We start from the raw sequence: 115,343 nt of genomic DNA on the forward strand, positions 1-115,343 counted from the left end.
GTAAATGAATTACCAAATTTAACAGTAAGTGAAAGTATTACAATAATAGACGGAGAAAGCATAAACCTATTAGTAAACGGAGCAGAAACCTATTTATGGAATACAGGAGACACTGGGAACTCAATTATTGTTAATCCAACAGAAACAACAATTTATAGTGTTACAGGTTTCTCTGCTAATGGATGTCCGAGTGTAGCGGAAGTTACTATAACAGTCATAGCAGAAGTTAATGCAGATGCAGGTAATGATGTTGCTATTTGTTTTGGGGAAAGCGTTACATTAAATGCTTCAGGTGGAATAAATTACATATGGAGTACAGGCGAAACAGGTGTTTCCTTGACTTTAAGCCCTACAGAGACTACAACTTACACCGTTACAGTAACGGATAGTTTTGGGAATTCAGATACAGATAGTGTTACAGTTATCGTAAATGAATTACCAACTATAACAGTAAGTGAAAGTATTACAATAATAGAAGGAGAAAGCACAAACTTATTAGTGAGCGGTGCGGAATCGTACTTTTGGAATACAGGAGATACATCTAATTCTATTTTAGTGAGCCCAAGTCAAACTACAACTTATAGCGTAGTAGGAACGACTAATTCATGTAGCAGTGAGCTAAAAGAAGTAACTGTTAAAGTCACTCCATTATTTAGAGCGTCGGCAGGTACTGATGAACGGGTTTGTGATAATCAGAATTATGAAGTTGTTCTTACAGCAAATGAAGGAGATAGTTATTTGTGGAGTACAGGTGAAACAAGTCAAAGTATAGTCGTAAATCCACTATCGACTTCAACTTATTCTGTAACGGTCACACAAGGGGATCAATCGGATACAGATGATGTTAAGGTTTATGTAGATCCGAGCCCAGTAGTAACTATAGCAAATGGGGAAAGTGTTGAAATATTAAATGGAGACTTTGTAACGTTATCTGCTTCTGGCGCTAATACATACCGATGGAATAATGGTGCATCGCAACCAAACATAGCGGTAAGTCCGTCTACAACCACAACGTATGAAATAAGAGGATTTATTGGTGAATGTTATGATGAAAAGCAAGTCACCGTAAATGTCCTAAATCGCGTTATAGCAGATGCTGGTGAAGATGTATTTGCTTGTTTAGAAGAAGTATCAACCTTAACGGCAAGTGGAGGAGATGACTATATCTGGAGTACAGGTGAGACGACACAAACGATTGAGGTATCACCGACAGAAACGACAGACTATATAGTTACGGTATTTAATGCCTTAGATTTTGATGAGGCCACAGTTAGAGTGGAAGTGGGTGTAAATTGTGCTTCTGATTCAATTGATGAAGAAACAGAAATAGGATTTGATGTATATCCTAATCCAGCATCAGATATTGTTAATGTAAAAGTGTTTGGTGTATTAAATGTTTCAGATGTAAATATCTATGACGTAACAGGAAAACTAATTCAGCACTCAAAAATTACGAATGAAAATTTAGAGTATACTACAACGACCCAAATAGGTATTAGTTCACTTCAATCTGGTGTATATTTTATAAAACTTATAGGTAATGGTAGAGCTATGACTAAAAAACTCATTGTGGACTAATTAGAATTATGACTACTCTTACAGTATCAAATTTTTATATTTTCTGTATCGGTTCAGTATCAATAAAAAATTACGTTTCTTATACCATTGCAGTGACTATTAATTACGTGAATGATTTAGTCAGAAATATCTTATATTAGTACTTGATTTGTAATGATTATTTAGAACTCCCTGAAAACCTCATAAATGAAGCTCTCAGTCAGAAAACTAAAACCTATACTCAATTAGAATTTATTTAAATCCAAACTCACTGTACCACTTGCTTAACACGTAAAGTTTCCAAACATTGGCAGTGTGATCTTCTTTATGTTCCATATGTTCTTGTAAAAGCCTTTTAAATCTAGGTACATTAAGATTGGGAACCTTATTTAAAAAATCGTCATTTAAAGCTTCTAAAAACTCTTCTTTAAGTTCATTTCGCATCCAATCTCCTATTGGAACAGCAAATCCCCGTTTAGGTTGGTTAAACACCTCTTCTGGAATATAATCCTTTAAAATATCTCGTAATATTTTCTTTTGCCTTCCTTTTTCATATTTAAAATGCATAGGTAATGACCTAGCATATTCTACAATTCTATAATCTAAAAATGGACTTCGAACTTCAACGGAATATGCCATACTTGCTCTATCTACTTTTACATTACTATCGTTTTCTAACCATAATTTTATATTTAAGTCGGCTGCTTTTTGTAGAAAATTACTAGACCAATATTTGTAATCTTGGTAATACTTCATGTAGTTTTGTTTTTTTTCCATTAAAAGAAATCCCTTTCTTGAAAAAATATTTTCGATAAAATCGTTTCTACCTTTTGTATTTAAAGCATTCTTAATTCTGTGAGAATCCATTCCAAAAAGCTTTAAAATACCAGAATGAGCTATGAACTTTCTTAAGATAAAGGGAATATCCATTATCTTTTTGTTCTGCATTAAAGAATCAAAATGTTCATAACCTATAAAACTCTCATCACCACCATCGCCAGATAGTGCAACTGTTACATATTGTTTGGTTACGCTATTCAGTAAAAGTGAGGGTAAGGCAGAACTATCTGCAAAAGGTTCGTCATAAACGTCGGTAAGTTTTGGGATAAGCTTAAGTATATCACTAGGTTTACAAATGGTTGTTTTATGGGTAGTATTTAGAATTTTGGCATATTGTTCTGCTATTTTACTCTCGTCATATTCTGGGTTGTCAAATCCAATTGAAAAAGTATTAATCTTTGATTCTGATACCTTTGCAGCAATACTAGATACTAAAGCCGAGTCTATACCACCGGATAAAAATGAACCAATTGGTACATCAGATTGTAATCTTATTTTAACGGCATCTAATAAGAGTGTATGTAATTCTTTTTTTGCATCCTCATAGGATATGTCGAGAATTTTAACAGGTTTTAAATTCCAATATTCCCCTATATTCAGTGTACTGTTATTTAAATCAATCTCCATGTAATTGCCAGGAGGAAGTTTAAACACGGTCTCAACTATAGTATATGGACTCGGAATAAACATACAGTCCAAGTATATAGAAATGGCTTCATCATTAATTTTTTTGCCGGCTAGCAAGGGTTTTATCTGGCTGCATATTTCAAATTTTCCATCTTCCCAATAATAATAAAATGGTTTTACACCAAGCCTGTCTCTTGCTGAAAATAACGTATTGGTATCCGCATTATATATTGAAAACGCAAACATTCCATTAATTTTGTCGAGTATGGCCTTTCCCCAATGCTTAAATCCTATTAATAGGACTTCAGTGTCACTTTCTGTCTTAAAAAAATAGTTTAAGTCTAGAAGTTCTTTTTTTATGGTTTTATAATTATAAATTTCACCATTAAAAACTATGGTTAAGTTTTCAAAAACCATAGGTTGATTAGAGCGTTGCTCTAAATCTAATATAGATAATCGTAAATGCCCAAATGTAATATCATTAACTTTTTCAATTCCAATATAATCTGGTCCTCTAAATGAAATTGAATTTAGCTTCGCTTTAACCTCCTCGTCAGCGTAAGGAATGTTACTTAAATATATGCCGCACATAATATTAATTTTTTGTAAAAAAAGCACATTTTAACGTGAAAATCATTAGTATTTCAATAAAACAGTTTAAAAATTGAAAAAATAGGATGATGAGTTCGATTTTTAAAGTTGAATAAACTCAAATTGTTTGAACTTACAAGGATTTGATTAAATGCTTATTCATAAATATAAAAATGCATCAAACTATATAGTTTGTATGCATTTTTATTATTTTAAAGTTTCACACATTACTTACCTATAGAAGAATATTCAAATCCAATCTTGGTCATTTCTTCTTTGTTCAGAATATTTCTACCATCAAAAAATGAAAGCTGGTTTTTTCATTTGGTTATATATCTTTTCCCAATCGTAGGTCTTAAACTCGTCCCATTCTGTCATAATAGCAATCGCATGTGCATCTTTTGATGTTTCGTATGGATCACTATACGATTTAACTAAGTCGTTGTTTTCTTCTTCAGATCTTGTATTTAAATAATTAAGGTCTGCTTGTACTTTTTTATTATTCACTTTAGGATCGTAAACAGCTATGTTTGCTTGTTCATTTAATAAATGGTCGGCAACGTATATGGCAGCTGATTCCCTTGTGTCATTAGTGTCTTTTTTAAAAGCCCAACCTAGCATCGCTATTTTTTTACCAGAAACAGTATTGTATAATGTACTTATTAAGTTATCTGAAAAACGTCGCTTTTGGTGGTCATTCAAAATAATAACTTGTTCCCAATAATCGGCAACAGCATTAAGATTATAACTTCTAGCTATGTATACAAGGTTTAAAATATCTTTTTGAAAACAAGAACCACCAAAACCAATTGAAGCATTTAAAAATTTAGGTCCAATTCTAGAATCCATTCCGATAGCTTTTGCAACTTCATCTACATTTGCTTCCGTATGCTCACATAATTCTGAAATAGCATTAATTGAAGAAATTCGCTGCGCTAAAAATGCATTAGCAGTTAATTTAGATAACTCAGAAGACCAAACATTAGTTCTTAGTATTCTTTCTTGTGGTACCCAACTTCCATATACATTGGCTAAGCTTTCAATAGCATCTCCTGACTCTCCACCAATTAGAACACGATCAGGATTTAATAAATCTTGGATTGCTGTACCTTCAGCTAAAAATTCAGGATTAGATAAAATTTCAAATTTCACATCTTTACCTGTATTGTGTAAAATACTTTTTATAGCTTGAGCTGTTCTTACTGGTAAAGTCGATTTTTCTACAACAATTTTATCTGTTGTTGAAACTTCTGCAATATTTCTAGCACAAAGTTCTACGTACTTTAAATCAGCGGCCATACCTTTTCCTTTACCATAAGTTTTAGTCGGAGTATTTACTGAGATAAAAATCATTTCTGATTCCTTAATTGTTTCATCTATTGCAGTAGAGAAAAATAAATTCTTCCCTCTTGTTTCTGCAACAATTTCAGCTAATCCTGGTTCGTAAATAGGTAATTTTGATAAGTCTTCATCATTCCAAGCAGCAATACGCTCTTCATTAATATCAACAATAGTAACTTTAATGTTAGGATTCTTTTTTGCTATTACTGCCATAGTTGGTCCACCAACATAACCAGCTCCAATACAGCAAATCTTTGTGATTTTCATGCTTTTAAGTTTATTTTGATTTGAGTCTAAATTTTAAATTGTATGTAAATTTGACTTTTTTTTATTTAATTCAAATAATTTAATATATAAACAACTTCTTTTTACGATAAGATTCTTATAGAATTATAGTAAATAGAAATTTTGTTCAAATTTAAGAGATTAATTGTAATATTCTTTAAACCAATCTATGAAAGATTTTACACCATGTTTTATTGAGGTGTTAGGTCTATAATCGTAGTCTTTAATTAATTCATCGACATCTGCCCAAGTGCGTTCTACATCACCTGGCTGCATTTCCATCATGTCTTTCTTTGCAACTTTATCTAAGTTTAATTCTATTTCCTTTATAAAATCTAATAACTTAACTGAGTTGTTGTTGCCTATATTATAAATTTTGTAAAATTTATTGGATTCTATTCGTTTGGTTGGTGACTTCTCAATAACCCGAACAACACCTTCTACAATGTCATCGATATAAGTAAAATCGCGCTCCATATTACCATGATTAAACACTTTAATAGGTCTGTCGTTTACAATGGCATCTGTAAACAAGAACATCGCCATATCTGGCCTTCCCCATGGTCCATATACAGTAAAGAAACGCAGACCTGTAGTAGGAATTTTAAACAAATGACTATACGTATGTGCCATAAGTTCATTACTCTTTTTTGTAGCAGCGTATAAACTAATTGGATGATCTACATTATCATCCGTAGAAAACGGTATTTTCTTATTCATCCCATATACACTAGAACTACTAGCATATACTAAGTGTTTAATAGCATTGTTTCTACAACATTCAAGAATATTTAAAAAACCAACAAGATTAGAATCTACATAAGTTTCAGGATTCTCAATACTGTATCTTACACCAGCTTGGGCCGCAAGATTACAAACAATATCAAATTTTTCGGTTTTGAATAATTTTGGTAATTCCTCTCTGTCTTCAAGATTCATTCTTATAAAGGAGAACTCTTCAGATTTAGCCTTACAAAGTTTATTAAATTCTGCAGCTTCGTTTTTATCGATGCCTAATTCATTAAGCCTAGAATATTTTAAGTTAACATCGTAATAATCATTTATATTGTCTAATCCAACAACGTGATGACCTTTGGAAATAAGGATTTTAGCGGTATAGAAACCAATAAAACCTGCTGCGCCTGTTACTAATACTTTCATATTATAGTAGTTTTTTTAATCGAAATTCAAATATTATAAATTTAGATGGAATCCTCTAAAGTTTAAAGGAAACAATTTCAATTTATTAGTAGTTTGTATACTTAATATCGAGGATTGTAGCTATGGAATCGCAATTCTTTATCATTAATTCCAAATCACGTTCTTTATAACTATTTTCTATAAGATAGACTTTACAAGAATCCATTTCTGTTTTGCTTTTAGAAAAATCTACACTTCCAAATTTTACCAAGTTGTTTACGATAGTAGAATCTAAAGATTGTTCTGATATAAAAATAGAGGTCTCATTAGTATATATAAAACGTTTAGAACTAATATTTTTAATTGTTCTAGCATTTGGACCATAATCACAGGAGGCATCTTTTCCGTTTAAAAAAAACATAAGAAGCATTAAACCAATAGCAAAACCACCTAGATAATAGGCCAAACGATGTATAAATTTCATAGTTGTGAAATAATTCTGTCAAACGAATAGTCGTTAAGTACAGATTAAAAAATTAATAAATTGGCATCTCTATATTCTAAACCAAACCATTCTGCAACGGATTTGTTAGTTAAAATGCCGTGGTAAAAATACAACCCATTTTTTAAACCGCGATCAAATCGAAGGGCATTTTCTATACCACCATATTCACCAATTTCTAAAAGGTAAGGAGTAAAGATATTACTTATAGAGACTGAAGCAGTTCTGGAATAACGTGCAGGAATATTAGGTACACAGTAATGAACCACTCCATTGTGCTCAAAAGTAGGACGATCGTGAGTAGTAACTTCGCTTGTTTCAAAACATCCTCCCATGTCAATACTCACATCTATAACCACTGAGCCAGATTTCATATTAGCAACCATGCTTTCGGTAACTATGACTGGAGCGCGATTGGTGCCTCTAACTGCTCCAATGGCAACATCACAACGTTTTAAGGCTTTTAAAAGATTCTTAGGTTGCATCGTTGAGGTGTAAAGCGTGCGACCTAAATTATTCTGAAGACGGCGTAATCTAGTAATAGAGCTATCAAAGACTTTAACATTTGCACCTAAGCCCATAGCAGAACGTGCAGCAAATTCGCCCACAGTACCTGCGCCTAAAATAACGACTTCCGTTGGTGGTACACCATTAATATTACCCATCATTAAACCATTGCCTCCATTGATATTAGAGAGAAGTTCTGATGCAATTAAAATAGAAGCTGTTCCTGCTATTTCACTTAAAGAACTAACCGCAGGATATTGGCCGTCATCATCTTTTATATATTCAAAAGCCAATGCGGTAATTCGTTTTTTTGCTAAAGCTTCAAAATAGGATTTGTTTTGAGTTTTAATTTGAAGCGCAGATATTAAGATAGTCTGCGGATTAATAAGTTTAATCTCATCTAAGGAAGGTGGTTCTACTTTAAGAATAATAGGGCAGGAGTAAACCTTTGCTGTGTCTTTTGTGACTTCAGCACCAGCTTCACTGTAATTTTTATCTTTAAAATTAGCACCTTCTCCGGCGCCAGATTCAAATAATACACGGTGACCATTGGCCGTTAACGCAGAAACCGCATCTGGTGTTAAACAAACACGACGTTCTTGAAAATGTGCTTCTTTAGGAATCCCAATAAAGAGTTCTCCTTTTTGTTTAAGAATTTCTAAGGTTTCTTCTTGAGGTAATAACTGGGCTTTGGTAAATGGTGATATACTCATTAAGTCAATTACTTTAGTATTGCTATTGCAATATAGCGAATAACACTAAAATAAAAGGAGTATTAGAATAACTTAAATTTTGAAATTGAATTGTAGTTCTAAAAATACTGTTTAATCTTACTCCAAACTCCTTTTGGCTTAATCATAAATTCTTCTTCAAGTTCTTCAAGCGTTTTATCTGCAGTATTTATTTGATTAAACATTTTAGCTCTTATAAGATAAATTGAAGGCACAACTAATACCAATACAGGTAATAAAAATAATAATTGATTTTCGTCAGTATTTTTTAATTCTGCATTAAAGCTAGTTATAATTTGAAAAGAATACATTACAATAGGTACTAATAGTACATGATACCACCAATGGCGACATGTAAAAAACCAAATTATAATTAATATTAGGGGCACAAGTTTACCTGTGTAAACCCACATGGCATATTGTGCTGACTCCCAAAATCCACTCTCATAAGTACCAAAAAAAGTGTTCCAAACTAATTCATCTGGAACACTTTCATGTACTAAAAACAATAGTGGTGTAGAGGCTATTATTGTGGCTATAATAGATCCTGCAATAGCACTTCTACTTAATTTATTATTATCCCCACTTAACGAGTTTTCTTTTCTTTTTTTCAATTTTTGTGGTTGTTTGTCCATCTAAGTCGATAAGGTTAGTTGCTTCTACAGTGAACAATACTCCTCCGAATATAGCGATTGCTAATAACAGATTTTTTTTAGTTTTCATAATTTAAGGGATTTAATTAATTAATTACTTCAAATGTATGAGCATTGTTAAATCCTTACAAATTCGAAAATGTTAAAATCCAAAAAATATGAGTTTATAATTACGGTTTTTCCGTAACACTAGGTTAATCTTGTAGGAAAAATATTATATTTTTATTTAAAATTTCTGTATTTTCATAGCTGTTTTGTCGGTTTAATTTTGGTATTTAAAGTTAACTCTATAAATCTCTTGTTATCTTGTATGTCAGTAATAGTAATGGTTTGTGTGTTCTCAGGGAGGAGCTCTTCTATACGTTCCGCCCACTCCATAAATAGCCAATGATTACTACTTAAATAATCTTCTATTCCAAAATTATAAGCTTCTTCAATAGATTCAATTCTATAAAAGTCAAAATGATAAATCTTATCATCATTTAAACCATATTCATTTACAATTGAGAAAGTTGGACTCGTAGCAGCATCATTACTTCCCATGGCCTGTAAAAGTGCATTTATAAATGTTGTTTTGCCAGCTCCCATTTCACCATTAAATATTATAATTTTAGAGTCTAAATGCTCTAAAACCTTAAAGGCAATAGCATCTATATCATTTAAGTGGTATGTGAATTCGAGAGTTTTCACTATATTATTTTATACAGGTTAGGGATACAATAGTAGGAATAATATTTTAGATAACCTAAAATAAAATGCATTTAGTCGGATTTTTTTGCGTTTTAAGGTGTTTTTTATCTTAATGCTCTAGAATTGTGACTTATGTAGATTTAATAAAAAAAATGAAGCCAAATTAAATTCAGCTTCATTAATTTTAAATTAGTAAGAAAATCTTCTATTTGGGATTCATTACTACAAAAGGTATAATCATTTCTTCTAAAGACACACCTCCATGTTGATAGGTGTTTCTGTAATAACTCACATAATGATTAAAATTGTTAGGATACGCTAAAAACATATCACCTTTAGCAAAAATAAACGAACTACTCATAGTCAAAGCTGGTAAATGAATAGATTTAGGATTCTTCACGGCCAATACATCTTTATCTTGGTACGTTAAGCTTCTACCTGTTTTATAGCGTAGATTTAAGCTCGTGTCTCTATCTCCAATAACTTTAGTTGGTGATTTTACATTTATTGTACCATGATCTGTGGTTAATATCAATTTAAATCCTAGTTGTTGCGATAATTGAATCATTTCTAACAACGGAGAATTTTTAAACCAGCTAACTGTAAGTGAGCGATACGCTTTATCATTGGAAGCTAATTCCTTAACTACTTCCATTTCGGTTTTAGAGTGGGAGAGCATATCCACAAAATTATAAACGATGACGCTTAGATCGTTATCTTTTAAAGACCGAAAGTTTTCAACTAATTTTTTTCCGGCTTTAAGATTTGTGATTTTATGGTATTCATGTTTTAGGTGGCCCAAACCTAAACGTTTTAATTGTTCTCTCAAAAAATCACCTTCATGCATGTTTTTGCCTCCTTCATCGGTATCGTTTTTCCAGTATTGAGGAAATAGACTTTCCATGTCTGCTGGCATTAATCCAGAGAAAATGGCATTACGTGCATATTGCGTAGCTGTAGGTAAGATACTATAAAAGGCAAGTTCAGATGTTTTCTTGTAATAATTGTTTACAAAAGGTTCAAAGGCTTTCCACTGATCGTATCGTAAATTATCTATGACGACTAATAATGTTGGTTGTTTATCACTCAATTCTGGTACAATCTTATCTTTAAATAACGTATGCGACATTACGGGAGCATCTGTTTTTGGTTGAAACCAATCTTCGTAATTTTTCTCAATAAATTTACCGAATTGCATATTAGCTTCGGTTTTTTGAGATTCTAAAATATCGGTCATTCCAACATCTTCAATACCTTCAAGCTGAAGTTCCCAGTATATTAATTTCTGATATAAATCTACCCATTCTTCATAAGTGTTTACCATAGATAAATCCATAGCGATTTTTCTGAATTCTTGCTGGTAGTTAGAAGTCGTTTTTTCCGATACTAAACGCGAATGATCCAAATTCTTTTTCAAGCTTAATAAGATCTGATGCGGATTTACAGGTTTTATTAAATAATCAGCAATTTTATTACCAATTGCTTCCTCCATAATGTATTCTTCTTCGCTTTTAGTAATCATTACAACAGGTAAATTGGCACGTCTTTCCTTAATTTCATTCAAGGTTTCTAGTCCTGTGAGTCCTGGCATATTTTCATCTAAAAAGACAATATCAAAATTAGTGTCGTCTATAATTTCTAAAGCTTCCGTACCACTTTGGCATTTTGTAACTTGATACCCTTTTTGCTCTAAAAAAATAATATGTGGCTTTAGTAAATCGATTTCGTCGTCAACCCAGAGAATATTTATCATGTTGTGGTATATTTGTTTATTAATTATTGAATTTTAAAATTTTGCCTACAAAAAATAAGCTTAAAATCTTTAACGATCCAATTTACGGATTTATTACTATTCCGAATTCGTTAATTTTTGATATAATTCAACATAAATATTTTCAAAGATTACGACGTATAAGTCAAATGGGATTATCATATTTGGTATATCCAGGTGCACATCATACACGTTTTCATCATGCCTTGGGTTGTATGCATTTAATGCAAAAAGCCATTAATGTGCTTCGTTTTAAGGGGGTTATGATTTCTGGTGATGAAGAAAATGGATTGTTAATAGCGATTCTTTTACATGATATTGGTCATGGGCCTTTTTCGCATGCCATGGAGCACAGTATTGTAAACAATGTCTCTCACGAGGAAATTTCATTGCGTTTTATGGAAGAACTCAATAGAGAGTTTAACGGAAGTTTAACGTTAGCCATTTCTATCTTTAAGAAGGAATATCCAAGACAATTTATGTGCGAGCTCATTTCAAGTCAATTGGATATGGACAGAGCAGATTATTTAAAGCGTGATAGTTTTTACACAGGAGTTGCGGAAGGTAATGTAAATAGTGAACGATTAATTACTATGTTAAATGTGGTTAATGACCAATTGGTAGTTGAAGAGAAAGGTGTTTTAAGTGTCGAAAAATTCTTAGTAGCAAGACGTTTTATGTATTGGCAAGTATATTTGCACAAAACAGGTGTGGTTGCAGAAGAATTATTAATGCGGGTTTTAAAAACGCGCGAAAGAATTAGTACATCAGAATGTAAAGTTAAAGTGTAGTGATGCTTTATTTTATTTCTTGAATTCAGAAATAAATGCTGAAAGTTTTAATGATGATACGCTTGTTATTTTTTCACAATTAGATGATTACGATATTGTCGCAGCAATGAAAGATTGGCAAAATCATGATGACTTCGTGTTGAGCAACCTTTGTCAAATGATTCTTGAAAGACGTTTGCTAAAAATTAAGATTAAAAACAAAGCGTTTAAGCAATCAGAACTAAAAAGTCATTTTGACGCTTTAATGAAAAGGTATAATATTTCTAAATCTGAAGCTGAATATTTTGTGTTTCAGGGTGAGTTAAGTAATCAGGCATATGAGAATAAAGCTCAAAAAATCAACGTCTTATTTAAGTCGGGAAAAATAAAAGACATCGTAAAAGCATCACATCAATTAAACCTAAAAGCACTTAGTAAACCTATCACAAAATATTATATGTGCTATCCTAAAAAGAAAATGTGATCCTTTTTTTCTATTTTTGCGGAAAGCAATATGACTTTAAAATCTAATCATTGAAATTTACAGCAGAACAAATAGCAGGTATTTTAGAAGGAACGGTTGTTGGTGACCCTAATATTGAAGTTTTTAAACTCTCTAAAATAGAGGAAGGAACTGAAGGATCATTAACCTTTCTATCCAATTTAAAATACACACCTTATATTTACACTACACAAGCATCAATAACTATTGTTAATGATAAATTTGTACCAGAGAAACCAATATCAACAACCTTAATTAAAGTTGAAGATGCTTATGAAGGGTTTTCTAAATTGCTGGAGTATTATGATAGGATAAAGGCGAATAAATCAGGAATAGAACAACCGAGTTTTATATCAGAAAGCACCAAAATATCAGATAATATATATGTAGGTGCTTTTGCTTATATTGGTAGTAATGTAGAATTAGGGGATAATGTAAAGATTTATCCAAACGCATATGTAGGAGATAATGTAAAAATAGGCGCTAATACAACTATTTTTCCGGGCGGAAAGGTTTATTCTGACTGTATTATCGGTGAAAACTGCGTTGTTAATTCTGGTGCTATAATTGGTGCTGATGGTTTTGGTTTTGCACCTAATAAGGACGGAGGTTATTCTAAAATTCCACAGATTGGAAATGTTATATTAGAAGATTATGTAGATGTTGGTGCAGGTACAACAATAGATAGAGCAACGATGGGATCTACGATTATAAGGTCTGGTGTAAAATTAGACAATCAAATACAGATTGCCCACAATGTAGAGGTCGGAAAAAATACAGTGATTGCAGCGCAATCTGGTGTTGCTGGCTCTACCAAGATTGGTGAACATTGCCAAATTGGAGGGCAGGTAGGTATTGTTGGACATCTAACAATTGGAAATAATGTAAAAATACAAGCGCAATCTGGTATTGGGCGTAATGTAAAAGATAATGAAATTTTACAAGGATCCCCTGCTTTTGGATATGGGGATTTTAATAAATCCTATGTTTATTTTAAAAATTTACCAAAGTTGGCAAAAACTATTAATGAATTAGAAAAAAAGTAGATGGCAATAATTAAAACGGAAACGAAACAAAAACCATTGAAAAAGAAGTAACGCTTACTGGTGTTGGACTTCATACTGGTGCAGATGTAAAATTGGTATTTAAGCCAGGTGCAGAAAATTCTGGATTTGTGTTTCAACGCATAGACTTAGAAGGATCTCCAAAAATAGAGGCTGATGCTAATTATGTAACAAGTACACAGCGAGGAACTTGTATGGAGAAGAATGGAGTAACTATTCAAACTTGTGAGCATGTATTAGCAGCTCTAGTTGGTTTAGATATAGATAATGCCATAATTGAATTAAATTCATCTGAACCACCAATAATGGATGGCTCATCTAAATTTTTTGTAGAGGCTTTAGAGAAAGCTGGTATTGTTGATCAAGAAGCTTTTAGAGAAGAATATGAAGTAACTCAAGTTGTATCTTATACAGATGAAGAGACTGGAAGCGAAATAATTTTAATGCCAGCAAGTACGTATCAAATTACTACAATGGTAGATTTTGGAACTAAAGTTTTAGGTACTCAAAATGCAACTCTTAATAAGGTTTCAGATTTTAAAACTGAAATTGCAGATGCCAGAACCTTTAGCTTTTTACATGAAATTGAAATGCTATTAGAACATGGCTTAATTAAAGGTGGAGATTTAAATAATGCTATAGTTTATGTAGATAAAGAGTTGTCTGATAAAACTATGGATAAATTAAGAGTCGCTTTTAATAAAGAGAATATTGCCGTTAAACCCAATGGAATTTTAGATAACCTTACTTTGCATCATCCAAATGAAGCAGCTCGTCACAAATTATTAGATGTGTTGGGTGATTTGGCATTAATAGGAACACGTATTAGAGGTAAAGTTATCGCCAATAAACCAGGACATTTTGTAAACACACAGTTTGCCAAAAAGATGTCTAAATTAATAAAGAATGAAAGACGTAACAACGTTCCTCAAATCGATTTGAATTCAGTTCCTATTATGGATGTGAATCAAATTATGGATATGTTGCCACACAGACAACCTTTCTTATTAATAGATAAGGTTTATGAATTGTCTGATAATCACGTCATTGGAATGAAGAACGTGACTATGAATGAAGAGTTCTTTAAAGGTCATTTTCCAGGAGCACCAGTAATGCCAGGAGTCTTAATTGTTGAAGCTATGGCACAAACAGGTGGGATTTTGGTATTAAGTACGGTTCCAGATCCGGAAAATTACTTAACATTTTTCATGAAAATGGATAAAGTGAAGTTTAAACAAAAAGTAGTACCTGGAGATACTTTAATTTTCAAATGTTCTTTAATTACACCAATACGAAGAGGGATTTGCCATATGCAAGGTTATGCTTATGCCAACGGTAAATTATGTGCAGAAGCAGAATTGATGGCACAAATATCAAAAGTTAAATAAAATTAGAAAAAGAACCGAGCCGACTTCAAAATTTAAATGGAGTTTACGGAGTTTAATAGCGAACACATTTTTACCGCTTTATTAAATTAAAAATTAGAAAAATGAACCGAGCCGACTTCAAAAGTAAAATAGAAGTCTGCAAAGTTTAATAGCGAACACATTTTTACCGCTTTACTAAATTAAAAATTAGAAAAATGAACCGAGCAGACTCCAAAAGTTAAATAGGAGTTTACTAAGTTCAATAGCGAACACATTTTTACCGCTTTATTAAATTAAAAACTAGAAAAATGAACCAACCGTTAGCATACGTACATCCTGGTGCAAAAATCGCCAAAAATGTCGTTATAGAGCCTTTTACAACCATACACAATAATGTAAAAATTGGAGAAGGGACTTGGATTGGAAGTAATGTAACCATTATGGAAGGTGCTCGAATAGGTAAAAATTGTAGTATTTTCCCAGGAGCTGTTATTTCAGCAGTTCCACAAGATTTGAAATACAATGATGAAGACACAACCGTCGAAATCGGTGATAATGTCACTATTAGAGAATGTGTTACGATTAATCGTGGTACAACCGATAAAATGAAAACCGTAATAGGTAACAATTGTCTTATTATGGCGTATTGCCATATTGCTCACGATTGTGTTGTTGGTAATAACTGTATTTTTTCAAATAATAGCACACTTGCCGGACATATTACTGTTGGTGATTATGTAATTTTAGCAGGTATGACGGCTGTTCATCAATTTTGTTCAATAGGAAACCATGCTTTTGTAACTGGTGGTTCTTTAGTGCGTAAAGATGTACCTCCTTTTGTTAAAGCAGGTAGAGAGCCATTATCTTATGTAGGAATTAATTCTGTAGGTTTAAGACGTAGAGGGTATACTTCTGAAAAAATTAGAGAGATTCAAAACATTTACAGAATATTATATCAAAAAAATTACAATAACACACAAGCTGCAGATTTAATTGAAGCAGAAATGGAAGCCACACCAGAACGTGATGAGATTCTTCAATTTATTAAGAATTCACATCGTGGAATAATGAAAGGCTACTTTAAATCGAATTAAATTTTAATCTGTCTTAGGCTTTTGACAAAGACAGAAACAACTAATAATAAATAATTAAACAACTCATGGCAAGTACTTCAGATATTAGAAACGGATTATGCATTAGATACAATAACGATATCTATAAAATAATAGAATTTCTTCATGTAAAACCAGGAAAAGGACCAGCTTTTGTAAGAACAAAAATGAAAAGCGTTACTAATGGTAAGGTGTTGGATAATACTTTTTCTGCGGGACATAAGATTGAAGATGTTCGTGTTGAAACTCATAAATTTCAGTATTTATATAATGATGGGGAATTTTATCATTTTATGAATGAAGCAGATTACACACAAATCCGATTATTAGAGTCTGCTATTGATAGAACGGATTTAATGAAAGAAGGCGAAGTGGTTACAATTCAAATTAATACTGAAGATAATATGCCCCTTTCTGTAGATTTACCAGCTTCTGTGATATTAGAAGTTACAGCTACAGAACCAGGTATAAAAGGAAATACAGCAACTAATGCTACTAAACCAGCAACTGTTGAGTCTGGCGCAGAAGTTAACGTCCCTTTATTCATTAATGAAGGTGATAAGATTAAAGTTGAAACAGAGAAGGGGACTTATAAGGAACGTATTAAAGAATAAAGAAGTTGGCAGTACACAGTCCTCAATTTGCAGTAAATTACTGAAGATTGAAGACTATTGACCGCATACTAAATACTGAGAAATGAAATTCCCCAAGCCATATACTTTAAAGCAAATTGCAAACTTAATTGATTGTGAATATAAAGGTTCTGAAGATTTTGAAATCTTAGGGATTAATGAAATTCATGTTGTAGAACCTGGTGATATTGTTTTTGTAGATCATCCTAAATATAACGATAAAGCGTTAGAATCAGCAGCAACAATCGTTTTAATTAATAAAGATGTTGCTTGTCCTGAAGGAAAAGCACTCTTAATTTCAGATGATCCATTTCGAGATTTTAATAAAATAACATCTCATTTTAAGCCTTTTAGAGCTTCAAATAATGCTATCGCTACTGATGCTGTAATTGGGGAAGGTACAGTAATACAACCCAATTGTTTTATTGGTAATAATGTAAAAATTGGTAAGAACTGTGTCATTCATGCTAATGTGAGTATTTATGATGATGCCATTATTGGTGATGATGTCACTATTCATTCAGGTACAGTTTTAGGTGCAAGTGCATTTTATTATAAAAATAGACCTGAGGGCTACGATCAGTTAAAATCTGGTGGCCGTGTTATTATAGAAAACCGCGTAGATATTGGTGCACTTTGTACTATAGATAGAGGTGTTACTGGTGATACGACTATAGGTGAAGGTTCAAAATTAGATAATCAAATCCAAATTGGTCATGATACCATCATTGGAAAAAAATGTTTAATAGCTTCACAAACCGGAATTGCAGGTTGTGTTGTTGTTGAAGATAATGTAACTATTTGGGGCCAAGTGGGTGTCAAAAGTGGAATTACGATTGCAAAAGGCACAGTGTTATATGCACAATCTGGTTTAGGACATACTACGGAAGAGGGTAAAACTTATTTTGGTAGTCCTGCTCAAGATGCTAGAACCATGTTTAAAGAAATGGCTTACGTTAAGAGAATCCCAGAAATACTTCAAAAATTAAAAAACTTATAATGTCAGCAAAAAAAGTTGTAAAGGCATTTTATGAAGCAGACCTAGCGAATGATGCTACAATGGTTTCTAAGCATTTTCATAAAGATTGTGAATTACATTGGACGAGTAGTCAAGGTTTTACATTGTTAAATTATAAGGACATTGAAACGTTTTTTGAAGCGACAAGACAGTCCTACAATAGTGTTCGGTTTGAGTTTACTCATTTTATTGGGTCAGGTGATTTTGTAACAACAAGACATACATTATTTGGTTCTACCATTGAAAACCCAGAGGCAGAAACAGCAATTGCGCACTTTTCTACTATTTGGGAAGTAAAAGACGAAAAATTATATCGTGGATTTGAGATCAGCCAACAAGCTGATGAAACTGATGAAAAAAGTGTCAAATCTTACAGAGAAATAAAATTATAAAAGAGGTCGCTTTTGCGTATAAAATCTCTTATTTTTGCATAACAAAATACATAAAACTTAAAATCAACAATATCAAATGAGCGTTTTAGTTAATAAGAATTCTAAGATTATAGTTCAAGGTTTTACAGGTAGTGAAGGTACATTTCACGCTGAACAAATGATTGAATATGGTACAAATGTCGTTGGAGGTGTAACTCCTGGTAAAGGTGGTCAAACACATTTAGACAGACCTGTTTTTAACACAGTTTCTGAAGCTGTAGAGAAAGTTGGTGCAGATACTACAATTATTTTCGTACCACCAGCTTTTGCTGCTGATGCTATTATGGAAGCTGCTGATGCTGGTATTAAAGTGATTATTACAATTACTGAAGGTATTCCTGTAGCAGATATGATTAAAGCGTCTTACTATATCAAAGATAAAGCGTGTCGTTTAATAGGTCCTAACTGTCCTGGTGTTATTACTCCAGGTGAAGCTAAAGTTGGTATTATGCCAGGTTTTGTCTTCAAAAAAGGTACTGTAGGTATCGTTTCTAAGTCTGGTACTTTAACTTACGAAGCTGCTGATCAGGTTGTAAAACAAGGATTAGGTATTACAACAGCTATTGGAATAGGTGGAGATCCAATCATTGGAACAACAACTAAAGAAGCTGTTGAATTATTAATCAATGATCCAGAAACTGAAGCTGTGGTTATGATTGGTGAAATTGGAGGTCAATTAGAAGCAGATGCTGCACATTGGTATAAAGAAAGTGGTAGTAAAAAACCAGTTATTGGATTTATTGCTGGTGAAACTGCTCCTGCTGGTCGTACAATGGGACATGCTGGTGCTATTGTAGGAGGTAGTGATGATACTGCTCAGGCTAAAAAGAAAATTATGAGAGAATGTGGAATTCACGTTGTAGATTCTCCGGCAGAAATAGGAAAGAAAGTAGCTGAAGTTTTAGGCTAATTTTCTGTTAAAATATTAACAAAAACATTTCGTTATTAATCCATTAGCTATATTTTTATAGCTAATGGATTTTTTTTATCCAATTAATCAACTAAAATCAAAAAATGAAACACTATCAATCGATTTTGTTGTTGTTTATGGCTGCAGCGGTTATTAGCTGTAAGACCGAAAGCAATAACAAAGACATGGCTTATGCTATCTCAACGCATCAAGACAACAATGGTTTTAATTACGAAACTGTTGCTAATGACCCAACAGGTTTACGCCTATATACTTTAGACAATGGTCTCAAAGTTTATTTGGGTCAAAACAATGAAGAACCAAAAATACAGACGCTGATTGCTGTTAGAGCAGGTTCAACTTACGATCCGGCCGACAATACAGGTTTAGCGCATTATTTGGAACACATGGTTTTTAAAGGAACTGACAAAATTGGTACTACAAATTATGAAGAGGAATCGAAACTAATTAAGCAGATTTCAGATTTATATGAGGCGCATAAAAAGGAACAAGATCCAGAAAAGAAAAAAGCACTTTATAAACAAATTGATGAAGTTTCTTTAGAAGCTTCAAAATTATCTATTGCCAATGAGTACGATAAAATGGTAAATTCATTAGGAGCTGAAGGAACAAATGCCTTTACATCAAATGAGCAAACTGTTTATGTCAACAAAATCCCTTCAAATGAAGTTGATAAATGGTTAAAGATTGAAAGTGAGCGTTTTAGTAAATTAGTACTGCGTTTATTTCATACAGAATTAGAAGCTGTTTATGAGGAATTTAATAGAGGACAAGACAATGATGGACGTAAGCAATATTTTGCTGCTCTTGAAGGTTTATACCCAACACATCCATACGGAACACAATCTACAATTGGTGTCTCAGAGCATTTGAAAAATCCATCTATGGAAGCTATAAATGCGTATTTCGATAAATATTATGTGCCAAATAATATGGCGGTGATTATGGTGGGTGATTTAGATTTTGATAGTACCATCAAAAAGATAAATGAAGCCTTTGGAAGTTATGAGAAAAAAGAAGTTGTTCATCCTACATTTGCTGAATTGGCGCCTATTGAAGCTCCTGTTAAAAAAGAAGTTTTAGGTCCGACGTCAGAATCTATTTATATTGCCTTTAGGTCTGAGGGAAAAGGATCAGATCAAGAGATGATGTTAAAGTTAGTGGATTATATGCTAGCTAATTCTCAGGCAGGTTTAATTGATTTAAATCTGAATCAAAAGCAAATGGTTCAAAACGCATCATCTTTTACAAATTTTGATAATGATTATGGTTTTCATTTACTTTATGGATCACCAAAAGCAGAGCAATCTTTAGACGAAGTTAGAGATCTTTTATTGGCTCAGGTAGACAAAATTAAAAAAGGAGATTTTGAAGATTGGTTGTTAGATGCCGTTATTAATGATATGCGTTTATCTCAAATTCAACAATATGAGAATGGTTCTGCAACAGCTTATGCTTATTTAGATGCGTTTATTGGCAATCAAGAATGGGACAATCGTCTTAAAATGCTCGATGAAATGAAAAAAATAACAAAGCAAGAAGTTGTTGATTTCGCTAATGCATTTTACGGAAATAATTATGTCGAAGTTCACAAGCTTAAAGGCGAAGATACTTCTATTGTAAAGGTAGAAAACCCAGGGATTACTCCAATTGAATTAAATAGAGGAAAAGAGTCTGAGTTCTTAAAGTCATTAAACGCTATGGTTTCGCCAGATTTGAAACCTCAATTTATCGATTATAAAACAGCTATAAAAGAATCTAAAACCGATAATGGACTTAAGCTTTCTTACATTGAAAACCCTAACAATGATATTTTTGACTTAAATATTATTTTTGATATGGGTCAAGATAACGATCGCATGGTGTCTCTAGCTGCGGGTTATTTAGATTATTTAGGAACTAACAAATACACTCCAGAGCAATTAAAACAAGAATTTTATAAAATTGGTGTGAGCTACAATGTGTTTTCATCTAGCGATAAAACTTATGTTGGTATTTCTGGACTTAAAGAAAATCTAGATGCAGGTTTGGAGTTATTAGAACATTTATGGAATAATGCGGAACCTAACCAAGAAGCTTATGATAAATATGTAGAAAGCATATTGAAAAATAGAGAGGATGGTAAAACTCAAAAAGGAAATATTTTTTGGAATGGCTTAATGAATTATGGACAATATGGTGATAATTCAAGATTAAGAAACATTTACTCTCAGGTTGAATTAAAAGCTATGAGTCCAACAGAATTGGTAAATAAAATAAAAGAAATGCGTGCTTACAAGCACCGAATATTTTATTATGGAAACGCTGTCGATGACGTAAAAGTGGCTTTAAATACACATCATAATATCCCTGAAACCTTATTAGATTATCCTGAAAAAACAGAATATACCAATCTAGAAACAGGTGGTAATGTTTATTTTGTAGATTACGATATGGTACAAAGCGAAATTCTATTAGTAGCAAAAGGGGAAGAGTTTGATCCTAGTAAATTGGCAGCATCTGAGTTATTTAATACGTATTTTGGAAGCGGATTATCTTCAATAGTATTTCAAGAAATTAGAGAATCTAAATCTTTAGCGTATTCAGCATTTTCAAGTTATAGTAATGCTAACGAAGCAGGAAAACCTAATTATACTATGGCATATGTAGGAACTCAAGCTAATAAACTAGAACAGGCAGTGAGTGCTATGATGGAATTAATGACTAATATGCCAGAAGCAGAAGATCAATTCAATCAAGCAAAAGAAGCAACTTTAAAGAAAATTGCTTCAGAGCGAATTACAAAATCTAATATATTCTGGACATACGAAGGTTTGAAAAAACAAGGTATTGATAATGATAATCGTAAAGAAATTTATGACGCTATCAATAATATGACGATGGAAGACCTTAAAGCTTTCTTTAACGAAAACATTAAAGGTGAGGAGTATAATGTGATGGTTATAGGAAATAAAAAGGATATGGATTTTGATGCTTTAAGCAAATTAGGAACGATAAAAGAAATGGATATCGATTATCTTTTTAATTACAATCAACCTGAAACGTTAAAGCAATAACATCAAAAGCAACGTTAAAATTAAACCTCATATTTATGTTAAAATATGAGGTTTTTTTTATGTCGCACAATTTGTAATTGGTATATTTGAAACTGTTGAATGTCTTCCTAATTGTTGGTTTAAGTGATTTTTAATTTTTTTTAATTTGAAAATAGAATAAAGAACATTATTTAAGAAAAACACTTTAGGATTACCAACTTTGAAATAACTAACAAAACATATTAAACATGAAACTTTTAGAAGGAAAAACAGCCATAATTACTGGTGCAAGTAGAGGTATAGGAAAAGGAATTGCAGAGGTTTTTGCAGATCATGGAGCAAACGTTGCATTTACTTATAGCTCATCAGTTGAAGCGGCTAACGAATTAGAAAAAGAACTAAATTCTAAAGGCGTAAAAGCTAAAGGCTACCAAAGTAATGCTGCAAATTTTGATGAATCTCAAAAATTAGCAGAAGATGTTTTAGCTGAATTTGGTGCTATTGATATTTTGGTTAATAATGCTGGTATCACAAAAGATAATCTCTTAATGAGAATGGGAGAAGACGATTTTGATAAAGTAATTGAAGTAAACTTAAAATCGGTTTTTAACATGACCAAAGCGGTACAACGTACCATGTTAAAGCAACGTAAAGGTTCGATTATAAATATGAGTTCTGTAGTTGGTGTAAAAGGTAATGCCGGACAAACAAACTACGCAGCATCTAAAGCCGGAATTATTGGTTTTTCTAAATCTGTAGCATTAGAATTAGGATCGCGTAATATTAGAAGCAACGTCATCGCTCCAGGTTTTATTGAAACTGAAATGACAGCAAAACTAGATGAAGAAACTGTAAAAGGATGGAGAGCAGGTATTCCTTTAAAACGTGGAGGAACACCGGAAGATGTTGCTAATGCGTGTGTATTTTTGGCGAGTGACTTAAGTGCTTATATTACAGGTCAGACGCTTAATGTGGATGGAGGTATGTTGACTTAAACTGTCATTCCTGATAGGTCAGGAATATTATGATATTTGTCGAAATTTGAATGAATAAACTAACAATTATATACATAACAATTGCTGCAATAACAGCGCTTTTATTAGCGCTGTTTCAGTATTTGTATAAATCTAAATTAAAGTCGAATTTAAAATACGTCCTCACGGCTCTTAGAGCCATTTCAATCTTCGGAATTTTACTATTACTAATCAATCCAAAGTTTGAATCCTTTACCTATTTCGATGAGAAACCAACATTGGTTGTTGCTGTTGATAATTCGGAATCTATTTCTTATTTAAAACAAGAGGAAAAGGCTAGGGACGTGGTCGATGCTTTAAATAACAATTCAGAATTAAAAGAACGTTTCGATATTCAGCCGTATAGTTTTGGAAAATCCGTTAATGTCTTAGATACTTTAAATTTTAAGGAACGTCAATCTAATTTGGCCTTAGCTTTAAAACAATTTGGTGAGGTATATGCTAATCAAACGGCACCCATAGTGCTATTGAGTGATGGTAATCAAACCTATGGGTCTGATTACAGTTATATAGTAAAAGGTGTAAAGCAACCGATTTATCCTATTATTCTTGGAGATTCCACGGTGTATTCTGATTTAAGCATTAAGCAACTGAATGTAAATCGTTATGTGTATCTCAAAAATAAGTTTCCTGTAGAGATTATTGTAAATTATAATGGCAATGAGTCTATCAATACCGAACTAAAAATATGGTCTGGCAATGCCTTGGTGTATAGAAAAGCAATTCAATTGGATGCCTCTAAATCTTCTGAGGTTGTTTCTACTTCTTTAATGGCGAATAGTGTTGGTGTGAAAACTTACAGAGTTGAGTTGGTTGCTTTAGAAAACGAAAAGAATAAAGTTAATAATACTAAGAATTTTGGAGTAGAAGTCATCGATCAAAAAACAAACATAGCTTTAGTTTATGATCGTTTGCATCCAGATTTAGGAGCCTTAAAAAAAGCAATTGAAAGTAACGAACAACGCAGTGTTTCAATTATAAAGCCAAAAGACGTTATAACTAAAATTAATGATTTTCAATTAGTTATATTGTATCAGCCAAATAATGACTTTAATTCCCTTTTAAAAGAAATTAAAGAACAAAAATTAATACATTCATCATTTCAGGTGCTACAACTAATTGGAATTTATTGAATCAGACTCAAGATTATTTTAAGCAAACCATCACCAATCAAACTGAAAACTATCAACCAAGTCTTAACAGAAACTATGGTACGTTCATCGTAGAAAATCTCGACTTTAATAGTTTTCCTCCTTTAAAATCTGAATTTGGTGCGCTTCAAATGTTAGTTCCGCATGAAACCCTATTGTATAAAAGCGTCAACGGAATCATAACTGATGATGTTTTGTTAGCAACATTGGAAGCCGACGCTACAAAGCATGCTATTTTAAACGGTGAAGATATTTGGCGTTGGAGAGCACAAACGTTTCTCAACACTAATAGTTTTAATGGCTTTGATGAATTCATTAATAAGCTTGTGCAATACCTAAGTTCAAACAAAAAGAGAAAACGTATTAATATAGATTACAAATCATTTTATAACGGTAATGACGATGTAATAATTTCAGCACAATATTTCAACAAAAATTTTGAGTTTGATAATTCGGCTTCATTAAGTATTGTATTAAAAAATAAGGATGACGATAGTATTAGAGAAATACCACTTTTATTAAATAATGGAAATTACACGGTAGATTTAAGTGGAGTTAATGCCGGATTATATGATTTTACGATAAAACATAATTCGGAATCTGTAACGGCTTCAGGAAGCTTTCAAATTTTAGAATATAATGTAGAGCAGCAATTTTTAAACGCAGATATTACCAAATTAAAAACCATTGCAGAAACTAGTAGTGGATCAGCCTATTTTCCGTCTCAGATAGATGAGATGATTAGTGCTTTAATTAGTGATAATCGCTACAAAACCATACAAAAAGGCACTAAAAATATTGTACCTTTGATAGATTGGAAATATCTACTTGGTTTAATCGCTTTAAGCCTTTTTATTGAGTGGTTTATTAGAAAATATAACGGATTAATTTAAAAAGAATAGAATGGAAAAATTACCAAAGATTGGATTGCCGATTTTAATCGGAGTTGTACTTTTAATAATAGTTTTAGCAAAATCTGCAGTGACCTTAGATTCAGGGCACGCAGGTGTTTTATACGAAACGCTTAGTGGAGGTGTAGACCCTGAAAAAGCGCCATTGGGTCCTGGGTTCCATGTTATTGCTCCATGGAATAGAGTTATAGATTATGAAACACGTCAGCAAGAAGTTGCAGAAAAAATGGCCGTATTATCGTCTAATGGTTTAGATATTAAACTTGACGCTTCTATTCTCTATCAGCCAGAAGTTAAAAGTTTAGGAAAATTACACAACCAAAAAGGTGAAGATTACTTAAGTCGTGTACTTCAACCAGCGATTAGAAGTGCTGCAAGAAGTGTTGTTGGTCGATATACGCCAGAACAATTATACTCTAGTAAAAGAGATGCAATACAAGAAGAGATTTTTGAGGAGACTAAAAAGCTTGTAGAGCCACAGTTTATTCAATTAAATGATATTTTAATTAGAGACGTTACATTGCCTTCTACAATTAAAGAAGCAATTGAACGTAAATTAAAGCAAGAGCAAGAATCATTAGAATATGAATTTAGACTTGAAAGTGCAAGAAAAGAGGCTGAGAAAGTAATTATTGAAGCTAAAGGTAAAGCAGAATCAAATAGAATTCTAAGCGCATCGTTAACAGATAAGATTCTTCAAGATAAAGGTATTGAAGCTACTGTGAAACTTTCTGAATCACCAAATAGTAAAACGATTATTATTGGTTCGGGAGATAGTGGTTTGCCAATTATCTTAGGAAATCAATAATTAAAGAAACAAATATTATTAATTTGTTAAAAATTGAGATTCTTTGAATCAAAATTAGGATTTGTAAAATTAAATTAACAATATTTGTAGCAACATAAAGAACATGACTCTTATTCAATTACATCATCATTTTCATATAATCGCTCAAGCGAGGTGAAAGTGTATTGAATAAATTCAAAATATATTTTAAAAACCCGTTTGAGAACTTCAAGCGGGTTTTTTGTTTTTAAAACGCAATTGAATTCTTAGACATTACAAAGCTTAATTATGAGTAAATTAAAAATTGCAGTACAAAAATCGGGTCGTCTTAACGAAGATTCAATGAAAATCTTAAAGGAGATTGGTATTTCTGTTGATAACGGAAAAGATCAACTGAAAGCATCCGCACGAAATTTCCCTTTAGAAGTTTTTTACCTTAGAAATGGTGATATCCCACAATACCTTAGAGATGGCGTGGTTGATGCCGCTATTATTGGCGAGAATGTATTGATAGAAAAAGGAAATGACTTAACTATTGTTGAACGTTTAGGATTTTCAAAATGTAAAGTTTCTATTGCAGTTCCAAAATCATCAAAAGCAAAAAGTTTAAAAGACTTAGACGGAAAACGAATAGCAACATCGTACCCAAATACGGTGAATCAATTTTTAGAAAAAGCAGGACTAAAAGCCAACTTACACATCATTAATGGTTCTGTTGAAATTGCGCCAAATATAGGATTGGCAGATGGTATCTGTGATATTGTTTCTAGTGGAAGCACCTTATTTAAAAACGGTTTAAAAGAGATTGAAGTCTTACTAAAATCTGAAGCAGTATTAGCAACTTCACCTATGATTTCTGAAGAAAATCAAGCTTTAATTGATAAACTTCAATTCCGACTAAAATCAGTTTTAAAAGGAAGAGAGAGCAAATATATTCTCTTAAATGCACCAAATAATAAACTTGATGAGATTATAAGAATTCTTCCAGGAATGAATAGTCCATCGATTTTACCACTGGCAAGAGAAGGCTGGAGTTCAATGCACTCTGTAATTGACAAAAATGATTTTTGGAATATTATTGACGAACTAAAATCAAATGGAGCAGAAGGCATTTTGGTTTGCCCTATAGAAAACATGGTATTATAATTAATCTGAATTTAGAAGTAATGAAACTATTTATAAATCCATTTAAAGCCGAGTGGCTTTCACTATTACAACGGCCAACAAAATCGGTTGAAACTATTGAGGAAACTGTAAATCAGATATTCAAAGAAGTAAAAGACAATGGTGATACTGCTATAAAAAAATACACGAATAAATTCGATGGTGTAGAACTTGATACCAATATAGTCTCAAAAACTGAAATAGAACAAGCGTCGCAATTAGTAAATGAAGATTTAAAAAAAGCCATTCAGCTAGCAAAATCTAATATTGAAAAATTTCATAGTGCTCAAAAAACGGATAAAGTTTTTGTAGAAACCATGAGTGGAGTAGAGTGCTGGCAAGAAAAAAGACCAATTCAAAAAGTGGGTTTATACATTCCTGGCGGAACAGCTCCTTTATTTTCTACTGTTTTAATGTTGGTTGTCCCTGCGCAAATTGCAGGCTGCAAGGATATTGTTTTATGCTCACCTCCAAATAAAGAAGGAAAAATAGCCAATGAGATTTTATACGCAGCAAATCTTTGTGGCGTTACTAAAATCATAAAAGTTGGTGGCATACAAGCTATTGCAGGAATGACTTTCGGTACAGAAACCATTCCGCAAGTTTACAAGATTTTTGGTCCTGGTAACCAGTTTGTAACCGTAGCAAAACAATTAGCAACAAAATATGGTGTGGCCATTGATATGCCAGCCGGCCCGAGTGAATTATTAGTTATGGCAGATGAATCTGCAAATGCAGCTTATGTGGCTTCAGATTTATTAAGTCAAGCGGAACATGGTAGTGATAGTCAAGTGATTTTGGTAAGCACATCTAAAGCTTTTGCGGATAGGGTTTCATCTGAAGTGGAAAAGCAATTGGCTGTTTTACCAAGAAAAGCTATGGCAGAAAAAGCGATTGCCAATTCTAAATCTATTATAGTAGATTCCAATGAAACAGCATTGGAGCTTATTAATGAATACGGTCCGGAACATTTTATTGTGACGACAATAGATAATGATTTCTTTGTGGACAACATTAGCAATGCAGGTTCTGTTTTTATTGGGAATTACACACCAGAAAGTGCAGGTGATTATGCATCAGGCACTAATCATACCTTACCAACTAACGGGTTTTCAAAAGCGTATTCTGGAGTCAATTTAGATAGTTTTCAAAAGAGTATGACATTTCAGAAAATATCAAAAGAAGGCATTCAAAATATTGGAAACGCTATAGAATTAATGGCTGAAGCCGAAGGTTTACAAGCGCATAAAAATGCAGTAAGCTTAAGGCTTAATGATTTAAAAAAGTAATTAAATGTAATTTCAAATGTCACACTGAGCGCAGTCGAAGTGTCTATAACATGATAAATTTCAACTTAAACAGTCTCATAAGAGATAACATTAAAACCATTAAACCGTATTCCTCAGCACGAGATGAATATAAGGACATCACAGATGGTATGGTTTTTATCGATGCGAATGAAAATCCGTTTAATACAGGTGTCAATCGGTACCCAGATCCTCAGCAAACACAGGTTAAAAAGCGTTTGTCTGAATTAAAAGGAATTCCGACGAACCAAATCCTTCTAGGTAATGGAAGCGACGAAGTACTAGATTTAATTTTTAGAGTCTTTTGTGAGCCGTATCGTGAGAATATCATAACATTACCACCAACTTATGGGATGTATGATGTGCTGGCAAATCTCAATGCTGTTGATAACATTGAAATTGAATTAGAATCGGATTTCCAACCGAATATTGAAGAAATCCTTACAGCAGCACATACACATACCAAGCTCTTATTTTTATGTTCACCAAACAACCCAACGGCCAATAGTTTTAAAGCTAAAAGAATTGAGGAATTAATTAATGAATTTCAAGGTATTGTGGTGATTGATGAAGCTTATATTGATTTTTCAAAAAAAGAAAGTTGGTTAAGTCGCTTGGATGAATTTCCGAATTTAATAATCACGCAAACCTTGTCTAAAGCGTATGGTTTAGCAGGAATTCGTTTAGGTATCTGTTACGCGTCGCAAGAAATTATTTCAGTTTTAAATAAAATAAAACCACCGTATAATATTAATCAACTCTCTCAAGATAAAGCTTTAGAACGTTTAAACGCTGTGGATGCTGTTTATAATGAGATGAAAACGATTATCACAGAAAGGAAAAAACTGAGAAAAGCATTAAAGTCTATTCGTTTTATAGAAAAAGTGTATCCTTCTGATGCCAATTTCATCTTAGTTAAAGTCGATGATGCCAATCAACGCTATCAGCAATTGGTGGAGCAGGGCATTGTGGTGAGAAATAGAACGAATCAGCCATTATGCGACAACTGTTTGCGATTTTCAGTAGGCACGGAAGCAGAGAATGAAAAATTAATTAAGACATTGATTCAATTATTGTAACGTTTGTCATTCCGCACTTGATGCGGAATCCACAGACATATTATTAATCTAAAATTAGATTCCTGCCTGCGCAGGAATGACAGTAAAACATGAAACCAGTATTATTCATAGACAGAGACGGAACTTTAATTAAAGAACCAGCAGACGAACAAATTGATTCATTTGAAAAATTAGAGTTCTATCCGAAGGTTTTTCAATATTTAAGCAAAATTGCAAAAGAATTGAATTTCGAAATTGTAATGATTACCAATCAAGATGGTTTAGGCACAGATGTGTATGCGGAAGATACCTTTTGGCCTGTTCATAATTTTATGCTTAAAACGTTTGAAGCAGAGGGAGTTGTTTTTAAAGAGCAGTTTATCGATAGAACATTTGCTAAAGATAACGCTCCAACGCGTAAGCCAAATATAGGATTACTGACTAAGTATTTTTCTGAACCTTATGATTTAGCTAATTCCTTTGTTATTGGTGATCGATTAACAGATATTGAACTCGCTAAGAACTTAGGATCTAAAGGTATTTTTATAAATGATAATACCAATTTAGGTACTAATGAAGTTACAGTGAGTCATACTGAATTGGAACCTTACATTGCTTTAGAAACGAACGATTGGGAAGCAATTTATAAGTTTCTAAAAACCACAGAACGCGTTGGAAGCATCGAAAGAAATACCAATGAAACTAAAATTAAAATTGATATTAATTTAGATGGTACAGGAAAAAGCAACATCGCTACCGGAATTGCATTTTTCGATCATATGTTAGATCAGATTGCGCGTCATGGGCAACTCGATTTAAATATTAAAGTAGATGGTGATTTAGAAGTTGATGAACACCACACCATAGAAGATACAGCCATTGCTTTAGGTGAAGTATTTGCGACGACTTTAGGAAATAAATTAGGCATTGAGCGTTATGGATTTTCATTACCAATGGACGATTGTTTAGCGCAAGTCGGTATTGATTTTGGAGGTAGAAACTGGTTGGTTTGGGAAGCAGAATTTAAACGTGAAATGATTGGTAAAATGCCAACTGAAATGTTTTATCACTTCTTTAAATCGTTTACAGATGGAGCAAAATGTAATTTGAATATTAAAGTAGAAGGCACAAACGAACATCATAAAATTGAAGCCATATTTAAAGCGTTTGCAAAAGCGATTAAAATGGCAGTGAAACAAGATGTTGAAAAAATGATTTTACCATCTACCAAAGGAATGCTGTAAAGCCTTTAGCTATTAGCCATTTGCTAATAGCCAAAAGCCAAAAGCTAAAAGCAGAAAAATGAAACTATCAATAGTAAATTACGGAGCCGGAAATATAAAAAGCATCCAATTCGCCTTTCAACGTTTAGGTTACGACGCCATTTTAACGGATAATCCGGAGGAAATTATAACATCAGATAAGGTGATTTTTCCGGGTGTTGGTGAAGCGAGTTCTGCCATGGTGAAATTACAACAAAGTGGATTAGATCAATTGATTCCAACGTTAAAACAACCAGTTTTGGGTATTTGTTTAGGTATGCAATTAATGTGTAGTCATAGTGAGGAAGGTGATACCACCGGACTAGGTATTTTTGATGTCAATGTCAAACGATTTTCTAATAAGGTCAAAGTCCCGCAAATGGGATGGAACACAATTTCTAATCTTAAATCCGATTTATTTAAAGGGATAAAAGAAAAAGAATACATGTACCTTGTGCATAGTTATTATGCAGAACAGTGCGAGGCATCTATTGCCACGTCGGATTATGAATTAGAATATGCTTCAGCATTGGAAAACGACAATTTCTTCGGCGTACAATTTCACCCAGAAAAGAGTAGTAAAGCAGGAGAACAGTTATTAAAGAATTTTTTAAAATTATAAAAATGACTTTTTGTTTTTAACTATTAGTGTTCGGCTAATAGCTAAAAGCTAAAGGCCAAAAGCCAAATACATGAGAATTATACCAGCAATAGATATTATAGAAGGAAAATGTGTACGATTAACCAAAGGAGATTATAACACTAAAAAAATATATAATGAAAACCCATTAGAAGTCGCTAAAGCTTTTGAAGATTCAGGTATTGAATACTTGCATTTGGTTGATTTAGATGGCGCGAAAGCGAAGCACATTGTTAACTATAAAGTTTTAGAGTTAATTGCTTCAAAAACCAATTTAAAAATTGATTTCGGTGGTGGTTTAAAATCTAATGAAGATTTAAATATTGCTTTTAATTGTGGTGCAAGACAAATTACAGGAGGAAGTATTGCGGTTAGTGATAGAGAAACCTATGAAGGTTGGTTGGCTAAATACGGACCACAGAAAATTATTTTAGGTGCTGATAGTAATGACGGAAAAATTGCAATAAACGGTTGGCAAGATAATAGTAAAGAGGAAGTCATTTCTTTTATTAAGGATTACCAGAGAAAACGAATTAAATACGTGATTTGTACAGATATTTCAAAAGATGGTATGCTTGAAGGACCTTCAATTGAACTTTATAAAAACATTATTGAATCTTGTAGTAACAATAGCGGTGCTCAGTCTATTAGTCTTATAGCATCTGGAGGAGTCTCTGGTGTTAATGATTTAGAATTATTAAAAGAGATAGGGTGTGAAGGTGTTATTATTGGTAAAGCCATTTACGAGAACAGAATAAGTTTAAAGGAATTGGAACGATTTATATAAAATAGCAGTTAGTCCTTTGCCGTTAGCTTTTAGCTAATGTCTAAAGGCTAATTCCTAAAAGCTAAAGTATGTTAACAAAACGAATAGTCCCTTGTTTGGACATTAAAAACGGAAGAACCGTAAAAGGTGTCAACTTTGTAGATTTAAGAGACGCTGGTGATCCTGTGGTATTAGCGAAGCAGTATGCTGATTTAGGAGCTGATGAATTAGTATTCTTAGATATCGCTGCCACGTTAGAAAACCGTAAAACCATGCACGATATGGTTTTAAAAGTTGCAGAACAAGTTAATATACCTTTTACAGTAGGTGGAGGAATTTCATCTGTTGAAGATGTAGATGACTTGTTGCATTGCGGTGCCGATAAAGTCTCCATTAATTCTTCGGCTGTAAAACGACCAGAATTAATCAATGAGCTTTCAGATAAATTTGGAAGTCAATGTGTAGTGGTTGCTATTGATGCTAAAGAAGTTGATGGTGAATGGTTAGTCCATTTAGCAGGAGGTACAATTCCAACAACATTAAATTTATTCGATTGGGCACAAGAAGTCGAGCAACGTGGTGCAGGTGAAATATTATTTACATCGATGAACCATGATGGAACCAAGGCTGGATTCGCAAACAAAGCATTAGCAAAACTTTCAAATTTAGTGAATATTCCAATAATAGCTTCTGGAGGAGCAGGAAGTATTCAACACTTTGTCGATACTTTTAAGGAAGGAAAAGCTGATGCGGCATTAGCCGCAAGTGTATTTCATTTTGGTGAAATCCCCATTTTAGAATTAAAAGAAGCATTAAGAAAACAGGATATACCTGTAAGATTATAAATGTCATTCCTGTGTAAACAGGAATCAAAAATAAAGTATTAATAAAATAGATTCCTGCTTCCGCAGGAATGACAAAAAAATATTATGAACGTAGATTTCAATAAAAACCCCGATGGTCTTGTACCAGCAATAATTCAAGATAATACAACTAATAAAGTATTGATGTTAGGCTACATGAATGCTGAAGCACTAAAAAAAACCATAGACTCTAAATTGGTTACTTTTTTTAGCCGAACCAAACAACGTCTTTGGACTAAAGGTGAAGAAAGCGGGAATACTTTAAATTTAGTAGATATAAAATTAGATTGCGATAGTGATTCCTTATTAATAAAAGTAGATCCAAAGGGGCCAACATGTCATAAAGGAACAGATACCTGTTGGAATGAAAGCAACGTAACGACTTATGGTTTTATTTCCACTTTAGAAGACACAATTGAATCGCGTATAAAAGAAGCAGATTCAGAAAAATCTTACGTCGCTTCATTATTTGCTAAAGGTATTAATAAGATCGCACAAAAAGTTGGAGAAGAAGCTATTGAGGTTGTTATTGAAGCAAAAGATGACAACGATAAGTTGTTTTTAGACGAAAGTGCAGATTTATTGTTCCATTATCTGATGCTTTTACAAGCAAAAGGCTTCAAGATGAACGATGTAGTCACAGTCCTCAATAGACGAAAGAATTGATAAATCCGACAAAAAGAAACTAAAAGTAGGATAAAGATTAGGCTTGTGGTATTTCGTCGAATAAATGATTGTTTCGACGTCTTTTTTTTCGATTAAGACGTAGTTTTGAACCATCATTAACAAACTATTACCCAAATCTTATGAAAAAAACTAAACCTACTTTAGTTGTTTTATCTATGTTGTGCGTTTTAAATTTATCAAATGCACAACAAGAGCAAACCGGATATGATATCCAAAATGAACAACACGACCAATATGGTCTAAATGATCAAAATACCTTTGATCCAACAATTTATGAATCTGAATTTAATTTAGAGGACGATTTTAACTCATATGAGAGTACTGAATCTGATGAGTCTAATTTAGAAAATCAATCTACTTACACTTTAGAAAATGACGCTTTTGAAAAAAGGGACTTTGATGTCCCGGTACTTTATACTTACAATAATGGTTGGTTGCCTAGTGACCCATTATTAGGTGGTATAGCAGTAACTGACTTAATTATTGTTGAAGCAGGTGATATTAATATTACAGAAAATCTTTCATTAGCGACACTAACTATAGAAGCAGGTGCTTCTGTAACTATAGGTTCTGATGTTGTTGTTACTGCTAGTGTCATTCTAAATTCAACAGCTGAAGACTTTTCAAGTTTAATATTGGATGGTAAGATTACAGGAACGATTACCTACAACCGACATACTGCCCAAGCAAATCCAAATGAATTAGTTTCGGCACCATTGTCAGGAAAATTATTTGCTGCGTTTGCAGTGACTAATAATCTAAATTTAGCAAGTCATCCTGATACTGCAACGATAAAAGCGTTTGCTCCTTTCAATACATCAACACAGAGTTATGATAATCTTGATACAGTAATAAATGAAACCCATATTCTTGACGCTGGAAATGGCTATAGAGCAGGAACGGTTTCGGGTGGTGCTGATTTAATTTATATAGGTGCTGCGCAAACGGCTGATGTTTTAGATATCGCGATTAGCGATGCTGGTAATGCTTGGAATTTAATAGGGAATCCATATCCATCATACTTAGATTTTGGTGCTTTTTACACGGTTAATTCTAGCGAATTAGATGCTAGTAGTTCTGCAATTTACTGTTATACAGGTAATGGAGCTCAGCCATGGGACATTTGGAATTCAGCAACTGCTGCATTTGAAAGCGGGTCAAAATTGATTTCTCCAGGAGAAGCTTTTTTTATAAAAGCAAAATCAGAAGGAGGATCAATTGATTTTACAACTGGAATGCGTGCAGTAGGTACTTCAAGGGTAGATCTTTCTAGAGAAGGAGTATCACCTCACTATGGACATATAAAATTAAAATTAAGTTCAGGTAGCTCTAACTATAACACAGATTTCTATTTTAATAGCAATGCTTCTGAAGGATTAGATCCTGGATATGATGCTAGTTTATTCGGATCAAATCCACCAGCCTTTTCAATTTATTCTAGCTTGATTGATGGTGATGCAAATCTCGCTTTAGCTATTCAGGCTTTAAGTAATACTGATATGAGTAACGTTGTAGTTCCATTGGGAGTAAACGCTAATCAAGGAGAGGAATTAACATTTAGTATTATAGAAAGCGATATGTCAGATAGTACTAATATGTATTTAGAAGACAACGTTAACAATACAGTGACATTATTAAATACATCAGATTATATATTTACTCCAGCTACTGACTTAAGTGGAACAGGACGCTTTTATCTTAGATTTGAAACGTCAACACTTAGTACAATTGATGTAGATGTTGAGTTGGTAAAAATTTATGCTAACAATGCTGCAAAGACAATTAATATTAATGGTCAACTGCAAAATAATACGGTAGCAAAATTATTTGATACTAATGGTCGCCTTGTTTTATCTAATGTTTTAAATACTAATAACACAAGTCAATCTATAGATGTTAGTCAATTAAGTTCTGGTGTGTATATTGTAGAATTAGACAATAATACAAACGAAAGACGTATTGAAAAATTAATAATTAGATAATTCTTATATCTGGAAAAACAATACTTAATTAGAAACAGCCATAATTGTAAGATTATGGCTGTTTTGTTTTTGCGGTAATTTTAAGAAAGTTTAGTCACCAGCAAGCACAATTTTTAATTCAGGATAATTAGCCTGTAATTCTTTTTTTAAACCAATAACATGAGACGCTCCCACAATAACAATACTTCGTTCTGAATCTGAAGCCGCAACTTGGTCTCCTATGTTTTTTGCCATTCTCATGTTGCGTTCATTCCAATAACGTTCTCCTTCCGTGCAACCTTCTGTTTGTACAGCAACATATGTAAACGAACTCGATTTGTGTAATTGCTCTAATGATTTTTCTTTATTGGTATGTTTTCCTAATCCTCTAAAAATGGCAGGTAATATTGCTGAATTGTACGCCTTTTTATTCAGTTTACTGTTAATGGCGTTATTTCCATTATGCTGACCTTCTTTGCTACATTTAGTCCAAGCGTTATGGTATTCTTTATTGGTACGTTGGTCGTCCATTGACATTAATAACTTTGTGTTTTGACTTAATGCCAGTTTAAAAGTAAGATCACCATCTTCATGTTGTGTTGGTTTTTTTGAGCCCTGAATGCCATGTTTTTTTATGTAAGTGTAAAATTCGTGATTAGCATTATCTCTATTATGAGCAAATGTCGTAATCATAAAATCTAAATCATCAGCTGTCATGCTTAAAAATGATTTTTCTAGAATAGAATTATACGTTTCAATATTTGGAGTAAAAACGGTTTGAATAGAATCTGATAAATAATAAAAAGCTTTGTAATTTTTAGACCAACCATCTTTTAAATATTCCCAACTCAACGTATCGTTACCTCGTGGACTTTCAACATAGATTGCCGTAGGATTGTATTTTTTGGCACGTCTTAACATGGGTTTGTAGCTGTTCTTTACAATATTAGGAACGGTATGCATGGTTCCTACAATTAGGATTTCTTTTTTAGCTTCTTGAGCGTTTCCAATTGATGTTGAACTAAATAAAATGATAATAAAAGTGAATAGCATTCTCATAATTAATGTGTTTTAGAGTTAAACTTTCTTGAAGCAAACTTACATTTGAAAATGCAATTAATACACTAATAATAGGTGTTTGGGGTGAAATGACCTTAGTTTGTGGTAGAATTAATCCTCGCTTTTATATCATTTTTATACGTTTTAGAAATGGGTACTTCTACTTGGTGATTAAGAATTACTAAAAGCTTCCCGTTTTCTGTTTTCCAGCGTTGAAAATGAATCGGGTTAATAAGATAAGAACGATGAGCGCGAAGTAATTCTGGAAATTCATATGCAATAACTGAAAGTTTATTTCTAATTAATGTTTTTTTCAAATTAGGTCCCGAGAGATAAAAAACTTCAATATAATTATCCGAAGATTGAATGCTAATTACGTCGTTTAATTGCAAATGTAAACCTTCATAATTCCCTTCTCCCTTAATTTCAATTTTTTGATCTTCTAATTGTTTTTCATAATATTTTCCGAAGCCAAACCGACCGATTAATATAATAGGTAATATGGTAGCAATTGCAGGCAGAAATATAGAAATAAGCATGTAACCAAAAGTGTTCGGATTAGGTTCATTTGCCACCACAATAAATAAGTAATAGCATCGTGCAATTATAATGGTCACTATAGAAAAGGTAAGTATGAAGGTTAGCTCGCTAAAAACGTTCCATTGCTTTTTTAGTTTTAAATATAAAAAATTCTGAAAAGGTAAAAATAGCAGATAACAAAAGCCAGCAACGAAACCATAACCGGGTAAGAAAATTAGTTTTTCAGTATTAGACAACTCATTAACGTCTAATGGTTCTGTGAAATACAAAAACATAAATACCCAAATCGCCAAAAGCAAACTAATTATTAAATGATGTTTTATTAAGGGATCAAAGGGGTAAAGTCTTTTCAAATTTCAATTTTTGAACTATAAAAGTAAGCATTGCTTTTGGAATCGTCAATAAAATTACGTTCTTGTCATTATGTTTGATAAACGCTACTATTATCTTATTAAAATTCAATATTTAGGCTATCGTTTTCATGGTTGGCAAAAACAACCCGATGTTAAAACGGTTCATCTAATGATAGATCGAACGCTAAAATATATTTTTCAAGACATACGATTTAAGACTTTAGGATCAGGACGAACAGACGCTATGGTATCTGCGAACGAAGCTGCTTTAGAATTATTTATTTATAATGAACCCATTCAAGATTTTGATGCTTTTTTAGATCTATTCAATCATAATTTACCTCAAGATATACGCGCTTTATCTATAGAAGAAGTTGATAAGGCATTTAATATTATTCAAGATTCTAAGCTAAAAGAGTATCATTATGTGTTTTCTGAAGGTCAGAAAAATCACCCATTTTGCGCTCCAATATTAACTACAATTCTAGAACCTCTTGATGTTGAACTTATGAAAAAAGGTGCCAAGTTGTTTGAAGGGCATCATAATTTTAAAACTTATTGTTATCGTGCTACTAATAAAGGTGAATACATAAGAACGATTGAATCTTCAGAAATTGTGGATAACGATATATACGTCGCAAATTTTTTTCCAGAGAAAACCTATGTTTTTAAAGTCATTGGAAAAGGATTTATGCGAAACCAAATACGATTAATGGTTGGCTGCTTAATAAAGTTGGGTAGAGGAGAGGTGACTTTAGATTATATTGAAGCTACCTTGAAAAAAGAAAGCACAGAAGTGATGGATTATATAGCACCAGCTTCAGGTTTAATTTTACATTCTGTAAATTTTGAATAAAAAAGGTATTAATTCTAAGAACTAATACCTTTTTATAATTGGTTGGTTATACTTTCATCTTTTGATTTTGAATTAATAACGCGCAGTTATTTAAATTCAAAAATCTAAGCATGCTTAAATAAAAGAGATTTACTTCTATTTCATTACATAGAAAAAGCACAAATAGTGCTTAATTACTTTTCAATGTAAAATAAATAGCGATGTGTTAATTTGTATAAGAAATTAACGAAAAAACAAACTCTAATATTTATTCTGCTACGTGCACTTTAGGATCTTTGTCCACAAATTTTCCATTGACAGATTCACCTAAAATGATAACTTCTTTAGAGCGCTCGTACATTTTTATAGCACGATGCATCTGTAATTTAGTCCCACTGTAAAGTTTTACACCTGATTTTGAGCCTTTGTTTCTAATCTCAATATAGAAACCGTCCTTTAGTGCTGTTGGTCTTGTTGCTGGTCTACCCATAAATATATAGTCTGTTTTAAAAAGTTGTGCATAATAGTAAATATTATAATAACTCGCAAGTTTATTCGTAAACAATTATCAACCGAGTTATTTTATGGGATTCGCACTGTGAAGTATAAGGTCACTTTTCAATAATTAAAAGCCTGTATTTGTAGATTTATTCATATTGATTAGCGTTAAAACTCATAGGATAAGAGCAAATTTTATCTTTCTATCCTATAGATATTTGCAAATAAGAATAATTAATTAATATGAGAGAACAGTTCAATACAGCATTAGGAAATTTAATAGATAAGTTAATTGGTTGGTTTAATGCCATAATAGAAAATATTCCAAATTTTATTTTAGCCATTTTAGTGATGGTCGCATCATATTTTGCGGCCAAATATGTAAGTCGACTCGTTAAAAAGGTCGTTTCTAATCGTATTGAACAAGATTCTATAAAAAACGCTTTGGCTAGAGTAGTAGCTGTATTAGTTGTTATGCTAGGTCTATTTATAGCTTTAGGAGTTTTAAATTTAGGAAAAGCCCTTACATCGTTGCTAGCTGGTGCAGGTGTCGTAGGTTTGGCCATCGGTTTAGCATTACAGGGCACTATTGCTAATACCTTTGCTGGACTTGTATTATCTTTTAGGAAGAAAATTCAAATTGGTAATTGGGTTGAGACTAGTGGATTTTCAGGAGAAGTCATAGATATTAACCTTAAAGATTTTACGCTAAAAGAAGCGGATAATAATATTGTAATCATTCCCAACAAAACAATTTTAGAGAATCCTATGAAAAATTATTCTCTAACCACTAAAATGAGAATTTTTCTAGAGTGTGGTGTGGGCTATGAGTCTGATTTAGAAAAAGTACAACAACTGACTAAAGAAGTTATTGCTAAATCTTTTGACCATGTAAAATCGCCAGATGATGTTGAGTTTTATTATACAGAATTTGGAGATAGTTCTATTAACTACTTGTGCCGATTTTGGATTGATGCCGATAGTATGCTCGAAAAAATGAGAGCAAAAACAAAAGCTATTATCGAAGTTAAAAAAGCGTATGATGCCGAAGGTATTAATATTCCTTTTCCAATTAGAACTTTACAATTTGGTAATAAATTAGATGTTAAATCTGCAGAACAGAAAACGTCAACACCCAACAACTCATAGTATCTAAAGCGATAGGTTCTTTTCAATTGAGTCAAAACTCTTAGGGTAAGAGCCAATCACATCGTATTTGATTGTAGATATTTGTAGTATACATTAACCATTAAAACCAAAAACAATGAAAAAATTCAGTTATTTATTTATAGCCCTATTTAGCTTAAGTTTAATGACAACGAGCTGTAGAGAGCAAAAAGATACAGGAGACAAAATAGAAGATGCAATTGACGATACAGGAGATGCAATTGAGGATGCTGCAGATGATGTTGAAGACGCAGTAGATGATAATTAGTAATAAGCATTCTAAATATTAAAGTAAAAAGCCATCGTTTAGATGGCTTTTTATATTTTTATAAAAATTTAAATTCCCATGAGTCATTCTATCCCTAAAGAAACTTTTACCTTTTTTAATAAACTCGAAAAAAACAACGATCGTGATTGGTTTAATGAGCATAAACCAGAATTTAAAGCTGTTGAAACAAAGGTAAAAGCAGCATTTAACTATTTGGGAGAATTAATGAATGTTCACGACCAAATTGAAAAACTAAAAATATTTAGAATTTATAGAGATGTGCGGTTTTCTAAAAACAAATTGCCGTACAAAACACACTTTGGTGGTTCGTTTGCAAGAAAGAAACCTGAGTTAAGAGGAGGCTATTACGTACATATTCAACCAAACAATGAATCTTTTATTGCGACAGGATTTTGGGATCCTAGCAAAGAAGACTTACTACGGATTAGAAAAGAATTTGAAATGGACGATAGTGAAATGCGTGCTATTTTAAACGATAAAACATTTAAAGCTACGTGGGGAGGCTTTACTGGAGATGAGTTAAAAACCGCACCAAAAGGCTTTGATAAAGAACATGAAGCGATAGATTTAATCAGAAGAAAGCAATTTATCTTCGTTAAAAAATACACGGATAAAGAAGTCCTAGCAGATGATTTCCTTGTTGAAATGAATCAGGCTTTTAAGAATGTTAGACCATTTTTTAATTACATGAGTGATGTGCTCACAACAAATCTAAACGGTGAATCGCTATTATAGCACATCTTTAATTTCGTAACTTTTCTCGTTAAACTTAAATTGATCCCCCTTTTTACGATTTTTAAGAAGTTGTCCTAATGGAGAGGCCAAAGAAATAATGTAATATTCAGAATCTTCCACTTCAACTTTTCCTAAGCTTAAGGCAATATAAAAAGTGATGCTATCTGTTTTAACCAAGCTGCCTAAAACAACGTTGTCAGAAACCAAATTTGGCCGAACTAGTTTTAATTGTTCGCGCATTTTGTTAGCATCATTAAGATAATTCATGTTTTTTTCTAAATCATCTAATAATTTAGAATTTCCTGAATCATCATCTTCATTGCTCACTTTATCATTGTTTTCAATAGATTCTTTAATTAATTCTATCTCATTTTTGTAACCTAATACACGTTTATCTGCATATTTTGTACAAAGTTCTAATAATTGCGTTTTTATTTTCATTAAGGATGAAGCTAAACTTCCTGAAGAATTTCAGTTGGTGTAAATATTTGAATACTTTGAATTAAACGTTCTTTTACAATGTTCATCATACGTTTATTTAAAGCCGATGAATTTTGAATATAAAGTTCATATTCTTCAACTGTAAACTGACCAATGATCATTCCTTTTAAAGCGTTTCGGAATTTAATGTCTTTCTGAATCGCATTAGAAATATAATTGATTCGTTTTTCCAACGATAATTCAGAGAAAACATTTTTGTGTTTTACAATATAATTTTTAAAAACAGCTATAAGTAAATCGTGTTGTAACTTAATTATAGGTCGTAAAGTTTTATTCTGAAATGCTTCATCTGCACTTGTACCTTGGTGTATTTTCGCAGATAAAATTTCGGGCCTTATGGATAGTAGGTTATTAAATCTTGTAGTCATAATCTATTTGATTTAAGGATTAATTCTGAATTAAAATTAAGAAAATAGGCAGCATGTCTGTTTGTGTAGATATTATCTTGTTAACGTTCTTATTAACATTTTGTATTCTAATATTACTAAATCGAATAGAACTACTATCGAATACTACATTCTAAATTTTATCTTTGAATAAAATATTGAGTTATGAAATTCGGTAGTGTAGATAACCCAGGAGATATAGATTTCACCTTGCCAATAGACCAGTCGGACACTTTAAGAGTGTTGCAGAAAAAGACACCTGAAAGATTCAATGTTTTTGTAGGTTGTGCTAAATGGAACAAAGCAGATTTAAAAGGGTTTTACCCTAGAGGCACTAAAGATGAATTAGAATACTACTCACGTCAGTTTAATTCAATTGAATTAAATGCTACGTTTTATAGAATATTTCCATCGGAACAATTTTCAAAATGGTACGATAAAACACCACCGAATTTTAGATTCTTCCCAAAACTTAATCAAGAGATTAGTCACTGGAAACGTTTAAATGAAGACATTACACCGATTGTTGATAATTATCTGTATAATGCTATAAATTTAAAAGAAAAACTAGGCTGTGTCTTTCTTCAAATGCATAATAATTTTGCACCAAAAGATTTTGATCGTGTTGTAAATTTTGCAGAAAGTTGGCCAAAAGAAATACCTTTAGCTATTGAGTTTAGACACACAAGTTGGTATAACGACAAAGTTATAGCTGAAGATTTATATCAACTTTTAGAAGAAAATAATATTTCAAATATTATAGTAGACAGCGCTGGTAGACGCGATATTATGCATATGCGATTAACCAATTCTAGAGCTTTTGTGCGTTATGTTGGCGCTAATCATCAAAGTGATTACAAAAGATTAGATGATTGGGTCGAACGTTTAAAATTATGGAAGGCTAATGGCATTGAAGAAATAGACTTTTTTGTGCATCAGAATATTGAAAAAGAATCACCTTTACTGTCTACTTATTTTATAAAACAATTAAATGCCGAATTGGGGACTAATTTAAAAATCCCAAACGACGATTCAAATTCACAACAAAAACTTTTATAATAACATATCATAAGCTAAAGGTTAATGGTTAATAAAGAAAAAAACATATGAGATTTCACACAAGAAAATGGGTAAAACCCGAAGATTTAAATCCTAACGGTTCTTTATTTGGAGGACAGCTTTTAGCTTGGATAGATGAAGAGGCTGCGTTATATACCATCATTCAGTTCGAAAATTCTAAAATTGTTACCAAATTTATATCAGAAATTAATTTTATGAGTTCTGCTGCACAAGGAGATATTGTTGAATTAGGTATTGAAGTTCTCAAATTTGGTAAAACATCGCTAACCTTAAAATGTGAAGCCAGAAATAAAATGACCAGAGAAACCATATTAACTGTAGATAATATAGTTATGGTAAATTTAGGATCTGACGGCAAACCTGCACCACACGGAAAAACTCGAATAGAGTTTGTTAAAGATAGATTAATAGGTTAATCGTTAATCTTGTTACCTAAAGAGAGCTCGTAAATTTCTAAATCAAAGTATTTTACAGAAGCTAGTACATGGTCAAAGATATCTCCTAGTATATATTCATAATTTTTCCAACGTTGATCACTGCTAAATGCATAAATCTCCATAGGAATACCTTGGGATGTTGGTTCTAACTGACGTACCATTAATGTCATATCTTTATTGATGGCAGAATGATTTTCAATATATGTTTGGAGGTATTTTCTAAATACACCAAAATTGGTAAGGTTTCTTCCGTTGATTAAAGCAGACTTGTCTATATTATGTTGTGTATTAAATGTTTCAATTTCGGTACTGCGTGTTTTTAAGTATTCAGAAATTAATTGAATTTTCCCAAAACGTAGAATATCTTCATCACTAAGAAAATTAATAGTAGATGTCTTAATAATAACGGAGCGTTTAATACGTCGTCCGCCAGAATCCATCATACCTCTCCAATTCTTAAACGAATCTGAAATTAAAGCATAAGTAGGAATTGTAGTTATTGTTTTATCCCAATTCTGGACCTTCACCGTCGCTAGGTTTATTTCAATAACATCACCATCTGCACCATATTTTTCAAAGGTAATCCAATCTCCAATTCTTACCATATCATTTATGGAGACTTGGATGCTGGCAACAAAACCTAGGATGGTATCTTTAAAAATCAATATTATTACAGCAGAAGCTGCACCTAATGTTGTTGCGAATTTTATAAATGAAACACCTGTTATAATAGCTAAAATTGAAAAGAACCCAAGAAGCCAAGCAAAAATCATAAAGACTTGCACGTAGCTGTCAATTGGTTTGTCTTTATATGCGTCTAAAGTTTTTAGGTAATCTTTTATAGAACTTAAGAAACTTCTAATAATTTGAAGTGTCAGAAGAATAGTTATAACTTTTAACGTTTTTTCAATAATATTCTGTGCAACTTCAAAATCTGTAAATACTTGAGGCACAAACTCTATTAAAATTAACAACGGAATGATATGTGCTATATTTCTAGGTAATTTATTGGTGATTAATATATTATCGAAATCCGTTTTAGTCCGCTTGGCAACACTCGATGAAAACCTCCATAAGACTCGTTTCGTAATATAGTCAACTATAAACGCAATCAGTATTAAGGCCAAAAGAAGTCCCAGCATATTAAGATACATAGCTGCATCTTCAGATAAGCCTTTTTCTATTAGAAAATCGTATAAAGTATGTCTTATGTTATGCACGTTTTTTGTTTAAGTATTTTTTATCAATGTAAAAGGTTCCAAAAGGAATAACAGAAGCGAATAAAACAATCCAAAGAGTTCGTGTTGGCCATTTCATATCAGAGCTAATGAGAACAGCAATAACAACATAGGCCATAAATAAAACGCCATGTGGCATTCCTAATAATTTTACATATTGAGGATCTTCATATAAATATTTTATAGGCGTAGCTATAAACAACAATAGGATATATGAAACACCTTCTAACAAAGCTATAATCCTAAAAACAGGTAATAATTTTGGCATAACATTAAATTTTGTGCAAAAATACCTTAGAATTAAGTAATAAGTGCAGATTTTAACAGCTTTTAAGAAATTCCTGAAAAACTAAATTTCTATTAATTATATTTATCGGTATTTTTAATCCATTAGCTTTCAATTTATGAGAAAAATTCTAACACTTACAATATGTTCCTTCATTCTGGTGTCTTGTGCAACAGCACAATCAGCAGGTAATAAAAAATCAAAGAATCAAACAGCACAATCAAAAACGCAAGCTCCCAAAAAGAATAGTAGTAAAATAAAAGATTACGATAAAGTTATAACCAAAGATGCTATTTCAGATAAAGGATTATTTGATGTGCATTTGGTAGACGAGAAGTATTATTTTGAAATCCCAATGGAACATCTAAACACAGATATGTTATTGGTAAGCCGTTTTGCAAAACTACCTTCAAATTTAGGTGGTGGTTATGTAAATGCAGGTACAAAAACCAATACCCGAATGATTAATTGGGAGCGTTTCAAAAACAAAATTCTCATAAAGGAAAAATCATCAAGTGCTGTAGCATCAGATAGTTTGCCAATTAACGTTTCTGTAAAATCTAACAATTACGAACCTACATTATATGCTTTTGACATTGCGGCATTTTCTAAAGATTCTTCTTCAGTAGTTATTGATGTTACAAGTTTTTACGATTCAGATGTAAAAGCCATCAGCGGACTAGGATCACGATTGCGGTCTACTTATAAAGTGAAAAATTTAGACAAGTCCAGAAGCTTTATTAATTCTGTAAAAAGTTTCCCTGAGAATATTGAAGTGATTCAAGATTTTACGTATAACGCGTCTAATCCTCCAGTAAATACAGGAGATGAAACCATCAGTATTCAAATGAATCAATCGATGATTCTATTACCAAAAACACTAATGCAACCACGTCTTTTTGATGAACGTGTAGGTTGGTTTACTTTGAGCAAATATGACTATAGCAGTGAAGAATTAAAATCGGATAGAAAAACTTATTTGAGACGTTGGAAATTAATTCCAAAAGATATTGAAGCTTATAATAGAGGAGAGTTAGTTGAGCCTATAAAACCTATAGTTTATTATTTAGATCCTGCGACTCCAATGAAGTTTCGATCTTACATGAAAGAAGGTATTGAGCTTTGGCAAAAAGCTTTCGAAGCTGCTGGGTTTAAAAATGCAATCATCGCAAAAGATCCACCGACGAAAGAAGAAGATCCAGATTTTAGTCCAGAAGATATAAGGTATTCTGTCGTAAGATATGTTGCTAGTACTACAAGAAATGCAACAGGACCAAGTGTTTCCGATCCTAGAAGTGGTGAAATTATTGAAAGTGATATTATTTGGTATCATAACCATTTACGTTCGTACCGTAATCGCTACTTGTTAGAAACTGGTGCGGCAAATCCGTTAGCAAGAACTTTAAATACTCCGGATGCAGAAATTGGAGAAATGATGAAAATGGTTATTGCACACGAAGTTGGCCATACACTCGGTTTACCTCATAATATGAGTGCGAGTTATGCTTACGATGTCGAAAGTTACAGAGATGGCGACTTCACGCAAAAAAATGGAATTGCAGCGACCATCATGGATTATGCGCGTTACAATTATATTGCACAACCTGGTGATGAGAATATTCGATTTGTAAGACAATTAGGACCTTACGATGACTATGCTATTAATTACGGTTACAGATATATCGATGATGCAAAATCTGCTGATGATGAAAAAGCGACATTAAGTAGTTGGATTATAGAAAAAGCTGGTGATCCTATTTATAAATTTGGAGGTCGTGGTAGTTATGATCCTACAGCACAAACTGAAGATATTGGAAACAATAGTATTAAAGCAAGTACATACGGCCTCAAAAACTTAAAAATTGTTGCTAAAAATTTACCAAGTTGGACGAGTGATAAAACAAATAACTATGAAGATTTAGAAGAACTTTATGGAGAACTGCTAAGTGTTTGGAGTCGTTATGTCGGTCATGTCGTAACTCATGTTGGTGGAGTAGTGGAAGAGACTAAAAACCCTTCTCAAGAAGGAGATGTTTTTAATCCGGTTTCTAAATCAGATCAGAAAGCAGCGTTGAGCTGGTTACAAGAAAATGCTTTTGAAACACCAAATTGGTTAATAGATAAATCGATTCTTCAGAATATAAATTACGCTGGTTACACAGATCGTATTCGAAGTTTACAAGCGAGACATCTAAATAATTTATTAAATTTTGAGCGTTTAGGTCGATTGATAGATCACAGTGCTTTGGATTCTAAGAATTATTCAGCATTAGAATTATTGAGCGATATAAGAACTGGTATATGGTCTGAAGTAAAATCTGGTGCAAATGTTTCAGTTTTTAGACGTAATTTGCAGCGTGTTTATTTAGATGCTATGTTTAACTTAATGACAGAAGATTTAGATCCAAATCGTAGCCGACAGTATTATAATGTTAATCAATCTGATGTTAGAGCTTTGGTTAGAGGTGAGTTAAGTGTTATAAAACGCATGCTTAATTCAGCATCTAAAACCAATATAAATACAGAAACTAAATACCATTATCAAGATGGTATTGAACGCATTAATAACATATTAGACCCAAAATAAGAATTTATACCCATGAAAAAATTAGTTTTATTAGTCCTGCTTTTTAGTCTTTCCGCTTCAAATTTTGTGACAGCGCAAGCTAAAACAAGTCAAAAGGAAATGTTTGCAACAACATATCATAATTCAAAAAATGCCGTTAAATCTCAGCACTATCAATTTGTAGCAAACGCTATCCATGATAGTGAACAAAGGGAAATGCTCGATGGTGATACCAATCAAATACGTATTAACAAATTAGATGTGACTGGTCAGTTACATGGTTTTTCAAAGGATAGAGCAATTTATACTTTAAAAGATAGTAGTAGTGAAATCAGCACAGCGTTCCATGATGAAAAGCAACAAATTTCAATTACTATAAAGATGCAGGCTTATACTATAAGTATTGAAGTAAAACCAAATGGAAATGCTTTTTTAACATTAACAGGAAACGATATTACCAAGCTAGAATACATTGGTAAATTGCTTGAAATTTAAAATTATTTGACTTTAATATGTTTATTTAGCATGTAAATTGTGTGTTTTGGAATAGAATAATGATTAACAATTTAAATATTTGGTATAGATATTGTATCTTTGTCATCGGTTCATTGGAGATATACTACACAAATAACATTATTCTTTAAGTTATTTTACTAGATTTTAATACTATTCATTGTTAAGTTGATTAACTTGTTTGCATTATAAATATTTTCAAAAGCACACACCTATATTAATTTTTAAAACTACGAATGGCTAAATCACAACAGACTTTTAGTAAAAGTGAAAAAGAAAAAAACGATTAAAAAAACGAGAAGACAAGCGCAAGAAAATGGAAGCGCGTAAACTCAACAGAGATGAAAATGGTTCAGAAGGAATCCCGATTGCTTATGTAGATCATAATGGTAATCTTACGGATACTCCTCCAGATCCAACAATGAAGGTGAAGGTAAAAGCTGAGAACATCGTTCTTGGTATTCCTACAAAAGAAGAATCAGACGAAGAACCGTTTGATCCAATCAGAAACGGAAAAGTTTCTTTTTATGATAACTCCAAAGGTTTTGGTTTTATTATCGATACAGAAACGAATGAAAAGCATTTTACACACGTCAGTGGTATTATTGACGAAATAGCAGAAAACGACAAAGTTACTTTCGAATTGGAGAAAGGACAACGTGGAATGAATGCTGTAAGAGTAAAGCAAGCAGAGTAATTTTAATTAACAATATAAAAGCCATTATAGTTTACTATAGTGGCTTTTTTTGTTTGAATAATTTCTTCTTCTAGACTAATATTTAAGTTTTAAAAAACCGACCTACTGAAATCTTCGTAGGTAGAGAAACAATTCATTTAAAACTTAAACTATGAAAACGAAAACATTTATTTCAACAGTATCATTAGCAGTCGCATTATTATTTGGAACTTCAGCAGTGGCTCAGGCCAAGATGGAAAAAGATACAAAGATGGTTGGTGGAGCCGAGATGTATCCTTCAAAAGACATTATTAGTAATGCGGTAAATTCTAAAGAGCATACAACATTAGTTGCTGCTGTTAAAGCTGCAGAGTTAGTGGAAACGTTACAAGGCGATGGTCCTTTTACAGTGTTTGCACCAACTAATGCTGCATTTGATAAGTTACCAGAAGGCACGGTTGCTACATTATTGAAACCTGAAAATAAAGGAAAACTGCAGTCTATATTAACGTATCATGTACTTGCTGGTCATTTTAGTGGAAAAGATATTATGAAAGCCATTAAAAAAGGTGGCGGAAAAGCATCATTTAAAACAGCAAATGGAGCCATGATAACAGCTATGATGGATGGTAAAACTTTAGTCTTAAAAGATAATGCGGGTCATACATCTATGGTTACAATCGCGGATGTTAATCAGTCAAATGGTGTGATTCATGTTATTGATACAGTAGTATTGCCTAGCATGTAAAAAAATAATTTTAAGTTGAGTTAAAGAATTAGTTTGTAATGTTTGGTTGGTGTTGATACTAATTCTGTGAAGCACAAGTTTAAACACTTGTGCTTTTTTTTTATATTTAAATCTCATTTATAGAAATTGTATGAATCCTAAAATAAAAGAATCTTCTGAAATAAAAGTAATTGGATTATCCGCCAAAATTAAAAGACATGAACAACATAAAATCGTTGCGCTTTGGAAACAGTTTATGCCAAGAAAGCATGAATTAGAGACGTTGGCTTCTGAAGAATTAATAGCAATACAAGTCTTTAGCTTACAGAAAAACGGTGAGCCAAAAGAAGAATTCGAAATTTGGGCATGTGCAGAAGTAACCGATTTTAAAACAATGCCACAAAACCTGAAAAGCTTTACAATTCCTAGTGGTAAGTATGCTGTGTTTCTTCACAAAGGCACCAATGCTAGGTTGACTTATGAAAACATAATGTCTAAGTGGTTAGAAAATTCTGGCTACCTAATTGATGATCGACCGCATTTTCAAGTGATGGGTGAAACCTATGAAAATGGAAGTCCTGACTCTGAAGAAGATTTTTATGTGCCTATAAGATTAATTAAAAATTAACCCTAAAATCGCAACCACTCTTATAATTACTACAGCCAAAAGCAGTCTTACCTTGTAGTACTTTACCTGTGTTGCATTTAGGACAAGTATCTCCTGCTTTTATGGTTGGTTTTTTAATGGTTTGCTTAGGCTCAAATTTTAATTTAAAGTTATCATTAAAACGTAGCAAACCTTCTTGTGAATTCCCTTTAACTTTAAAGCCTTTTAAGTTTACTGTAGACCCTTTAGTTATTAACCTAATATATTGCTTTTCAGATATTTTCTTTTCACCTAAACTAAACGGTAAGGTAAAATCACAAGATTTACCATAAAGACTACATCCATAAGCCGATTTTCCTTTTAAAAGTGAACCAGACTTACATTTTGGGCAAGAACTACCAACTAGAGATTGAGTCTTCGGTTTTGTTTTTGCTTTCGATTTTGGTTTTTCAGCAGGTTTATTATTTACTGCAGAAATCCGAGTTTGCACTTTTTCGCTTCGTACTTCGTAAACTAGAGCATCAACCATACGTTTCATGCCTTTTATAAATGCACTTGCAGTATACTCTCCTTTTTCAATATCCTTTAATTGCTTTTCCCAAGTCCCAGTTAGTTCAGCAGATTTCAACAGTTCATTTTGAATGGTGTCAATTAATTGGATACCTGTTATAGTAGGTAAGATTTGTTTCTTATTTCGTTTAATGTATTTACGTCTAAACAACGTTTCAATAATATTGGCACGTGTTGATGGACGACCAATACCATTCTCTTTCATTAAATCCCTTAGTTCTTCATCTTCAACTTGTTTACCAGCCGTTTCCATAGCACGTAAGAGTGTGGCTTCCGTATAATAATTTGGAGCTTTTGTCTGTTTTTCTAGAAACGAAGGTTCATGTGGTCCTTTTTCACCCTTGGCAAAAGATGGCAGCATGTTATCTTTTGCTGAAGTATCCTTTTTTGTTTGGTTGCTGAGCGAAGTCGAAGCATCAAAAACAACACGCCAACCTTTAGATAAAATTTCTTTTCCTGTCGTTTTAAAATTTACATCTGCAGCTTTTCCTATAACTGTAGTATTCGACACTTTACAATCATCGTAAAATACAGCGATAAAACGCTTCACGATAATATCATAAACTTGCTGCTCATTATATTGCAGATGTGTTTGCATTCCGGTTGGAATGATGGCATGGTGATCGGTTACTTTTTTATCATTAAAGACGCGTGATGACTTCTTAATCTTTTTATTTAGAATAGGTGCGGTAAGCGTTGCATAATCAGTTAATTTAGATAAAATACCATTAACTTTAGGATACACATCATTTGGTAAAAAAGTCGTATCAACTCTTGGGTATGTTACCGCTTTTTTCTCGTATAATTTTTGAGCAATTTTAAGCGTATCATCTGCTGAAAATCCAAACTTCGTATTACAATAAACTTGTAGACCTGTTAAATCGAATAACTTCGGAGCATATTCCGTTCCTTTCTTTTTAGTGATAGAAACGATTTCAAAATCGTGCTCTTTAACTTTTTTTGCTAAAATTTCCCCATCTTCCATTTTTAAGAAACGGCCTTCTTCATAACTAAAAAGGGTGTCTCTATATAATGTTTGTAATTCCCAATAAGGCTGTGGTACAAAGTTTTCAATTTCTTTAAAACGATTTACAAGCATCGCAAGGGTAGGAGTCTGAACCCGTCCAACAGACAGTACTTGCTTATAACCACCATGTTTTACAGTGTAGAGTCGCGTTGCATTAATCCCTAAAAGCCAATCTCCAATAGAGCGCGAAAAACCAGCATAATAAAGATTGTCGTAATTTTCAGAAGGTTTAAGATTATTAAAACCTTCTTTGATGGCTTCAGTTGTTAAAGACGAAATCCATAGACGTTCTACCTTCCCTTTGTAGTTGGCTTTATTAATCACCCAACGTTGAATGAGTTCTCCTTCTTGGCCAGCATCACCACAGTTAATGACCACATCTGCTTTGTCGAATAAACTTTTTACAATCCTAAATTGCTTCTTAATCCCATCATTATTAGCCACCTTAACTTCAAATTTTTCAGGAAGCATAGGTAAGTTGTTTAAATCCCAACTTTTCCAATAGGGTTTATAGTCAACAGGTTCAAATAATGTACAGAGATGCCCAAAGGTATAGGTTACAGCGTAGCCATTGCCTTCGTAGTAGCCATCACGTTTGGTGGTAGCTCCTAATACAGAGGCGATTTCTCTAGCAACACTTGGTTTTTCGGCAATACAGACTTTCAAATTGGCTTGATTATTTTTGAAGGTGCAAAGTACTGAATTTTCAAAATACTAAACCAGAAATAAAAGAATTGATTATCGTAATTTCGTTTATATTATGAATAAAAATGACGAAAAAGAACAAGTCATATTCAAGATGAAAATAAATTCTTTTTTCAGCTAGTCAGAATCAAGTCTTTGGTCTTGATTCTAGAAGTGCAACGGTCTTTTATTTTTTTTAAAGCTCTAAGACTAATTTTTGTCCAATTTTTAAAGGAGAGGATTGTTTAATTGCGTTGGTTTCGCAAAGTCTTGATAAAGACATATTATTACGTCTTGAAATGGCATAAAGCGTATCTCCCTTTTGCACCACATATAGTTTAGGCTGCCTAGCCAAACTTGCCAATGCCGCTTCGTCTGCTGATTTTATAAGCTTAACGGTACTCACTTTTCTAGAGTTATGGTATCTGGCATGTGTCCACTTTTGGGTTACCCAAACTTGTTCTGATCGAATAGCATTCTTAGAAGAAAAGTCGAAAAGATATTCAGGGTGAATCTGCTCACCTTTATAACTCAATTCTAAATGAAGATGACTTCCTCTAGAGTTTCCTGTGTTGCCACCTTTTCCTATATATTGACCTCTTACTAAGGTGTCATTAGCTTTAACACCAATATGAGATAAATGTGCGTACGTCGATTCTAAACCATTGTAATGACGCACAACTACTGTATTACCAAATCCATTGGCGTATTTAGCAAAGCGTACAATTCCACTTAGTATAGACACCACAGAATCTCCTGTTACTAAATCGATATCAATGCCATTATGTGCTCGGCCTCGTCGCCAACCATATCGCGATGTCACTACTTTAGTGTGTGGTACTGGAGATGCATAAGTGCTGTCAGTAAAGTTTAATTCTAAAGGAAATTGTTGAACCGTATCCACATAGGGATTATGTAAAGTTGTGTCCCAATGATCTGATTTAATATCAATTTCTGATGCTTTTTTTGAAACTAATGGAATTTCAATAGTTTCTATAATCGGACCTAAATTGAGTTTATAGGTTGGTAGTTCTATCTTTAATGAATTGGGTAACGAATTATTTTGAGCGTCTATACATAATGAACCACAAAAAAAAACAATACTAAAAAAAATGTATTTCATAGAGGGGAAAAATAACCGGATAAAATGATGAAACGTAAATATAGAATAATTATTATTTCAAAGGCAAATTTTTAAATATCCAATGAATTTTTCTAGTAAAAAAAGACCGTTTTCATAAAGTTTGATGCGTATCAATTGACCTGAGACTTTTTTTGTGCACCAAAGTGTTGTAAATTTGCAACTTCTAAAATAATCCGAAAAGAATTTATGTCTGTAACGAATCCAGCTGTTCAAGAAAAAAAACCGATAAAGAATTATATGACTACCAACAAGGTGCAATAAGCCAGATTTTCGAAAAGTTTGATTCAGAACGCGACGATTATCACTTATTATATCAATTACCTACAGGTGGTGGTAAAACGGTTATTTTCTCAGAAATGGTGCGTCAATACCTTAAAAATCACAAAAAAAAGGTTTTGATAATGACACACAGAGTGGAGCTTTGTAACCAAACATCTAAAATGTTGGATGGTTTTGGTGTAACAAATAAAGTGGTTAATAGTAAGGCAAATTTAGATGACCAAGCAGAGTATTCGTGTTTTGTTGCTATGGTTGAAACTTTAAATAACCGACTAAATGACAGCATGTTAGATATTTCAGATGTTGGTTTGGTTATTATTGATGAGGCGCATTATAATTCATTTACAAAGTTATTCAAGTTTTTTGAAAAGTCTTTTATCTTAGGAGTTACGGCAACGCCTTTAAGTTCTAATAAGGAGTTACCAATGAAGGATAACTATGATGAACTTATTACAGGTGAAACTATTGAGAATCTTATAGAAAATGAGTTTTTGGCAAGAGCAGAAACCTATGCTTATGATATGGGGTTAACCTCTTTAGAAATAGGTTCTAACGGTGATTATACCGTAAAATCCTCTGAAGATTTATACTCCAGTCCAGCAATGCTTCAAAAATTAGTTGATGCTTACAAAAAGCATTCACTAGGAAAGAAAGCCTTAATATTTAATAATGGTATTAATACGTCTATAAGTGTGTATTATGCTTTTAAGGAAGCAGATTTACCAGTTATGCACTTAGATAATACGGCGACAAAAAAACAACGTAAACAGATTTTACAATGGTTTCATGAAACTCCTGATGCTATTTTAACCTCAGTAAGTATCTTAACTACTGGTTTTGATGAACCAACCATTGATACTATTATCTTAAACAGAGCAACAAAATCCTTGACTTTATATTACCAAATGATTGGTCGTGGATCTCGTATTTTGAATAATAAATCGAAATTTACAACTATTGATTTAGGAAACAACCTTTACAGATTTGGGCCTTGGGGATCAGATTTAGATTGGCAATTAATTTTTAAGTCACCAAATTGGTACGCAGATCGTATTAAAGATGATGATGCTATTGAATCCAATTTTAAACACGATTTATCGGATGAAATTAAAGAAGAGTTCTCTAAATCTGAAGATACCTATTTCGACATTAAGCAAACTTACAAGGATGCTGTAGATAGTGGGGAATCTTCAAAAGTGGTGTTAGAACGTTCTATAGAACAGCACGCTAAAATTTGTATTGAAAACAGCGAAGATGTTTACGATGCTTTAGCTCTGGCAAAATTATTAAAAGACGATATCAACCAACGTATAGAAACCTACGCAAAATGTATTAGTAGAAGTACTTATAACTTCCTAAAATGGTTGAAAGATGATTATCAAAAGAAATTGAGTACATACTTAAGAACTAATTTTGATGAAAAATTTGAGGAAATTCACGGTTTTCCACCTGAAGATTAAAGGTTTATAATAAAAGGAATTAAATAGATTTTGTATTATAAAATACCGTAATTTTGCGCCTTATTTTAAAATACTAAAAATGAAACGCATTAGTCAATACAAAAAGCTTTTTTCTGTAGAAGATTCAATTAATCTTAAAGATTTAAAAAAGACCTATAGAAACTTAGTGAAAGAATGGCATCCAGATAAATTTCAAGATGGAGACGCTGGACAAGAAGAAGCAGAATTAAAAAGTGTTGAAATCATTGATGGTTATCATTTTTTAGTAAGTATAGCGCCAGAAACAAAAGCAGCAAATCTTGAAGAATACACAGGAACTATAACTAATTCTACGATTTTAGATTTTCAACATAAAGGATTGCTTTTAGAGATTACATTTCAAGATGGTGCGACTTATGAGTATTTTGGAGTGCCTAAAGGTGTGTTTATCAAGTTTTTAAATTCAGATAAACAAATGCGTTTTGCAAGACGAAGTATCTTCAATTCTTACATTTACAGAAAGTCGAAGAAAGAACTTCAAGAAGCGTAATACAGCTTAATAAGTAGTCCCTATTATAGTTATGAGTAACGATACATCAGATAAGACAGAGGAGATTTCAATTCAAGAGATTGAAAACTGCATTTCTATTTTAGAACGGTTAGTTACTGATACAGATCAGATATTCGAAATCCCAAAACCGCAGCGAACTGCTCTAATTAAAGCTTCCGGACAATTATCTCGTCCAAGTAGAGAAGAGTTTTCGCGTCGTAAAAAGGATGCTAAAAAAGCGGAAAAACGAAAGCAAGCGGCTAGAGATAAAAATGCTCGAAAAGTAACAGGAATACGAAGTGCAAGAGAAGCACATATTTTTGTGGCTCCTAAATTGTTACCAGAAGCTGATTTAAAAGCTAAAGAACAATTAGAGCTAGAATCTCCAAGAAACTGCTACGTTTGTAAAACATTATTTACCAAATTGCATCATTTTTATGATACGATGTGTGAAGACTGTGGGGACTTTAATTATGCGAAACGTTTTCAAACAGCAGATGTTAAAGGACAAGTGGCTGTTATTACAGGATCTCGACTAAAAATCGGGTATCATATTACTTTAATGTTATTACGTGGTGGCGCAACGGTTATTGCAACGACGCGTTTTCCAGTAGATTCTGCATTGCGTTTTTCTAAGGAAGAAGACTTTACAGAATGGGGACATCGCTTAAAAATTCACGGTCTTGATTTAAGACATATTCCTAGTGTTGAAATCTTCTGTAATTTTATAGAACAACGCTACGAAAAGTTAGATATTCTTATCAATAATGCAGCGCAGACGGTGAGACGACCAGCAGGTTTTTACAGTCATTTAATGCCAAACGAAGAACGACCAATAGAAGAGTTGCCTAAGTTTGCACGCGACTTATTAAACGATCATACCGAATGTTTAGTAGAGTTACAAGAATTAACTTCTGGAGCGTCACCAAATAAAAATATGCCTGTAACGTGGCATGGACCAGAACCAGGTATTGGTTTACGTTCATCAGCTAAATTATCTCAAATTCCTTATAGTTTTGATAATACTTTGGTGTCTCAGGAGGTTTTCCCTGAAGGAAAATTAGATGCCGATTTACAACAAGTTGATTTAAGAAAAACAAACAGTTGGAGACTTAAATTAGGTGAAATTGAAACCACCGAAATGATTGAGGTACAACTCGTAAATTCTGTTGCACCATTTGTTTTGTGTAATCGTCTATCTGAAGTAATGAAAAAAGACACTACAGGTAAGAAGCACATTATCAATGTTTCAGCTATGGAAGGAAAGTTTCATTCCTTCTTTAAAGAAGATCGTCATCCGCATACCAACATGGCCAAAGCCGCTTTAAATATGTTAACGCATACGGCAGCTGGTAGTTTAGCCAAAGAAGGTATATATATGAATGCCGTTGATACTGGTTGGGTTACTGACGAAGATCCTGCTGAATTAGCAAAACGCAAACAAGAATTACACGATTTTCAACCACCTTTAGATATCGTAGATGGGGCAGCTCGTGTTATGGATCCGCTTTTTGATGGTATTAATACAGGAAAACATTGGTCTGGTAAATTCTTGAAGGATTACCGACCTATTAGTTGGTAGTTTAAATATTGAATAAATATTCTTATTCCGATTTATAACGTCAGTTCGAGTGATTTTGAAGGATGAAAAATCGTATCGAGAACACATCATTAAAAATTCCTATTCTCGATACAAATTTTACTCATTTTCAATCGTAAAATTTAGTCGAATTGACGAATTTCCTCAAAAGAACAAATTACCTTTGCAATATAATAAAAACACTATGGTCTCATTTTCAGAATTAGGAATACATAAGAATTACATAAAAGGATTAAAAGAACTGAATATTGTAAATCCAACGGAGATACAAGAAATAGTTATTCCTATTTTACTAGAATCTAAAACCGATTTAATTGGCTTAGCCCAAACAGGAACAGGAAAAACAGCGGCTTTTGGCTTACCTGTTTTACATGCTATTGATACTAATAATTCTGATGTGCAAGCCTTAATTATTGCACCAACGCGTGAATTAGTTCAGCAAATACAAAAGCAACTCTTCCGATTTACGAAATATATTGATCAGAAGATTTTTTCTGAAGGTGTTTATGGTGGTGAGAAAATTGACCGTCAGATTAAAAACCTAACCAGAACAACGCACATTGTCGTTGCTACTCCAGGACGTTTGCTCGATTTAGTTGAACGTGGATCTGTAGATATTTCAAACGTAAAAATCTTAGTTTTAGATGAGGCGGATGAAATGTTGAGTATGGGTTTCAAAGAAGATTTAACCAAAATATTACAATACAATACTAAAAAAAGAAACACATGGTTATTTTCTGCAACGATGCCAGACGAAATTAAAAACATCGTTAAAAACTATATGTCTAAAGATGCGATTCGCATAGAGGTGAACAAAAATGCTTTGGTCAACGAAAATATTTCACATCACTATATTCATACGTCTATTAAAGACAAATTAAATATGATTATCCGAATCTTAGACAAGCGTCAAGATGAAAGAGGTATCATTTTTTGTAAAACAAAAGCAGGTACACAAGCTTTGGCAGAACAATTACAAAAGGAAGGTTTTGCAGTAGGTGCTTTGGAAGGTGATATGCAACAAAAAGAACGCGATAAAGTAATGCGTGCTTTTAAGAATGAAAGCTTACAAGTTTTAATTTCTACAGATGTTTCTGCAAGAGGTATCGATGTTAATAATTTGGCTTTTATCCTACATCACCAGTTACCAGAACACTTAGAGTATTATACGCATAGAAGTGGAAGAACAGCAAGAGCAGGTAAAACTGGTCAGTCTATTGCGTTAATCATTCCTGGTGAGATGCAAAAAGTTTTAGATATTCAAAAGGCTTTAGGGATTTCGTTTAAAGAAATTACGATGTAATAATTGAGTTTGAGTTAATCAGACTTAGGTTTTTATGAGATGTCACTTCGAGTAAAATTCCTTTTTTTTGAATTTTGTATCGAGAAGTTTTTATTTACAAGAAGGTTCTCGATACTATTTATTATGCTTCAAAATCACTCGAACAGACGAGTTATTTTAAATTCTTGAAACTCTTCAAATTCATAATACAGCGCTTTCATATTTTAGTATTATCTTGTGTCATTATTAACTAATACACAATTTTATACCAATGAAATCATTCTCAATAGAAGACATAAATGCCATTATTAATGGTGAAGTTTTTGGCGAAACTACGAATCAAATTACTGGATTAGAGCAAATTCAGAAGGCAAATGAAAATCAGGCGACCTTTATTGGTAACCGAAAATTTGCAGGTTTATGGAAAAACTCTAAAGCGAGTTTAGCTATTGTTAATGATAATATTGATATTGAACCAGGAGAGAATCGTGTGTTTATTAAAGTAAAAAATGCCGATTTAGCTATGGCAAAATTACTTGAAACCTTTACTCCTAGACCTCCGTATTTTGAAACTGATATTCATCCGTCTGCAATAATTGATAAATCTGCTAAAATAGGTAATGGAAGTAGAGTAGGTGCGGGTTCTTATATTGGTAAGGATGTGGTACTGGGAGAAAACGTTACTATTTATCCTAATGTCACCATTTTAGATGAAACCACTATTGGTGCTTACACTACAATTTGGTCTGGAACTGTTATTAGAGAGCGTTCTGTTGTCGGTAGCCATTGTATTTTTCATAATAATGTGAGTATTGGAGCTGATGGTTTTGGGTATCGTCCAAGTGATGACGGTAGGGGTTTAGTGAAGATTCCACATATTGGTAATGTTGTTATTGGTAATGCTGTTGAAATAGGAGCCAATTCTTGCGTAGATCGTGGTAAATTTAGTTCTACAATATTAGGTGACGGTTGTAAAATTGATAATCTAGTTCAAATTGCACATAACTGTGTGCTAGGTCGTTCTTGTATTATGGCAGGAAGTTCTGGACTAGCAGGTTCTGTAACTTTAGGTGATGGAGTAATTATTGGAGGTTCTGCTTCAATTAAAGATCATACGACAATTCACTCAGGTGCAACTGTTGGTGCAGGTTCTGGAGTTATGAATGATGTAGAAGCTGGGAAAACCGTATTGGGTTATCCTGCTGTGGATTCTAGAGAAATGTTAAAGCAATGGGTGGCGCTTAGAAAGTTAGCGAGGTAATAAGCTTTTAGCTGTTAGTAGATGTGAATGATATGACAGTACAAAACTAAACGTACTTACATTATTAAAAATAAGCCTATTTACGTCAGTTCGAGTGCCATTTCTTTTTGAATATTTCACTCGAACTGACGTTATTTTATGAATAAACTTAAGCTGATTTCTGATCTACATTTTTCTTTAAATGTAATAAGCCAGCGACCATACCATCTAATTCGTGTTCTAAGAATGTTGCATTTCTTTTGCTAAACCCTTTAATGGTGTTGGCATAAAGTTCTACACCACAATGCTTTATACAGACACTATACGTGTCATTTTCTGCATCTAATTTTACTGAAGTTCTGTAATCGCTTGATACTAATAACCAGTAACATAAACTATTAACCTGGTTAAACAATGAGAATTTTGTTTCCATAATATTTAGATTTAATAGATAGAGGGAGATCTAAAACAAAGGTAAAAGCAAAGCTATTTGGACTCAAAATTGTTTGTTGTAGGGATCGTTTTTATCGGTAATCTGTTTTTAATCGCCTAAAAATCCGATAATTAACGCTATATAATTTGTGGCATCATATTTGAATACTACTAAGTAATTATTAAAAATTAAATATAATATTATTATGAGTACAGGAACAGTAAAATTCTTCAACGACGCTAAAGGCTTCGGATTTATTACAGAAGAAGGTTCTAACAAAGAACATTTTGTCCACATTTCTGGATTAATCGATGAAATTCGTGAGGGTGACCAAGTCGAATTTGATCTTACAGAAGGCAAAAAAGGTTTAAACGCAGTAAACGTAAAAGTTATCTAATATATCGCTTAACCTCAGTTATGAAAGCCCATCACATTGTGATGGGCTTTTTGTTTATTCCTTTTTTTGATAGCATTATTTTCCTATCATAATGGATTTTACGTTGACGAATTCTTTCATACCGAAGCCACCATGTTCGCGTCCGTATCCAGAATCTTTAACTCCACCAAAAGGCATATTAGGATAGGCTGTTCCAAATTTATTAATAAAGACCATTCCTGTATCAAAATGTTTTTCAGCTAATTCTGTAGCGTGATCAACATCTTTTGAGAAAATTCCACCGCCAAGTCCAAATCTACTATCATTAGCAATTCGCATGGCATCGTCTTCATCTTCAGCTCTAATTAGTGACGCTACTGGACCAAAGAGTTCATCGTCATAAGCTGGTTGGCCTTTGGTTACGTTTTCTAAAACAGTAGCTGGATAAAAATAACCTTCACCATCAGGTATTTCACCTCCACAAAGTACTTTAGCTCCATTTTTAATACTTTTTTCTACTTGCTCATGTAGGGTTTCACGTAAATCTTTTCGAGCTATAGGTCCTAATTTGGAAGTTTTATCAGTAGGATCACCCAATTTTAAGTCTTTCATTGCTTTTACAAAACCGTCTCTAAACTCATCATATACAGACTCGACAACAATGAACCGTTTTGCCGCGATACAAGTTTCACCATTATTGTAAATTCGTCCCATGACGCAGGTTTTAACGGCTAGTTCTAAGTCGGCATCTTCAAGCACAATATAGGCATCATTACTACCTAACTCTAAGACTGATTTTTTTAATGCTTTCCCTGCTTTCGCTCCTATAGCTTCGCCAGCAACAGGACTTCCTGTTAAGGTAACACCTCTTATTAATTTATGCTTAATAAGTTCATCAGACTGATCATGATTGATTACCATAACACTAAATAAATCTTCAGGTAAGCCTGCCGATTTGAATATAGATTCTAACAATTTAGCTGTACCAGTGACGTTAGAGGCATGTTTTAATAACACACTGTTTCCGGCCATAAGATTGACGATGCTATATCGTACAACTTGATACGAAGGGTAATTCCATGGTTGAATTCCATATATCACTCCCATAGGCGCATAGGTAATAATCCCTTTACCGCCATCTTGTAATTGGCGCTCTTCATTTTTTAGGAATTCTGCAGCATTGTCTGCTGAGTAGTCACAAATACCAGTACATAAATCAACTTCCTGATGACTTTGTTTGAGAAGTTTTCCCATTTCGTCCGTCATTAATTCTGCTAATTCGGTTTTATGATTTTGAAGTTCTTTTCCTATGGCTTTTATGATTTTGCCACGTTCTTCAAAGGATTTCATTTTCCATTTTAGAAAAGCTTCGTGCGATTTTGTTACTGTCGATTCTACCTGATCGTCGGTCATATAGGTATATGAGGATAATTCTTTTCCGTTGGCAGGATTGGTTGTTTTAAATGTGTCTTGTTTTATTTTCGTTTCCATAATTTCTTTTTTTATGCTTTAAATTGTATTCTTATTGCTGTTCGCTTGGTACCAAGTAGATATCATTAATATTTACACGGCTAGGTTGCATAAGCGTATAATGAATAGCATTAGCAATATCCTCAGCTTCTAAAGTGGTCATCTCTTGCATCTTTTTTATATTTTCTTTTATGTCTTCATCTGTAATGGTATCGGTTAACTCCGTGGCTACGGCACCTGGCTCTATAGACGTTACGTTAATACCATATTTAGGAGCTAATTCTTGTCTTAAGCCTTCCGAGAACATTTTTACTGCGGCTTTAGTGGCACAGTAAACGGCACCTCCAGGAAAATAGCGATGTGCAGCCATTGAAGAAATATTAATAATATGTCCTCCTTTATTCTCTTTCATTTTAGGTAATACTGCGGCAACACCGTTAAATACCCCTTTTATATTTACATCTACCATTGTATCCCATTCTTCAGTTTTTAATTTCTCAACAAAGGATAGTGGCATTAGTCCTGCATTATTAATTAAGGCGTCAACTTTACCATAATTTTCAATGGTTTTTGAAACGACATGGTCAAAATCTTTCTTTTTAGTGACATCTCCTGTAACGACTAAAGCGGTTCCACCTTCTTTTTCAATGGCTTGTTTTAAATCTTCTAGTTTATCTTTTCGTCTTGCCATTAATACGACTTGAGCACCATCTTTTGCTAGTTTTTTAGCTGTAGCTTCTCCAATTCCGCTTGACGCTCCTGTAATTATTATAGCTTTATTTTTTAAATCCATGAATTCTATTTTTAATGATTATTTGTGGACTACTAAATTGCAACCTATTATAGGATTCACTTAACGGTAATGTGATAATTATTGCCGTAAATAGAAATAGGGCAGTGGTGACACTTGGATTATAAGTACTTCTTTAATACCATTAAGATTATTATTAAATGCGGTAACAATTGAATACTGTTCTTACTAATTTTATACCATCGACAAGCTTAAAAATTAAGTTTATATAATTTAAAATATAAAAGACATGTTAAAACCAAGACAGAAAACACCAGACTTAGCAATAAATTTAGTTAATGGTACTGAGTGGAAACTAAGTAAACAGAATCCTGAAGCCTTTACATTACTGATTGTTTATAGAGGACTTCACTGTCCGGTGTGTAAAAAATACTTAGAGGAACTACAACCTAAATTATCCAAGTTTCACGATTTGGGAGTTAATGTTATCGCTGTGAGTAGTGATACTGAAGCCAAAGCAAAAGAAACCTATGAGGAATGGGATATTGCTGATGTGCCTTTGGGTTACGAGTTTCCAATAGAAGAGGCTCGAGAATGGGGCTTATTTATTTCTAAAGGTATTAAGGATGAGCCTGATACATTTATAGAACCTGGATTGTTTATTATTAGACCAAATCAGGAATTGTATTGTGCGTCTATACAGACGATGCCATTTGCTAGACCAGGATTGGATGACGTGATTGGTGCTATAAAATTTGTATTGAACAAAGATTATCCGGCTAGAGGAGAGGCTTAATAGTTCTAAATATATATATAACGTAAAGTCGTAATTGGCTTTACGTTTTTTTATCCTGTTATTATATGAGTACATCAAAATCATTTAAAATTCAACATTTACCACGATTGTTAGTGGCTGCTGGCAAATCTTGGTTTGATGGAGAGCCGTTTCAACGCAGTGCTATTGTGGCGTATTATGCGGTTTTATCGTTACCCGCCTTAGTGATTATTATTTTAAAAGTGGTTGGAGGTGTTTGGGGAGAGGATATTGTAAGAGGTGAATTATTGGGTGAGATCTCTAGTGCTATTGGAGCCGATGCTGCTGATGCTATAAGAACCATGATTGAAAATCAAAGTGGTGAAAAAACGTCTGTATTTGCAACTGTCATTGGTATCGGAACCTTATTATATGGTTCTACAGGAGTGTTTTTTCAATTACAATCTGCTTTAGATAAAATATGGGAGCAAGAACCCGCATATAAAAATGATGTTGTAGCTACACTAATGAGTCGTGTGAAGAGTTTTGGGTTTATTTTAATACTGGGATTCTTATTGTTAACCAGTTTTGTATTAACCTCATTACTAAGTACGTTTAGTAGGCAATTAAACAAATTCTTACCAGACAATTTATTCGATTATTTGTTTGTGATTGACTTTTTGGTGTCCGTTGGTTTTATTTATATCTTATTTGGGACCATGTTTAAATATCTACCTTCTGCTAAGATTACTTGGAAATCGGTGCGAACAGGTGCTGCGTTAACCACAATATTATTTTTAATTGGTAAGTATCTCTTGGCGTTATATTTTAATACTATGGAACCAGGATCTACCTATGGTGCTGCAGGATCTATTATTTTAATTATGTTGTGGGTCTCTTATTCTTGTTTAATTTTACTGTTTGGAGCCCATTTTACAAAGGCATATGCGGATCGCTATGTTGATAATGATTATATTTCTTAAGTTAAATGTTTATGCTTACTCGTGTGAGGTGAGCTAATATATATCCTGAATTTTGTTTCTGTTTTTTATAATAGTCAACTATTTAAATATCAAGTGGATTAACTGTAAAATAACATCACTGTTTTTATGTCATTTCATTTCTAACACGTCATAAAATGTAAAGCTGCGCCGTTTTTAAATAAAGCAGATAAAGAGCCTCTTCTAAAAACAAACCACTATTTTTACTGTTTCTTTAGGCGTATTCACGTCATTATAAAAGCATATTTACCTCGCATTAGTTGGACCTTTTAGTGTCCATTGTTTAATATTATGGCAAAATTAGATGAAAACGGATTACATAAAGGCTCTCGAACGCTATTGCTTGTAGGGGTTTTATTTGTCTCTATAAATTTAAGACCAGCACTTTCTAGTATTGGACCGTTAATAGACATGATTCGCTTAGATGTTGGGCTTTCTGACACCTTATTAGGATTACTCACCACCTTGCCATTACTTGCATTTGGCGTAGTTTCTACAATGACTCCCTTATTTACCAAACGTTTTGGAATAGGAAATACCCTTTTAGGTGCTTTAATTTTACTTGCAACAGGAATTATAATTCGTTCTGCCGGCAGCATTTTTGCATTGTATTTAGGAACCATTTTACTGGGAGTAGCTATTGCGTTTGGAAATGTGTTGATACCAGCATTAATTAAACGCAATTTTCCTCATAAAGCTGGGTTTGTTACCAGTTTGTACTCCGGAATTATGTCTTTAGGAGCTGCTTTTGCGGCAGGGTTAAGTGTACCATTAGCGATAGAGATGGACCTCGGTTGGAGAGGGTCTTTAGGAGTTTGGGCATTGTTAGCTGTATTTGCGATTATCATTTGGATTCCTAATATTAAACGTATTAAGCGGTTACCACCAAATCGAAGTTTTAAAGTTGCTATGAAAAAACTGAGTGGTTCGGTATTGGTTTGGAAAATGGCATTTTATATGGGACTTCAATCTGCAGCTTTTTATGTTATTTTAGCTTGGTTACCAGCCATATTAATTGATCGCGGATTTGATGCTTCATATGCGGGTTGGATGCTTTCGTTATCCCAAGGTACTGGGATTATAGGCGCACTTTTTATTCCTATTTGGGCAGGTTCTAGAAAAGATCAACGTTTAGTTATTGTTTCTTTAATTGTTGTAGAACTTATAGCGTTAATTGGGTTATTGTTACCAGGAATGGGAATGATTGAACTTTGGGTTGGGCTGATAGGTTTAGTACTTGGTGGCACATTTGGTTTGGCTTTATTACTTATTGTTTTACGATCTAATGATGCAGAAACAGCCGCTGAACTTTCTGGTATTGTACAATCTATCGGTTATTTTATTGCTGCTGCAGGACCATTTATAGTTGGTGTGATTTATGACTTAACAGATATGTGGAATTATGCTTTAATCTTATTAATAGTATTAACATTGATTAAACTGGTAATGGGGCTTGATGTTGGTAAAGATCGAAAAGTTTAATATGATATTAGTTTTACATCAAAACTAAAGATAGTAAGTTATCCTAAATTCTATTTTACATAATATAAATTATAGGACAATATATAGCAATTAGCGTAATAGCGCTTTTGGGCGATATTTGACATAATCACAGTTCTAGTGACACGCAGTGTTCTATAACGTTACTGATTATGTACAAGCTAATTGCGGGTTCTATATAATTAGCATAATAGCGCTTTTGGATGCTATTTGACATCATCATAGTTCTATTGACACGCAGTGTTCTATAACGTTACTGATTATGTACAAGCTAATTGCGGGTTCTATATAATTAGCATAACAGCGCTTTTGGATGCTATTTGACATCATCATAGTTCTAGTGACACGTAATGTTCTATAACGTTAGTGATTATGTACAAGCTAATTGCGGGTTCTATATAATTAGCATAACAGCGCTTTTGGATGCTATTTGACATCATCATAGTTCTAGTGACACGTAATGTTCTATAACGTTAGTGATTATGTAGAAGCTAATTGCGGGCTGTATAATTATAGTAATAGCGCTTTTGGATGCTATTTGATCTCATTTTGATTCTTCAATGATTTATAGTGTTCTAAAACGTGACTGATTATATGTACAAGCTCATTGTGAGTTATATATTTTGTGCGTTTTAAATGTATTGATTTATCCGTTACTGATAACTTTTATATTCTAAGCTGTGGACTTATTATTTCGATATACGCGATTTATATGACTTTAAGTCGTTGTGATGCTTTTTGGATTCTGGTTAAGATATTGCCTTCAATTGGTGCTATATTATGGCTGACCCGAATTAGATGCGGCTCATATACGGCTTAGATATGAATTAGACCCGAAGGAACTACGGGTGAACCTCATATTTGGTATGGCTGTGGATTCGTGTTGAGCCCTTGTTATTACTGTTTTAGCCGTGATTTAGGTGACTTAATTCTATTTTACATAATGTTCTTTTGGTTGTTGGTTGTTGGTGTATGGTTTTAGATGATGGAAATGCATTGCATCGATTTTGGTGTTTTGAACGTTTGGAAGGAATCGTTTTGCTGCTTTAGGTATGCGATGCCTAACCATGTCGTCATGGCCACATCTGTTGGAATGCCTTTTGGTGTTGGCGATTGCCATTGTAAGTTAAGATGGTGATATATCGTATTAAGTGCTAATGGTTGACTTTCTATGATACCACCTAATGTATGGTGTTCGGGATGTGTTGGTTGATAGGCTTGTATTTTGGGTTGCCATTGTAATTTAGAGACACAACTTATAGCTGCTGTGAGCTGATAATGTGTGGCCTTTTTGGGAATTCTATAATGTTCGTTTGCTATGCTTTCTGGAATCTGTACTGAAATTTCGTTACGATGTGAATTGGTTGTGACTTTCGTTTTTGAGTTGTATAGTTGATGAAACTCCAGGTCTTTATTCAGTTGAAAACCTATGAGTTCTGAAGGACTATTGAAAAGGTCGGCCTCTCTTTCACCGAACGTACCACTCCCCTTTTGAATGATTTTACGGCAACAGCCTGTTAAACGGCTCGCCATATAGTTGTATTTAAACTGATTGGCTTTGTCTGCTAAACCTAGCCGAATGGCTTTTGATAGCTGTGATGCCGCTGCAAACTCTTGGTTATTATTCTTAACGTTTATAAAGGCCGGATCGTTATTAATACGCGCTCTTGATGGTCCAGCAGCTTTGCGCACAATGTATTGGCCATTGAGTTGGTAATAGCACTTTCCATTTAAAGTGCCTACAAGTTTTAGGATGCCTTTTTGTCTGGACATTGGTTTTGAGCTTGTTAGAGATTGTAAAATACGGATTTTTTTGGATTTCTATATTCGGTGTGAAGTGTGAAGTGTGAAGTGTGAAGTGTAAAGTGTTCAGTGTTCAGTGTTCAGTGTTCAGTGTTCGGTGTTCGGTGTAAAGTGTGAAGTGGGAGGGTTTTTAGAGCCAAGAGCCAAGAGGCAAGAACCAAGAGCCAAGAGGCAAGAACCAAGAACCAAGAATATAGAATATAGAGCCGAGAGGCAAGAATCAAGAACCTAGAATCAAGATACAAGAATCTAGAGGTAAGAATTAAGACCATATATGATTTTTCCGTTTAGAAAGTTGCTTGTTAACTTGTTGATTGTTAAATTTATAGATCTAAGACCATAATCATGGAGCAACTATTTAATCTTAATGTTGAGGCTTACCGACTCATACTACTCGTTGTTTGTGTTATTATAATAGGTGTTGTCTATAAATATATCCTCTAAAATATTATCTAGACGCCAACTTTACTACAGAAATGTTTATTTAAAATCGGATGCTTGGAAACGTAAACGCTATGTCGTTTTAAAAAGAGATAATTGGAGTTGTGTGCGTTGTGGTGCTTATGCTACGCAAGTACATCACAAGCGTTATGCCAAGAAAAATATTGGTAAAGAACCTATAAAATGGTTAGTGTCTATTTGTGAGCCTTGCCATGATCGATTGCATTAGTTATTCTATTTTAGATTCGTTGTTGGTCTTTGTTTGATGGTGGTTGATGAAATGCAACAATTAAAAATGGTATTGCGTTACTACTTATTAATGATCTCCTTTAATTTTAAGTATTACATTTTGTTTATGAAGACTTATCATATGCCATCGCTGCTATGACTTATTCAACACGTTAATTATTCGTGTTTTGGGTTGATTTTTTGTACCTTATGATATGTGATTTGTGTTTATTATTAACCTTAAAAACAACGTATTATGAATTATTATTTTAGTAAAATCTTAAAAGGTAATTTTGACGCTACTGTAGAGAAAGTTACCGCAGCACTTAAAACGGAACAGTTTGGTGTGTTAACGGAAATCGATATTAAAGCCACGCTTAAAGAGAAGCTGGATGTTAATTTTAATAATTATAAAATCTTAGGGGCTTGTAATCCTCCGTATGCTCATAAAGCCTTATTAGCGGAGAATAAAATTGGGACCATGCTGCCTTGTAATGTTATTGTGCAGGAATTAGATTCTGGTGATATTGAAGTGGCTGCTGTTAATCCTATGGCTTCTATGCAAGCGGTGCAGAATGAGGAATTAAAAGGGATTGCTGAGGAGATTACTGAGAAGTTAAAGGCTGTGATTGAGGGGCTTTGAGGGAAGTTTGAAGTGTGAAGTTTAAAGTGTTCAGTGTTCAGTGTTCAGTGTTCGGTGTAAAGTGTGAAGTGGGACGGTTTTTAGAATCAGGAGCCTAGAACCAAGAGCCTGGAATCACGAATTTAGAATATAGAGCCAATAAGCAAGAGCTCAGAACCAAGAGCCAAGACTATAGAATATAGAGCAATGAAGTTAGAATATAGAATAAAGAGAGGTTTTTAGTTGGTGGTTGTTGGTTCGTGGTGTTTCGTTATAAGAACTCCGTTTAATAATACAATCTGAAATCCAGTAATGTGCAGGCGTTATAATGTCTTTGGTGCAATTCTTCTACAACGGCTAACATATCATCATCTTCTTTAAATAAATTAAAGAATGCTTCATCAAGTTTTGTGCTCGCTATACCATTATAGGCATTACCATAGCCAGAAATCGCTTTTGCTCCCGTAATATCTAAAATATATTGTGCTTCTTCTTCGTCTAAATCTAGAATTTTGGCATTTGAAAAATGTAAAATCTTTCCGTTTAATTGGCCTTCAAAAAGTTCTGCGATTTCTTGTAAACTATAGTAATAGTCATTTAAACAAATGTTATTGGCTTCACCCCTAATTACCAAATAGATGATTTCATAATCCTTAAAGTTATGATCATCTAATACCAATGCGTTTAAGCTATCTTCTAATCCTTCAATGGTGTCGCAGGTTTTATATATACTTGCTATGCCATAGTTTAAGGCCAATTGCTCTAAGTTCTCTTGTGCTTCGGTTACCGTGTTGGCGTCTACATCATCAACTCCTTCTAAGCAATAAATAAAGTACTCTGTTTCTGTAATCTGTTCTTGGGGTACTTGTGGTCTTTTTTCTAGCAAGCTTCTAAATTTATGCAGCGTTTATAAAGTGCGAAATTAAAACAAAGCTTCTGATTTTTTTAGAGGTATGGTGTGAAATTTATGAGGTCTTACTTTATTATGTCTTTTTTTCTTAATAACAAAGGACATCGAAGATTCACGAACACTTAAACAATATTGACGCGTGAGGTAAAAAAAAATATGTTATTATTTAAACGAATAATATATGATTTTAGAACAATTGCAATTATAGCTGGATAGTTGTAATTGTTTTTAGGAAAAATTTAATGAAGTTATTTTAAAAATCTTTTAAAAATTTCCTTCTCTTTTCTTGTTCGGCGTAATCAAGTTCATTACGTCTATGACGTTTAATATGATTTCGAATAGCTCTTGTTTTAGTTCCCAATTTCATATTTTCTACCAACTTTAATAATTTTTCCCATTTGGCAGCTCTGATTGTACCTATAATTACGTTTCCTTGATATACGACTTGGTTACCTGTCCATTTGATTTTCTTAAAAGATTCCAAATCTTGATTTTTTAGCACATAAAATCGAAATGCCTGTTCAAATAAAGCCTTCCTATTGGTATCAATAATATCGAATACAATACGAATTATTTGTGTTTGTTCACTATACCTAGCAATTAAGCTTAAAAGGTATTTGTCTGCTCTTTCAGCATTACAAGTAAGTGATTGGAAAAAAGCATTCACAAAGTGTTTTGAGATAAAGTAAGGGTCTAAAATAGAAGCCATATATTCCACTACTTCATCTAAAGTTTCTTCTGCATTAGGTAACTCCCAAACTATTGACAGTTCTTTGTGGTTTACAGCTCTTTCATGGGTCTCTTTTTCAAAAATTACTTTTATAAATTCTAACAAGAATCTATTATCTTTTTGAATTACTGCTAACAAACACTTGCCTCCATAATCAAAGTGATTGTCGAGTCCATCTTGCTGAATGTAAGCTTTCTTTAACAGTTCTATATCCTCAACTAGAGGGACGACTTGTATAAAGAATTCTTCGCGTAACCAAATTTTTATATTATTATCATCAATTCTTCTTACAACAATCTGTAATACGTTAATTAGAATTTCAGCATCAAGTTTTTCATATTTTTTTAATCGTTTAAACTGGATTCCAAAATTTACCTTAATAGTTTTTAAGGTATTATAAAGTCGAGAAATATGCTTCTTTTTAATGGATTCAACAGGAAGGCTAGTAAGCACCTCTAATTTCCATTTTTCATGCAAGTTTCTAGTTCTAATTGCTTTCCAAAATCTTTCTGCTAATTCTGAATTAGTGGTTAAACTATCTATCACATTATAGGATATGGATATGTCTGAATTAAATATTTCTTCATCTCGAAGTTTTACAAATGCGATAAAAGTTTCAAATCCAATATCAATATCATTGATTAAATTAGCTTTTATAATAGCTTCACAGACATTGAATTGAGAGTATAGTTTAATCTGATTCCATTCTAAAATCTCTCGATACTGTGAAATAAACTGGTTGATATCTCTTTTTGTTTTAAACGCTAATTTCTTGGCAATATCAGACTTTTTTAGCTCATCAAATTCTCGGTAATCTTCAAAGTCGTAATCTTCTTTACCTCTACGTCTATCCCAGTTTACTAGCTCAAATAAAGAATATGTTGGATGTCTAAAAGTTGATTTCAATCTTTTTAAATCAGGATAACTATGTTTTACTTTTCTTGAAGAACGTATCATTTCTCGGACATAATAACAATGATGGAAAGATTTGTTGTTTAGGTTTGAATCTATCCAGGGGACTAAATAGTCTAAATCGAAATCAAAAGTATATTTACTATCTTTTTCATATGTCATTGAAAAGTTTAGCATTACCTCAAAAACCTCATTTGGATAGTCATTGTAGAGATTACAAAGTGTATATAGTATTTTTCCTCGTGATAATTGAACTGAAGCAATATTAGAATCATCTTTTTCAGACTCTTTTTTACTAATATAGCTCCATCTCAATTGCTTGAGTAATTGGCTTGAGATAACAAAAAAAGAAAGCGCTTCTTGTCTTCCTTGTCCTGACTCCTCAATTAAGTAATCTACAAGAATTGTATATCTTTCGAAATGGTTGATGTAATCTTCATCAAGAAAATAAGTATTTTGGTCTATGTGATAGATTAACTGTGGTAGATGTTTTTGTTTCTTTTTGACAAATTGAAATGATAATTCGAGTGCGTCCAAGAAAAATATCGGACTTTTAAAAAAGTATGATAGTAGGTCTAAATGTTTTTCTCTTTTATGTGTATTGGCAAAATCATTAGTTACATATTTCGTTATTAGTTCATCTGCTGTTACAGTATCTAATAAGCTAATCCGTTCTTCTATATATATTATACAATCATCAGGCAAAAATTCCCAAGCGAAATTATAAAAGCGAAATGCTTTTTTTTCATCTAATTTAATAGTTGACCAATAAGAGCTAAGTGTAGGCTTAATTTCTTTAATTATAGCTTCTTTTCCAAAATTTTGATACATTGGGTAAACGGTGTCCTTAAATCGGTATTCTAGTTGGTCGAAATAATTGTTCCAAAGGGATGCAAACGATAGTAATTTGTCTTTAATAAAAACTTTATAGAAAAAGTAAGTAGAGAGGTTTTGTTCGCCAATTCTGACGTGCTCATAATTCAACTCAACCAAATCCAAGCTGTGCAACGTATCAAAAGCATCTCTTAACTCATCACTAGAAATTGAAAAGGAAATTGCAACTGAATTTAGCAACTCAATATCATCATATGGTAGCGTGTAAAAAAAGGATATAATACCTAATGCCTTTAGTACGCGCTTATTTTTAAAAGCATTTTCATCACTTATGAACGTTTCGAAGTACTGCTCGAACAAATCCGTAACATTATTCAGAGATTCAAGCTTATTTGTTTCTCTTGCAATTATAGCCATCATCACAGCTAAACGTGCATTACCTTTTGCGATATCATAAATTTTAAGTTGGTATTTTCCATGCCGCACTTCAAAAGGTTCTTGTTCTATTATAGCTTTAATCTCTTCATAATCAAATCCGGAAATTTTCACGATGGAATTTTTATATCCACTCATCCAATCACGGACATTATCTAGAGCATAATCACGAACAGTTAAAATAAGTTTAAGTTTACCACGATTTAAACTTCTATAAAAACTTAAAATTTGATCGAATTTATCTACTCTATTTACATCATCGACTAATAATATGCTGTTATCGTCTCCTTCAAAATAGGCTCCCAAATCACCAATTAAGTCTGCTCCCTTAGGTGAAATAGCGAATCCATTATAATCTAAATGGGATTCAATGAATTTATAAATTGATTGTAAAGCTAATTTTGTTTTACCCACACCAGCTGGGCCAGAAATAATAACAATATCATTATCTACTAGTTTATCTCTAACATTTTTAAGTTCTACATCTCGATGCAGAAACACACCCGCCAATGGTGTTGCTAGCTTCTGCTTTCCATTATCATATTCTTCTACAAATTTTTCTAATGAAACAATTTGACCTGTATCAAGTGGAATACCTAAATAGTCTTTTGCTAGGTTTTTATGATGAAAAAAGATTTCAGTTGCTAATCTCTCAAGATTGTAATGCCCTGGAACTGTACCCGAAATTTCGACAGCTTCTTTATTTACTTCTTCAATCTCCGCAGGTTTTAAATTTGAATTGTAACATAAAATAATATCTTGAATTTTGTCTTTAGGTATCTTTGTATTCTCAAAATCTAAACAATCAGAAATATCTTTTTTTAGTTTATCTATGAGTTTTTTTCCTTTGTGTTCAGTTGTTGTGGATTCAATAAATAGATATCTTCCGTTTAGCATTTGAATAAATGAATCTGGTCTACCTCTAGTAGTTTTCTGCTTTATGTCATGAGCTCCTGTACGTGAATACGCTTTATAATCGTGATTTCGCAAACTTAAAAAGGAATCACAGAGCTCTTGAAATTCAGTTTCATTAAAATTTTTAAGCCTTTCTTTTATGGTAGATAGTTGATTCATTTATTATTTTGTAGCTGTCTATTATAATAACTAATTAAAACTTGAATATAATAAAACTTACAAGAACAACAGTCTTTTCTAACTAGCCCTTTACCTTAAGGTTTAGACACCTTTAACTTCTTCACTTTTCTCAATCGCTCCAACTCAAAAATCAAAGCTAAATGTTACGCACTATCTATCTCTAAACCCAGCAAATCTGCCAGAACCATAAAAATTATCATTAGAAAAGTCTGTTTTTAATAGTAGTAGATTATCATCGGTTTTAGTGGCTCTTAGTTTGGCTACCATTTTAGGAGGTTCCCTATACCCTACTCTGGTTTATAAGATTCTCGATACATCCCGACGAAAAAGTCGGGACACTCGAACTGACGCAAAGGTTCTCGATACATTACTTTATTCTACGTTATACTTCGAATTAAGAAACACTCGAACTGACATTGGTCCTCGATACATTCTGAAAGAGTTGGGACACTCAAACTAACGTCATTGAAAACAAGTTGAAATATCTAAATCATCAGAGTAACTTTACATGTGTAGTTGAGAGGTTTATTATAAAGTCTTTCAGAAAAATGACGTAATTTGTATGTAATGTTTGTCGGTCTTTAGAAAACGATTATCTTCACTATTACGCTATACTTTGTACCATGACCAACCCTATTACCTCCATAAACGTCGTCGATTTAGACGGTGTTCCTGTAGATTTGATGCAAGCCTATAAACACAAGATTCTGTTGCTAATTATTTATAATAATGATTGTTTAGGCTGCACAGGTCGCGCTATTCCCTTGGCTTATGAGTTTCAACAGACCTATCCAAACATACAAGTTGTAGGGATTCATGCTGATTTTCCGGGTAGAATAGGAACCAAAGCTAATATCAAAAGTATTTTTACTAGTGGCGATATTCCGTTTCCTATTTATATAGATAAGAATCGTCAAGTATTTGATCAATTTCAATCTGAAGGGACACCACAATGGGTTTTAATTTCTGAGGATGGTGTGCTGTTTCGTTCTATTTTTGGTTCTCAAGCCAATGCTAAAAACCGTTTGTTTTATGCTTTAGAAAGTCTTGTAGAAAAATGATATTGAATTGTATTGTTTTAGCCAAAATAATATGAGGCCAGGCTAAGCATTTAAACCCCGTTTTTATTATGATGATTGGATTTATAGAGCCTATTAAGATGATGTATAGTATAGTTTGTGATCTGTTTTTTAGAAGGTTCTCGATACATCCCTACGAAAAGGTCGGGACACTCGAACTGACATTAGGGGTTTTGATTTGTTGTTGTGGGAAAGATTAGGATGGTTGAACTTGCTAGGTTCTCGATACATCCCGACTAAAAGGTCGGGGCACTCGAACTGACATTAGGGGTTTTGATGTGTTATTGTGGGAAAGATTAGGATGGTTGAACTTGCTTGGTTCTCGATACATCTCGACGAAATAATCGGGACACTCGAACTGACATTAGGGGTTTTGATGTGTTATTGTGGGAAAGATTAGGATGGTTGAACTTGCTTGGTTCTCGATACATTTATTAATTCTTCGTTGCACTTCGAATTAAGAAACACTCGAACTGACATTAGGGGTTTTAATGCTCTATTGCGGGAAGGATTGGGACACTCGAACTGACATTTGGTGTTCAATTGGGTAAACCTTAGAACTCAGTTTTTTTTTACAATAACCGGTAATTGCTTACATAAAAACATTCTGTTAAATTTCTTATAAAGAATGCTTTAGACTACGTTACTTGTGTTGTGACTTTAGACATCATAATTTTCTTAACCCATTGTTTGACTTCCGATTCTATTCTTATAAAATAGACACCATTAGCTTGGTTTTGAAAATTATCAGTCACCTCATCTAATGTCTTTAGTTTATTGCCTTCACTTGCCATATCGACATTAAAGGAGACTTTGAAACCTGCACCAAAAGGATTGCACCCATTAAAAGGTTAAGATTTATTAAAACGGCTTGTTATATAAATCTAGTCTCAATATCACCTAAGAATTATGTTAAGCTTAACAGTGTTAAATTTTTAAAACAAGTAACTTTGTAGTCACCATCATAGTGAAGTCCAAATCTTCAATCATTTCTAAAAAATCTTCAATTATGAAACAAACAATTGTAATACTCGCAGCCCTATTATTAAGTACAACGTCTTATGCCCAATTTCAAGTTTCGGCCAGTGGTGGCTATGCCATAGGCAGCGCCGGAATGAAACTAGGTGAAACCCAAACTTCTGGTGGTATAGAAAATTCTTATGGAAGTTATGGGGAAGGTTTAAATACCCAATTACGAGGTACTTATTTTTTTAATGACAGTTTTGGTTTAGATTTAAGTTTAGGGTATTTGCATGGCTCTGACCAAACGGTATCTAAGGTAAGTTTAACCGGATTTGATGTCGATGCTATTGCTAGAGCACGCGCTTTTGGAGCTGCAGCTTCTGTTGTTTATAAATTTAACACCAATGTTTACGCACGTCTTGGTGCGCTTGTGAAATTGGGAGGTAAAACAGAAGCCGTTGTATATCAGAAAGCTACATTTTCGCAGGCTGAAGCCGATGCGATTGGTGTGCCATTAGGATCGTATTCTGAAACTAATTATGTAGAAGATTATCACGGTCAGTTTCCTTTAGGTTTTGTTGCTGCTTTAGGCTATGAATATCCGATTAACACTAATTTTAGTGTTTTTGCAGAAGCTGAATACTATGGTATCAGTTTAAAACGAAAGGATTCTGAAATCACAGAATTTAATACCAATGTTGTTTTACCAGATGGAACGGTTGCTGTAGAAGGGCTTTATACTTTAAATAATTTACCGAATGGGACTAATAAAACGACCACTTATGTGGATGAATTGCCTAGCGATAATACGGATACGTCTAAGGAATTAGCGGTAAAAGTGCCGTATTCTTCCTTCGGAATTAATTTTGGTGTGATTTATAAATTTAAGAAAGCACCTGCAACTACCGCCAGATAATTTAGATATTCCATAACTTATAAGTTTACTAAACTCCTATTGTATAGATAGGAGTTTTTTATGGGTTTTTGAAAGGAAATAATATATAATCCATGCGATTGGTTTACTAGATTTTGAATGGCTTGTCTCGTGATGGATTCTATTATTTCTTTCTCTTCTTTTGTCTCCATACGAGATAGAATATAACAATGAGAATTGGTAAAATGATGTATACAATAATATCAAAAGGTCTAGAGATATCTATGGCAGTGTTTTCACCAGGATTTGGTGTGCCTTGAGGAATTTGTGCGCTTAATAATTGAATGGTAGTTTGCATCGTTTTTGTGATTATAGGTTGATGGTTTAAGTTAATGAATTTTAAGAGAGTTCTATTAATTGTGGTTTTAAAACTTCGTTAAAATTGTATATAGGAACACCAAACCTAATTTCTAAAAACACAGATGATCGTTCCTTAATACATTGCTTTAGATAGAATCTATGCGATTTTTAATTTGAAGCTTTTTCATAAATCAAAAAGGAGACTAGTTATGATAACTACCCTCCTTTTCTTCTAATCAACAATCTAATCTAATCTAATTCTCTTTTTATTCCATATCTATAATGCCCACCACTTCATAGGCTCTTGTGCCGTCGACTTGTACTTTTTCATATAGTATATTGGCATATTCGTAATAGGTTTGTCCGTCTATGGTTACTTTTTCGTAATCCTCTGGAAGCTCGTAAACGACTGTGCCTACTTCTGGATCTACCACTTCATATTCATTATTTATGTGAACATAGAAGATGCCTTGAGCGTTGTAGTAATTACGCGAATTGTAATTAATACGTTTATAGTTAACTGGTAACGTTTTTATTCTAAATCCTATTTTTGGTGCTATAACAATGTAACGCCCCCTAGATTGGGTATAATACTTATTATTTCCATAGTAGTAATTTTGACCATTATGTGTCACCACCGTTTTATTCGGTACCGATCTTACAGATACCACTTTCTTAGTCGGTTTTTTGTAGGTGACTTTTGTGCTCGATACTCTCCTTGTTGTGGTGTTATTTGTAACCGCACTAGTTCTTTTAGCTGTCGTTGTTGTAGCCGTTTTATCTCTTGTACTACTACGCTTTGTTTGTGCAGAAACTTGTGTTGCCATTCCCATCAAAACTATTGCTGGTAAAATGATTGTTTTTATAACTGTTTTCATGATTTTAAGATTTAAATGATTCAACTTTTGTCTTAATACTAAGACCTTATTTACTCTCGATAGTTTAAAGGTATTTGTATTATTTCTGAAATAAAAAGCAAATAGACGGTTGCTATAATTGTATCTACGAACACTAAAATTATATCGATATAGACATCTTAAGGTTTATACTTAGGCCATAATTATGAGTCATAAAAAAAGGCATACTAAATACATAGTACACCCTTTTCAGCTATTAAATAAACTAGGGTATTTACTTTAATAAACTTAACAAACCTGTTAATTCAGTTAGATTTAAACTTGAATTGCTATCCGTATCTAATACATTAAAATTCTCAGCAACAGAACCAATTGCCTCTGTTGAGTTTATAGCATTATCGTTATTAGTATCTAATAAACTAAAAAGACTCGTGATTTGCTGCACCGTTGAATTAGAACTTAATGAGCTTAATAACGTTGCTGCTTGAGATAGCGTTGATGTGTTAACGTCCTTTACACTATTACAGCTAAATAGTGTAGCAACCACAGTTACTGATAGTATTGTTCTTTTCATGTTTCTAAGATTTCTTTCTATTGGTGGTGCAAATGTAATTTTACTCAATGGTATTGCGAAAAAGAATATACAAACCCAATTTATTTACCGCTTAATTGGATTATTCTATAGACGAAACAGAAAAAGGATTTCTTTTTATAAGGAGTTGTTATTTATGAATTCTAAGAACTTTGATTTGTATTGTTCAGACACTGTAATCCGCTGTTGATTGATAATAATCTGACTGCGTTCAATAACATCTATATTATTTAAGGACACAATAAAAGAGCGGTGCACGCGCATAAATTGAGATTCTGGTAGTTCTTCCTCTAAGGACTTTAAACTCATTAAGGTTAAAATAGGTTTTGGATTGTCCTTTAACCATATTTTAATATAATCTTTTAAGCCTTCAAAATATAAGACATCTGCTAATTTGACTCTCAGTTGTTTGTATTCGGATTTTACGAATAAGAATTCTTTTTCTTTAGATAAGATGCTTTCTCGTTTTCCTTTTACCAATTCAAACCAGGTATTGGCTTTGTTGGCTGCAGCTAAAAACTCAGCATAATCAAAAGGTTTTAGTAAATAATCTATAGCTTCGACTTTAAAACCTTCTAAGGCATAATGATCGAAGGCTGTAGTAAAAATAACACGAGTTTCTTTGGGTAGCATTTTAGAAAACTCAATACCTGTGAGATCTGGCATTTGTATGTCTAGAAAGAGTAAATCTACAGGATTGCTTTTAAGCACCTCCATCGCTTCAATCGCACTACTAAATTTGTTTTTAAGCTCTAGGAATGGTGTTTTCTCTACATAACTTTCTACTAAATTGAGCGCCATAGGCTCATCGTCTACAATACTACAGGTGATTTTTATACTACTCATAAGTTATGTTTATATATTAAAAAGCGGAAATCGATTGGATGACTAAAGTTTAGTTTACAGTGTACCTAACAAGCACCTCATTATCTAAAATAACATTAGTAGACCATATAAATTGAGCATCTGCTTCGCTATCATCAAAAATATTTGTGAAATTAGTGTAAGAAGGTTTATTATCCACACCTATAGTATTGTTTGTAAACTCGGTTGCATTAGGCCATTTGGTATCATCAAAATCTGCAGATTGCCAATGTGACGGTGTTTTCCAGTGTAAAGCATAATATGCCGTTCCATCATTAGAATCTTCTGTACTACAAGTCTCACTTAATCTTAAAGTACCTTCTTCGCTGGCACAAGATAAATCTCTTAAAGGTGCTGTATAAAAAGTTTGAGCTTTCCAATCAGCATTTGTTGTTGCTATTATTTCACCTTTAGCATCTTTAAAAACAGCTACCATACCACCATCGCCAGGATGAAACGCTTGTCCTCTATTAGCCTCAGACCCTAAGCCACTATTTTCTTCCCAATCGACCAATTTCATAGCTATGGTAAAAGGAGTGTTTACCTTAAACCTAACAATATTAGAATTAAACTGTGTAAACGGGACATTGTCTTTACCTACAGGTGTTCCATTAATGTACATTTCAAAATAGTTGTCAGCAAATACATAGGCCGTAACTATTTCTCCATCGGCATCAACTTCAATAATATCTGTGCCGTCTAAAGCAGCTAAAGCTTCATCTGCAGAACCATATTCCACTTTTGTACAAGGATTAAACAAATCTGAAGCCATAGGAAAACTGTCATCAGTGAAATTAACCTTAGCAGGAACCGTCCATTTACTACCATCTGTAGCAGTAGAAAAACCAATTGGCGCTTCTCTACCTCTATCGCATTCAAATATGTTTTTAGTTACCACTGTTGCTGGTCCTTGAGATACAGATGCTGTACCTTTATAAACTTCTGAATTTTTGGGTGTTGCTTTTTTAGCGTTTTCACCATTTTTACAAGCTGTTATTGTTAAGCAGGCTAAAACAACTATTAGTGTTGTATTCTTTAAGTTTATCATTTTATGATTGTTTTTAATTTGAGTCTATAAATGTTAAAGTTGTTCTATCAATAATGTTTACGGTGTCTAATGCATTCATAAACACATTGTAATTTACATCTAGACTGTGCTTTTTAGGCAACGTAGCAGGAGTTTCAGATAAAGCATAAAGCGCTATAGTGTATTCATGTTTGCCTTTTCCACGAGAACAAGGTGAAGTATAAGAGATTGCTGTTCCGTCTTTATTTCCGCCCATAAACCAATGTCCTTTAGAAGCCATTTTGTATGGTACTTCTGTTGTTTTAGGATCGATACCCCATAATAACAGATATGAATTGATTTCTGTCTTATTATCTTTCTTCGGATAATGGTACATTACAACGGCTAAAGATTTAGTCCCATCAGGTACGTTTTGCCACGAAAGCGGTATGGAGTTTTCAACATCATTAACCTTCTCTTCACATTTGTAAGCCTCTAATAAAACACCATTTTCTATCGCAATACTCGATAGTTTAAAATCGGAATGTATGGTTTTAAAATCATCATGATTCACTTCAGTAATCACTTTATTATTGTTTTCACAAGACATCAAACCAATAAAAAGTATGGGCACTATAAATTTTGAATATTTCACTTTCCTCTTGGTTTATAGGTTTCTACTCGTGCTGTACCATCAGGATTTATAAATTGATAGCTATAATTATCTTCACTATCCCAACTATAATTTATAATATATTCTTTTGAATCTAAACGATATGTTAGTGCATATAAATTCTCTCCTAAAGTTTTAAAATCAATGATCTCTGCACCTCGTAACGGTGTTAATGCTGGTCGTAACTCTTGTGTTCTAGGTTGCGGATACACCTGATTTTCTGGTGCTTTTGTTTTAGGGTCTATTATCACTTCACCTCTCATACCTGCAATAAAATAAGGATATTCTTTAATAGTATGGTATTGATATGAGCCATCAGAGTTTGTTTTTCCTAAATAGGCATCTAATGAATCAGTTGTTTCTCCGTAAACAGGAAAACCATCTACAGCGTAGGCCACTGGGTTGCCCTCACCTACTTGATCTTGCAAGTGTAATGGTGGTAAATGGTAATGATAATCGTCTGCGCGTCCACAATGCCCTCCCCAATTGTCTAATTCGCCAATAGCATTAGCATCTTCACCTCTATTATTTAAAGGGTTAAAAATGGGAATTCCATTTACAGCTACAGCAATGGCACCTTTTAGTAAATTGGTTTTTGTAGATAGCGGATGCTCAGCCATTTTTGGATGCGTAGGAATAGCCCAACTATTATCACCCGTGTAATTTTGATTGATAGGAACTTGTTGCTGCCAGTTTGTGATACCAACCATCATATCATGATCTGGTAATCCATTTGATGAAACATATAGATAGTTGTCATCTGAATGTGTAGTCACTCCTTCAAATTTCTCAAAAAAGGTTTGCATCACCGAAACGTTATTTTGTTGTACTTGCTGAGTATTTGTTTTAGCGTTATTGGTATTCTTGCACGATACCATAAAAATAACGCCTAAACCAAGTACTCCGTACGTTAAGTACATTACCTTTTTTCGTTTAATTAGTTTATAAACTGAAAAGCACAAAAGAAAAACACCTAAACCAATCAGTGCGCCATTAATATTTGATATGGATTGAGAGTTGGTTTCAATAGTAGTACTACTATTTAAAGCATGGATTAATTCACTTTTGGTTTTAATAAATTTTTGATCTGCTTCTGTAAAGTCTGAAATTTGAAAAGTTTGAATAGCATGGTTGTTATCCATAAGCCAAACTTCATCATTTTCATATTTAATAAAATCGGCCTTGATTATTTCATTTGTAGTTGTTAATTCCCATTGCTTTAAAGGAGTTCCATGTCCACCTTCATGTGCATAAAGGTTGCTATTCAGTATTAAAAAACAGATAATTATAAGCGTATTTTTCATGAGTACAATTTTCTATTCGTTGTATTAACTATTTTAGTTGATTTCAATTTCTAAAGTGACTAAAAACCGATCATTTTTTATAATAGTTTTAAAGCTGAATTTATCTGGGTATAACAATTCTAGTCGTTTTTCTAAATTTTGAAGCCCGATACCAGAACCACTTTTATCATCTGTTTTCTTTGGGAAATTATTGTTTTCAACTGAGAATAAAACGGTATTACTATCGCACGTCATGTTAATGTCAATATTACTTGTTTTAGTCGCAGAGACACCATGTTTAAATGCATTTTCGATTAAGGAAATAAATAACAACGGAGCAATTTGAATGCCAGTTTCTTTGACAGGAAAGCTATAACTCACAGATGTTTTGTCTGACACCCTTAACTTCATTAGATCGATATACTTTTTAAGAAAGTCAATTTCCTTAGTTAATGGTACAACTTCTAAATTGGTTTCGTACAACATATAACGCATCAGTTTGCTTAAACTGTGTATAGACGATTTGGCTTGGTCTGGTGAAATATCAACTAAAGAATAAATATTGTTTAAGGAGTTAAAAAAGAAATGCGGTTGTAATTGGTAATGTAAATGCTGTAACTCGGACTTTAACTTTACATGCATTGCTTCTTTACGTTCCGCTTCGGTTTTATTCCATCGTTTCGTTGTTTTTAAAGCAATTGAAAATAACAGTGGTGCCATATATGACAAGACCTGTATGTAGATGGCCATTTTAAATGGTGGCGCAGTTCTATTCGTATTTTCAAGACGTTTTTTTATAATCTCTTGAAAGAAGTTATCTTCAATATACTCTTTTAAAAACAAGAAAAAGGCAATCATTGCTGCATTTATAACTATAAACTGCAGCATTTTTTTAGGGAACAAAAAGCGATCTACTAGGACAAAGTAATTGAAGTAGAAGATGATGACAGAAAATACTAAAGGAATCCAGAAATGCGCTTTAACTCTATCTAACTCTTGTTCTTGACCATACGACAGCAAGTAAGGTAAACTAAATAGTGTTAACCAAACGAGCAGGTGTAAAAGGGCTGTAATTGTTTTATTCTTGTACATAATCTATTATTCGTAGCGTAAAGCGGTTATTGGATCTAAAGCCGATGCTTTTCTTGCAGGATACCATCCGAAAAAGATACCTGTTACAGCACAAACTGCAAAAGAAATTACAATGGAATACACTGCCACACTTGTAGGCCAATTTAAGAATTTTTCGATGAACACGGTGGCTCCGAGTCCTAATATGACTCCCAAGACACCACCTGTGATACTAATTAGGATGGCTTCGATTAAAAACTGCATTAAAATATCGGATCCTTTACCGCCTACTGCCATACGTAAACCAATCTCTTTAGTACGCTCTTTTACAGAAACATACATGATGTTCATAATGCCAATACCTCCAATTAATAATGAGATACTTGCTACTGCGACCAATAGAATAGTTAACATTTCGCTGGTAGAACTAAACGTTGAAATTAATTCCTCCATAGAACGCACCGTGAAATCATCTTCATCACTAGCCGTTAATTTATGTTGCTCTCGCAAAATATTAGATACTTCTAAAACGGCGTCTGGCGCTTCTTCTTCACTAACAGCAGAAGCCATAATTTGATTTAAATGGTCGATAGCTAAAATACGTTTTTGAACTGTTGTATATGGTGCAATAACGACATCATCTTGATCTTGACCAAAGGTGTTTTCCCCTTTTTCTTCTAGAACACCAATCACTTTAAACGGAATATTATTAAAACGAATCATTTGTCCGACCGGATCTTGACCGTCAGGAAACACATTGTCTACAACAGTTTGCCCAATTACAGCGACTTTTGAAGCCGAATAAACGTCAGCATCTGTAAACATGCTTCCGCTCTGTAAATCGACCACTTTAATGTTTAAATATTCAGGATTTACACCATAAATAGATGATGGCCAGTTATTAGAGCCGTTTATAACTTGTCCTCTACCGTCAACAACAGGAGAACTATAACTTAATAGCGTTGCACTTTCTTTAACAGCCTCAAAATCGCTTAAAGTAAGCGACTCCATAACACTGGCTTCTTGTCTTACACCTCCACGAACATCAGCTCCGGCTTTGATGGTAATCATGTTAGATCCCATGGCGGAAATGTTGGTACGAATACTTTCCTTAGAGCCTTCTCCTATAGCCAACATGGCAATTACAGATGCGACACCAATGATAATGCCTAGCATCGTTAATAAGGTTCTTGTTTTATTAAGAATGATAGCTTTTGTTGCGATTTTTAATAAATTTAATAGTCTCATCTGTTTATATTTATTATTTTTTTTAAGGTCAAATGGAATGCCACAATTACATAAAAGTTTATATAAGGATTTTGATATGGCATTTTATGATTAATCGTCTTGTTTAGGTAATTTGGCTAACTCGTTTGCTGCAGATTGTACTTTATGATTGTTGTAATCTTGCATCACTTCTCCATCTTTTAATACAATAGTCCTGCTGCTAAAGGTGGCAATGTCTGGCTCGTGTGTAACAAACGTGATGGTAATACCTTGTTTGTTTAACTCTTGAAATAAGGCCATAATCTCATAAGAGGTCCGTGTATCTAAGTTTCCTGTAGCTTCATCTGCTAATATCATTACTGGGTTATTCACTAAAGATCTCGCAATGGCTACACGCTGTTGTTGTCCACCCGAAAGCTGAGAAGGTGTATGATGTAAACGGTCACCTAATCCTACTTTTTCTAAAGCTTCAATGGCGCGTTTTCTGCGTTCTTCTGTAGATACTTTACTATTGTATAGTAATGGTAATTCTACGTTTTCGATAGCCGATGTTCTTGCTAATAGGTTATAAGATTGAAAAATGAACCCAATCTTTTCATTTCTGATGGTTGCTAATTCATTTCTGCTGAGGTCTTTTACACGTACACCATCAATTTCATAAGTTCCTGAAGTTGGTTGATCTAAGCACCCTAAAATATTCAGCATCGTACTTTTACCCGATCCACTCGATCCCATAATGGTCACAAATTCTCCTTCTTTAATGTCAAACGAAATACCTTTTAACGCATGAACCGTTTCGGTGCCCATGGTAAACTCTCGTTTTAAATCTTCAATTTTTATGATTGCTTTACTCATGATTCTTTATTTTTTCTTACCTCCTGGACGTTGCGGCATAAAAGGACTTTCGCTTTTAGCCGCCGTACTCGCTTCTGATTTTGCTACTTCTTTTAAACTGTAAACGAGTTGATCTCCTTTAGAAATTCCGCTAACGATCTGCACATTCACCCCATCACTAGCTCCAAGCGTTACAGTTTTGGGTATAATAGATCCATTGCTTCCTAATATCCAAAGTGTCGTTCCTTCTTTAGATAGGTCGCTATTATTAGCTGCCAATTGGTGCTGTGCATTATATGTTGCTAGGGTTTCTGCTTCCGGCTTAAAGTTGATGGCTTTGGCTTCTGCTGTTAATACATCATTCAATTCTAAAGTATAAATAGAGATGGTTGCTGTTAATCCTGGCTTAAGTTTTAAGTCAGGGTTATCTGCTTTAATTACAACCGTATAGGTTACTACATTTGAAGTAACCGTTGGATCCAATCTTACTTGTGTCACAACCCCTTCAAAGGTCTCACCGATGTAAGCATCTACCGTAAATTCTACACGTTGTCCTTCGGTTACTTGTCCGATGTCAGCTTCATCCACATCCGCTTCCACTTGCATTTCTTTTAAGTCTTGTGCGATGGTAAATAAGGTCGGTGTGCTCAAACTTGCCGCAACGGTTTGTCCTTCGTCAATAGCTCTAGATAATACCACACCATCAATTGGTGAGTAAATATTAGCATACTCTAAATTGGTTCGGGCTTGTTGTAAGTCAGAATAGCGTTGTGTTACAGTACCTACTGCAGTTTGATAATTGAATTCTGCATCATCAAAATCAGATTTACTAATCACTTGATTGTCAAACAATGTTTTTTGTCTGTCGTAAATGGTTTTCGTATAATTTCTTTGGCTTAGCGCATTATCATAAGCTGCTTGTACTTGGGTTTTAGCTGCATTAAGATTGGTTTTATCTAATTCAGCAATCAATTGCCCTTCTGTAACCACACTGTTATAGTCTACATATATTTTTTCTACCACACCCGATACTTGTGTTCCCACTTCTACTTGTGTAATAGGCTCCATGGTTCCGGTTGCAGTCACCATCGTAGTGACGTTTGCTTGTTTTGCTACTATGGTTTTAGCTTCGATGACCATAGCATCGTCTCCTTTTAGAAACGTGTAGCTTGCAAAGGCTAATGCCAGGACTACAATGCTGGCTATGATTATGGTTTTTTATTTTTTTCATGATTGTTTTAAATTAAAGGTTAATAGAGTTTCCTTGATAAAATTGTAATAATTGATGGTATAGAATGCTTAAGTACTTTGCTTGTAAATAGTTTTGTTGGGCATTGGTATAGGTGTTTTGACTAATTACTAAATCGGTAGTGCTTAAACCTCCTAGTTCATATTTTTTCTGCGCTAGATTATAAGATTGTTCTGCCGCTGTTTGCGATGCTCCTGCTGCAACCAATTGTTCTTGTGCTGATACTGCATTTTGATACGCGGTTTCCACTTTCTTGTATACCGTCTTCTCGGTCAGTTGCTGATTAATCTGTGCTTTTTCAATATTAATCTGTGCCGATTGTACCGCTGCTTTTGTTTGGTTTCTGTTAAAAATGGGAATGTTTAAAGACAGTCCGACACGTTGATTAAAATTCACATTAAATTGATCTGAGAAGTTATTATCATTGACACTTGTAAATCCAGAACCCAAACTACTCACTAGCGATAAAGTTGGTAAAAACGCTCCTTTAGCAATGTCTAAACCTTTTTCGCTTACCTCTACTCCAATTCTACTCGCGTTAATTTCTGGCAGAATCCCAAGAGCTTTATTATAGATGGCCACTTTATCGAGTTCTAACATGATGTACTCGGTATCTGTAGTTAAGGTTTCAATCTCTATATCTTGTGTAGGATCTAGCTCTAATAATTGTTTTAGGGCTATAATGTATTGTTGATAGTTGTTTTTAGCCGTGATGACAGCATATTTGTTTGTTGCCGTTTGACTCTGCGCTTCTGTGTAATCGCTTAAGGCAATAGTACCAGCATCTAATCTTGCTTTAGCACGCTCCACTTCTTTTTCTGATGCTGCAACATTGTTTTCGGCGATAGTAACTGCTTCTTTAGCATAGAGAATTTGTAAATAATTTTCTAAGATGCTTAGAATAATGTTGTTCTTCGTTTCTTCTTCGAGAAACACACTTTGATTTAATAATAATTCGTTCTGTGCAATTTGATTAGTAATCTGGTTGCCCTGAAACAAAGTCATAGAACTATTAAGGCTGACGTTAGTACTGTAAATTTGATCCGTAACATAATCGCTTGTAATCGGGTCAATAGAATTTCCGTTAGAAAATGTTTCAGAAGCTGTACCGTATAGGTTTGGGAGTCTAGATGATTTTGCCTTGCTGTAATCTACAGCTGCTTGGTCATAATTTAAAGCCGCATCCTTTATGGTGATATTGTTCTCTAAAGCATACTGAAAACACTCCTCTAAAGTCCAAAGTTTTGATGTTTCAGAATTAGTCTCTTGCGAAAAGATCAGCTGAGTTACTAGCAGTGTTATGATTATAAAAAGATGTTTCATTTTTCCGTGTATTTAATTTTACACTACAAATATGAAACACTATCTTATCTTAAAATAAAGCGATAGACGTTTGCGCTAATTCGCTATATGAATTGTGAGATTTTATCGATGAGATTTTTTTAGATTTAACTGCAATTGATGCAATTGTTTAATTTACAATTCTACGCTTCTTAAACTTGATTGTGTATTGCTTTAAGCAGACGTTATTTTTAATGCCTTTATTTTATTGCCATTGCGTTCACCATATTAAATAACATCAATAACCTTTTCTAATATATAATGTGTTGCTGTGACCACTATAGCTAAACTAATAAGTATGAGTAAGCGAATGCGCGTTGCGTTTGTATTGTTTTTAAGTTTTTTATAGGTATACAATACATCAATTAAAATGTACAGTACTGCGATAATACAACCCAAGATGAGACTAGCGTAAACAAATGCCAAATCATAAACTATATTAGAAAATTTAGCAATCCAATCCGTATCTTTTGATTTAGGCCCTAAAATAATTCGCATGTAGGCAAAGGCAAACAATAAGGCTATACCGGTGGTAATACTATAATTTAGAATACGTTTTAAAATTCTCATAAGTAAATTTAGTATTGTGCAGCTTATCTAAAATTCATTGTTTTAATTTGTTTAAGTCTGTCAGAATTTTCATGAAATAGTAAGACATTTATACAAGATTAAATATAAAGTAATTATCAGCTCTAGTCCGTAAATGTTAAAAAATTAAAGTAGTTGTATTCAAAACAATAGAAAATAGGGAATCTTTATACGAAGAAGTTAAAACGATAAGCGATGCGTTTTAATTTATAAGTTTATGTTTCTATAGGACCTCATAACGGATCGTCTATAAATTAATGGCACTTAATTGTTGTGTTTTGACAATAAAAAAACCTGCCAAAGAGCAGGTTTTTTTATAATTAGTTTCTACATATGTAAGACGTTACATTAATTAGTCTTCGCTATTATAAAATAGATAGTTATGTAAATGAAGCGTTAGTAATTTTAATTCAATTCTTGCATAATTTCAGCAAATAATTCATAAGATCTAATCCTGTCATTGATATCATAAATATGAGTGACAGCAATAAGTTCGTCAACTTTAGATTGTTCTAAAAACTCCTTAACCTGAGTTTTAACCGTGGCTTTACTTCCTATAAAAGAATATTTCAGCATTTGATGCACCTGAGGATTTCTCATAATATCCCGTAAATCTTCCGTCATGTCTGTTGGTGGCTGCACATTAGCACGTCTACCTGTAAATATGCCAACTATCATTCGGATTAATGAGGTCGATAAGCGTTCGGCTTCTTCATCTGTATCGGCAACAATAATATTAACACCAGCCATTACATAAGGCTGCTCTAAAGTTTCAGAAGGCTGAAATTTGCTTCGGTAAATACTGATAGCATCCCATAAATGCGTTGTTGCAAAATGACTCGCAAAAGCATAAGGCAAGCCTTTTTTTGCTGCCAAATGTGCACTATCTGTACTAGAACCTAGAATATAGATCGGTACATCTATGCCTTCAGCTACTGTTGCACGGACTTTAGCATCTTCATTTTCTGTAGAAAAATAAGTTTGTATCTTTTCTACTTCATCAGGAAATGAATGTGCCGCTTTCATAAAATCTGAACGTATGGCTTGTGCCGTTTCTGGATCTGTACCTGGTGCTCTTCCTAAACCTAAATCAATACGATTAGGATATAAAGCGCCCAAAGTGCCAAATTGTTCTGCTATAATTAAAGGCGAATGGTTAGGTAACATAATACCACCAGAGCCAATACGAAGCGTATTTGTGCCTTCTGCAACATAGCCAATTAATACCGAAGTGGCACTACTCCCAATGTTAGATGCATTATGATGCTCTGCTAACCAAAAGCGTGTGTATCCATTTGTTTCAGCATGTTGCGCTAATTTAAGGACGTTATTAAAAGTTTGTTTCAATGTTAAACCTTCGGAAACTAGTGCTAGGTCTAAGATGGAGTATGCTGTAAATTTAATTTTCATAAGTAAACACAATTATTAGGATTTAGTGTTAATTATACTTCTGTTTTTTTTTTTGAATCTAAATTTGGTAAATGTAAACTAATTGATAACATCTAGTCAAAATACGAATTAGAATAATTGTGATTAATTATTCCTTTTAAATTATAAATGACCATATGCTTAAATAAGTCTTCTTTTTGGTACGATTCAAATAAATTATTTTCTTTAAACACGAGGTTGTCGATTCTGAAAAAATAAATTTTCACGACTAATTCTATATGCACCTCTTTTTTTATGTTCCCTTTATCTTGAGCTTGTTTTAATAAGTTATAGATTATAGTATTTGCTAATTCTACAACGAAAGCGTCAAATAAACGACTCGCTTTGGGATAGTACTTTTCTAAGCCAAATAGAAAAGAGGGTTTAAAGTATCTTAAATACTGAAACCCTCTTTTGTAAATTAATATAACACTCAAAACAGGATCATTACCATGACTAGCAACAATCTCATTTATATCTTCTCTATATTCATTTAGTAAACTCTCAAGACCACAAGTTATTAAGTCCTCTTTATTATCAAAAAATGTATAAATAGTCTTTTTAGAAATACCAAGTTCATTTGCTAACTCGTCTAAAGTGACGTGCTTACTACCAAATTGGGTAAACTTTTCAATTGAGCGTTTTAACAATTCTGCTTTAGTAATCATTTGACACTATTTTATCTCCATCCGCCTCCAAGTGCTTCGTATAAATCTACTATAGACACTAATTGTTGTAATTGGCTATCTATAATATTTAACTCTGCGCTTAAGGCACTTTGTCTTGCTGTTAAAAGATCTAAATAGTTAGCATAACCATTTTTAAGTAATTCTTCTGAATTGGCTTCTGCTGTACGTAAGGCTTCAACTTCGTTCTTTCTAAATTCGAATTTTTTCGTTTCAGATTCATAGGAGAATAAAGCGTTAGATACTTCACTTCCTGCAACTAATAACGTCTTTTTAAACTGAAGTAAGGCCTGCTCTTGTTGAGCAATTGCGACTTCTTTTTGAGTTCTAAGCTTACGTTGATTTAAAAGCGGTTGTGTTAATCCGCCAACAATATTCGCAAATAATGAATTGGCGCTAAATAAATCGTCTAACTCTAAACTTTGTAATCCGCCAGCTGCCGTTAAGGTTAAAGATGGATATAAGTTGCTATTTGCTACATTAGTCAGTTCAAAAGATTGAATTAAGCTATATTCAGCAGCCATAACATCTGGCCTGTTGCTCAATAAAGTCGCTGGTACACCCAGTTTTATGTCTTGCTCAATTTCTTGAATATCTAAACTGTTACGCTCAAAATCTTGTCCAGATTTACCCAATAAAATACTTAACGTATTCTCTGTTTTAAAAATAGCAGTTTCAATATCTACTTGTAATGCTTTTGCATTATTGTATTGCGCGATGTTTTGATCTACTGCCACTTGTGTCACCTGACCTGCATCTTTTAATGCTTTTATAGTTTCTACACCACTTTCTCTCGTTGCTATAGTTTGCTTAGTCACTTCTAACTGTGCGTCTAAAGCAATTAAACTGTAGTAGGTATTTGCAATGCTAGAAATAAGCTGTGTTTTTACAGCTTGATGTCCTGCTACGCTTTGTAAATAACCAGCTTGTGTTGCTCTTTTATTGCTTCGGATTTTTCCCCAGATATCAGCTTCCCAAGATAAGTTCGCTGTAATATCGAATTGATCTGTAGACCTATCACTTAAGAATGCACCAAATTGGGTGTTCTTAGATAATTCTTGATGCGTCCAGTTGGTACCCACATTTACAGATGGTAAATAACCTGCTTTTCCTTGTTTGGCATAGGCTTCTGCCGCTACCATTTGCTGAATCGCCATACGAACGTCCATATTATTTTGTAGACCTTCTTCAATATATTGTTGAAGGTATTGATCTGTAAATAATGTTTTCCAAGATACATCTGCCATAGATATACTATCTGTTGGCAGATTATCTGTTCGGTATAATGTTTCAGTTTCCGCTTCTAATTCCGGTCTTACATAATCTTGCGCCACAAAACAACTTTGTAATGTGATGGCAACAATTAGTAATAATGATCCTTTACTAAAATTTCTATGTTTTATAATTGATGTCATAGTTTTTAATCTTCAATAGTTTGTATTGCTGGTTTACTTGAAACTTTTTCTTGTAACCACTGAAATAATATAAATAAGATAGGAATTACAAATACTCCTAAAATGGTTCCAATTAACATACCTCCTGCTGCACCTGTTCCTATTGAGTTGTTTCCTTCTGCTCCAACTCCACTTGCAAGTACTAATGGCATCAATCCTAAAATAAAGGCGAAAGATGTCATTAAAATTGGACGTAAACGTGCTTTTGCTCCATGAATTGCAGCGTCTACAATAGTCTCACCATTCTTTCGTCGTTGTAGCGCAAACTCCACAATAAGTATGGCATTTTTAGCTAATAAACCAATAAGCATAATTAAAGCAATTTGGAAATAAATGTTATTTTCTAAGCCTAAGAATTTTGTACTTATATAAGCTCCAAATACACCAAATGGTAAGGATAATACCACTGCAAATGGTAATAAATAACTCTCGTATTGCGCACTTAATAAGAAATACACAAATAGAATACTTAGTATAAATATAAACGTCGTTTGGTTACCAGCATTGACCTCTTCACGTGTTAAACCAGAATAAGATACCGTATAATTACTAGGTAGTTTAGCCACTTCTTCTTCAATTACTTTAATGGCATCACCTGTACTAAAACCATCGTTAGTAGCACCTGTTATTGTCGTTGAATTAAATAGGTTAAAACGCGTTACCGATTGTGGACCATACACACGCTTTAAGTTTACAAACTGTGTAATTGGTGTCATTTCACCAGAATCAGTTCTCACATACATACTATTTAAAGCACTTTCATCTGCTCTATCTTCTGGTAATGCTTGTATATAAACTCTAAATTGTTTTCCGAATTTAGAGAAATCTGAGGCGTAAACTCCACCGATATACCCTTGTAAAGTTGAAAAGATACTCGTTATCGAAACTCCTTTTTCTTTAGCTAGAGGCACATTAACCTCCATTTCATACTGTGGATAATTAGTGTTGAATGAAGACGTCGCATATTTAATTTCTGGACGCTGCATTAATGCCATTGTAAAGTCATTCTTCGCTTTGTCTAAATCTGCAAATTCACCTCCGAATTTATCTAATAAATTTATCTCAAAACCAGCCGAGTTACCAAAACCACGAATACTTGGTGGTGAGAAGAAAATAATATTAGCTTCTGGGATTGTTGCTGCTATACCAAATAGTTTTCCGGTAATAGCTTGTGCAGAAAGTGCGTCGTCTTTACGCTCTCCCCAATCTTCTAATTTTATAATTCCGAAACCAAAGTTACTACCAGCACCACTAATTAAACTTCGACCTTTAATAAAGTTAACACCAACGATACCTTCCATACCTTCAATTTTTTCGTATAATTGTCTTGATACGGCATCTGTTCTATCTAACGATGCTCCTGGAGGTAATTCAATATTGGCAAAAATAATACCTCTATCTTCATTAGGTACAAATCCTGTTGGCGTTGTACTAGAAGCCCAGTAAATTCCGACACCTGCAATAACTAAAAGTAATACAGACACAAATTTTCTTCTGTATAGAAAATGAAGTGATTTTCCATATCTTTCTACTGTAGCATTAAAACCACGATTAAATAAGGTATAAAAACGCTTTAAAGGACCTTTACCTTTTAATTCTTCATCCTCTTTATGTCCTTTTAATAATAGAGCACATAATGCCGGACTTAATGTTAAGGCGTTTACTGCCGAAATAAGAATTGCAATAATTAAGGTTACACCAAATTGCTCATAAAACACACCAGTTGGTCCTGTTACAAACGTTACAGGAATAAATACTGCTGCCATTACCAAGGTAATTGAGATAATCGCTCCAGAAATTTCGTTCATCGCTGTTAACGTTGCTTTTTTAGGATTGTGTTCTCCCTCATCCATTTTAGCATGGACAGCTTCTACAACAACAATGGCATCATCTACTACAATACCAATGGCGAGTACTAATGCGAATAGCGTTAATAAGTTAATGGAATACCCAAAAACATTCAAGAAAAAGAAGGTACCAATAATAGAAACGGGTACTGCAATTGCAGGAATTAAAGTAGATCTAAAATCTTGTAAGAAGATGAAAACTACTAAGAACACTAATAAAAAGGCTTCTAATAATGTGGTAATTACTTTATCAATAGAGGCATTTAAAAATAAACTAGTATCGTATGGAACAAAAATATCTAAGCCCTTTGGTAAATCTGCTTTTACCGATTCTAGAGTGGTTTTAATATTTTCAATAATTTCTCGGGCATTAGAGCCTTTGGTTTGAAAAATCCCCATAAATACAGCAGGGTTTCCTAAACTCATGGCATTAGATGAATAGGATTGTGCATCTAATTCAATAGTTGCAACATCTTTCAATCTTAAAAATTCCCCGTTTCCTAAAGCTTTAATAACAATATCACTGTATTGACTTTCGTCTTTAAAACGGCCACTATAGGTTAAAGTATATGAAAATGATTCCCCATTATTCTGTCCTAAAGACCCTGCTGCTGCTTCTAAATTTTGTTCAGCTAAAGCGTCAGAGATATCAGAAGGTATTAACCCGTATGATGCTAATTTCTCAGGGTTTAACCAAATACGCATTGCATAATCTTGTTGTGAGAATACACTAACATCTCCAACACCGCTAATACGTTGCATTGCTGGGATAACATTAATTTTTAAGTAATTCTGAATAAATGTAGCATCATAATCCTCACTTTCAGAATACATAGAAATGAACATTAATGCACTTGTTTCTTGTTTCTGAGTGGTTACACCCGTTTGAATAACCTCTTGAGGTAATAATGGATTCGCTCTAGCCACACGGTTTTGAACGTTTACAGCTGCAATATCAGCATCGATGTTTTGATCGAAATACACTGTGATTTCCGCCGCTCCTGTGTTAGAAGCTGTAGACGTAATATACGTCATACCTTCTACTCCATTGATTTGTTCTTCAATAGGAATAATAACACTTTCTAAAACGGTTTCTGCATTTGCACCTGTATAATTCGCCGTAACTTTAATTGTTGGCGGTGCAATATCTGGATACTCTTCAATAGGTAAGCTTGAAATACTAATAACTCCAAGCAACACTATAATAATAGAGATTACTGTTGAAAGCACTGGTCTTTCAATAAATGTTTTTAACATGATTACTATGTTTCTAGGTTAATTAGTTTTTAAATAAAGTAGCTATAGGTTTAATAGCCTCTTCAAAAGACGTTTCCTGAGGAGAGATCACCATACCGTTTCTTAATTTACCAATTCCGGTTATCACAATTTTATCATTAGTGTCTAAGCCAGATTCTACAACATATAGATTATCTACAGTACCTTGTACTTTTATAATTGCCGTCTCAATCTTATTATCGGCACCAAGTTTAAATATCATAATATTTCCTTGTTGCTCAAAAGTTGCGGTTTGAGGGACTACGATGGCGTCTTTATATTCTATAGGAAATTTTATTGTACCACTGTTTCCATTGGTTAAAATTTCATTAGGATTATCAAAAGCAGCTCTAATTTTTATAGTTCCAGTATTTTGGTTGACTTGCCCTGTACTGGTTTGAATTCTTCCTTTTTCAGAATATTCTTTTCCGTTGGCTAAAATCAAGCTTAAATCCGGAGAGTTTTTAATGCGTTCTGCTTTCGTCTTTCCTTCAGATCTCTGTAAATGGTTGATGTATTGCGCTTCGTTAAAACTAAAGAATGCATACACTTGATCAATCTCACTTACCGTCGTTAATGGACGTGCATCACTCGGGCTAATTAAAGCTCCTTCTCTAAAATTAATTGAACCCACATAACCGTCAATAGGACTTTTAATTGTTGCATAACCAATATTTGCAGAAACACCACTTAAGTTAGCTTTAGCCTGAGCTAAATTAGCTTTTGCTGTTTCTAATTGTACAGCACTTATAATGTTCTTTTCTACTAAAGGCACTAATTTATCAACCTCTACCTGTGCCACATTAACACGAGCTTGAGCTGCGCCAGCATCTTGACTTAAAGACTGCGTTTCTAGTCTAAATAATGTTTGTCCTTTTCGTACTCTCTGACCTTCATCAACGTATACTTTTTCAATATAACCAGATGTTTTGGCTCTTACATCACTATTTACAATACCTTCAATAGTTGCAGGATATTCTGTATGTCCTGTTACTGTCATTGTTTGTATTTGGGTCACCGGAAAAGGTGCTGGTGGAGCTTGAGATGGAGCTGCTGTAGCATTTTGCTTATCGCCACAACTGACAATAACTAAGAATAATCCTAGAATAGTATATAAATTAGTCTTTTTCATTTCGTTTACTTTAAATTTGGAATTGGTTGTTTATTAATTTTTCTCTTAAGGCTTTTACAGAAGAAGATGCTTCGTCTATAAACATGATATAATCGCTGTGAAATGTTAAATCGAACTTTTCGTCTTCATTTTCAATTTTTTCATTGTTTTGGTTTTCTTTATAATTTTTAATTTCAATATGCACTTCACGTTCTTCTTGCCAATGACTAATCATTCTGTCTACATGTTGTACTATAGTGTCTTTGTTAATTACAAAATACTTTTTACGATCTCCTGTTTTTGTGAAATACTCAATTTTGTTTAAATCTTGTAAATGATTAAGATGCGTTGAGATTGTACTCTTACTTGCGCAAAGGATACTTACCAAGTCTTCAAAAGTGGCTCCTCTTTTACCCGTAAGTATAATGTAAGACAAAATTCGCGCAGCGACAGGAGCTAATTGCTCTCTGTTCTCTAAATGAACTCCTAGTTTCTCAACTAAGCCCATTTTTTGTTGGCAGATATTTTCTTTCATTTTAAAACTATTTGCTACTGATTTGAAAATAAAATTATCAAGTTCAGTAAAATTCTGTGCAAATATATTAATAGGTTCGGAACAAGCCGAACAAAACGAAGTTAAATGATTGTTAAATAAATTAACGTGTTATAAATTGGTTTTAAGGATACTGTGTAAATAAGTAATCGCCTCAAAACTTATGACCACTTCTATATTAAGAATATATTATAATTTCTCAGTAGAATCTTGTTGAAATAAAAGGCAGTGACTTGTTGGATTTACAAGTGAATTAAGACATTAAATTGAAAGATAATTTAATCCCTTGTATAATCATACCAGTACCAATAATGGCAATAATTAAACCCATTATTTTGCCAATAACAGAGATAACGTTATTACCCACTAGTTTCACAATATTGTCACTTAATCTGAAGGTTATGTAAGCAAGTATGCTCATTAATCCAAAAATAGCTATGACTAAAATGATATGAATCGGTTCTACATTAGCAACGAAGTTCATCGCTGTAACTATAGTCCCTGGTCCTGCTAAAATAGGAATAGCTAGTGGTGATACTGCAATGTTTTCATCAACATCTACATGCTTAAGACTTTTAACATTAGACTGTTTAGATTGCAGCATTTCAAAACCTATAAAGAATATTAGGATACCACCTGTTATTTTAAATGCAGGAATACTAATATTAAATAACTCAAAAATAAATTTTCCTAGCAGTACAAAGACCGTAACAATTATAAAGGCAATGATATTTGCTCTTTTATTAATGTCATCTTTTGTTTTTTTGTTTGCACCTTGGGTTAAAGCCACAAAAACCGTCATGTTTGATATTGGGTTGGTGATGGCAAAAAAACCGGTAAATACGGTTATACAAAATGTAATTAAGTTATCCATGAGACGGAAAATTTTGATTTTCAAAAAAAACGCAAAACTAGTTCTTTATCTCTAAACTAATTTTATTTTTTAATATTTAAATCAATATTATTTATTGCGTTTCAAAAGATACAAAATTTGCTGCGTTTTATAGTAAATGGTTAATTAAATAGCGTTTCTTTTTAATATAGTAAGGGTTATATTTAATAAATTATTGATTTTTTTAGTATCCTAAGCATCAGCATGTGCTAATGAAAAATAACCTTGTTTAGTCTTTGGTTTTTTCTAAAGCTTTTTTAATATGCTCGCTATCCCACTGATTATCAAACTCTACAATACCTCTTTTAAAATCTTCATTCAAGAATTTTTCTTGTTGTTCTAATTCTTGTCGGGCTTTAAAAATATAGCTGTCGTTTCCAGGTTTCAGTTCTTTAGCTAAACGTCTAATTATCTCTTCATCATATTTAATGAAATTATGAACTTGTCTATTTAGGGTATGTTTTCTGAAGCCCATTTTACTTAATACATCTTTTGCTAGCACTAAAGAGGTTTCCAGCGACTCGCGATATATGTTTTCCATTCCTAAATTCAATAAATCGTAAGCTTCATATCTATTTTTAACACGAATCATAAGCTCAACATGTGGATATTTTTCTTTGACCATTTTAGTCACTTGCTTCGTAACACTAGGATTATCAATTGCACAAATTAGGATTTTGGCTTTGGCTATTCCGGCAGATTCTAACAAGTCTAAACGAGTGGCATCTCCATAATACACTTCAAACCCCATTTTTCTTAGGAAATCTACACGATTAGAATCTTGATCTAAAATGGTAGCCTCAACACCATGTGATCTTAAAAAACGTCCAACCGTACTCCCAAAATGCCCAAAACCTACCAAGATTATTTTTTGCGATTTTGCAATATGATCCATCGGTCGTTGTACAGATTCTTTAGTGCCAATTCTTGGAAGGATCAATCGCTCATTAATAATGCTTATAATCGGCGTGAGTGACATGGTTAGTGCTGTTATTACAAGCATCATATCCATTTGTTCTTGATTTAAAATATTCAACCCAAAAGCGAATGATAACAATACAAATGCAAATTCTCCAATTTGTGCCAATCCAAACGTCAGCAATAATTTCTGATCTAATTTCAGTTTAAAAACATAACCCGTTCCAAATAGGACAGCTGCTTTTATTACGATAATAGCTAGTAATATTCCACCAATGGTCAACGGACTTTTTGCAATAACAATAAAATTAATGGAGGCACCTACAGCCATAAAAAACAAACCTAATAGTAGGTTTTTAAAAGGTTCAAGCGTACTTTCAAGTTCGTGTTTAAATTCACTATTTGATAATACGACCCCACCTAAAAATGCGCCCAGAGCTGGACTTAAGCCCACATACTCCATCAAAAAAGAAATAGAAAACACAATTAAAAGTGCTGCTGCAATTAATAACTCTCGTACTCCTGTTTTGGCTACTTTACGCAACATGGGTACAATTAAGTATTTACCCGCAACAATGATTAAAACAACAGATAAAATAATGGCTAAGGTTTGAAAACCCATTGGTAACTTATCTAATAAATTAACATGTTCTTTATGATTATCTGCCGAAGACACAATATCTGAATGCCCCAACAAAGGCATTATTCCAAGCATCACAATAACAATAAGGTCTTGAAACAATAAAATTGAAAACGATGACGTCCCAAATGTGGTATCCATCAACCCTTTTTCCTTAATGGTTTGCATCGCAATTGCTGTAGATGATAGCGCTACAGCCATAGAAATAACCAGTGCTACTTTCCAATCATAACCCAAGGATGTAAATAAAATATAAGAGAGCAGCATTGTGCCTGCTACTTGTAAGCCACCCATTCCAAGAATGGTTTTTCTCATGTTCCAGAAGTTTTTGGGCTCAATCTCTAACCCAATTAAAAACAACATGACGACGACACCAAATTCGGCAAAATGCATAATATCCTCGCCTTCATTCCCTATAAAACCTAAAACATAAGGGCCAATTAAAACACCGGCTAACAAATAGCCTATTACCGAACTTAACCCTAATCGTTTAGCTATAGATACACATATTATGGCACCTAATAAAAATACGATGGCTTCAAAAAGTATACTTCCTGTCATATATTATTGTGGTTGTAATTGCGGAATATCATTTAAAAAAAAGCATCCATTAAAATCGTTTAGCTCAAGATTTTGTTGAAGTAAATAGATTAATTTACCATATTGAATCACATGGTTTGCTAATTGGTCATCAGTTAATGTATGTGTTCCCATGACAGCAAATGGCGGTAAATATTTCATACCACATAAATTTGCAGTTTGTTCAAATGGTCGCAAAAATTGATTAACCGTAAAACTATTTGTGCCTTCAGAACAATATACTTCTCTTGCTCCGCCTGTTGTAATCACATTTAAACATGTTTTAGATTGCAAAGCATTTCCGTTTGGACCATACGCCCAACCAAATTCTAAAACCAGATCAATCCACTGTTTCATTAATGGAGGACAACTATACCAGTAAAATGGATGATGCCAGATTATGATATCATGTGCTTCTAGTAGTCCTTTTTCTGCTTCCACATCGATATGAAAATCTGGGTAACATTCATATAAATCGTGAAAAGTAACGCCTTCAATATCTTTTATATGATTAACGAGTGCCGTATTCACCTTAGATTTTTCATATTTAGGATGGGAAAAAAGGACTAATATTTTATTCATTTGACAAATTTAACTGAAAAAGAATTGATTGATGAATACCTAATTCTACTATTGAATTTGTGACCCTTAATAATGCACTTATTTTTTCGGCATCATAAGCATCTTCATGTGCTGATGAAAAATGTCCTTTGTCTTCGCCTTTATCATTATCAAAATAGTTACCAGAATCGCTTTTATAGTCATCAGACAATGCTAAATCTACTAAAATGTCAACTCCTTTTTCTGGTGTTTTCCGTTAACTGCTAAATGTTTACCGTTAATTACTGTTGGCGTATTTTCTGGGAATGTAAATTTAGGTAAATAATAAATACGCTCTAACTGATTGGTTTTTGTGTTCCAACCCGCTATTTTAGGTGTTACATTATCCGGTTGCGCCATATCTAACATCCAAACAATTTCGTTTTTATCGTTTCTAATACCGAAAACATTACTTAGATAATTATTGTCTGTACTTCTTGGAGTATTCCACGCTTTATTAGGAAAAGGTGTGGTTATTTTTGATTTAGCATCCATAAGCATGACTCTATTTTCTGGTGAGAAAAAAGGATGATGACTGTATACTAAATCACCACTATCTGTAAATGTAATATAACCAACTGCTTGCTCTGTAGTTGCAAAAACTTTGGTTTCACCTACTGTGTTTTGTGCTTGTATAGACATCACTGTTGTGATTAAAATTAATAAGAAACTACTATTTTTTATATTAAATGTAATTATAACGTCAGTTCGAGTGAAATTCTTTTTCAGAATTTTGTATCGAGAACTTTTATTTTTGTTAAGCTTCTCGATACATTTTTATTTTCATTGCATTTCAATAAAAACACTCGAAGTGACATATTATTGAAAATTTAACTTCATCTAGGCTTCTCGATACAAATTTCTCGTACCTCAAAATTTACTCGAAGTGACGTTATTTTAAAATTTTAATTACTCTTTTTTAAATACTCTGGTAATTCTTTAGATAACCAATCTTCACGTACAGGAACATGTACATCTAAATCTACCGTTTTTTCTAAAGCCCAAAACTCATGTGGTACATTTTTAGGAAACACAATGACTTCTCCTGCTCCAACTTCTACAAAAGTTTCTTTACCATCAATAATGGTTTTAATTTTCACTTTTCCAGACATGATGTAAGTAATCTGTTCGTTTGGATGCTGGTGCCAAGGAATATGAGCTCCTTTTTCTAAATTAAAAATGGTCATTTGTCCTTTTTCGCCATGAAACCATTTACGTTTGATCCCTTCTCCAATAGTTTCTGATTCCATGTCGTCAAAATTGAAATGCTGCACTTTTGAAGTGGCTATAGAATCTTTAGTTGTTACTTGCGCATTTACAGTATTGCTTACAAACATTGTTGTTACAGTTAATACAGCTATAATTGATTTGAAATTCATTTTTTATATATGTTTTTTTTGTCAGTTCGAGTGAAATTCTCTTTTAGAATTTAGTATAGAGAACTATTAGAGTTAATAAACTTCTCTATACTAATTTCTCGTGCCTTGAAATTCACTCGAAGTGACGGTGTAATTAAAATTTTAGTACGCTATTAAATTAAAATCCTTCTAATACAATTTTACCTTTTGCTTTTCCTGTTTCTAAGAATGCATGTGCTTTACGAAGGTTTTCTGCATTGATAATTCCGAAATTCTCCCCTAAAGTGGTTTTAATCGTTCCGTTGTCAATTAAACTAGAAACTTCGTTTAAAATATTGTGCTGCTCTATCATATCTTCCGTTTGAAACATAGATCTTGTAAACATAAACTCAATATGCGTAGATACTGCTTTTGCTTTAAATGGCATCACATTAAACGCTTTTGGATCGTCAATAAAACCAAATTTTCCTTGTGGTTTTATTACTTTAACAATCTCATCGGCATGTTGTTCAGTCGCATTTAAACTCACAATATAATCTGGTGCAGGAAGCTTGTACTTCTCAAACTCTTCACTTAATTTATTTCTGTGGTTAATTACCGAGTCTGCACCCAATTCTTTTAACCATGCCGTAGTTTCTTCGCGAGAAGCCGTACCAATAATATTTAGTTTAGTTAGCTTTTTAGCTAATTGTACTAATATAGACCCCACACCTCCTGCAGCTCCAATTACTAAAATTGATTTGCTAGCATCGTCTTTTGCTACTTGCAATCTATCAAACAATAGTTCGTAAGCTGTAAGCGATGTTAATGGTAGTGCTGCAGCTTCAGGAAAAGATAAACTTGATGGTTTTTTACCAACAATACGCTCGTCCACTATTTGATACTGCGCGTAACTTCCTTGACGTGTAAAATCTCCAGCATACCAAACCTTGTTACCAACTTTAAATAAAGACACATCCTCTCCAACTTCCTTTATAATTCCTGTAGCATCCCATCCAATAACTTTCCAATCGTCTCCTTCTACAGGCATACCTGCGCGGACTTTATAATCTGCTGGGTTTACAGAAATAGCTTTAATTTCTACTAAAATATCTCTGCCACTAGCGATTGGCATTTGTACCTCAATATCTTGTAAAGACTTTATATCTTCGATTGGAAGATTCTCTTTATATCCTATTGCTTTCATGTTAGCTTCGTATTTGTAATAAATTATATTACTGTGAAAATTTCACTTTCTGCTAATCTAGATTTTGGTGTTTTTTCAGTCGAATTAAAATCAGATTCAGCTCTATATCCTAAAGATACAGCGACTAAAGAAGTATATCCTTTTTCTCTTAATCCGAATTCTTCATCTAATGCTTTTACATCAATCCCTTCCATTGGTGTAGCATCAATACCTAAACTTGCAACACCTAATAAGAAACTACCAATGTTAAGATACACTTGTTTTTCCATCCAATGTTGAAGATCTTTTAAATCGTATTTATGAATCCCTGCAAATGCCTTGACAGCTCCTAAAAATCCGTTTTTAATATCTTCATTTGGAAATCTTCCATCTTTATCTTCAGTATCTGCAATGTGCTTGTAGTAGTCTTCATCTGCATCAATTTTTGAACAAAATAATACAACAGCTGAAGCATTAGTTACTTTTGATTCGTTAAAACTAAAAAAGCCTTGTGTTCCTTTAGCAATACGTGCTTTTCCTTCTTTAGTTTCAGCTACTATAAAATGCCAAGGTTGCAGGTTTACACTTGAAGGACTCATTCTTAATAAAGTTTTGACTGCAGCCATATCTGCATCAGATATTTTCTTGGTGGTGTCATATTCCTTTGTTGTGTATCTCCAATCTAAAGTTTCTTGTAAATTCATTTTTATATGTTTTTTTATAAGGTTAATTCTAATTATGCAACAAATATAAATACACAACACAAGTAAAACGATGTACAAAAAAAGGGAATACAGGTATAAATAAAGGTAAATAAGAGATTGATTCTTAAAATATTCATAAAACTAGCGAAAAATGATGCTTTTTAGCTCTTAAACATACATTAAGTAAATGCGAAACCTTTATTAATACTATATTTATAATTTAGTCTATCCACCTGAATGTTAAATTTATTCTAGGTAGAATCTGTTTTTTGGTTTTAGGAATTTTATGTTTCCAATTATCTTGTGTAGCACCTTGCATTAGCAATAAGCTGCCATGTACCAGCGGAATATCGACACGTTTTAAATCTTTACGCGTTGTATGTTTTAACTGAAAAGGTCTTGTGGCACCAAAAGTTACCGAAGCAATAACTGTGTTTTTTCGTTGTGCACCTTGATAATCTTGATGCCAATCAACACTGTCTTTACCATCTCTATAGTAATTAAGTAAACAACGTGTAAATTTCACCTCTACCTCCTGCTCTATTCGACTTTTGATAAAAAGTAAATCATCATTCCATAAGTGTATGTTACTTTTTGTGTTGGTGTATTGTATAGACTTACTTGTATCTCCATACCAAGCCGTTAATCTGGGATAGTCAATCGCTTTACCGTGAATGGTAATTTGTTCTTGTTGCCAAGGTGTGTTTTTAAGCAGGCTAGTGTATAGTTTATTGCTTTCTTCAATACTGAAAAAGTTTTCAAATAAAGTTACATCAGCGCCTGGTAAATCAAATGTGGTTTTAAGAACTTCATCTGTAGAAAATAAGTCATTTTGATTGAATACATCCATTGTTATTATGCTCCAAATAATTTATATGTTAATCGCGAAAAAGTAAAAAAACTAACAGAAAAATAATGTATTATTTGCTTTCTTCAATCTTCTTTTTCCTGAGGTCTTTTATAAAATAACCTAACATAATGATAATGAAAAAAGAAAACGGCAAGGAAGTAATAATTAGTAAACGCTGAACCGCTTCTAAAACATTGATGTTAGCTTTAGAATTTCCTAGAAGGATTAAAGCGATTGTTGCCAATAAAATGAAAACAGACCAAATAACACGATGCGTTTTACTGGGATTTTTAGAACCTTTATCTGTAAACATACTTAATACAAATACGGCAGAATCTACAGACGTTATTAAAAAGCTTATAAGCAAAAAGATGGATGTTATATTTAAAACCGTAGCATAAGGATAGTGCTCAAAGAACACAAATATAGAAGCGAATACATTACTAAATTCGTTGTTGTAAACTCCCTATTCTCCTATTAAATGGAATGCAGAGGTGCCAAAAACAGAGAACCAGAAAAAAGTACCTAAAGATGGAATGATTAAAACACCTAATAGCAATTGTCTTATGGTGCGCCCTTTAGATATGCGTGCAATAAATATGCCTGTAAAAGGCGCCCAAGCTAACCAAAATGCCCAATAATAGAAGGTCCAGTCGGTTAAAAATTCTAGACCAGGATTATAAGTTCCCATGGCTAAACTCATGGGGGCAAAATCTATAATATAATACATGGTGGCTTTAGCAAATGAAACCAAAATAGAGCCCATGTCGCTTGTTGTAAACACAAATATTAAAATAGCAAAAGTGACAATGATATTTAGCTTTGAAAATATTTTAATCCCTTTATTTACACCTTGCCAAGCAGAATAACATGCTACGGTAGAAATAAAAGCACAAAGACCTATGGTTGTTGCAATTCCAAAATTATAATCTGAAATATGATTGAGACCTCCATTAATTTGAGTTGTTCCAAGGCCAATTGCTGCAATTAGTCCGAAAACAGTGGTTATAATCGTAGTAACATCTACTCCTTGTTTTAAAATTTTACTTTTTATATGATCGTCAATAGTAGCACTAATTCTGACTTTCTTTTTTTTAACATGCAGTGCATAGCCAACAACCATTGCAAAAAGACCATAAAATGCCCAAGCTGTTAATCCCCATTGATAAAAGGTAAACTCTAATGCTAAAATATTTGGTGATAATTCAGATGCATAAGGTGGATTTTGTTGCATAAAAACAGGTTCTTGTACTGCTCTTAATAAAATGCCAGATCCCATGCCCGCGCTATATAACATGGCTGTCCAAGACCAAAGTGAATATTTTGGTTTTGAGGATGGTTTCCCAAGTTTTATATTTCCGTATTTAGAAAAAGCGATTAAGATTAATGCCAATACACAACCAAACCCTAAGTATAAATAGAAATAGCCAAAATAATTCCTAACCCATAACGAGGCATCTTCTATAGCGTTGTAACTCGCCTCTGTAGCAAAGAACACCAATAAAGTACAACTAAAAATGACACTTACAGAAATAGATAAAATGGAATGTTTCTGAATGTATTTTAACATTAAGGGTGTTTTTCTTTAGACAAAAATAGGAATTAGAATTTAAATCCTAAGCCCTAACAATATTGAAGTATAGACTCTATTTTTATATTTAGTTTATTATTTCTGTCATTTCATTTAAAATAAACTCCTCCACGTGTATTAATGTAAGATGAATGGATAATGATGTACATTTAAAGGTTTTGAATGCGGTTTTTTGGATTCACATTTCTTTTTTATCTAGATTTGCTTCAAATTACCTTTAATACATCCCATAATGCAAGTAATAGAAGCTTATAAACCTTTTGAAATACAAGAAATAGAATTAACAGAATGGAAACAACGGCCTGTAAAAAATAATTTTTTTGAATTGGTTTTAATTAAAGATGGAGAAGGTACACAATGTATTAACTATAATGATGTTAGTTACAATAAAGGCAGTATCTTTTTATTACCCCCATTAAAATGCCATTCATTCAATATAGAAAAACCAACCAAATTTGTGTTTCTAAAGTTTACGGATTCATTTTTTAAGAATGTAAATAGAATCAATATAGATAGAAATGAATGGTTTAAAGAGGCATCTTATATATTATCTAACTACAATCAATTGCCTGGTGATATTATTAAAAATGATATCGATAGAATTCATTTATCAAGTTTAATAGATATGATTTTACAAGAATCTAGAAGTTATGGGGAATCTTCAATTAATCTTGTTACAAGTCTTATGACTTGTGTTTTAGAAATACTTATCCGAAATATCAAAAAGAGCCGTTATTTTGAAATACCAAATAAAAGTGATGAGAGAATTACCAAAATGCTCACTTATATTAATGAAAACATAGATAAACCAGAATTACTAAAAGTTGAAAATTTAGCAGACGTCTTTATGATGTCTTCCACCTACGTCAGTGAATATTTTAAAAAGCAAGTCCACATGTCGTTACGAGAATACATTATTAAAGCCAAGTTGAAATTAGTGGAAATCCGTTTGTTAAATTCTGATTTTACATTAACTCAAATCGCTGATGAACTCGGGTTTACCGATGTTAGTCACTTATCTAAAACTTTTAAGCGCTACGCAGAAACTTCTATCCGCGAGTTTAAAAACAACGGAGAATATATGTTGCTAAAAAAGAGGATCTTGCGCACCTAGTATTCGTGCTTAAAAGTTAGAAAATAATAAATTCCATTCTATTAGATAAACTAACAAAATGGAATTTACAAAAGTGATGTTTAAGAATACTGGCGTAATTATTTCTTATTCATTAATAAGTTTCTAATTTCTTTTATTTCCTTTTCCATAGCTTCTTGCTTTAGCTTTAATTGCTTAAGCTCTTCTGTTTGTTCTTGAAAAGCTTTAACCATTGGTGCTAACAAATCGTTATATCGGACGCTTAACATACCTTCGGTATCTTCAGTAATAATCCCGTTAATTTTTGAACTGTTATTTTTTAAGGCTTCTTTTAATTCTTGTGCAATAAATCCATATTCAAGTTTTTGACTTTCATCATTATTTCGGTAATACGACACAGGACGCAATTGGTTTATAAAATCTAGGCCTAGGTCAGAATCTTCAATGGTGTTTTTCCATCTTCTATCAGACGTAATAGTCCACGCCACTTGCACACCTGCATACGTTACATCTACATTACCTATACGCACTTGATTGTCTAATGTTCCATCTAGTACTAAAGCATTATACCCAATTGCTGTGTTATTACTACCGATTGTATTTTCACTAAGTGACAGATTACCAATTGCTGTGTTATTACTACCAGTTATGTTACCTATTAGGGCTCTCACTCCGTTAGCAGTATTCCCTTCGCCTTCCGTATTGTGTAATAGTGCGTGTACTCCACTTGCTGTATTATTACCTCCTATAGTGTTGTCTTTAAGCGCGCTATAGCCTACTGCTGTATTATTAATTCCTGTAGAATTACTATTTAGAGTATTGAAGCCATTGGCCGTGTTTTTTTCCGCAGTAGTATTAGCAGATAAGGCATTTACTCCCGTAGCTGTATTAAATCTTCCTGTTGTAATTGACAACGCATTAACTCCAAGCGCAACATTGGTCTTAGCTATAATACCTGCAAAACTATTATTGCGTTTAAAAACAACATCTATCTCGTCTATAGTACCAATAAAATTTACAGAAGCATCTGTTCCTGTATTACCTGAAATACTCCAGGTATTATCAACAGTTTTTGCGGTTGCTAATTTAGACCAGGCTGCTCCATTCCAATAATAGTATCCTGGTGTTACATCTAAAGCTGTAGCGGTATTGTAAATTAGTAAACTAATTAATGGTGATGCAATGGTCGTAGTGTCTGCTGTGGATAATAAGCTAATTCTGGGGATTAATACACCTTTATCTGAGCTAGTAATATCTAAAGCAGAAGACGCATCTGGTGTTTCCGTATTTATGCCGACTTGAGCAAAAGAATTTAGGGCACAAAAAAATAATAAAAAAGTTAGGCTTTTCATTTAAGATTGGTTTTTTTAGGTTAGGGTTGCAAGTGTAATCGTTAAAATCTACAAGACGGCGATTTTATAGGAAAATACAACAAAACTTAAATGATTTTACATTTTTAATAGTAGGAGACCGTTTCAGGTATTGTATACTGACAATATACTCTAAATAGATACATAATCAATAATGTAATTATAAGCCATAAGTCATTTATTTTAGAATTTTAATGATTGCCAAGGCTCATCGATGGGTTTTAGATTCTTTAATCAATTCCATTATTGTAAGCCTATGAATTACATGCTTCTTATTGAGGATAGAAAATCACAAAGGCGTCATTTAGTCTCCTTTAATTGTAAGCTATAACTATTATAGATTGATTCTAAATGGATTAAGCCTGTTTTTAAGAAGCTAATTAATTATATTTGGTATAATGACAACAAATACTCTTTTATTCTAATGGCTAAAAAAAGAGAGGTCAGTACTCGTTATTTTAAAAAGATAACTATTATTGACAGTATATTTTATATGTCATTTTTTGCAACAATAGTTGTGAGTATCTGCCTAGAAAGAGCACAGTTAGTATACGTTTTACCTGTTGTTATCTTTTCTATTTTTTTTAAATACATAAGCCTCACAAAAAAGAGAGCTAATCCGCTATTTCTAATAGCACTGTTGGCTATATTAGTTTCTGATGTCTTATCAATGTATTGTTTTGAAGCTTGCTTCGTTTGGGTTTCCATATTTGCCTCTGCTTATTTGATATGCTGTGCGCTTAGTCTCAAGAAATATTTACATAAAGGCAAGTTAAAATCGGTACTATCTTTTTCGGTTATTGTAAGTGCTATATTAATTTCCTATGTTATTTATGCGATTGTAGACTTGCTTATGGATTTTTTACCGGGTATTCAGTTGTTCTTTGTTCTTTTAAGTTCAGTTAGTTTAGTAATTTACACCATAACAGTCGCAATTATTTATATACGAGATGCTTACCATAACAGTACCCTTTTATTAGCGTCTAGTATTTTTACATTTTTTCAAATTACACTAATTGCTATTAATGAGTTTTTGTTTTACGATAAAACGTTTACGGTATTAGCTGTTAGTTGCCATATAATGGCCCTGTATCTATTTATGAATTTTATTGCTAAAACAGAGGTTGTAAAACCAGAGGATATTAAAGAAAAATTCATTTAGAAAAATTATCTATTTTTAGTTTTTAATCAAAAAAAAGGCTTCATGAAAATATCATAAAGCCTCTCTGAAATTGCTACTAGTTAGGGTTCTAGGGTTTAGCAATCAATACTATTCTTCATTAATGTTTCTATATCATTTTGATTCAGTTTAGGATTAGCCCCTTCACTACTCGCCACAACAGCACCAACAGCGCAAGCAAAATCTATAGCTGTTTGTGGTGCATCTCCTTTAAGCAACTTATCCGTTATAGCAGCTAAAAATGAATCACCAGCACCTACAGTATCTACGACACTAACCTTATAACCTTTGTTGTAATAAAACGTATCATTATAAAATAGTATAGCTCCTTTTGAGCCTAGTGTTACGCAAATTGATTTTGTGTTAGTCTGCTTAGCTATAAATTTTATACTTCCTTCTAAATTCTGTGTATCAGAATTCAGTTTATCAATAATTTCTGAAATTTCATTATTGCTGAACTTTTTAAAATCAGCAGCTTTCATAATAAGATGTGTAACGATCTCTATAATTTCATCATCATTAAATTTAATAAAATCAGCAGACTCCATTAAATGATTTAAAACTTCCTTAGTGTAATATGGAGCTCTAAGGTTAACATCAAAAACCTTGTAAGGAGCGATTTCTAAAAGATCATACAACGTCTGTTTAGAATTATGATCTCTAGCGCTTAGACTTCCATATATAAAAGCATCTGAAGCCAAAGTAACTTCCTTGGCACTTTTTGTTAATTGAATACGGTCCCAAGCTCTTGGGTAGTTTATAGTATAGGAAGCTGAACCTTCTTCATTTAATGAAACGGCCACTTCACCTGTTTTTAATTCAGAATCAAGTTGAATATTATCTACAGCGACTCCATTTTCTTTTATGAATTGAAAAATACCATCTCCATCTGAGTCTTCACCTATTCTAGTGATTATGGATACATTATTATCGAATGATTGTAATCTTAAAGCGACGTTTAAGGGAGCTCCTCCAATCTTTTTCTGGGTAGGAAACACATCCCATAATACTTCGCCAAAACAAACTATGTTTTTCATTTAAATAGTATTTAGATTAAGAACACTTTTTTTAATACCAAATTTCACTAAGTTTTGATAGGCTGTTGTGTACGCTTTTACAAATCGTTCGGAAGTTAGTAGTTGACCGAAAATAGATTCAATCTCTAAAAAAGCTTTAGGATTCCCGTTAGATGCTACTACCGCTTTATCATGTAATGTGGCTTTCATAGCATCCTTTATCATTAAATCGTTTCCTTTTTCATCCTTTCCTAAGCTATAAATAGCCCAAGCTGCTATTAAAAATGCAGCAAAGTCAACTGATCCATTAGTTTCTAAATTAGTTGTTACTGTAGGTAAAACGAAAATTGGAACTTTAGCTGAACTTTCTGAACAAATACGATCTATTTGATCCTTAATATTTACATTTCCAAAACGTTGTAACAATGATGCTTTGTAGGCTTCTAAATCCACCCCTTCTAAATCAGCTAAAGTTGGTGTTACTTCAGTATCCATATAATGCTTTAAAAAAGCGCTTATTTGAGCATCGTGTACGGCTTCATCTATTGTCGCATAACCTGATAATGCTCCTAAAACACCAAGAACTGTATGTCCTGCATTTAACAAACTTAATTTCATTTTTTCATAAGGCACAACATCTTCAACAAACTGTGCACCTACAGCTTCCCAAAGTGGTCTGCCGTTTACAAAATCATCTTCAATAACCCATTGTTTAAACGGTTCACACACCACAGGCCATGCATCATCGATACTGACTTCTGTTTTTAATCGTTCAATATCAGAAGGTGATGTTGCTGGCGTAATACGATCTACCATACTATTTGGAAACGATACATGCGCTTCTATCCATGCTACCAAACTTGGCTCTGCCATTTGCACATAACTTAAAAGCATGTTTTTAGTCATATGGCCATTACCTTGAATGTTATCGCAAGATTGAATAGTAAAGCCTTTGTTACCATTTTCTTTTCTAAGTTTTAAGGCTTGAGTTAGATAACCAAACACCGTTTTTGGTGCTAAAGGATTTGCTATATCATAGAGAATTGCAGGATTCTCTTTATCGAATGATTTTGTGGCTTCATTGTAATTGTAACCGCCTTCTGTAATGGTTAAGGTTACAATTTTAACTTCTGGATTTGCCATTTTTTGAATGACTTGCATCGGATTTGCTGGGGCAAAAAGGATTTCGGTAATTGAGCCAATAACGCGTTTGGTCAGTGAGCCATCAAACTCTTTAACCATTAAGGTGTAAAGACCATCTTGTGCTTTTAAAGTGTTATATATATTAGTGTCAGAAGGCAGTAAAGCCACACCACAAATTCCCCATTCGGTTATAGAGGTGTTGTGTAATAATTGATCTGTATAATAAGCTTCGTGAGCTCTGTGAAAACCACCAATTCCAATATGTACAATACCTGTTTTTAGTTGGCTTCTATCGTATTTCGGAACTGAAATGCGTTCTGAAATTTGATTTAAGTTGTTTTGATTTAATGTATAACTCGTCATAAATCTATAGTTTTAATAGTCTTTTTATTATTTGTTTTCAAAGCGTTGAAGTAATACAGCAAAAATGATAATTGCGCCTTTTACTACTTGTTGTGGGTATGACGGCACATTTAAAAGGTTTAAAATGTTTCCAATAAGTCCTAAAATTAAAACTCCCATTAAGGTATTAATTGCAGTCCCTTTACCTCCATTTAAACTAGCACCTCCAATTACAACGGCAGCGATAGCATCGAGTTCCCAAGCCATTCCCATGTTTGGAGATCCTAAATTGGTTCTAGATGCCACAACTATAGCAGCAATGGCTGCTAAAGATCCTGAAATAGCATACACTAAAAACTTGTATTTGTTGACTTTGATTCCTGATAATCGTGAGGCTTCTTCATTACTTCCTATAGCGATAATGAGTCGTCCGAAAACATTATAGCGAAGCATCACCATTGTTATAGCTACAATCAAGAAGAATATAATCGCAATATTAGGAATGCCTAAAGTGGCGTTGTTTGCAAAGTCGGACATAAATAATCCACCTGTAGTATTGAACGTTATTGGTGAACCCTTTGAGTAAATAAAGGCTAACCCTCTAGCAACAGTCATTAAAGCTAAGGTGGCTACAAAAGGAGCCATTTTTTGATAAGCGACTAAGTACCCAGAGACACTTCCTAATGCAAATCCGATGATAATGGTCAGTAAAATAGCAACGGGTAATATCACCATATTAATCAATAGGGCGAATATAACAGCGAGTAAAGCTACCAAAGAGCCTACGGATAAATCAATACCTCCGGTTAGAATAACAATCAGCATCCCAATACTTATAATACCGATACCCGAAACTTGTTTTAATAAGTTAGATAGGTTAACAGAGGTAAAAAACACATCTGATATAAATGCTGAAAAGATAACCAGCAATACAAAAATGAATACTGTATTATACTTGACTAAAAACTTAAGCCAACCACCAGGACTACTTAATTGTTCTTTTATCGTTAGAGCCATAACTAGATTATTTTATTGATTAAATATTTTTATTTAGAGGTTGTGCAATTGCGTAACGCAAAATGTTTTCTTCTGAGAATTTTTCTTTGGGTAATTCACCGTAAATAGTGCCTTCATGCATGACTAGTATCCGGTCTGAAATTCCCATAATCTCTGGCATATCAGAAGAAATGACAATAACAGCAACCCCTTTCTTAGCCACTTCATTGATGAGGTTGTAAATTTCTATTTTAGCCCCAACATCTACTCCTCGTGTTGGTTCGTCAATAATAATCACCTTACTATCGATACTTAGCCATTTGGCTAGTGCTACTTTTTGTTGGTTACCTCCACTTAAGTTTTTAACATCAATTTCGGAATGTGGTGTCTTAATATTGAGTTTATCAATTAAACCAAGAATGTTTTTATACTCGCTTTCAATGTTTATAAAACCTAGTTTGCTTGAAATGGAATCGAAATTAGTAACACTTATATTTCTTCGAATAGACAAAGGCAAAAACACACCTTCTTCTTTTCGGTCTTCAGACACAAATCCGATCTGATACCCAACAGCATCTACTGGTGATTTTGTGTTTATTTCTTTGCCATTTAAAATGATTGTTCCCGATTGTTTCTTGTCTGCTCCAAAAATGAGTTTACCTGTTTCTGTTCGTCCACTCCCTCCTAAACCTGCAATACCTAATACTTCCCCTGCTTTTACAGAAAAAGACACATCTTTTACGATGCCTCGTTTACCAGAAAGGTTCTTGACTTCTAAAACAGGCACATCACCTATTTGGATGTTTCGTGTAGGATATAAATCTTCTAAAGCTCTACCAATCATCAAATGAATCACAGCATCTGTATTGGTTTCAGCAACCGCGACACTTCCTGTATCTACACCATCTCTGAGTACCGTAATGGTATCTGCTATTTTAAATATTTCATCTAAATGATGTGAAATATAAATGATCGAAACTCCTTCTTTTTTTAACCGGATAAGATTGGTAAATAGTTTTTTTATATCGTTAGGATCAAAAACAGTGGTGGGTTCATCTAAGATTAATACTTTGGTTTCTTCCGCTAATGCTTTTGCAATTTCAACAACTTGCTTTTGCACGATACTTAAGTCTCTTACTTTTGAAGTCACGTCAATTGAAAAACCTAAAGAATCTAAAAGTTCAGATGCTTGTTGGGTGATTTTCTTCCAATTCATCCAAAATTTATTCGCACCTAAAGTGTGTAAATAAATGTTTTCCGCAACCGATAAATCATTGACCAATGATAATTCTTGGTACACCACATTGATGCCTAATAGCTGACCTTCATGTGTGTTTTTTGGTTGAATTTCTTTTCCATCTAAAAAGACTTGACCTTGATCTTTTTCGTGAACACCACTT

105 protein-coding genes and 4 pseudogenes (1 of these 109 running past the window's edge) are annotated in these 115,343 nt (G+C 33.2%); 49 read left to right on the top strand and 60 right to left on the bottom strand.

The window, feature by feature from the left end; translation table 11 throughout:
• A partial coding sequence (locus ADIWIN_RS16965) for a T9SS type A sorting domain-containing protein (protein ID WP_040757666.1) occupies nucleotides 1-1,578 on the top strand: 1,578 nt, incomplete at its 5' end.
• Nucleotides 1,579-1,809: 231 nt separating this feature from the next.
• On the opposite strand, the gene asnB is transcribed toward ADIWIN_RS16965, so the two are convergent.
• From asnB to porX, 9 genes and pseudogenes are all read right to left on the bottom strand, one after another.
• On the bottom strand, nucleotides 1,810-3,615 hold the full coding sequence (gene asnB, locus ADIWIN_RS16970; protein WP_020897088.1) for an asparagine synthase (glutamine-hydrolyzing): 1,806 nt from the start codon (nucleotides 3,613-3,615) through the stop codon (nucleotides 1,810-1,812).
• Between the two features lie 227 nt (nucleotides 3,616-3,842).
• Nucleotides 3,843-5,223 (bottom strand): annotated as a pseudogene (locus ADIWIN_RS16975) (nucleotide sugar dehydrogenase).
• Nucleotides 5,224-5,382: 159 nt separating this feature from the next.
• Nucleotides 5,383-6,402 (bottom strand): NAD-dependent epimerase, encoded by a 1,020-nt coding sequence (locus tag ADIWIN_RS16980; RefSeq protein WP_020897090.1) that lies wholly within the window; start codon nucleotides 6,400-6,402, stop codon nucleotides 5,383-5,385.
• Between the two features lie 85 nt (nucleotides 6,403-6,487).
• The gene (locus ADIWIN_RS16985) at nucleotides 6,488-6,865 is read right to left on the bottom strand and encodes a hypothetical protein (RefSeq protein WP_020897091.1); all 378 of its coding nucleotides are present in this window, start codon (nucleotides 6,863-6,865) and stop codon (nucleotides 6,488-6,490) included.
• 44 nt (nucleotides 6,866-6,909) lie between these two features.
• Entirely contained in the window at nucleotides 6,910-8,103 is a 1,194-nt protein-coding gene (locus tag ADIWIN_RS16990) for an alanine dehydrogenase (RefSeq protein ID WP_020897092.1), read from the bottom strand.
• Between the two features lie 98 nt (nucleotides 8,104-8,201).
• On the bottom strand, nucleotides 8,202-8,735 hold the full coding sequence (locus tag ADIWIN_RS16995; RefSeq protein ID WP_235047142.1) for a hypothetical protein: 534 nt from the start codon (nucleotides 8,733-8,735) through the stop codon (nucleotides 8,202-8,204).
• Complete coding sequence (locus ADIWIN_RS20940; protein ID WP_181897150.1) at nucleotides 8,698-8,844, bottom strand: hypothetical protein; 147 nt, start codon at nucleotides 8,842-8,844, stop codon at nucleotides 8,698-8,700. The genes ADIWIN_RS16995 and ADIWIN_RS20940 overlap by 38 nt, the downstream gene beginning before the upstream one ends.
• 173 nt (nucleotides 8,845-9,017) lie before the next feature.
• Nucleotides 9,018-9,464, bottom strand: coding sequence for a tRNA (adenosine(37)-N6)-threonylcarbamoyltransferase complex ATPase subunit type 1 TsaE (gene tsaE, locus ADIWIN_RS17000; RefSeq protein WP_020897094.1), 447 nt, complete (start codon nucleotides 9,462-9,464; stop codon nucleotides 9,018-9,020).
• 205 nt (nucleotides 9,465-9,669) lie between these two features.
• Nucleotides 9,670-11,217 (bottom strand): T9SS response regulator signal transducer PorX, encoded by a 1,548-nt coding sequence (gene porX, locus ADIWIN_RS17005; protein ID WP_020897095.1) that lies wholly within the window; start codon nucleotides 11,215-11,217, stop codon nucleotides 9,670-9,672.
• Between the two features lie 41 nt (nucleotides 11,218-11,258).
• On the opposite strand from porX, the pseudogene ADIWIN_RS17010 reads away from it, so the two are divergent.
• From ADIWIN_RS17010 to ADIWIN_RS17110, 22 genes and pseudogenes are all read left to right on the top strand, one after another.
• Nucleotides 11,259-12,489, top strand: a pseudogene (locus ADIWIN_RS17010) (HD domain-containing protein).
• Between the two features lie 50 nt (nucleotides 12,490-12,539).
• On the top strand, nucleotides 12,540-13,553 hold the full coding sequence (gene lpxD / locus ADIWIN_RS17015; RefSeq protein ID WP_020897098.1) for a UDP-3-O-(3-hydroxymyristoyl)glucosamine N-acyltransferase: 1,014 nt from the start codon (nucleotides 12,540-12,542) through the stop codon (nucleotides 13,551-13,553).
• Between the two features lie 35 nt (nucleotides 13,554-13,588).
• A complete protein-coding gene (locus ADIWIN_RS17020) occupies nucleotides 13,589-14,959 on the top strand; it encodes a bifunctional UDP-3-O-[3-hydroxymyristoyl] N-acetylglucosamine deacetylase/3-hydroxyacyl-ACP dehydratase (RefSeq protein WP_152487289.1) in 1,371 nt (456 codons plus the stop codon).
• Nucleotides 14,960-15,246: 287 nt separating this feature from the next.
• Nucleotides 15,247-16,032: an acyl-ACP--UDP-N-acetylglucosamine O-acyltransferase gene (gene lpxA / locus ADIWIN_RS17025; RefSeq protein ID WP_020897100.1), complete on the top strand. Its 786-nt coding sequence runs from the start codon at nucleotides 15,247-15,249 to the stop codon at nucleotides 16,030-16,032.
• Between the two features lie 65 nt (nucleotides 16,033-16,097).
• Complete coding sequence (efp, locus tag ADIWIN_RS17030) at nucleotides 16,098-16,664, top strand: elongation factor P (RefSeq protein ID WP_020897101.1); 567 nt, start codon at nucleotides 16,098-16,100, stop codon at nucleotides 16,662-16,664.
• 82 nt (nucleotides 16,665-16,746) lie between these two features.
• Nucleotides 16,747-17,682, top strand: coding sequence for a UDP-3-O-(3-hydroxymyristoyl)glucosamine N-acyltransferase (locus tag ADIWIN_RS17035; protein WP_020897102.1), 936 nt, complete (start codon nucleotides 16,747-16,749; stop codon nucleotides 17,680-17,682).
• Nucleotides 17,682-18,092, top strand: a complete 411-nt coding sequence (locus tag ADIWIN_RS17040) for a nuclear transport factor 2 family protein (protein WP_020897103.1) — start codon at nucleotides 17,682-17,684, stop codon at nucleotides 18,090-18,092. Before ADIWIN_RS17035 ends, ADIWIN_RS17040 begins: the two co-directional genes overlap by 1 nt.
• Before the next feature lie 76 nt (nucleotides 18,093-18,168).
• Nucleotides 18,169-19,041: a succinate--CoA ligase subunit alpha gene (gene sucD / locus ADIWIN_RS17045; RefSeq protein WP_020897104.1), complete on the top strand. Its 873-nt coding sequence runs from the start codon at nucleotides 18,169-18,171 to the stop codon at nucleotides 19,039-19,041.
• A gap of 104 nt (nucleotides 19,042-19,145) precedes the next feature.
• The gene (locus tag ADIWIN_RS17050) at nucleotides 19,146-22,118 is read left to right on the top strand and encodes a M16 family metallopeptidase (RefSeq protein ID WP_020897105.1); all 2,973 of its coding nucleotides are present in this window, start codon (nucleotides 19,146-19,148) and stop codon (nucleotides 22,116-22,118) included.
• 227 nt (nucleotides 22,119-22,345) lie between these two features.
• A complete protein-coding gene (fabG, locus tag ADIWIN_RS17055; protein ID WP_020897106.1) occupies nucleotides 22,346-23,092 on the top strand; it encodes a 3-oxoacyl-[acyl-carrier-protein] reductase in 747 nt (248 codons plus the stop codon).
• Between the two features lie 50 nt (nucleotides 23,093-23,142).
• Complete coding sequence (locus ADIWIN_RS21545; protein WP_020897107.1) at nucleotides 23,143-24,264, top strand: hypothetical protein; 1,122 nt, start codon at nucleotides 23,143-23,145, stop codon at nucleotides 24,262-24,264.
• Complete coding sequence (locus tag ADIWIN_RS21550) at nucleotides 24,261-25,175, top strand: hypothetical protein (protein ID WP_020897108.1); 915 nt, start codon at nucleotides 24,261-24,263, stop codon at nucleotides 25,173-25,175. Before ADIWIN_RS21545 ends, ADIWIN_RS21550 begins: the two co-directional genes overlap by 4 nt.
• 10 nt (nucleotides 25,176-25,185) lie before the next feature.
• Nucleotides 25,186-26,001, top strand: coding sequence for a prohibitin family protein (locus ADIWIN_RS17065; RefSeq protein ID WP_020897109.1), 816 nt, complete (start codon nucleotides 25,186-25,188; stop codon nucleotides 25,999-26,001).
• 267 nt (nucleotides 26,002-26,268) lie between these two features.
• Entirely contained in the window at nucleotides 26,269-27,126 is an 858-nt protein-coding gene (gene hisG / locus ADIWIN_RS17070; protein ID WP_020897110.1) for an ATP phosphoribosyltransferase, read from the top strand.
• A gap of 20 nt (nucleotides 27,127-27,146) precedes the next feature.
• Nucleotides 27,147-28,433, top strand: coding sequence for a histidinol dehydrogenase (gene hisD / locus ADIWIN_RS17075; protein WP_020897111.1), 1,287 nt, complete (start codon nucleotides 27,147-27,149; stop codon nucleotides 28,431-28,433).
• A gap of 50 nt (nucleotides 28,434-28,483) precedes the next feature.
• Nucleotides 28,484-29,530: a histidinol-phosphate transaminase gene (hisC, locus tag ADIWIN_RS17080; protein WP_020897112.1), complete on the top strand. Its 1,047-nt coding sequence runs from the start codon at nucleotides 28,484-28,486 to the stop codon at nucleotides 29,528-29,530.
• An 89-nt stretch (nucleotides 29,531-29,619) separates the two neighbouring features.
• Nucleotides 29,620-30,753: a bifunctional histidinol-phosphatase/imidazoleglycerol-phosphate dehydratase HisB gene (gene hisB, locus ADIWIN_RS17085; protein WP_020897113.1), complete on the top strand. Its 1,134-nt coding sequence runs from the start codon at nucleotides 29,620-29,622 to the stop codon at nucleotides 30,751-30,753.
• A gap of 58 nt (nucleotides 30,754-30,811) precedes the next feature.
• Complete coding sequence (gene hisH / locus ADIWIN_RS17090; RefSeq protein ID WP_020897114.1) at nucleotides 30,812-31,393, top strand: imidazole glycerol phosphate synthase subunit HisH; 582 nt, start codon at nucleotides 30,812-30,814, stop codon at nucleotides 31,391-31,393.
• Between the two features lie 70 nt (nucleotides 31,394-31,463).
• Entirely contained in the window at nucleotides 31,464-32,198 is a 735-nt protein-coding gene (hisA, locus tag ADIWIN_RS17095; protein WP_020897115.1) for a 1-(5-phosphoribosyl)-5-[(5-phosphoribosylamino)methylideneamino]imidazole-4-carboxamide isomerase, read from the top strand.
• Nucleotides 32,199-32,266: 68 nt separating this feature from the next.
• Nucleotides 32,267-33,022: an imidazole glycerol phosphate synthase subunit HisF gene (gene hisF, locus ADIWIN_RS17100; RefSeq protein ID WP_020897116.1), complete on the top strand. Its 756-nt coding sequence runs from the start codon at nucleotides 32,267-32,269 to the stop codon at nucleotides 33,020-33,022.
• Nucleotides 33,023-33,106: 84 nt separating this feature from the next.
• Nucleotides 33,107-33,706, top strand: a complete 600-nt coding sequence (gene hisIE, locus ADIWIN_RS17105; RefSeq protein WP_020897117.1) for a bifunctional phosphoribosyl-AMP cyclohydrolase/phosphoribosyl-ATP diphosphatase HisIE — start codon at nucleotides 33,107-33,109, stop codon at nucleotides 33,704-33,706.
• A 140-nt stretch (nucleotides 33,707-33,846) separates the two neighbouring features.
• Nucleotides 33,847-35,709: a T9SS type A sorting domain-containing protein gene (locus ADIWIN_RS17110; RefSeq protein WP_040757667.1), complete on the top strand. Its 1,863-nt coding sequence runs from the start codon at nucleotides 33,847-33,849 to the stop codon at nucleotides 35,707-35,709.
• Between the two features lie 90 nt (nucleotides 35,710-35,799).
• Here the strand turns inward: ADIWIN_RS17110 and ADIWIN_RS17115 are convergent, their stop codons facing one another.
• Together ADIWIN_RS17115 and ADIWIN_RS17120 are read right to left on the bottom strand one after the other, a co-directional pair.
• A complete protein-coding gene (locus tag ADIWIN_RS17115; protein WP_040757668.1) occupies nucleotides 35,800-36,747 on the bottom strand; it encodes a DUF5694 domain-containing protein in 948 nt (315 codons plus the stop codon).
• A gap of 95 nt (nucleotides 36,748-36,842) precedes the next feature.
• Nucleotides 36,843-37,640, bottom strand: a complete 798-nt coding sequence (locus ADIWIN_RS17120) for a LytTR family DNA-binding domain-containing protein (protein ID WP_020897120.1) — start codon at nucleotides 37,638-37,640, stop codon at nucleotides 36,843-36,845.
• A 70-nt stretch (nucleotides 37,641-37,710) separates the two neighbouring features.
• Between ADIWIN_RS17120 and truA the strand changes: the two genes are divergently transcribed.
• A complete protein-coding gene (truA, locus tag ADIWIN_RS17125; RefSeq protein WP_020897121.1) occupies nucleotides 37,711-38,496 on the top strand; it encodes a tRNA pseudouridine(38-40) synthase TruA in 786 nt (261 codons plus the stop codon).
• Nucleotides 38,497-38,743: 247 nt separating this feature from the next.
• Here truA and ADIWIN_RS17130 read toward each other — a convergent pair whose 3' ends face one another.
• Nucleotides 38,744-38,965: a hypothetical protein gene (locus ADIWIN_RS17130; RefSeq protein WP_020897122.1), complete on the bottom strand. Its 222-nt coding sequence runs from the start codon at nucleotides 38,963-38,965 to the stop codon at nucleotides 38,744-38,746.
• Nucleotides 38,966-39,216: 251 nt separating this feature from the next.
• Here ADIWIN_RS17130 and ADIWIN_RS17135 point away from each other — a divergent pair, with 251 nt between their 5' ends.
• The 3 genes from ADIWIN_RS17135 (at nucleotide 39,217) to ADIWIN_RS17140 (ending at nucleotide 41,164) form a co-directional block, all read left to right on the top strand.
• Entirely contained in the window at nucleotides 39,217-40,122 is a 906-nt protein-coding gene (locus ADIWIN_RS17135) for a mechanosensitive ion channel family protein (RefSeq protein ID WP_020897123.1), read from the top strand.
• 115 nt (nucleotides 40,123-40,237) lie between these two features.
• Nucleotides 40,238-40,408 carry a hypothetical protein gene (locus ADIWIN_RS20945; protein WP_020897124.1) on the top strand — a complete coding sequence of 57 codons (171 nt, stop codon included), beginning with the start codon at nucleotides 40,238-40,240 and terminating at the stop codon, nucleotides 40,406-40,408.
• A gap of 78 nt (nucleotides 40,409-40,486) precedes the next feature.
• Nucleotides 40,487-41,164 carry a DUF2461 domain-containing protein gene (locus ADIWIN_RS17140; RefSeq protein WP_020897125.1) on the top strand — a complete coding sequence of 226 codons (678 nt, stop codon included), beginning with the start codon at nucleotides 40,487-40,489 and terminating at the stop codon, nucleotides 41,162-41,164.
• On the opposite strand, the gene ADIWIN_RS17145 is transcribed toward ADIWIN_RS17140, so the two are convergent.
• Both ADIWIN_RS17145 and ADIWIN_RS17150 read right to left on the bottom strand, forming a co-directional pair.
• On the bottom strand, nucleotides 41,159-41,605 hold the full coding sequence (locus ADIWIN_RS17145; protein WP_020897126.1) for a hypothetical protein: 447 nt from the start codon (nucleotides 41,603-41,605) through the stop codon (nucleotides 41,159-41,161). The two genes, ADIWIN_RS17140 and ADIWIN_RS17145, sit on opposite strands and share 6 nt — an antisense overlap.
• Nucleotides 41,606-41,616: 11 nt before the next feature.
• The gene (locus tag ADIWIN_RS17150; protein ID WP_020897127.1) at nucleotides 41,617-42,033 is read right to left on the bottom strand and encodes a hypothetical protein; all 417 of its coding nucleotides are present in this window, start codon (nucleotides 42,031-42,033) and stop codon (nucleotides 41,617-41,619) included.
• 183 nt (nucleotides 42,034-42,216) lie between these two features.
• On the opposite strand from ADIWIN_RS17150, the gene ADIWIN_RS17155 reads away from it, so the two are divergent.
• Both ADIWIN_RS17155 and ADIWIN_RS17160 read left to right on the top strand, forming a co-directional pair.
• Entirely contained in the window at nucleotides 42,217-43,110 is an 894-nt protein-coding gene (locus ADIWIN_RS17155; protein WP_020897128.1) for a DUF72 domain-containing protein, read from the top strand.
• Nucleotides 43,111-43,157: 47 nt separating this feature from the next.
• On the top strand, nucleotides 43,158-43,547 hold the full coding sequence (locus ADIWIN_RS17160) for an acyl-CoA thioesterase (RefSeq protein ID WP_020897129.1): 390 nt from the start codon (nucleotides 43,158-43,160) through the stop codon (nucleotides 43,545-43,547).
• Here ADIWIN_RS17160 and ADIWIN_RS17165 read toward each other — a convergent pair.
• Together ADIWIN_RS17165 and ADIWIN_RS17170 are read right to left on the bottom strand one after the other, a co-directional pair.
• Complete coding sequence (locus ADIWIN_RS17165) at nucleotides 43,544-44,788, bottom strand: mechanosensitive ion channel family protein (protein WP_040757669.1); 1,245 nt, start codon at nucleotides 44,786-44,788, stop codon at nucleotides 43,544-43,546. The genes ADIWIN_RS17160 and ADIWIN_RS17165 overlap by 4 nt on opposite strands.
• Nucleotides 44,781-45,074 (bottom strand): DUF3817 domain-containing protein, encoded by a 294-nt coding sequence (locus tag ADIWIN_RS17170; RefSeq protein WP_020897131.1) that lies wholly within the window; start codon nucleotides 45,072-45,074, stop codon nucleotides 44,781-44,783. The genes ADIWIN_RS17165 and ADIWIN_RS17170 overlap by 8 nt, the downstream gene beginning before the upstream one ends.
• A 136-nt stretch (nucleotides 45,075-45,210) precedes the next feature.
• On the opposite strand from ADIWIN_RS17170, the gene ADIWIN_RS17175 reads away from it, so the two are divergent.
• The 5 genes and pseudogenes from ADIWIN_RS17175 to ADIWIN_RS17195 all read left to right on the top strand — a co-directional run bounded on the left by ADIWIN_RS17175 (nucleotide 45,211) and on the right by ADIWIN_RS17195 (nucleotide 50,202).
• Nucleotides 45,211-47,679 (top strand): zinc-dependent metalloprotease, encoded by a 2,469-nt coding sequence (locus ADIWIN_RS17175; protein ID WP_040757670.1) that lies wholly within the window; start codon nucleotides 45,211-45,213, stop codon nucleotides 47,677-47,679.
• A 12-nt stretch (nucleotides 47,680-47,691) separates the two neighbouring features.
• On the top strand, nucleotides 47,692-48,153 hold the full coding sequence (locus ADIWIN_RS17180) for a DUF4251 domain-containing protein (RefSeq protein WP_020897133.1): 462 nt from the start codon (nucleotides 47,692-47,694) through the stop codon (nucleotides 48,151-48,153).
• 254 nt (nucleotides 48,154-48,407) lie between these two features.
• A pseudogene (locus ADIWIN_RS21555) lies at nucleotides 48,408-48,868 on the top strand (cold-shock protein).
• 151 nt (nucleotides 48,869-49,019) lie between these two features.
• The gene (locus ADIWIN_RS17190; protein WP_020897135.1) at nucleotides 49,020-49,595 is read left to right on the top strand and encodes a fasciclin domain-containing protein; all 576 of its coding nucleotides are present in this window, start codon (nucleotides 49,020-49,022) and stop codon (nucleotides 49,593-49,595) included.
• A gap of 130 nt (nucleotides 49,596-49,725) precedes the next feature.
• A complete protein-coding gene (locus tag ADIWIN_RS17195) occupies nucleotides 49,726-50,202 on the top strand; it encodes a GyrI-like domain-containing protein (protein WP_020897136.1) in 477 nt (158 codons plus the stop codon).
• On the opposite strand, the gene ADIWIN_RS17200 is transcribed toward ADIWIN_RS17195, so the two are convergent.
• Together ADIWIN_RS17200 and ADIWIN_RS17205 are read right to left on the bottom strand one after the other, a co-directional pair.
• The gene (locus ADIWIN_RS17200) at nucleotides 50,192-52,444 is read right to left on the bottom strand and encodes a type IA DNA topoisomerase (RefSeq protein ID WP_020897137.1); all 2,253 of its coding nucleotides are present in this window, start codon (nucleotides 52,442-52,444) and stop codon (nucleotides 50,192-50,194) included. The two genes, ADIWIN_RS17195 and ADIWIN_RS17200, sit on opposite strands and share 11 nt — an antisense overlap.
• A gap of 214 nt (nucleotides 52,445-52,658) precedes the next feature.
• Nucleotides 52,659-53,585, bottom strand: coding sequence for a peptidoglycan DD-metalloendopeptidase family protein (locus ADIWIN_RS17205; RefSeq protein WP_020897138.1), 927 nt, complete (start codon nucleotides 53,583-53,585; stop codon nucleotides 52,659-52,661).
• Nucleotides 53,586-53,788: 203 nt separating this feature from the next.
• On the opposite strand from ADIWIN_RS17205, the gene ADIWIN_RS17210 reads away from it, so the two are divergent.
• The 5 genes from ADIWIN_RS17210 to lpxD (ADIWIN_RS17230) all read left to right on the top strand — a co-directional run bounded on the left by ADIWIN_RS17210 (nucleotide 53,789) and on the right by lpxD (ADIWIN_RS17230) (nucleotide 60,017).
• Nucleotides 53,789-55,345, top strand: coding sequence for a DEAD/DEAH box helicase (locus ADIWIN_RS17210; RefSeq protein ID WP_040757671.1), 1,557 nt, complete (start codon nucleotides 53,789-53,791; stop codon nucleotides 55,343-55,345).
• Between the two features lie 79 nt (nucleotides 55,346-55,424).
• The gene (locus tag ADIWIN_RS17215) at nucleotides 55,425-55,874 is read left to right on the top strand and encodes a KTSC domain-containing protein (RefSeq protein ID WP_020897140.1); all 450 of its coding nucleotides are present in this window, start codon (nucleotides 55,425-55,427) and stop codon (nucleotides 55,872-55,874) included.
• Nucleotides 55,875-55,905: 31 nt separating this feature from the next.
• Nucleotides 55,906-57,456, top strand: a complete 1,551-nt coding sequence (locus tag ADIWIN_RS17220; protein WP_020897141.1) for an SDR family NAD(P)-dependent oxidoreductase — start codon at nucleotides 55,906-55,908, stop codon at nucleotides 57,454-57,456.
• A gap of 202 nt (nucleotides 57,457-57,658) precedes the next feature.
• Nucleotides 57,659-58,777: a DEAD/DEAH box helicase gene (locus tag ADIWIN_RS17225; RefSeq protein WP_020897142.1), complete on the top strand. Its 1,119-nt coding sequence runs from the start codon at nucleotides 57,659-57,661 to the stop codon at nucleotides 58,775-58,777.
• Between the two features lie 250 nt (nucleotides 58,778-59,027).
• Entirely contained in the window at nucleotides 59,028-60,017 is a 990-nt protein-coding gene (lpxD, locus tag ADIWIN_RS17230; protein ID WP_020897143.1) for a UDP-3-O-(3-hydroxymyristoyl)glucosamine N-acyltransferase, read from the top strand.
• Nucleotides 60,018-60,165: 148 nt separating this feature from the next.
• Here lpxD (ADIWIN_RS17230) and ADIWIN_RS17235 read toward each other — a convergent pair whose 3' ends face one another.
• Nucleotides 60,166-60,429 (bottom strand): hypothetical protein, encoded by a 264-nt coding sequence (locus tag ADIWIN_RS17235; RefSeq protein ID WP_020897144.1) that lies wholly within the window; start codon nucleotides 60,427-60,429, stop codon nucleotides 60,166-60,168.
• Nucleotides 60,430-60,634: 205 nt separating this feature from the next.
• Between ADIWIN_RS17235 and ADIWIN_RS17240 the strand changes: the two genes are divergently transcribed.
• Entirely contained in the window at nucleotides 60,635-60,826 is a 192-nt protein-coding gene (locus tag ADIWIN_RS17240) for a cold-shock protein (protein WP_020897145.1), read from the top strand.
• A gap of 75 nt (nucleotides 60,827-60,901) precedes the next feature.
• Here the strand turns inward: ADIWIN_RS17240 and ADIWIN_RS17245 are convergent, their stop codons facing one another.
• Both ADIWIN_RS17245 and ADIWIN_RS17250 read right to left on the bottom strand, forming a co-directional pair.
• Complete coding sequence (locus ADIWIN_RS17245; RefSeq protein ID WP_020897146.1) at nucleotides 60,902-62,296, bottom strand: NAD-dependent succinate-semialdehyde dehydrogenase; 1,395 nt, start codon at nucleotides 62,294-62,296, stop codon at nucleotides 60,902-60,904.
• Between the two features lie 31 nt (nucleotides 62,297-62,327).
• On the bottom strand, nucleotides 62,328-63,068 hold the full coding sequence (locus ADIWIN_RS17250; protein ID WP_020897147.1) for an SDR family oxidoreductase: 741 nt from the start codon (nucleotides 63,066-63,068) through the stop codon (nucleotides 62,328-62,330).
• Nucleotides 63,069-63,315: 247 nt separating this feature from the next.
• Between ADIWIN_RS17250 and ADIWIN_RS17255 the strand changes: the two genes are divergently transcribed.
• The 3 genes from ADIWIN_RS17255 to ADIWIN_RS17265 all read left to right on the top strand — a co-directional run bounded on the left by ADIWIN_RS17255 (nucleotide 63,316) and on the right by ADIWIN_RS17265 (nucleotide 66,263).
• Nucleotides 63,316-63,822: a redoxin domain-containing protein gene (locus ADIWIN_RS17255; protein WP_020897148.1), complete on the top strand. Its 507-nt coding sequence runs from the start codon at nucleotides 63,316-63,318 to the stop codon at nucleotides 63,820-63,822.
• Between the two features lie 65 nt (nucleotides 63,823-63,887).
• Nucleotides 63,888-64,763 carry a YihY/virulence factor BrkB family protein gene (locus ADIWIN_RS17260; protein WP_020897149.1) on the top strand — a complete coding sequence of 292 codons (876 nt, stop codon included), beginning with the start codon at nucleotides 63,888-63,890 and terminating at the stop codon, nucleotides 64,761-64,763.
• 309 nt (nucleotides 64,764-65,072) lie between these two features.
• Nucleotides 65,073-66,263 carry a CynX/NimT family MFS transporter gene (locus tag ADIWIN_RS17265; protein ID WP_020897150.1) on the top strand — a complete coding sequence of 397 codons (1,191 nt, stop codon included), beginning with the start codon at nucleotides 65,073-65,075 and terminating at the stop codon, nucleotides 66,261-66,263.
• A gap of 996 nt (nucleotides 66,264-67,259) precedes the next feature.
• On the opposite strand, the gene ADIWIN_RS17270 is transcribed toward ADIWIN_RS17265, so the two are convergent.
• Nucleotides 67,260-68,054 (bottom strand): hypothetical protein, encoded by a 795-nt coding sequence (locus tag ADIWIN_RS17270; RefSeq protein WP_020897151.1) that lies wholly within the window; start codon nucleotides 68,052-68,054, stop codon nucleotides 67,260-67,262.
• Nucleotides 68,055-68,505: 451 nt separating this feature from the next.
• On the opposite strand from ADIWIN_RS17270, the gene ADIWIN_RS17275 reads away from it, so the two are divergent.
• Together ADIWIN_RS17275 and ADIWIN_RS17280 are read left to right on the top strand one after the other, a co-directional pair.
• Nucleotides 68,506-68,754 (top strand): HNH endonuclease, encoded by a 249-nt coding sequence (locus ADIWIN_RS17275; protein WP_020897152.1) that lies wholly within the window; start codon nucleotides 68,506-68,508, stop codon nucleotides 68,752-68,754.
• Nucleotides 68,755-69,009: 255 nt separating this feature from the next.
• Complete coding sequence (locus ADIWIN_RS17280) at nucleotides 69,010-69,396, top strand: DUF302 domain-containing protein (protein WP_020897153.1); 387 nt, start codon at nucleotides 69,010-69,012, stop codon at nucleotides 69,394-69,396.
• A 265-nt stretch (nucleotides 69,397-69,661) separates the two neighbouring features.
• Here ADIWIN_RS17280 and ADIWIN_RS17285 read toward each other — a convergent pair whose 3' ends face one another.
• Both ADIWIN_RS17285 and ADIWIN_RS17290 read right to left on the bottom strand, forming a co-directional pair.
• The gene (locus ADIWIN_RS17285) at nucleotides 69,662-70,261 is read right to left on the bottom strand and encodes a DUF6642 family protein (protein ID WP_020897154.1); all 600 of its coding nucleotides are present in this window, start codon (nucleotides 70,259-70,261) and stop codon (nucleotides 69,662-69,664) included.
• A 277-nt stretch (nucleotides 70,262-70,538) separates the two neighbouring features.
• The gene (locus ADIWIN_RS17290) at nucleotides 70,539-74,270 is read right to left on the bottom strand and encodes an nSTAND3 domain-containing NTPase (protein ID WP_020897155.1); all 3,732 of its coding nucleotides are present in this window, start codon (nucleotides 74,268-74,270) and stop codon (nucleotides 70,539-70,541) included.
• Nucleotides 74,271-74,914: 644 nt separating this feature from the next.
• Between ADIWIN_RS17290 and ADIWIN_RS17295 the strand changes: the two genes are divergently transcribed.
• Nucleotides 74,915-75,352, top strand: a complete 438-nt coding sequence (locus ADIWIN_RS17295; RefSeq protein WP_020897157.1) for a TlpA family protein disulfide reductase — start codon at nucleotides 74,915-74,917, stop codon at nucleotides 75,350-75,352.
• A 656-nt stretch (nucleotides 75,353-76,008) separates the two neighbouring features.
• Here ADIWIN_RS17295 and ADIWIN_RS20630 read toward each other — a convergent pair.
• The gene (locus tag ADIWIN_RS20630) at nucleotides 76,009-76,164 is read right to left on the bottom strand and encodes a T9SS type A sorting domain-containing protein (RefSeq protein WP_020897158.1); all 156 of its coding nucleotides are present in this window, start codon (nucleotides 76,162-76,164) and stop codon (nucleotides 76,009-76,011) included.
• 215 nt (nucleotides 76,165-76,379) lie between these two features.
• Here ADIWIN_RS20630 and ADIWIN_RS17300 point away from each other — a divergent pair, with 215 nt between their 5' ends.
• On the top strand, nucleotides 76,380-77,249 hold the full coding sequence (locus ADIWIN_RS17300; RefSeq protein WP_020897159.1) for an outer membrane beta-barrel protein: 870 nt from the start codon (nucleotides 76,380-76,382) through the stop codon (nucleotides 77,247-77,249).
• Nucleotides 77,250-77,391: 142 nt separating this feature from the next.
• Here ADIWIN_RS17300 and ADIWIN_RS20195 read toward each other — a convergent pair whose 3' ends face one another.
• The 29 genes and pseudogenes from ADIWIN_RS20195 to ADIWIN_RS17440 all read right to left on the bottom strand — a co-directional run bounded on the left by ADIWIN_RS20195 (nucleotide 77,392) and on the right by ADIWIN_RS17440 (nucleotide 106,782).
• Complete coding sequence (locus ADIWIN_RS20195; protein ID WP_020897160.1) at nucleotides 77,392-77,565, bottom strand: hypothetical protein; 174 nt, start codon at nucleotides 77,563-77,565, stop codon at nucleotides 77,392-77,394.
• A gap of 268 nt (nucleotides 77,566-77,833) precedes the next feature.
• Nucleotides 77,834-78,445, bottom strand: a complete 612-nt coding sequence (locus ADIWIN_RS17305; protein WP_020897161.1) for a DUF6515 family protein — start codon at nucleotides 78,443-78,445, stop codon at nucleotides 77,834-77,836.
• A 253-nt stretch (nucleotides 78,446-78,698) separates the two neighbouring features.
• On the bottom strand, nucleotides 78,699-78,998 hold the full coding sequence (locus ADIWIN_RS17310) for an EF-hand domain-containing protein (protein WP_020897162.1): 300 nt from the start codon (nucleotides 78,996-78,998) through the stop codon (nucleotides 78,699-78,701).
• 135 nt (nucleotides 78,999-79,133) lie between these two features.
• The gene (locus tag ADIWIN_RS17315; RefSeq protein ID WP_020897163.1) at nucleotides 79,134-79,862 is read right to left on the bottom strand and encodes a LytR/AlgR family response regulator transcription factor; all 729 of its coding nucleotides are present in this window, start codon (nucleotides 79,860-79,862) and stop codon (nucleotides 79,134-79,136) included.
• A gap of 49 nt (nucleotides 79,863-79,911) precedes the next feature.
• On the bottom strand, nucleotides 79,912-80,928 hold the full coding sequence (locus ADIWIN_RS17320; RefSeq protein ID WP_020897164.1) for a hypothetical protein: 1,017 nt from the start codon (nucleotides 80,926-80,928) through the stop codon (nucleotides 79,912-79,914).
• A 13-nt stretch (nucleotides 80,929-80,941) separates the two neighbouring features.
• A complete protein-coding gene (locus tag ADIWIN_RS17325; RefSeq protein ID WP_152487290.1) occupies nucleotides 80,942-81,541 on the bottom strand; it encodes a YbhB/YbcL family Raf kinase inhibitor-like protein in 600 nt (199 codons plus the stop codon).
• Nucleotides 81,538-82,863 (bottom strand): YHYH protein, encoded by a 1,326-nt coding sequence (locus ADIWIN_RS17330; RefSeq protein WP_020897166.1) that lies wholly within the window; start codon nucleotides 82,861-82,863, stop codon nucleotides 81,538-81,540. Before ADIWIN_RS17330 ends, ADIWIN_RS17325 begins: the two co-directional genes overlap by 4 nt.
• Before the next feature lie 33 nt (nucleotides 82,864-82,896).
• On the bottom strand, nucleotides 82,897-83,934 hold the full coding sequence (locus ADIWIN_RS17335; RefSeq protein WP_020897167.1) for a sensor histidine kinase: 1,038 nt from the start codon (nucleotides 83,932-83,934) through the stop codon (nucleotides 82,897-82,899).
• 6 nt (nucleotides 83,935-83,940) lie between these two features.
• Nucleotides 83,941-85,161 carry an ABC transporter permease gene (locus ADIWIN_RS17340; RefSeq protein ID WP_020897168.1) on the bottom strand — a complete coding sequence of 407 codons (1,221 nt, stop codon included), beginning with the start codon at nucleotides 85,159-85,161 and terminating at the stop codon, nucleotides 83,941-83,943.
• A 90-nt stretch (nucleotides 85,162-85,251) separates the two neighbouring features.
• Complete coding sequence (locus tag ADIWIN_RS17345) at nucleotides 85,252-85,995, bottom strand: ABC transporter ATP-binding protein (RefSeq protein WP_020897169.1); 744 nt, start codon at nucleotides 85,993-85,995, stop codon at nucleotides 85,252-85,254.
• Between the two features lie 6 nt (nucleotides 85,996-86,001).
• On the bottom strand, nucleotides 86,002-87,114 hold the full coding sequence (locus ADIWIN_RS17350; protein ID WP_020897170.1) for an efflux RND transporter periplasmic adaptor subunit: 1,113 nt from the start codon (nucleotides 87,112-87,114) through the stop codon (nucleotides 86,002-86,004).
• Between the two features lie 103 nt (nucleotides 87,115-87,217).
• Nucleotides 87,218-88,546: a TolC family protein gene (locus ADIWIN_RS17355; RefSeq protein WP_020897171.1), complete on the bottom strand. Its 1,329-nt coding sequence runs from the start codon at nucleotides 88,544-88,546 to the stop codon at nucleotides 87,218-87,220.
• A gap of 246 nt (nucleotides 88,547-88,792) precedes the next feature.
• Complete coding sequence (locus ADIWIN_RS17360) at nucleotides 88,793-89,134, bottom strand: hypothetical protein (RefSeq protein ID WP_020897172.1); 342 nt, start codon at nucleotides 89,132-89,134, stop codon at nucleotides 88,793-88,795.
• Nucleotides 89,135-89,557: 423 nt separating this feature from the next.
• Nucleotides 89,558-90,562 (bottom strand): LLM class flavin-dependent oxidoreductase, encoded by a 1,005-nt coding sequence (locus ADIWIN_RS17365; RefSeq protein WP_020897173.1) that lies wholly within the window; start codon nucleotides 90,560-90,562, stop codon nucleotides 89,558-89,560.
• A 92-nt stretch (nucleotides 90,563-90,654) separates the two neighbouring features.
• Nucleotides 90,655-91,248, bottom strand: a complete 594-nt coding sequence (locus ADIWIN_RS17370) for a TetR/AcrR family transcriptional regulator (protein WP_020897174.1) — start codon at nucleotides 91,246-91,248, stop codon at nucleotides 90,655-90,657.
• 11 nt (nucleotides 91,249-91,259) lie between these two features.
• Complete coding sequence (locus ADIWIN_RS17375) at nucleotides 91,260-92,681, bottom strand: efflux transporter outer membrane subunit (RefSeq protein ID WP_020897175.1); 1,422 nt, start codon at nucleotides 92,679-92,681, stop codon at nucleotides 91,260-91,262.
• 5 nt (nucleotides 92,682-92,686) lie between these two features.
• Nucleotides 92,687-95,824 carry an efflux RND transporter permease subunit gene (locus tag ADIWIN_RS17380; RefSeq protein ID WP_020897176.1) on the bottom strand — a complete coding sequence of 1,046 codons (3,138 nt, stop codon included), beginning with the start codon at nucleotides 95,822-95,824 and terminating at the stop codon, nucleotides 92,687-92,689.
• A gap of 22 nt (nucleotides 95,825-95,846) precedes the next feature.
• A complete protein-coding gene (locus tag ADIWIN_RS17385) occupies nucleotides 95,847-96,974 on the bottom strand; it encodes an efflux RND transporter periplasmic adaptor subunit (RefSeq protein ID WP_020897177.1) in 1,128 nt (375 codons plus the stop codon).
• A 10-nt stretch (nucleotides 96,975-96,984) separates the two neighbouring features.
• Nucleotides 96,985-97,488, bottom strand: coding sequence for a GbsR/MarR family transcriptional regulator (locus tag ADIWIN_RS17390; protein ID WP_020897178.1), 504 nt, complete (start codon nucleotides 97,486-97,488; stop codon nucleotides 96,985-96,987).
• Nucleotides 97,489-97,759: 271 nt separating this feature from the next.
• Nucleotides 97,760-98,380: a MarC family protein gene (locus tag ADIWIN_RS17395; protein ID WP_020897179.1), complete on the bottom strand. Its 621-nt coding sequence runs from the start codon at nucleotides 98,378-98,380 to the stop codon at nucleotides 97,760-97,762.
• A 247-nt stretch (nucleotides 98,381-98,627) separates the two neighbouring features.
• Entirely contained in the window at nucleotides 98,628-100,517 is a 1,890-nt protein-coding gene (locus ADIWIN_RS17400; RefSeq protein ID WP_020897180.1) for a monovalent cation:proton antiporter-2 (CPA2) family protein, read from the bottom strand.
• A 3-nt stretch (nucleotides 100,518-100,520) separates the two neighbouring features.
• A complete protein-coding gene (kefF, locus tag ADIWIN_RS17405; RefSeq protein ID WP_020897181.1) occupies nucleotides 100,521-101,117 on the bottom strand; it encodes a glutathione-regulated potassium-efflux system oxidoreductase KefF in 597 nt (198 codons plus the stop codon).
• On the bottom strand, nucleotides 101,110-101,307 hold the full coding sequence (locus ADIWIN_RS17410; RefSeq protein ID WP_020897182.1) for a hypothetical protein: 198 nt from the start codon (nucleotides 101,305-101,307) through the stop codon (nucleotides 101,110-101,112). The genes kefF and ADIWIN_RS17410 overlap by 8 nt, the downstream gene beginning before the upstream one ends.
• Nucleotides 101,308-101,318: 11 nt before the next feature.
• The gene (locus ADIWIN_RS17415; RefSeq protein ID WP_020897183.1) at nucleotides 101,319-101,777 is read right to left on the bottom strand and encodes a hypothetical protein; all 459 of its coding nucleotides are present in this window, start codon (nucleotides 101,775-101,777) and stop codon (nucleotides 101,319-101,321) included.
• Between the two features lie 263 nt (nucleotides 101,778-102,040).
• Nucleotides 102,041-102,514: a cupin domain-containing protein gene (locus tag ADIWIN_RS17420; RefSeq protein WP_040757674.1), complete on the bottom strand. Its 474-nt coding sequence runs from the start codon at nucleotides 102,512-102,514 to the stop codon at nucleotides 102,041-102,043.
• A 157-nt stretch (nucleotides 102,515-102,671) separates the two neighbouring features.
• Nucleotides 102,672-103,679, bottom strand: a complete 1,008-nt coding sequence (locus ADIWIN_RS17425) for a zinc-binding alcohol dehydrogenase family protein (RefSeq protein WP_020897185.1) — start codon at nucleotides 103,677-103,679, stop codon at nucleotides 102,672-102,674.
• Between the two features lie 23 nt (nucleotides 103,680-103,702).
• Complete coding sequence (nfsB, locus tag ADIWIN_RS17430; RefSeq protein ID WP_020897186.1) at nucleotides 103,703-104,362, bottom strand: oxygen-insensitive NAD(P)H nitroreductase; 660 nt, start codon at nucleotides 104,360-104,362, stop codon at nucleotides 103,703-103,705.
• 220 nt (nucleotides 104,363-104,582) lie between these two features.
• Nucleotides 104,583-105,212, bottom strand: a complete 630-nt coding sequence (locus ADIWIN_RS17435) for an alpha-ketoglutarate-dependent dioxygenase AlkB family protein (RefSeq protein WP_020897187.1) — start codon at nucleotides 105,210-105,212, stop codon at nucleotides 104,583-104,585.
• 70 nt (nucleotides 105,213-105,282) lie between these two features.
• Nucleotides 105,283-106,782, bottom strand: a pseudogene (locus ADIWIN_RS17440) (BCCT family transporter).
• A gap of 253 nt (nucleotides 106,783-107,035) precedes the next feature.
• Between ADIWIN_RS17440 and ADIWIN_RS17445 the strand changes: the two are divergent.
• The gene (locus ADIWIN_RS17445; RefSeq protein ID WP_020897190.1) at nucleotides 107,036-107,917 is read left to right on the top strand and encodes an AraC family transcriptional regulator; all 882 of its coding nucleotides are present in this window, start codon (nucleotides 107,036-107,038) and stop codon (nucleotides 107,915-107,917) included.
• Nucleotides 107,918-108,015: 98 nt separating this feature from the next.
• Here ADIWIN_RS17445 and ADIWIN_RS17450 read toward each other — a convergent pair whose 3' ends face one another.
• Together ADIWIN_RS17450 and ADIWIN_RS20425 are read right to left on the bottom strand one after the other, a co-directional pair.
• Complete coding sequence (locus ADIWIN_RS17450; RefSeq protein WP_020897191.1) at nucleotides 108,016-109,248, bottom strand: phage tail-like protein; 1,233 nt, start codon at nucleotides 109,246-109,248, stop codon at nucleotides 108,016-108,018.
• 507 nt (nucleotides 109,249-109,755) lie between these two features.
• On the bottom strand, nucleotides 109,756-109,974 hold the full coding sequence (locus ADIWIN_RS20425) for a hypothetical protein (protein WP_152487291.1): 219 nt from the start codon (nucleotides 109,972-109,974) through the stop codon (nucleotides 109,756-109,758).
• 145 nt (nucleotides 109,975-110,119) lie between these two features.
• Here ADIWIN_RS20425 and ADIWIN_RS20430 point away from each other — a divergent pair, with 145 nt between their 5' ends.
• Complete coding sequence (locus ADIWIN_RS20430) at nucleotides 110,120-110,428, top strand: hypothetical protein (RefSeq protein ID WP_152487292.1); 309 nt, start codon at nucleotides 110,120-110,122, stop codon at nucleotides 110,426-110,428.
• Between the two features lie 95 nt (nucleotides 110,429-110,523).
• Here the strand turns inward: ADIWIN_RS20430 and ADIWIN_RS17460 are convergent, their stop codons facing one another.
• The 4 genes in view from ADIWIN_RS17460 to ADIWIN_RS17475 are tightly spaced (at most 27 nt apart) and all read right to left on the bottom strand, a layout consistent with a single transcriptional unit that may run on beyond the window.
• On the bottom strand, nucleotides 110,524-111,483 hold the full coding sequence (locus tag ADIWIN_RS17460; protein ID WP_020897193.1) for a carbohydrate kinase family protein: 960 nt from the start codon (nucleotides 111,481-111,483) through the stop codon (nucleotides 110,524-110,526).
• A complete protein-coding gene (locus tag ADIWIN_RS17465) occupies nucleotides 111,484-112,968 on the bottom strand; it encodes a mannitol dehydrogenase family protein (RefSeq protein WP_020897194.1) in 1,485 nt (494 codons plus the stop codon).
• Nucleotides 112,969-112,995: 27 nt separating this feature from the next.
• The gene (locus tag ADIWIN_RS17470; protein ID WP_020897195.1) at nucleotides 112,996-113,964 is read right to left on the bottom strand and encodes an ABC transporter permease; all 969 of its coding nucleotides are present in this window, start codon (nucleotides 113,962-113,964) and stop codon (nucleotides 112,996-112,998) included.
• A 19-nt stretch (nucleotides 113,965-113,983) separates the two neighbouring features.
• A protein-coding gene (locus tag ADIWIN_RS17475) for a sugar ABC transporter ATP-binding protein (protein WP_020897196.1) crosses the window boundary here: on the bottom strand, nucleotides 113,984-115,343 show its 3' portion. Its footprint extends 164 nt past the window's final position; the window shows 1,360 of its 1,524 coding nt (coding positions 165-1,524); the start codon falls outside the window, past its right edge — the gene reads right to left on this strand; it ends in the stop codon at nucleotides 113,984-113,986.

It is taken from the genome of Winogradskyella psychrotolerans RS-3, from assembly GCF_000427335.1.
Classification (GTDB): Bacteria; Bacteroidota; Bacteroidia; order Flavobacteriales; family Flavobacteriaceae; genus Winogradskyella; species Winogradskyella psychrotolerans.

Bases quoted from the DNA above. Each gene is read 5' to 3' on its own strand.
- ADIWIN_RS20425 (WP_152487291.1), bottom strand. From the start codon at position 109,974: ATGGAAACCCAAACGAAGCAAGCTTCAAAACAATACATTGATAAGACA.
- ADIWIN_RS17330 (WP_020897166.1), bottom strand. From the start codon at position 82,863: ATGAAAAATACGCTTATAATTATCTGTTTTTTAATACTGAATAGCAAC.
- hisA (WP_020897115.1), top strand. From the start codon at position 31,464: ATGAGAATTATACCAGCAATAGATATTATAGAAGGAAAATGTGTACGA.
- kefF (WP_020897181.1), bottom strand. From the start codon at position 101,117: ATGAATAAAATATTAGTCCTTTTTTCCCATCCTAAATATGAAAAATCT.
- ADIWIN_RS20630 (WP_020897158.1), bottom strand. From the start codon at position 76,164: ATGGCAAGTGAAGGCAATAAACTAAAGACATTAGATGAGGTGACTGAT.
- ADIWIN_RS17400 (WP_020897180.1), bottom strand. From the start codon at position 100,517: ATGACAGGAAGTATACTTTTTGAAGCCATCGTATTTTTATTAGGTGCC.
- ADIWIN_RS17145 (WP_020897126.1), bottom strand. From the start codon at position 41,605: ATGAAAATAAAAACGCAATTATTAGAACTTTGTACAAAATATGCAGAT.
- ADIWIN_RS17140 (WP_020897125.1), top strand. From the start codon at position 40,487: ATGAGTCATTCTATCCCTAAAGAAACTTTTACCTTTTTTAATAAACTC.
- ADIWIN_RS17160 (WP_020897129.1), top strand. From the start codon at position 43,158: ATGAGATTTCACACAAGAAAATGGGTAAAACCCGAAGATTTAAATCCT.
- ADIWIN_RS17390 (WP_020897178.1), bottom strand. From the start codon at position 97,488: ATGAAAGAAAATATCTGCCAACAAAAAATGGGCTTAGTTGAGAAACTA.
- ADIWIN_RS17250 (WP_020897147.1), bottom strand. From the start codon at position 63,068: ATGGATTTAAAAAATAAAGCTATAATAATTACAGGAGCGTCAAGCGGA.
- ADIWIN_RS17155 (WP_020897128.1), top strand. From the start codon at position 42,217: ATGAAATTCGGTAGTGTAGATAACCCAGGAGATATAGATTTCACCTTG.
- ADIWIN_RS21545 (WP_020897107.1), top strand. From the start codon at position 23,143: ATGAATAAACTAACAATTATATACATAACAATTGCTGCAATAACAGCG.
- ADIWIN_RS17445 (WP_020897190.1), top strand. From the start codon at position 107,036: ATGCAAGTAATAGAAGCTTATAAACCTTTTGAAATACAAGAAATAGAA.
- ADIWIN_RS17280 (WP_020897153.1), top strand. From the start codon at position 69,010: ATGAATTATTATTTTAGTAAAATCTTAAAAGGTAATTTTGACGCTACT.
- nfsB (WP_020897186.1), bottom strand. From the start codon at position 104,362: ATGAATTTACAAGAAACTTTAGATTGGAGATACACAACAAAGGAATAT.
- ADIWIN_RS17300 (WP_020897159.1), top strand. From the start codon at position 76,380: ATGAAACAAACAATTGTAATACTCGCAGCCCTATTATTAAGTACAACG.
- ADIWIN_RS17220 (WP_020897141.1), top strand. From the start codon at position 55,906: ATGAGTAACGATACATCAGATAAGACAGAGGAGATTTCAATTCAAGAG.
- ADIWIN_RS17335 (WP_020897167.1), bottom strand. From the start codon at position 83,934: ATGTACAAGAATAAAACAATTACAGCCCTTTTACACCTGCTCGTTTGG.
- ADIWIN_RS17270 (WP_020897151.1), bottom strand. From the start codon at position 68,054: ATGTCCAGACAAAAAGGCATCCTAAAACTTGTAGGCACTTTAAATGGA.
- ADIWIN_RS20940 (WP_181897150.1), bottom strand. From the start codon at position 8,844: ATGAAAACTAAAAAAAATCTGTTATTAGCAATCGCTATATTCGGAGGA.
- ADIWIN_RS17460 (WP_020897193.1), bottom strand. From the start codon at position 111,483: ATGAAAAACATAGTTTGTTTTGGCGAAGTATTATGGGATGTGTTTCCT.
- ADIWIN_RS17365 (WP_020897173.1), bottom strand. From the start codon at position 90,562: ATGAAAATTAAATTTACAGCATACTCCATCTTAGACCTAGCACTAGTT.
- ADIWIN_RS17340 (WP_020897168.1), bottom strand. From the start codon at position 85,161: ATGAGACTATTAAATTTATTAAAAATCGCAACAAAAGCTATCATTCTT.
- ADIWIN_RS17255 (WP_020897148.1), top strand. From the start codon at position 63,316: ATGTTAAAACCAAGACAGAAAACACCAGACTTAGCAATAAATTTAGTT.
- hisG (WP_020897110.1), top strand. From the start codon at position 26,269: ATGAGTAAATTAAAAATTGCAGTACAAAAATCGGGTCGTCTTAACGAA.
- ADIWIN_RS17375 (WP_020897175.1), bottom strand. From the start codon at position 92,681: ATGACATCAATTATAAAACATAGAAATTTTAGTAAAGGATCATTATTA.
- ADIWIN_RS17205 (WP_020897138.1), bottom strand. From the start codon at position 53,585: ATGAAATACATTTTTTTTAGTATTGTTTTTTTTTGTGGTTCATTATGT.
- ADIWIN_RS17350 (WP_020897170.1), bottom strand. From the start codon at position 87,114: ATGGTCATCGAAGCTAAAACCATAGTAGCAAAACAAGCAAACGTCACT.
- ADIWIN_RS17420 (WP_040757674.1), bottom strand. From the start codon at position 102,514: ATGAATTTCAAATCAATTATAGCTGTATTAACTGTAACAACAATGTTT.
- ADIWIN_RS16980 (WP_020897090.1), bottom strand. From the start codon at position 6,402: ATGAAAGTATTAGTAACAGGCGCAGCAGGTTTTATTGGTTTCTATACC.
- ADIWIN_RS17380 (WP_020897176.1), bottom strand. From the start codon at position 95,824: ATGTTAAAAACATTTATTGAAAGACCAGTGCTTTCAACAGTAATCTCT.
- ADIWIN_RS17240 (WP_020897145.1), top strand. From the start codon at position 60,635: ATGAGTACAGGAACAGTAAAATTCTTCAACGACGCTAAAGGCTTCGGA.
- ADIWIN_RS16985 (WP_020897091.1), bottom strand. From the start codon at position 6,865: ATGAAATTTATACATCGTTTGGCCTATTATCTAGGTGGTTTTGCTATT.
- porX (WP_020897095.1), bottom strand. From the start codon at position 11,217: ATGATAAATATTCTCTGGGTTGACGACGAAATCGATTTACTAAAGCCA.
- truA (WP_020897121.1), top strand. From the start codon at position 37,711: ATGTTTGATAAACGCTACTATTATCTTATTAAAATTCAATATTTAGGC.
- hisD (WP_020897111.1), top strand. From the start codon at position 27,147: ATGAAACTATTTATAAATCCATTTAAAGCCGAGTGGCTTTCACTATTA.
- ADIWIN_RS17395 (WP_020897179.1), bottom strand. From the start codon at position 98,380: ATGGATAACTTAATTACATTTTGTATAACCGTATTTACCGGTTTTTTT.
- ADIWIN_RS20195 (WP_020897160.1), bottom strand. From the start codon at position 77,565: ATGCAAACTACCATTCAATTATTAAGCGCACAAATTCCTCAAGGCACA.
- ADIWIN_RS17295 (WP_020897157.1), top strand. From the start codon at position 74,915: ATGACCAACCCTATTACCTCCATAAACGTCGTCGATTTAGACGGTGTT.
- ADIWIN_RS17170 (WP_020897131.1), bottom strand. From the start codon at position 45,074: ATGCCAAAATTATTACCTGTTTTTAGGATTATAGCTTTGTTAGAAGGT.
- ADIWIN_RS17035 (WP_020897102.1), top strand. From the start codon at position 16,747: ATGAAATTCCCCAAGCCATATACTTTAAAGCAAATTGCAAACTTAATT.
- ADIWIN_RS17265 (WP_020897150.1), top strand. From the start codon at position 65,073: ATGGCAAAATTAGATGAAAACGGATTACATAAAGGCTCTCGAACGCTA.
- ADIWIN_RS17135 (WP_020897123.1), top strand. From the start codon at position 39,217: ATGAGAGAACAGTTCAATACAGCATTAGGAAATTTAATAGATAAGTTA.
- fabG (WP_020897106.1), top strand. From the start codon at position 22,346: ATGAAACTTTTAGAAGGAAAAACAGCCATAATTACTGGTGCAAGTAGA.
- ADIWIN_RS17320 (WP_020897164.1), bottom strand. From the start codon at position 80,928: ATGATAAACTTAAAGAATACAACACTAATAGTTGTTTTAGCCTGCTTA.
- hisH (WP_020897114.1), top strand. From the start codon at position 30,812: ATGAAACTATCAATAGTAAATTACGGAGCCGGAAATATAAAAAGCATC.
- ADIWIN_RS17130 (WP_020897122.1), bottom strand. From the start codon at position 38,965: ATGGGTAGACCAGCAACAAGACCAACAGCACTAAAGGACGGTTTCTAT.
- ADIWIN_RS17050 (WP_020897105.1), top strand. From the start codon at position 19,146: ATGAAACACTATCAATCGATTTTGTTGTTGTTTATGGCTGCAGCGGTT.
- hisIE (WP_020897117.1), top strand. From the start codon at position 33,107: ATGAACGTAGATTTCAATAAAAACCCCGATGGTCTTGTACCAGCAATA.
- ADIWIN_RS17450 (WP_020897191.1), bottom strand. From the start codon at position 109,248: ATGAAAAGCCTAACTTTTTTATTATTTTTTTGTGCCCTAAATTCTTTT.
- ADIWIN_RS17215 (WP_020897140.1), top strand. From the start codon at position 55,425: ATGAAACGCATTAGTCAATACAAAAAGCTTTTTTCTGTAGAAGATTCA.
- ADIWIN_RS17425 (WP_020897185.1), bottom strand. From the start codon at position 103,679: ATGAAAGCAATAGGATATAAAGAGAATCTTCCAATCGAAGATATAAAG.
- ADIWIN_RS17245 (WP_020897146.1), bottom strand. From the start codon at position 62,296: ATGGAAACGAAAATAAAACAAGACACATTTAAAACAACCAATCCTGCC.
- ADIWIN_RS17175 (WP_040757670.1), top strand. From the start codon at position 45,211: ATGAGAAAAATTCTAACACTTACAATATGTTCCTTCATTCTGGTGTCT.
- lpxD (WP_020897143.1), top strand. From the start codon at position 59,028: ATGAAATCATTCTCAATAGAAGACATAAATGCCATTATTAATGGTGAA.
- sucD (WP_020897104.1), top strand. From the start codon at position 18,169: ATGAGCGTTTTAGTTAATAAGAATTCTAAGATTATAGTTCAAGGTTTT.
- hisF (WP_020897116.1), top strand. From the start codon at position 32,267: ATGTTAACAAAACGAATAGTCCCTTGTTTGGACATTAAAAACGGAAGA.
- hisB (WP_020897113.1), top strand. From the start codon at position 29,620: ATGAAACCAGTATTATTCATAGACAGAGACGGAACTTTAATTAAAGAA.
- ADIWIN_RS17110 (WP_040757667.1), top strand. From the start codon at position 33,847: ATGAAAAAAACTAAACCTACTTTAGTTGTTTTATCTATGTTGTGCGTT.
- ADIWIN_RS17465 (WP_020897194.1), bottom strand. From the start codon at position 112,968: ATGACGAGTTATACATTAAATCAAAACAACTTAAATCAAATTTCAGAA.
- ADIWIN_RS17040 (WP_020897103.1), top strand. From the start codon at position 17,682: ATGTCAGCAAAAAAAGTTGTAAAGGCATTTTATGAAGCAGACCTAGCG.
- ADIWIN_RS17195 (WP_020897136.1), top strand. From the start codon at position 49,726: ATGAATCCTAAAATAAAAGAATCTTCTGAAATAAAAGTAATTGGATTA.
- ADIWIN_RS17305 (WP_020897161.1), bottom strand. From the start codon at position 78,445: ATGAAAACAGTTATAAAAACAATCATTTTACCAGCAATAGTTTTGATG.
- asnB (WP_020897088.1), bottom strand. From the start codon at position 3,615: ATGTGCGGCATATATTTAAGTAACATTCCTTACGCTGACGAGGAGGTT.
- ADIWIN_RS17150 (WP_020897127.1), bottom strand. From the start codon at position 42,033: ATGACTACAAGATTTAATAACCTACTATCCATAAGGCCCGAAATTTTA.
- ADIWIN_RS17180 (WP_020897133.1), top strand. From the start codon at position 47,692: ATGAAAAAATTAGTTTTATTAGTCCTGCTTTTTAGTCTTTCCGCTTCA.
- ADIWIN_RS17360 (WP_020897172.1), bottom strand. From the start codon at position 89,134: ATGAGAATTTTAAAACGTATTCTAAATTATAGTATTACCACCGGTATA.
- hisC (WP_020897112.1), top strand. From the start codon at position 28,484: ATGATAAATTTCAACTTAAACAGTCTCATAAGAGATAACATTAAAACC.
- ADIWIN_RS17235 (WP_020897144.1), bottom strand. From the start codon at position 60,429: ATGGAAACAAAATTCTCATTGTTTAACCAGGTTAATAGTTTATGTTAC.
- lpxA (WP_020897100.1), top strand. From the start codon at position 15,247: ATGAACCAACCGTTAGCATACGTACATCCTGGTGCAAAAATCGCCAAA.
- ADIWIN_RS17385 (WP_020897177.1), bottom strand. From the start codon at position 96,974: ATGAAAAAGACTAATTTATATACTATTCTAGGATTATTCTTAGTTATT.
- ADIWIN_RS17310 (WP_020897162.1), bottom strand. From the start codon at position 78,998: ATGAAAAGAACAATACTATCAGTAACTGTGGTTGCTACACTATTTAGC.
- ADIWIN_RS17345 (WP_020897169.1), bottom strand. From the start codon at position 85,995: ATGAGTAAAGCAATCATAAAAATTGAAGATTTAAAACGAGAGTTTACC.
- ADIWIN_RS20945 (WP_020897124.1), top strand. From the start codon at position 40,238: ATGAAAAAATTCAGTTATTTATTTATAGCCCTATTTAGCTTAAGTTTA.
- ADIWIN_RS17370 (WP_020897174.1), bottom strand. From the start codon at position 91,248: ATGATTACTAAAGCAGAATTGTTAAAACGCTCAATTGAAAAGTTTACC.
- ADIWIN_RS17260 (WP_020897149.1), top strand. From the start codon at position 63,888: ATGAGTACATCAAAATCATTTAAAATTCAACATTTACCACGATTGTTA.
- ADIWIN_RS17290 (WP_020897155.1), bottom strand. From the start codon at position 74,270: ATGAATCAACTATCTACCATAAAAGAAAGGCTTAAAAATTTTAATGAA.
- efp (WP_020897101.1), top strand. From the start codon at position 16,098: ATGGCAAGTACTTCAGATATTAGAAACGGATTATGCATTAGATACAAT.
- ADIWIN_RS17225 (WP_020897142.1), top strand. From the start codon at position 57,659: ATGGTCTCATTTTCAGAATTAGGAATACATAAGAATTACATAAAAGGA.
- ADIWIN_RS16990 (WP_020897092.1), bottom strand. From the start codon at position 8,103: ATGAGTATATCACCATTTACCAAAGCCCAGTTATTACCTCAAGAAGAA.
- ADIWIN_RS17065 (WP_020897109.1), top strand. From the start codon at position 25,186: ATGGAAAAATTACCAAAGATTGGATTGCCGATTTTAATCGGAGTTGTA.
- ADIWIN_RS17315 (WP_020897163.1), bottom strand. From the start codon at position 79,862: ATGAGTAGTATAAAAATCACCTGTAGTATTGTAGACGATGAGCCTATG.
- ADIWIN_RS17115 (WP_040757668.1), bottom strand. From the start codon at position 36,747: ATGAGAATGCTATTCACTTTTATTATCATTTTATTTAGTTCAACATCA.
- ADIWIN_RS17415 (WP_020897183.1), bottom strand. From the start codon at position 101,777: ATGTCTATACAAGCACAAAACACAGTAGGTGAAACCAAAGTTTTTGCA.
- ADIWIN_RS17355 (WP_020897171.1), bottom strand. From the start codon at position 88,546: ATGAAACATCTTTTTATAATCATAACACTGCTAGTAACTCAGCTGATC.
- ADIWIN_RS17470 (WP_020897195.1), bottom strand. From the start codon at position 113,964: ATGGCTCTAACGATAAAAGAACAATTAAGTAGTCCTGGTGGTTGGCTT.
- ADIWIN_RS17190 (WP_020897135.1), top strand. From the start codon at position 49,020: ATGAAAACGAAAACATTTATTTCAACAGTATCATTAGCAGTCGCATTA.
- ADIWIN_RS17435 (WP_020897187.1), bottom strand. From the start codon at position 105,212: ATGGATGTATTCAATCAAAATGACTTATTTTCTACAGATGAAGTTCTT.
- ADIWIN_RS20430 (WP_152487292.1), top strand. From the start codon at position 110,120: ATGGATTTTTTACCGGGTATTCAGTTGTTCTTTGTTCTTTTAAGTTCA.